Source organism: Paenibacillus lentus, assembly GCF_042714055.1.
GTDB lineage: Bacteria > Bacillota > Bacilli > Paenibacillales > Paenibacillaceae > Fontibacillus > Fontibacillus lentus_A.
This window is the reverse complement of record NZ_JBHGVC010000004.1, coordinates 403,700-519,042: the sequence shown is the minus strand read 5'-3', so window position 1 is coordinate 519,042 and position 115,343 is coordinate 403,700. Positions and strand designations below refer to the sequence as shown.

Annotated in this window: 98 protein-coding genes and 1 riboswitch (2 of these 99 running past the window's edge); of the genes, 10 read left to right on the top strand and 88 right to left on the bottom strand. The window is 48.5% G+C overall.

Going from position 1 to position 115,343, the window contains the following annotated elements:
* From ACE3MQ_RS12210 to ACE3MQ_RS12120, 19 genes are all read right to left on the bottom strand, one after another.
* Positions 1 to 376, bottom strand: partial view of a flagellin N-terminal helical domain-containing protein gene (locus tag ACE3MQ_RS12210; RefSeq protein WP_379392885.1) — the 5' end (the start) only. Its footprint begins 446 nt before the window's first position; only the first 376 of its 822 coding nucleotides appear in the window; the start codon lies at positions 374 to 376; its stop codon lies off the left edge, out of view.
* Positions 377 to 478: 102 nt separating this feature from the next.
* On the bottom strand, positions 479 to 895 hold the full coding sequence (locus ACE3MQ_RS12205; RefSeq protein WP_379392884.1) for a hypothetical protein: 417 nt from the start codon (positions 893 to 895) through the stop codon (positions 479 to 481).
* Entirely contained in the window at positions 882 to 1,277 is a 396-nt protein-coding gene (gene fliS / locus ACE3MQ_RS12200; RefSeq protein WP_379392883.1) for a flagellar export chaperone FliS, read from the bottom strand. Before fliS ends, ACE3MQ_RS12205 begins: the two co-directional genes overlap by 14 nt.
* Positions 1,278 to 1,299: 22 nt before the next feature.
* Positions 1,300 to 2,703 carry a flagellar filament capping protein FliD gene (fliD, locus tag ACE3MQ_RS12195; protein WP_379392882.1) on the bottom strand — a complete coding sequence of 468 codons (1,404 nt, stop codon included), beginning with the start codon at positions 2,701 to 2,703 and terminating at the stop codon, positions 1,300 to 1,302.
* A gap of 18 nt (positions 2,704 to 2,721) precedes the next feature.
* Positions 2,722 to 3,084 (bottom strand): flagellar protein FlaG, encoded by a 363-nt coding sequence (locus ACE3MQ_RS12190; RefSeq protein WP_379392881.1) that lies wholly within the window; start codon positions 3,082 to 3,084, stop codon positions 2,722 to 2,724.
* 29 nt (positions 3,085 to 3,113) lie between these two features.
* A complete protein-coding gene (csrA, locus tag ACE3MQ_RS12185; RefSeq protein WP_379392880.1) occupies positions 3,114 to 3,353 on the bottom strand; it encodes a carbon storage regulator CsrA in 240 nt (79 codons plus the stop codon).
* Positions 3,354 to 3,356: 3 nt separating this feature from the next.
* Entirely contained in the window at positions 3,357 to 3,806 is a 450-nt protein-coding gene (fliW, locus tag ACE3MQ_RS12180) for a flagellar assembly protein FliW (RefSeq protein WP_379392879.1), read from the bottom strand.
* Positions 3,803 to 4,201, bottom strand: a complete 399-nt coding sequence (locus ACE3MQ_RS12175) for a DUF6470 family protein (RefSeq protein ID WP_379392878.1) — start codon at positions 4,199 to 4,201, stop codon at positions 3,803 to 3,805. The genes fliW and ACE3MQ_RS12175 overlap by 4 nt, the downstream gene beginning before the upstream one ends.
* A 33-nt stretch (positions 4,202 to 4,234) precedes the next feature.
* A complete protein-coding gene (flgL, locus tag ACE3MQ_RS12170; protein WP_379392877.1) occupies positions 4,235 to 5,125 on the bottom strand; it encodes a flagellar hook-associated protein FlgL in 891 nt (296 codons plus the stop codon).
* A gap of 22 nt (positions 5,126 to 5,147) precedes the next feature.
* Positions 5,148 to 6,719: a flagellar hook-associated protein FlgK gene (flgK, locus tag ACE3MQ_RS12165; RefSeq protein ID WP_379392876.1), complete on the bottom strand. Its 1,572-nt coding sequence runs from the start codon at positions 6,717 to 6,719 to the stop codon at positions 5,148 to 5,150.
* 28 nt (positions 6,720 to 6,747) lie between these two features.
* Positions 6,748 to 7,248, bottom strand: coding sequence for a flagellar protein FlgN (locus ACE3MQ_RS12160; RefSeq protein WP_379392875.1), 501 nt, complete (start codon positions 7,246 to 7,248; stop codon positions 6,748 to 6,750).
* Positions 7,249 to 7,257: 9 nt separating this feature from the next.
* Positions 7,258 to 7,542, bottom strand: coding sequence for a flagellar biosynthesis anti-sigma factor FlgM (gene flgM / locus ACE3MQ_RS12155; protein WP_379392874.1), 285 nt, complete (start codon positions 7,540 to 7,542; stop codon positions 7,258 to 7,260).
* 133 nt (positions 7,543 to 7,675) lie between these two features.
* Positions 7,676 to 8,095 carry a TIGR03826 family flagellar region protein gene (locus ACE3MQ_RS12150; protein WP_379392873.1) on the bottom strand — a complete coding sequence of 140 codons (420 nt, stop codon included), beginning with the start codon at positions 8,093 to 8,095 and terminating at the stop codon, positions 7,676 to 7,678.
* A gap of 108 nt (positions 8,096 to 8,203) precedes the next feature.
* On the bottom strand, positions 8,204 to 9,109 hold the full coding sequence (locus ACE3MQ_RS12145; RefSeq protein ID WP_379392872.1) for a ComF family protein: 906 nt from the start codon (positions 9,107 to 9,109) through the stop codon (positions 8,204 to 8,206).
* A 367-nt stretch (positions 9,110 to 9,476) separates the two neighbouring features.
* Positions 9,477 to 11,855 carry an ATP-dependent helicase ComFA gene (locus ACE3MQ_RS12140; protein WP_379392871.1) on the bottom strand — a complete coding sequence of 793 codons (2,379 nt, stop codon included), beginning with the start codon at positions 11,853 to 11,855 and terminating at the stop codon, positions 9,477 to 9,479.
* A gap of 1,158 nt (positions 11,856 to 13,013) precedes the next feature.
* Positions 13,014 to 13,439 (bottom strand): hypothetical protein, encoded by a 426-nt coding sequence (locus ACE3MQ_RS12135; protein ID WP_379392870.1) that lies wholly within the window; start codon positions 13,437 to 13,439, stop codon positions 13,014 to 13,016.
* 274 nt (positions 13,440 to 13,713) lie between these two features.
* Positions 13,714 to 14,442, bottom strand: coding sequence for a response regulator (locus ACE3MQ_RS12130; protein WP_379392869.1), 729 nt, complete (start codon positions 14,440 to 14,442; stop codon positions 13,714 to 13,716).
* Positions 14,435 to 15,607, bottom strand: a complete 1,173-nt coding sequence (locus ACE3MQ_RS12125; RefSeq protein WP_379392868.1) for a sensor histidine kinase — start codon at positions 15,605 to 15,607, stop codon at positions 14,435 to 14,437. The genes ACE3MQ_RS12130 and ACE3MQ_RS12125 overlap by 8 nt, the downstream gene beginning before the upstream one ends.
* Before the next feature lie 49 nt (positions 15,608 to 15,656).
* Complete coding sequence (locus ACE3MQ_RS12120; protein WP_379392867.1) at positions 15,657 to 18,374, bottom strand: stalk domain-containing protein; 2,718 nt, start codon at positions 18,372 to 18,374, stop codon at positions 15,657 to 15,659.
* Between the two features lie 756 nt (positions 18,375 to 19,130).
* On the opposite strand from ACE3MQ_RS12120, the gene ACE3MQ_RS12115 reads away from it, so the two are divergent.
* Entirely contained in the window at positions 19,131 to 19,802 is a 672-nt protein-coding gene (locus ACE3MQ_RS12115) for a hypothetical protein (protein ID WP_379392866.1), read from the top strand.
* Between the two features lie 324 nt (positions 19,803 to 20,126).
* Here the strand turns inward: ACE3MQ_RS12115 and ACE3MQ_RS12110 are convergent, their stop codons facing one another.
* A complete protein-coding gene (locus tag ACE3MQ_RS12110) occupies positions 20,127 to 21,473 on the bottom strand; it encodes a TolC family protein (RefSeq protein WP_379392865.1) in 1,347 nt (448 codons plus the stop codon).
* Positions 21,474 to 21,642: 169 nt separating this feature from the next.
* On the opposite strand from ACE3MQ_RS12110, the gene ACE3MQ_RS12105 reads away from it, so the two are divergent.
* The 3 genes from ACE3MQ_RS12105 to ACE3MQ_RS12095 all read left to right on the top strand — a co-directional run bounded on the left by ACE3MQ_RS12105 (position 21,643) and on the right by ACE3MQ_RS12095 (position 27,184).
* Entirely contained in the window at positions 21,643 to 23,049 is a 1,407-nt protein-coding gene (locus tag ACE3MQ_RS12105; RefSeq protein WP_379392864.1) for an efflux RND transporter periplasmic adaptor subunit, read from the top strand.
* Positions 23,046 to 26,219, top strand: a complete 3,174-nt coding sequence (locus ACE3MQ_RS12100; protein WP_379392863.1) for an efflux RND transporter permease subunit — start codon at positions 23,046 to 23,048, stop codon at positions 26,217 to 26,219. The genes ACE3MQ_RS12105 and ACE3MQ_RS12100 overlap by 4 nt, the downstream gene beginning before the upstream one ends.
* A 68-nt stretch (positions 26,220 to 26,287) precedes the next feature.
* Complete coding sequence (locus tag ACE3MQ_RS12095; protein ID WP_379392862.1) at positions 26,288 to 27,184, top strand: TetR/AcrR family transcriptional regulator; 897 nt, start codon at positions 26,288 to 26,290, stop codon at positions 27,182 to 27,184.
* Between the two features lie 109 nt (positions 27,185 to 27,293).
* Here ACE3MQ_RS12095 and ACE3MQ_RS12090 read toward each other — a convergent pair whose 3' ends face one another.
* Entirely contained in the window at positions 27,294 to 30,686 is a 3,393-nt protein-coding gene (locus ACE3MQ_RS12090; RefSeq protein ID WP_379392861.1) for a SwmB domain-containing protein, read from the bottom strand.
* A 235-nt stretch (positions 30,687 to 30,921) separates the two neighbouring features.
* Complete coding sequence (locus ACE3MQ_RS12085; RefSeq protein ID WP_379392860.1) at positions 30,922 to 31,236, bottom strand: hypothetical protein; 315 nt, start codon at positions 31,234 to 31,236, stop codon at positions 30,922 to 30,924.
* 315 nt (positions 31,237 to 31,551) lie between these two features.
* Here ACE3MQ_RS12085 and ACE3MQ_RS12080 point away from each other — a divergent pair, with 315 nt between their 5' ends.
* The gene (locus tag ACE3MQ_RS12080; RefSeq protein ID WP_379392859.1) at positions 31,552 to 31,692 is read left to right on the top strand and encodes a hypothetical protein; all 141 of its coding nucleotides are present in this window, start codon (positions 31,552 to 31,554) and stop codon (positions 31,690 to 31,692) included.
* 73 nt (positions 31,693 to 31,765) lie between these two features.
* Here ACE3MQ_RS12080 and metK read toward each other — a convergent pair whose 3' ends face one another.
* The 23 genes from metK to ACE3MQ_RS11965 all read right to left on the bottom strand — a co-directional run bounded on the left by metK (position 31,766) and on the right by ACE3MQ_RS11965 (position 64,091).
* A complete protein-coding gene (gene metK / locus ACE3MQ_RS12075) occupies positions 31,766 to 32,968 on the bottom strand; it encodes a methionine adenosyltransferase (RefSeq protein ID WP_379392858.1) in 1,203 nt (400 codons plus the stop codon).
* A 245-nt stretch (positions 32,969 to 33,213) separates the two neighbouring features.
* Positions 33,214 to 33,489, bottom strand: a complete 276-nt coding sequence (locus tag ACE3MQ_RS12070; RefSeq protein WP_379392857.1) for a small, acid-soluble spore protein, alpha/beta type — start codon at positions 33,487 to 33,489, stop codon at positions 33,214 to 33,216.
* Between the two features lie 130 nt (positions 33,490 to 33,619).
* Positions 33,620 to 34,159 carry a hypothetical protein gene (locus ACE3MQ_RS12065; RefSeq protein ID WP_379392856.1) on the bottom strand — a complete coding sequence of 180 codons (540 nt, stop codon included), beginning with the start codon at positions 34,157 to 34,159 and terminating at the stop codon, positions 33,620 to 33,622.
* A gap of 139 nt (positions 34,160 to 34,298) precedes the next feature.
* A complete protein-coding gene (locus ACE3MQ_RS12060; RefSeq protein ID WP_379392855.1) occupies positions 34,299 to 36,824 on the bottom strand; it encodes a hypothetical protein in 2,526 nt (841 codons plus the stop codon).
* A 328-nt stretch (positions 36,825 to 37,152) separates the two neighbouring features.
* The gene (locus ACE3MQ_RS12055; RefSeq protein ID WP_379392854.1) at positions 37,153 to 40,242 is read right to left on the bottom strand and encodes an S-layer homology domain-containing protein; all 3,090 of its coding nucleotides are present in this window, start codon (positions 40,240 to 40,242) and stop codon (positions 37,153 to 37,155) included.
* 525 nt (positions 40,243 to 40,767) lie between these two features.
* Entirely contained in the window at positions 40,768 to 41,109 is a 342-nt protein-coding gene (locus ACE3MQ_RS12050; protein WP_379392853.1) for a hypothetical protein, read from the bottom strand.
* Positions 41,110 to 41,251: 142 nt separating this feature from the next.
* The gene (locus tag ACE3MQ_RS12045) at positions 41,252 to 45,223 is read right to left on the bottom strand and encodes an S-layer homology domain-containing protein (protein WP_379392852.1); all 3,972 of its coding nucleotides are present in this window, start codon (positions 45,221 to 45,223) and stop codon (positions 41,252 to 41,254) included.
* Positions 45,224 to 45,550: 327 nt separating this feature from the next.
* Positions 45,551 to 45,970 (bottom strand): hypothetical protein, encoded by a 420-nt coding sequence (locus ACE3MQ_RS12040; protein WP_379392851.1) that lies wholly within the window; start codon positions 45,968 to 45,970, stop codon positions 45,551 to 45,553.
* Between the two features lie 525 nt (positions 45,971 to 46,495).
* Positions 46,496 to 47,617 carry a glycosyltransferase family 4 protein gene (locus tag ACE3MQ_RS12035; protein ID WP_379392850.1) on the bottom strand — a complete coding sequence of 374 codons (1,122 nt, stop codon included), beginning with the start codon at positions 47,615 to 47,617 and terminating at the stop codon, positions 46,496 to 46,498.
* Between the two features lie 114 nt (positions 47,618 to 47,731).
* The gene (locus tag ACE3MQ_RS12030) at positions 47,732 to 48,574 is read right to left on the bottom strand and encodes a WecB/TagA/CpsF family glycosyltransferase (RefSeq protein WP_379392849.1); all 843 of its coding nucleotides are present in this window, start codon (positions 48,572 to 48,574) and stop codon (positions 47,732 to 47,734) included.
* Positions 48,498 to 49,703 (bottom strand): polysaccharide pyruvyl transferase CsaB, encoded by a 1,206-nt coding sequence (gene csaB / locus ACE3MQ_RS12025; RefSeq protein WP_379392848.1) that lies wholly within the window; start codon positions 49,701 to 49,703, stop codon positions 48,498 to 48,500. The genes ACE3MQ_RS12030 and csaB overlap by 77 nt, the downstream gene beginning before the upstream one ends.
* A complete protein-coding gene (locus ACE3MQ_RS12020; RefSeq protein ID WP_379392847.1) occupies positions 49,676 to 51,697 on the bottom strand; it encodes a DUF5693 family protein in 2,022 nt (673 codons plus the stop codon). The genes csaB and ACE3MQ_RS12020 overlap by 28 nt, the downstream gene beginning before the upstream one ends.
* A 251-nt stretch (positions 51,698 to 51,948) precedes the next feature.
* Positions 51,949 to 53,667, bottom strand: coding sequence for a phospho-sugar mutase (locus ACE3MQ_RS12015; RefSeq protein ID WP_379392846.1), 1,719 nt, complete (start codon positions 53,665 to 53,667; stop codon positions 51,949 to 51,951).
* A 74-nt stretch (positions 53,668 to 53,741) separates the two neighbouring features.
* Positions 53,742 to 54,164 (bottom strand): 3-hydroxyacyl-ACP dehydratase FabZ, encoded by a 423-nt coding sequence (gene fabZ / locus ACE3MQ_RS12010; RefSeq protein ID WP_155612498.1) that lies wholly within the window; start codon positions 54,162 to 54,164, stop codon positions 53,742 to 53,744.
* A 283-nt stretch (positions 54,165 to 54,447) separates the two neighbouring features.
* Positions 54,448 to 54,648, bottom strand: a complete 201-nt coding sequence (locus ACE3MQ_RS12005) for a DNA-directed RNA polymerase subunit beta (protein WP_379392845.1) — start codon at positions 54,646 to 54,648, stop codon at positions 54,448 to 54,450.
* 12 nt (positions 54,649 to 54,660) lie between these two features.
* Positions 54,661 to 55,479 (bottom strand): flagellar hook-basal body protein, encoded by an 819-nt coding sequence (locus ACE3MQ_RS12000; protein WP_379392844.1) that lies wholly within the window; start codon positions 55,477 to 55,479, stop codon positions 54,661 to 54,663.
* Positions 55,480 to 55,491: 12 nt separating this feature from the next.
* Positions 55,492 to 56,373 (bottom strand): flagellar hook-basal body protein, encoded by an 882-nt coding sequence (locus tag ACE3MQ_RS11995; protein ID WP_379392843.1) that lies wholly within the window; start codon positions 56,371 to 56,373, stop codon positions 55,492 to 55,494.
* Positions 56,374 to 56,454: 81 nt separating this feature from the next.
* Entirely contained in the window at positions 56,455 to 57,453 is a 999-nt protein-coding gene (mreB, locus tag ACE3MQ_RS11990) for a rod shape-determining protein (RefSeq protein ID WP_379392842.1), read from the bottom strand.
* A 241-nt stretch (positions 57,454 to 57,694) separates the two neighbouring features.
* Entirely contained in the window at positions 57,695 to 57,979 is a 285-nt protein-coding gene (gene spoIIID, locus ACE3MQ_RS11985; protein WP_379392841.1) for a sporulation transcriptional regulator SpoIIID, read from the bottom strand.
* Positions 57,980 to 58,159: 180 nt separating this feature from the next.
* Positions 58,160 to 58,903 carry a peptidoglycan DD-metalloendopeptidase family protein gene (locus tag ACE3MQ_RS11980; RefSeq protein ID WP_379392840.1) on the bottom strand — a complete coding sequence of 248 codons (744 nt, stop codon included), beginning with the start codon at positions 58,901 to 58,903 and terminating at the stop codon, positions 58,160 to 58,162.
* A gap of 74 nt (positions 58,904 to 58,977) precedes the next feature.
* Positions 58,978 to 60,609 carry a stage II sporulation protein D gene (gene spoIID / locus ACE3MQ_RS11975; protein WP_379392839.1) on the bottom strand — a complete coding sequence of 544 codons (1,632 nt, stop codon included), beginning with the start codon at positions 60,607 to 60,609 and terminating at the stop codon, positions 58,978 to 58,980.
* Between the two features lie 1,538 nt (positions 60,610 to 62,147).
* Positions 62,148 to 63,497 (bottom strand): UDP-N-acetylglucosamine 1-carboxyvinyltransferase, encoded by a 1,350-nt coding sequence (murA, locus tag ACE3MQ_RS11970; RefSeq protein ID WP_379392838.1) that lies wholly within the window; start codon positions 63,495 to 63,497, stop codon positions 62,148 to 62,150.
* 342 nt (positions 63,498 to 63,839) lie between these two features.
* Entirely contained in the window at positions 63,840 to 64,091 is a 252-nt protein-coding gene (locus ACE3MQ_RS11965; RefSeq protein ID WP_379392837.1) for a DUF1146 family protein, read from the bottom strand.
* A gap of 258 nt (positions 64,092 to 64,349) precedes the next feature.
* Between ACE3MQ_RS11965 and ACE3MQ_RS11960 the strand changes: the two genes are divergently transcribed.
* The gene (locus ACE3MQ_RS11960; RefSeq protein WP_379392836.1) at positions 64,350 to 65,045 is read left to right on the top strand and encodes a copper homeostasis protein CutC; all 696 of its coding nucleotides are present in this window, start codon (positions 64,350 to 64,352) and stop codon (positions 65,043 to 65,045) included.
* Between the two features lie 317 nt (positions 65,046 to 65,362).
* On the opposite strand, the gene ACE3MQ_RS11955 is transcribed toward ACE3MQ_RS11960, so the two are convergent.
* The 33 genes from ACE3MQ_RS11955 to ACE3MQ_RS11795 all read right to left on the bottom strand — a co-directional run bounded on the left by ACE3MQ_RS11955 (position 65,363) and on the right by ACE3MQ_RS11795 (position 98,929).
* A complete protein-coding gene (locus tag ACE3MQ_RS11955; protein ID WP_379392835.1) occupies positions 65,363 to 65,788 on the bottom strand; it encodes a F0F1 ATP synthase subunit epsilon in 426 nt (141 codons plus the stop codon).
* A 61-nt stretch (positions 65,789 to 65,849) separates the two neighbouring features.
* Positions 65,850 to 67,250: a F0F1 ATP synthase subunit beta gene (atpD, locus tag ACE3MQ_RS11950; protein WP_379392834.1), complete on the bottom strand. Its 1,401-nt coding sequence runs from the start codon at positions 67,248 to 67,250 to the stop codon at positions 65,850 to 65,852.
* A 372-nt stretch (positions 67,251 to 67,622) separates the two neighbouring features.
* Entirely contained in the window at positions 67,623 to 68,483 is an 861-nt protein-coding gene (atpG, locus tag ACE3MQ_RS11945) for an ATP synthase F1 subunit gamma (RefSeq protein ID WP_379392833.1), read from the bottom strand.
* 344 nt (positions 68,484 to 68,827) lie between these two features.
* On the bottom strand, positions 68,828 to 70,342 hold the full coding sequence (gene atpA / locus ACE3MQ_RS11940) for a F0F1 ATP synthase subunit alpha (protein WP_379392832.1): 1,515 nt from the start codon (positions 70,340 to 70,342) through the stop codon (positions 68,828 to 68,830).
* A gap of 15 nt (positions 70,343 to 70,357) precedes the next feature.
* The gene (locus ACE3MQ_RS11935) at positions 70,358 to 70,906 is read right to left on the bottom strand and encodes a F0F1 ATP synthase subunit delta (protein WP_379392831.1); all 549 of its coding nucleotides are present in this window, start codon (positions 70,904 to 70,906) and stop codon (positions 70,358 to 70,360) included.
* Positions 70,903 to 71,394: a F0F1 ATP synthase subunit B gene (gene atpF / locus ACE3MQ_RS11930; protein WP_379392830.1), complete on the bottom strand. Its 492-nt coding sequence runs from the start codon at positions 71,392 to 71,394 to the stop codon at positions 70,903 to 70,905. The genes ACE3MQ_RS11935 and atpF overlap by 4 nt, the downstream gene beginning before the upstream one ends.
* Before the next feature lie 103 nt (positions 71,395 to 71,497).
* The gene (gene atpE, locus ACE3MQ_RS11925) at positions 71,498 to 71,710 is read right to left on the bottom strand and encodes a F0F1 ATP synthase subunit C (protein WP_379393095.1); all 213 of its coding nucleotides are present in this window, start codon (positions 71,708 to 71,710) and stop codon (positions 71,498 to 71,500) included.
* 98 nt (positions 71,711 to 71,808) lie between these two features.
* Positions 71,809 to 72,573, bottom strand: a complete 765-nt coding sequence (gene atpB, locus ACE3MQ_RS11920) for a F0F1 ATP synthase subunit A (protein ID WP_379392829.1) — start codon at positions 72,571 to 72,573, stop codon at positions 71,809 to 71,811.
* Positions 72,574 to 72,608: 35 nt separating this feature from the next.
* Entirely contained in the window at positions 72,609 to 72,986 is a 378-nt protein-coding gene (locus ACE3MQ_RS11915) for an ATP synthase subunit I (RefSeq protein WP_379392828.1), read from the bottom strand.
* Complete coding sequence (locus tag ACE3MQ_RS11910; RefSeq protein ID WP_379392827.1) at positions 72,979 to 73,212, bottom strand: AtpZ/AtpI family protein; 234 nt, start codon at positions 73,210 to 73,212, stop codon at positions 72,979 to 72,981. The genes ACE3MQ_RS11915 and ACE3MQ_RS11910 overlap by 8 nt, the downstream gene beginning before the upstream one ends.
* 103 nt (positions 73,213 to 73,315) lie before the next feature.
* Entirely contained in the window at positions 73,316 to 74,482 is a 1,167-nt protein-coding gene (gene wecB, locus ACE3MQ_RS11905; RefSeq protein ID WP_379392826.1) for a non-hydrolyzing UDP-N-acetylglucosamine 2-epimerase, read from the bottom strand.
* Positions 74,483 to 74,523: 41 nt separating this feature from the next.
* Positions 74,524 to 75,153, bottom strand: a complete 630-nt coding sequence (gene upp / locus ACE3MQ_RS11900) for a uracil phosphoribosyltransferase (protein WP_110930996.1) — start codon at positions 75,151 to 75,153, stop codon at positions 74,524 to 74,526.
* Between the two features lie 268 nt (positions 75,154 to 75,421).
* On the bottom strand, positions 75,422 to 76,672 hold the full coding sequence (gene glyA, locus ACE3MQ_RS11895; protein ID WP_379392825.1) for a serine hydroxymethyltransferase: 1,251 nt from the start codon (positions 76,670 to 76,672) through the stop codon (positions 75,422 to 75,424).
* A gap of 52 nt (positions 76,673 to 76,724) precedes the next feature.
* A complete protein-coding gene (locus ACE3MQ_RS11890) occupies positions 76,725 to 77,312 on the bottom strand; it encodes a TIGR01440 family protein (protein ID WP_379392824.1) in 588 nt (195 codons plus the stop codon).
* A 181-nt stretch (positions 77,313 to 77,493) separates the two neighbouring features.
* Positions 77,494 to 77,576, bottom strand: a riboswitch (ZMP/ZTP riboswitch).
* Positions 77,577 to 77,639: 63 nt separating this feature from the next.
* Positions 77,640 to 78,224: a low molecular weight protein arginine phosphatase gene (locus ACE3MQ_RS11885; RefSeq protein WP_379392823.1), complete on the bottom strand. Its 585-nt coding sequence runs from the start codon at positions 78,222 to 78,224 to the stop codon at positions 77,640 to 77,642.
* Between the two features lie 58 nt (positions 78,225 to 78,282).
* Positions 78,283 to 78,843 (bottom strand): manganese efflux pump MntP, encoded by a 561-nt coding sequence (locus ACE3MQ_RS11880; protein WP_379392822.1) that lies wholly within the window; start codon positions 78,841 to 78,843, stop codon positions 78,283 to 78,285.
* A 94-nt stretch (positions 78,844 to 78,937) separates the two neighbouring features.
* Positions 78,938 to 79,804, bottom strand: a complete 867-nt coding sequence (locus tag ACE3MQ_RS11875) for a DUF72 domain-containing protein (protein WP_379392821.1) — start codon at positions 79,802 to 79,804, stop codon at positions 78,938 to 78,940.
* Between the two features lie 52 nt (positions 79,805 to 79,856).
* Positions 79,857 to 81,095 carry an L-threonylcarbamoyladenylate synthase gene (locus ACE3MQ_RS11870; protein WP_379392820.1) on the bottom strand — a complete coding sequence of 413 codons (1,239 nt, stop codon included), beginning with the start codon at positions 81,093 to 81,095 and terminating at the stop codon, positions 79,857 to 79,859.
* Positions 81,096 to 81,239: 144 nt separating this feature from the next.
* Positions 81,240 to 81,959: a stage II sporulation protein R gene (gene spoIIR, locus ACE3MQ_RS11865; protein WP_379392819.1), complete on the bottom strand. Its 720-nt coding sequence runs from the start codon at positions 81,957 to 81,959 to the stop codon at positions 81,240 to 81,242.
* A gap of 97 nt (positions 81,960 to 82,056) precedes the next feature.
* Complete coding sequence (locus tag ACE3MQ_RS11860; protein WP_379392818.1) at positions 82,057 to 83,241, bottom strand: FtsW/RodA/SpoVE family cell cycle protein; 1,185 nt, start codon at positions 83,239 to 83,241, stop codon at positions 82,057 to 82,059.
* 147 nt (positions 83,242 to 83,388) lie between these two features.
* A complete protein-coding gene (locus ACE3MQ_RS11855; RefSeq protein ID WP_379392817.1) occupies positions 83,389 to 84,249 on the bottom strand; it encodes a MurR/RpiR family transcriptional regulator in 861 nt (286 codons plus the stop codon).
* Between the two features lie 103 nt (positions 84,250 to 84,352).
* Positions 84,353 to 85,006 carry a hypothetical protein gene (locus ACE3MQ_RS11850; RefSeq protein WP_379392816.1) on the bottom strand — a complete coding sequence of 218 codons (654 nt, stop codon included), beginning with the start codon at positions 85,004 to 85,006 and terminating at the stop codon, positions 84,353 to 84,355.
* An 88-nt stretch (positions 85,007 to 85,094) separates the two neighbouring features.
* A complete protein-coding gene (locus ACE3MQ_RS11845; RefSeq protein WP_379392815.1) occupies positions 85,095 to 87,242 on the bottom strand; it encodes a hydantoinase/oxoprolinase family protein in 2,148 nt (715 codons plus the stop codon).
* Between the two features lie 63 nt (positions 87,243 to 87,305).
* Positions 87,306 to 88,598, bottom strand: coding sequence for a transporter permease (locus ACE3MQ_RS11840; RefSeq protein WP_379392814.1), 1,293 nt, complete (start codon positions 88,596 to 88,598; stop codon positions 87,306 to 87,308).
* A gap of 50 nt (positions 88,599 to 88,648) precedes the next feature.
* Positions 88,649 to 90,007 carry an FAD-dependent oxidoreductase gene (locus tag ACE3MQ_RS11835; RefSeq protein WP_379392813.1) on the bottom strand — a complete coding sequence of 453 codons (1,359 nt, stop codon included), beginning with the start codon at positions 90,005 to 90,007 and terminating at the stop codon, positions 88,649 to 88,651.
* A 212-nt stretch (positions 90,008 to 90,219) separates the two neighbouring features.
* A complete protein-coding gene (gene prmC / locus ACE3MQ_RS11830; protein ID WP_379392812.1) occupies positions 90,220 to 91,116 on the bottom strand; it encodes a peptide chain release factor N(5)-glutamine methyltransferase in 897 nt (298 codons plus the stop codon).
* A 4-nt stretch (positions 91,117 to 91,120) separates the two neighbouring features.
* Positions 91,121 to 92,188 (bottom strand): peptide chain release factor 1, encoded by a 1,068-nt coding sequence (prfA, locus tag ACE3MQ_RS11825; protein WP_379392811.1) that lies wholly within the window; start codon positions 92,186 to 92,188, stop codon positions 91,121 to 91,123.
* A 185-nt stretch (positions 92,189 to 92,373) separates the two neighbouring features.
* Positions 92,374 to 93,189 carry a Cof-type HAD-IIB family hydrolase gene (locus ACE3MQ_RS11820; RefSeq protein WP_379392810.1) on the bottom strand — a complete coding sequence of 272 codons (816 nt, stop codon included), beginning with the start codon at positions 93,187 to 93,189 and terminating at the stop codon, positions 92,374 to 92,376.
* A 9-nt stretch (positions 93,190 to 93,198) separates the two neighbouring features.
* Positions 93,199 to 94,287, bottom strand: coding sequence for an ABC transporter ATP-binding protein (locus tag ACE3MQ_RS11815; protein WP_379392809.1), 1,089 nt, complete (start codon positions 94,285 to 94,287; stop codon positions 93,199 to 93,201).
* Positions 94,284 to 96,038 carry an ABC transporter permease gene (locus tag ACE3MQ_RS11810; RefSeq protein WP_379392808.1) on the bottom strand — a complete coding sequence of 585 codons (1,755 nt, stop codon included), beginning with the start codon at positions 96,036 to 96,038 and terminating at the stop codon, positions 94,284 to 94,286. Before ACE3MQ_RS11810 ends, ACE3MQ_RS11815 begins: the two co-directional genes overlap by 4 nt.
* 18 nt (positions 96,039 to 96,056) lie before the next feature.
* Entirely contained in the window at positions 96,057 to 97,157 is a 1,101-nt protein-coding gene (locus tag ACE3MQ_RS11805) for an extracellular solute-binding protein (protein WP_379392807.1), read from the bottom strand.
* 20 nt (positions 97,158 to 97,177) lie between these two features.
* The gene (locus ACE3MQ_RS11800; RefSeq protein WP_379393093.1) at positions 97,178 to 98,137 is read right to left on the bottom strand and encodes a Cof-type HAD-IIB family hydrolase; all 960 of its coding nucleotides are present in this window, start codon (positions 98,135 to 98,137) and stop codon (positions 97,178 to 97,180) included.
* 57 nt (positions 98,138 to 98,194) lie between these two features.
* Positions 98,195 to 98,929, bottom strand: coding sequence for an MBL fold metallo-hydrolase (locus ACE3MQ_RS11795; RefSeq protein ID WP_379392806.1), 735 nt, complete (start codon positions 98,927 to 98,929; stop codon positions 98,195 to 98,197).
* Positions 98,930 to 99,185: 256 nt separating this feature from the next.
* On the opposite strand from ACE3MQ_RS11795, the gene ACE3MQ_RS11790 reads away from it, so the two are divergent.
* Positions 99,186 to 100,127, top strand: coding sequence for a sugar-binding transcriptional regulator (locus tag ACE3MQ_RS11790; protein ID WP_379392805.1), 942 nt, complete (start codon positions 99,186 to 99,188; stop codon positions 100,125 to 100,127).
* A 1,105-nt stretch (positions 100,128 to 101,232) separates the two neighbouring features.
* Here the strand turns inward: ACE3MQ_RS11790 and ychF are convergent.
* From ychF to ACE3MQ_RS11755, 7 genes are all read right to left on the bottom strand, one after another.
* A complete protein-coding gene (ychF, locus tag ACE3MQ_RS11785) occupies positions 101,233 to 102,333 on the bottom strand; it encodes a redox-regulated ATPase YchF (protein WP_379392804.1) in 1,101 nt (366 codons plus the stop codon).
* A 124-nt stretch (positions 102,334 to 102,457) separates the two neighbouring features.
* Positions 102,458 to 103,285 (bottom strand): energy-coupling factor transporter transmembrane component T family protein, encoded by an 828-nt coding sequence (locus ACE3MQ_RS11780; RefSeq protein WP_379392803.1) that lies wholly within the window; start codon positions 103,283 to 103,285, stop codon positions 102,458 to 102,460.
* Positions 103,278 to 104,975, bottom strand: a complete 1,698-nt coding sequence (locus ACE3MQ_RS11775) for an ABC transporter ATP-binding protein (RefSeq protein ID WP_379392802.1) — start codon at positions 104,973 to 104,975, stop codon at positions 103,278 to 103,280. The genes ACE3MQ_RS11780 and ACE3MQ_RS11775 overlap by 8 nt, the downstream gene beginning before the upstream one ends.
* A gap of 14 nt (positions 104,976 to 104,989) precedes the next feature.
* A complete protein-coding gene (locus ACE3MQ_RS11770) occupies positions 104,990 to 105,550 on the bottom strand; it encodes an ECF-type riboflavin transporter substrate-binding protein (protein ID WP_379392801.1) in 561 nt (186 codons plus the stop codon).
* Positions 105,551 to 105,712: 162 nt separating this feature from the next.
* Positions 105,713 to 106,741: a type 2 isopentenyl-diphosphate Delta-isomerase gene (gene fni / locus ACE3MQ_RS11765; RefSeq protein WP_379392800.1), complete on the bottom strand. Its 1,029-nt coding sequence runs from the start codon at positions 106,739 to 106,741 to the stop codon at positions 105,713 to 105,715.
* 54 nt (positions 106,742 to 106,795) lie between these two features.
* Positions 106,796 to 108,304, bottom strand: a complete 1,509-nt coding sequence (gene cls / locus ACE3MQ_RS11760) for a cardiolipin synthase (protein WP_379392799.1) — start codon at positions 108,302 to 108,304, stop codon at positions 106,796 to 106,798.
* A gap of 247 nt (positions 108,305 to 108,551) precedes the next feature.
* Positions 108,552 to 109,247 carry a TorD/DmsD family molecular chaperone gene (locus ACE3MQ_RS11755; RefSeq protein ID WP_379392798.1) on the bottom strand — a complete coding sequence of 232 codons (696 nt, stop codon included), beginning with the start codon at positions 109,245 to 109,247 and terminating at the stop codon, positions 108,552 to 108,554.
* 306 nt (positions 109,248 to 109,553) lie between these two features.
* On the opposite strand from ACE3MQ_RS11755, the gene moaA reads away from it, so the two are divergent.
* Positions 109,554 to 110,561: a GTP 3',8-cyclase MoaA gene (gene moaA / locus ACE3MQ_RS11750; protein ID WP_379392797.1), complete on the top strand. Its 1,008-nt coding sequence runs from the start codon at positions 109,554 to 109,556 to the stop codon at positions 110,559 to 110,561.
* A 41-nt stretch (positions 110,562 to 110,602) separates the two neighbouring features.
* Here moaA and mobA read toward each other — a convergent pair whose 3' ends face one another.
* A complete protein-coding gene (gene mobA, locus ACE3MQ_RS11745) occupies positions 110,603 to 111,241 on the bottom strand; it encodes a molybdenum cofactor guanylyltransferase (RefSeq protein ID WP_379392796.1) in 639 nt (212 codons plus the stop codon).
* 174 nt (positions 111,242 to 111,415) lie between these two features.
* Here mobA and ACE3MQ_RS11740 point away from each other — a divergent pair, with 174 nt between their 5' ends.
* Together ACE3MQ_RS11740 and ACE3MQ_RS11735 are read left to right on the top strand one after the other, a co-directional pair.
* On the top strand, positions 111,416 to 112,633 hold the full coding sequence (locus ACE3MQ_RS11740) for an MFS transporter (RefSeq protein WP_379392795.1): 1,218 nt from the start codon (positions 111,416 to 111,418) through the stop codon (positions 112,631 to 112,633).
* Positions 112,634 to 112,895: 262 nt separating this feature from the next.
* Positions 112,896 to 113,873, top strand: a complete 978-nt coding sequence (locus ACE3MQ_RS11735; RefSeq protein WP_379392794.1) for a LacI family DNA-binding transcriptional regulator — start codon at positions 112,896 to 112,898, stop codon at positions 113,871 to 113,873.
* Positions 113,874 to 114,060: 187 nt separating this feature from the next.
* Here the strand turns inward: ACE3MQ_RS11735 and ACE3MQ_RS11730 are convergent, their stop codons facing one another.
* Positions 114,061 to 114,279 (bottom strand): DUF378 domain-containing protein, encoded by a 219-nt coding sequence (locus ACE3MQ_RS11730; RefSeq protein ID WP_379392793.1) that lies wholly within the window; start codon positions 114,277 to 114,279, stop codon positions 114,061 to 114,063.
* 269 nt (positions 114,280 to 114,548) lie between these two features.
* On the bottom strand, positions 114,549 to 115,343 hold the 3' portion of the coding sequence (locus ACE3MQ_RS11725) for a glutamine--tRNA ligase/YqeY domain fusion protein (RefSeq protein ID WP_379392792.1). Its footprint extends 912 nt past the window's final position; the window shows 795 of its 1,707 coding nt (coding positions 913–1,707); its start codon lies off the right edge, out of view; it ends in the stop codon at positions 114,549 to 114,551.

Sequence of the window (115,343 nt, the reverse complement as noted above, 5' to 3'; positions counted from 1 at the left end):
TGTTACTAATTTCACCAAGCAACTCTGTAACTTCTAATTGAATCTTAGCACGGTCAGTATTATCATAAGTACCGTTAGCTGCTTGGTTAGCCAACGTATTGATACGTTGCAGCATAGAGTGAACTTCAGTCAAAGCACCCTCAGCTGTTTGAATCAAGGAGATACCGTCTTGAGCATTGCGTTGTGCTTGGGACAAGCCGTTGATTTGGAAACGCATTTTCTCGGAGATTGCCAGACCTGCTGCATCGTCAGCCGCACGGTTGATCCGGTAACCGGAAGACAATTTCTCCATTGTCTTACCCATTTGAGTATTGTTGAAGTTCAAGTTACGGTTAGCGTTCAGCGCGCCAACGTTCGTGTTAATAAACATTCCCATCGTAATCATCCTCCGTGATTTGGTTTATATTGGCTACATCCTTGTGGCCTAAATAATATATCGGTAGAACTTTCATATAACTTTATACCTAAAACATAAAAATTATTTTTTTTCATCAAAGTAAAAAGAGCTCTGGCTTTTTTGGTTCATACCATAGTAAGCATTCATGACTAATCTCTGATTATTCACGGCCTTTAACTCGCTTCCAGCTTCATTCACGGAGGCATGCAGCCGCTGATCAATCTGCTGCAGCGTCTCGGCAATTTGCTCCATAAGTGCCACAAGAGAAGGCGACGGCGGTAATCGTGTCTCTGCCTTCTTGTCCAGATCCTCAATTTCAGCACAAATCTGCTCCCATTGCTGCGACAACTGCAGAAAATCCTCCACAAAAGCCCCTAGCTCTGTAGCTTCATCCACAGGCACCTCCGTGAATAAGCGAAGCTGTGCATTGGCGCACTGAAGGAGCTGATCATACAGTGTCTGACGGCGATCGGCCATGATTAGATCAAGCTTGTCCAAGACTAACTTCCTTCCCAATCTGCTCCCAGGCAGATTGAAGTTCTTTGAGCAGGACGATGACCTCAGCGACATAGCCTTGCTCTTTTTTAACATTGGCCTGAACCAGTTGCTCCACGATATACAAATAAATATTTTTAAGATTGCGAGCCAATTCGCCGCCTTCACGTTCATTTAGGGAAGACAACAATTCATAGACAATGTCCTGCGTCTTCTGAATAAATGTATTCGTATCCTTTACATTGCCCTCCTGAATAGCTTGTTCAGCACGGGTAGCGAATTGTACGGCACCATTATACAGCATCAACGTAAGACGATGAGGAGAGGCCGTCTCATACTTGTTTCGCTGGTAGCTTTGATAGGCAGACCTATTTTGCAGGGCCATTACTTTCATCTCCTATAAGTATCTATGATTTATTTGAAGCTGTGAGCGCATTAAGCTGTCCGGCCATCCAGTTTTGCTGGGACTGCAATTTGGATAGAGCCACTTCCATTTGTACATACTTCTTCTTCATGGCCTCTTCCTTCAGAATCAATCGCTGCTCCATGCTATCCATCTGTTCAGTGATATAATTAATTTCGCTATCATACCCCTCCATTCGAGAGGCAAGCAATCCATTTGTTCTTGTCCAGTCATGCAGACGATCTTTAGCGATCGTCCCCAGCCCGTTATCCCCTTTAATCAGTTCCTCGACTATACCGGGATCGGCAATCAACTTCTCCTTAAATAATTCCTTATCGAAATCAAGCTCTCCCGTCATCATCGCAGCAGTAGTAGCCCCTTTATCAATTTCTAGGCCAATCAAGAATAGCTTATCATTCCCAGTGGCTCCCTCCACGGCATTGATGATGTTATACAATTCGCTTTGGAGGCTCTTTAACATAGAATCACCCTGAAGGTTTGTTTTGAAATTTTTATAAGATCCATCAGGGTTCTTCTCGTTCGTAATCTTCTTTGTATTCTCACGAATCAATTTAACAACATCATTGAAGGCATTAACGAACTTCTCGACCTTCTCCGCTATTTTATCAACATCCTGCTTGACTTCAATATTAACCGTGGACTCTTCAGCCAATAAATTCAGCGTGACCCCAGGAATAGCATCGGATACCGTATTGCTAGAGCTCTCTACATCAATGCCATTGACCTTGATTTTGGCCACCTGCGCAGTCACTTTGGATTGAAGCTCAAAAATCCCCGTACCTTCCAGATCAACGGTCTTGCCGGTTTCCTTAGCGGTCACAACCAAGCTCTTCTGGCCTTCAGCCGTTTGAACGAGCGAAGCCTGAACCTCTTCCCCAAACTGCTTGTTAATTTGATTTGAAATTTCTACAAGCGCATTCTCGAAGCTTTTCCCTTCCAGCTCCAAGTCATCCAGATTAAGGCTCACGCCGTTCACCTTAATGCTCTTAGCCGCCAGCAAATCTGAATTGCTGAACAATTTATCTTCCCCGTCAGCTTGTTTCATTTGGATTGCTGCCGTAGCGTTCACCTGGCGCTTTGCCAATTGTACAACTTCTACAGAATAGCTCCCATTCAGTGCATTGCTCCCGGCAACAGCAGAGAGCTTGGTTGAATCGGAGCTGACCGCGCTATTGGATCGGAATGCGTCCACATCGGATAAATTGGTCGCCGCATCACGTAGCGCTTTCAGCTTCAAATTAATATTATTGAAAGTATTCTTGTTATCTGTCATCTTCGTCTTCTTCGTTTCCAAATTGTCATATGGAATACGTTCCAACTTCATTAAATTACTAATAATTTCAGCAGTGTTCAAACCGGAAGCCAAGCCCGTTAAACTTACTCCCATATAAACTCACACCCTTCTCTATATTTTTTCATCGAAAAACATCCCGACAAGTTCCTTCATCTTGATGGATAGATCCACCAGGAACTCTGGCGGCAAGCTAGACAATACTTCCTTCGTTTCCAAATCGATAACTTCAACATACAGTTGAGCAGCGTCTTCGTTGTACTTGAACTGCAAATGCTTACCGGAAGAAGCTATTGAATGATTGAGCTTCTTTATCTCTTCTTCAAGACTTAATTTTTCTTCTTCGGTTAAGGACTGGTAATCAAACTTCTGCGTAATCAAATTCGCCTGAGCTGCTTCGCCGCCTTTATCCCTCAATAAGGCCCCTCTTAAATGATGAATGGGTAATTCTTTTCCTTGTACTTGATTAATATTCATTCTAACCCCACCTAAATTGTAATATGGTATTACATTTTAAAGTTCTTAAGCAGGTTCAAGATTTGCTCCGGTTGAATGACATTAGGTTGTTCTCTTGCTGCATTATTCTCGGAAGCAATTCCGATATAGAGCTCTTGGCGTAGTATTTGAACTTCTTTAGGGGCCACAAATCCAAGTTTAATTTGGTCACCCTCAATGCCTAGAATTTGAACCTGAATCTGATCCCCAATCATTACAGATTCCCCCAGCTTACGCTTCAGAACGAGCATAACTCACTCCTCCTTCCGTTGAAGGAGATGCCGTATCGGTAATTCCTGATCATGAATAATATATTGACATCCTTGCTGGGAATTCGGAGCTAGAAGGATCGGAGCCTTCAAATTTAAATAAAACTGCTCCTGTTGAATATTCACGATCAACATAACAGCAATATCGTCTGCTTGTTCTACCGCAAGAAAATCTACCACTTCGTCGGATATTGCAAAGTTATAGTCATCTACCGCCTGATGGGCCTCAATTACAATGAAGCTGATCTGCTCATCTAGTGCATGAAGAATATAAAAAGGAGAATCTTCAATCGGTATCAAAGCATATTCATGAATTGACGGAACGCCAATTATACCTGACCCAAAGCGGTAAATGTGATTGGTTCCTATAACGATGCGGCCATATACCTCGCTTTCAATAATGACGGTATCTGCTTGATCCGCGTGTTGGTTCATTTCGGAAGAGCTCCTCTCGCTTCAACGTTAATCTCTGGCGGATAAATTCGGAAATCTATATAAACCCCTTGCCTGGGGAGTGCTTCTACTGTAATCTCCTTCTGCCCGTTACGCATATACCTTTGGTGAGCAATATTTCCGAAAACATTTTTCTCTCCCGAAGATATATTAGCTACCCTGTCGCCTTCTTGGACTTTGGCTGCAATATCCTGCAAAACTCCACCTTGAATTCTGCCTTCTATTTCTCTCATCAAAGAGTGCGGCCGCTTAAGCCCCAAATCATCGAATACACTTGACCAATCCGTGATCATTTCTGGAGGGGTTAAACGAACGGTAAGCTCCGCTGGTCTATATTGTCCCCAATCATTAGAAATCATCGGCTGAATACCTGGCAATACCGTCCCCTCCTAATATAAGCTTGATAAAAACTATCTTAGAAAATCCAGAAGAGAGGTCTGCATCACTCTGGCCCCTGTCGAGAGGGCTGCCTGCAGTACATTCTCTTTCATTTTTAAATTCATGATAGCTTCGGAAAAATCGACGTCTGCCACATTGGAGCGCTGTTCCTTCAAACTTACATGCTCGCCTTGAATTCGGTTCTCCATCAACTCAAACCGGTTCATACGCGCCCCGATTTCAGCCCAGCTAATGGCCATATGGTCGGAAGCGGCGTCAATCTTATCAACACTTGCTGATATTGTAGTAATATTATTAGAATCCAGCGCAGTTATAAGCTCATCCAGCACACCAAATACATTATTTGCAGAATTAGCTTGTCCAAAAACAACCTCGCCGGTAATACTTACCGGAACCTTAACAGCCGGACTTACATTCAGATAAAACAATCCTGGATCGGTTTCTTCTCCCGCAGCCCCATTCACCGTATAAGGTGCCTGATCTGTTTTTTGGCCGTTAAAAAGGTATCGACCATTATAGGTGCTATTTCCGATGGTCACCATCTGTTCTTTTAATTGCCGAACCTCAGCCGCAATCGTTTCTCTCTGCTGGGCATCCAAAGTACCGTTAGCAGCCTGCAAGGCAAGCGTCCTTACACGCTTTAGCACATCCGAACCTTGCTGCATTAAGGAATCCATCGTCTTCAAAATCTCGGTTCCTGTCTGCGCATTCATCATGAATTCCTCACTTCTAGCGAGGTCTGTGTCGTATCTCATTTGGTAACCGACGCCTACCGGGTCGTCACTCGGTTTGCTGATACGCTGGCCTGTTGCCAGCTCTTGCTGTCCTTGCGTCATAGCAAAGTTAATGTTGCGCAAGTTACGAAGGAGTTGAATATTTTGCATTGATCCTGTTACACGCATACTGAACTAACCCTCCTCATAATTACCGTCCTACGATGCCCATCGAATTAATCACACGGTCGAGCATTTCGTCCACCGTCGTCATATTACGCGCTGCTGCATTATATGCTTGCTGAAAGCGGATCATATCCGCAAATTCTTCGTCCAAGGAAACGCCGCTCACCGATTGGCGCTGCATTTGCAGATTGTCTGTCATGCTGTACTGGTTCTCGTAATTCCGCAGCGTATTGCTTGCCCGGATTCCCAAATCGCCGACAAGAGCCCGGAAGTAATCGTCCGTCGATCCTGTAGAAAGAGAAGTCAGATTCGCCGGGAAGGTAAACAGTGCGTCACGCATCGAAGCCAGAGCGTTGGCAATATCGCTATTTCCCCGAATCACCTTGTTGACTCCGTTCACATTCTCGAATTTTGAGGATGCTGCGATTTTATTCGTATCGCTTATAATGTCCGGGTTAACCCGAATGTCGTCGATCGTAAAGGCTCCGCCCGTCGATAGGAAGAACGGAATTCCCGTAGTCGGCGGATCCGTCAGGGTGTAACCCAACTGGTGCAGGCCATTGAATCCTTTGACCATCACATCCATGGAAGAGGTAATCGTAGAGCCTGCGGGAATATTTTGCCCGGCTGGAATAATGGCGCCGCCTTGCAAAGTAACATCGTTCAAAGCCGTCATGTCCTGGGAAGTGACGTATCCATTGCTAAGAGTAACCTTTACATCTCCTGTAACGAGCGTGCTTACCAATGCGTTCAGTTGGTTACGAATCGTGCTCGTCTCTTCGAGCGATCTGGTGTAGCCGTTCAATTGTCCCGCAGTAGCTGTAGCAGCACTGGCTGCTGTTAAATACGTTATGTTCTCTCCTTCAAGCACGTTCGCTCCTGCGGATGTCAGACTGACCATGCCGGCTTCGTCCTCGACGAACTGAACGTCTACGATCGTAGACAATTGGTCGATCAGTAAATCTCTTTGGTCGCGATAGTCGTTAGCGTTATCACCAAAGCTCTCATTATCGCGAATAAGAACATTCAGTCTGGCGATATTATCGAGAATGTTGTTTGCTTCCATAACCTTCTTGTCGATATTTGCCGTGATATCACTCGTCAAGTTATTCAAAGCTGAGCTTATATGCTGAAGTGTATCCGTTAGGTTGCTGGCTGCTCCAGCGACGGCTACACGGGCACTTAACAGAGAAGGGTCGCGGTTAAGAGTTTCCCAAGCGTTCCAAAAATCATCCATGACCTTACTAAGGCCGCTGCCAGAAGGTTCGTTCATGATGCTTTGAATCGAAACCATCGTTGAGTTCAGTACTTCCCAGGAGCCCAGAAACTGATTCTCACGCCGAAATTGCGTATCCAGGAAGCTGTCTCTAATTCGCGTAATGCTGCCATACTCGACACCCGTGCCAAGCATTCCTGGCTGTTGGCTCCTCGTCATCCCCATGGCCCAGATCGGCCGTGCTTCCGTTGTATTGACGCGCTGCCGAGTGTAGCCCTCCGTGCTCGCATTAGCGATGTTATGTCCTAAAGTCTGCATTGAAGTTGTATTTACAAATAAGGCTCGCTTACTCGTCTCTAATCCATGAAATGTGGAGGTCATCATCATTCTCCTTTATATCATCAAAAGTTTAAGCTCTCGTATCAAAGTTGCTTCTTGCCGAGGTTCTTTTCTCCTGCTGCTGCGGAGGGGCATAAGTCGCCTCTTCATCCATGCCGCCCACCATCAGGTTCAGAGAGAAGTCGATAAAAGAAAGCGACTGATCGATCAGGCTTTGATTTAATGTATTTACTTGCTTGAGCTTGTCCAAGCGCTCGCTTAGCTTGTTTTGAATCTCGGAAAGAGCCCGTTTCTCCTCAGGATCAAACACTAGCCGAAGCAATTCCGTTATGGTTAATTCCAACCGGGATTTAATTCCCTTAGACTGCAAAAAGGCTTGCGCTGACGCCAGAATCTGCTTCTCCTGTTCTTCAATGCCTTTGAGCATCTTTGATTCCTTGGACATCGTACGAACTAAACCGTCGTACTCGTTGCTAATGATAGCTTGCTTCTTCTCCAGCATCACTTCAAGCAATGCTTCATAGCGCTGATCCATTTGCTCCAATGCATCAATCAATCCTTGAACTGACATGGCTGCCCCCTACTTCTCAGTCATAGACTTAAAATACGGAGCGAGCTTCTCCGCCAGTTTGCCGGCATCGACATGATACGTGCCCGAGGATACCTGGGCTTTGAGCTCCTCAATCCGTTCTAAGCGCCGAGGATCTTGTGCGTTCTCCTGTGCCTGCAACAGCTCCATCGCCTCCGTTGAGATGGACACCTCATCCTTGCGGCGTGCTTTGCGGTCTGATTCCTGACGCTGGGATTCAATGTGGCGTTGATAATTATTTATGGCTCCGACCCGTCCTGTTTCGTTGATCTTCATGGGCTCCACCTTTCTTTCCAAATTAAAAAAGCCGATAATCTTTACTAAGTTTATCGGCGTCGGTTGAAACATTGTTAATAGCGAACTATAGGTTTATTTATATAATTATAGCATTATTTAAGTTCTTTTAGCCTTACTGATTACGGAATTTGTCGACAGCACCGTAAGCTCCGCTGCCTTTTCGATCGGCAGAGCCTAATTGTCCGGCCCCGGAATCCTCCCTCGCCGCAGCGGTTAAATCCCGCGTAAGACGAGATCGGCACGAATCGCACATGTTATTGTCGCGAATAAGAACCCCGCATACTTCGCAAGGATACATCATATTCGGGTTATCAGCCACAGTAATGCGGCCCTCTTTGATAAACTTCGTGATCTGTTTAATCGAGACGCCTGTTGCTTCCGAAACCTCTTGAATGGTAGCCGTCTTCTCTTCGCGCAAATATTTCAGACATTTTTCATACTCTTTCTCAATATCTTTAATACAGGAAGGACAGATGTCCCTAAAATTATTGGCGAACAGTTTGCCGCAGCGCGGACAATTCCCTAAATTCATAACCATTCCCCCTACTACTCCATTCGTAAAGCTGTTTATGATAGATTACCTTATTTTAGGGGTGTACGTCCATAATTTCGCGCACAAAAATACTGAGATTTGTTAATTTTATGATCTCGCCCAGGTCAAACTGTAAATTTCTCCGGTAAATCCAAGCTCTTCGCACATGTTTTGTAACACAGCAGCGCAGGCATTCATCGTGCTTCCCGTCGTATACACATCATCCACGAGCAGAAGACGAATCGTCTTGTCATGAAAACGTTTGGAAGGACTAGATTGCAATACGACCCTTCCGAGTCGTTCAGTTGCATCCGGGAGAGCTTGAAATACCCCCTGCATATTTCTGAGTCTTTCGTTTCTGCTTTTAAAGCTTTGCTTGTCAGTGTGACGAGATCGTTTTAGTAAATTTAATAAGGAAAAGCTTCCTCCAAATTGCCCTCCAGCCAGAGCCACTCCCCTAGCCAGTTCTTCCGCCTGATTGAATCCCCGTTCGCTCCATCTCGCTTCGCTCAGCGGCACAAATGTAACCGCATCGAAAGCAAACTGCGGAGTTTTAAGTTCACTCTTCATTTGCGCCATGGCTTTTCCCATCATTCGCCCGAGTACAGCACCGTACGCTTCATGCCCTCGGTATTTATATTGAGCCAGCCATTGACGCATAGAGGGGCTATATGCCACACTGCTTCGGTTCATCACAAAACTGCGTTTCACTCCCCCATTTCGGCTGCAGTCCGGACAACCGACATGACGGCCGCAAATGCGGCAGCGAGGATGCCCGATCCAAGGGATACTTGAATAACACGGCAGACATAGTTCGGGATAGCCAGGTACGCGCACAGAAACCGTTTTACCACAAGCTAAACAAAATTCTCCGGCCGGAGCCAGTAATTGATGGATCGGTTTTAGCATCCCAGACCATAGCTGACTAAAACGCCCTGATAAGTAAATAGCATCATTCGGATGGTTATAAAAGCCATGTTCCAGTACGCCTATTCTCCCTACAGCAAGTGTCATGCTATTCCCCTTTCTTTTGAGCTTCATAGTCCTAGCTCTGCCTCACCGAGCGAGTCATCTATTATGAATGAAAAGTGAATCAGTGTTGCTCTCATCAGAAATACGTCTTTCAGTTCGATCTGAAAGTTTACTATTTCACCCTGATTATAAAAATGTGCGAATACTACCTCGGATATGTAGGTAAATTTCTTCATTTGTTAGAATGCAAAGTATTGGACACTTGTATTTTCTGATCACAAGAAATACGTCTATCGACGTGCTTTCTATGTAGACAGATCGCATTTAACGGTAGCTTTTCTTGTGATTACAGAATGGTTCAGCTCTACTGAAAACTTATTAATTCTATAATCTTAAAATAGTCGATTCTCTAATTTCGGTTTTCATTCCGCAGGAATCCCTTTTTGAGAGCGATCTTGTTCATCGACTTGATTTGTTTCACGGCAGCGCGTTGGGATGCTGTCCACTCGGGCGAAGCGAAAATGACAACGCCTGCAGGATCGTCTTTGGAACGCCCAGCTCTGCCTGACATCTGCACAAGAGACGCCTCATCAAAAAGAGCGCTATCCGCATCTAAAATATATACGTCACTCTTCGGCACGGTGACGCCTCGCTCCAGAATGGTCGTCGTGACGAGGATACGAATTTCACCCGCGCGAAAGGCAAGCACTTTATTGGAACGCTCCTCATCTTGTGAAGAAGTGCCAGCGATCGGGAGAGTAGAAAATTTACGCCGAAGAAGGGCAACAAAGGGATCAATATGCCTGATGCGAGATACAAACATAAAAATTTGCGCTCCTCGTTGAATGGACTCGTTTAAGGGTTGGAGTAATGAGCCAGGCAGCCGCTGATGCCCCAGCGCCTCTGCTACGGAGCTCATGGCAACCCGCCGTGGTACAGGCAGTGGATAACCATGGAATCGCGCCGGAACTTTAGCATGCGGTAATTTCCCTTGTCGGATTTCGCGCTGTAAAGCCAGCGGCGGCGTAGCTGATAAATATATGAAGCACCCTTCTGGCTTGCACGACGCTTCTGCTGCGAAGGCCAGCATAGGGTCGTTGTGATAGGGAAAGGCATCAAGCTCGTCGATAATGACGAGGTCAAAAGCCTGATGGAACCTCAAAAGCTGATGTGTCGTTGCCAAATAAAGTCGAGCCCTTTCCCAGCGTTGGGTACTCCCTCCGTAGAGGACTGCCGCAGGTTCATCAGGGAATGCTGCAGCAATCCGAGGTGCCAGCTCCAGGACAACGTCTCGTCTTGGCGTAGCTACCAGCACTGTACCTCCCTGATCAAGCACATATTGAATCAAGGGGAAAATCATCTCTGTTTTTCCCGCACCGGTCACGGCCCAGAGAAGGAAGCGAGGGATTGCCATCTGTGCGGCGGCTCTTGTAGTCGTGCGGCAGCCGTCATGCAGCCTAGCAGCGCTCCCAGAAGGCTTCGCGCGCCTGCCGCCGCCGCGGGCCCCCGCTTCCTGCGGCTGCGCCAGGAAGCGCAGCGCCTCCCCCGCAGCTGCGCGCTGCGCGGGGCTAAGCCCCCACCGGTCCAGCAAGGACTCGGTGGGGGCTGCTCTTGCCGTGCCGCCTCCAGGCTGCGGCACGACGCCCGCGCTGCCGCGAAGCAGCAGCGCACAAGAGCGGCTGCGCCCCAACGCGAGGCAGGCCTCGCAGTAGGCGCAGCTGCTCAGGCCGCACGACCCGCAGGGCGTGCGGCGAGGGGCTTCGCTGCCGCAACGCAGGCAGCGGGGAGGCCGTGCCCTGCTGCGCAGCAGGGCACGGTTGTGGCGGGCGGTGGCCGAGGCCACGCCCGCGGTGAGCTGTACGCGCCCCTGCAGGTGCGCGTACTGGGCGGCGGAGCGCCAAGCCGGCGCCAGCTCCGGCAGGCGTTCCGCCAGCAGCTGCTGCAGCTCTGCAGCCAGCAGCGAGCGGCCCATCAGCGCGTCCCCAAGCCGTGACGCGCCATGCGCGATTGCCTTCGTGCCCAGTATCTGCTGATTCAGTACTTCCGCGTCCAGCACTTGCTTATCAAGTATCTGCTTATTCATTTCCTCCATGTTCAGTAACTGCTTATTTATTACATCACTGTCCACTAACTGCATATTCATCGCCCCTGTGTTCAGTGTCGAGCTACTCATAGCCTCAATCCCCTTTACTTGCGTATTCATCTCCTCCCTATCCGCTAGCTCTACATTCAATACCTGCATATCCAATGTCCCCATACTCGCAACCTGCTCAGTCACCAGCTCTCCCGCCCGAGCCTGCTTTGCTCTCAGTTCCTTCTCCACGGCTCGACCCTCCGGTGTCATTCCACTTAACCTTGTCCATATTAGTTGCATGGGATTAAGCTCTTGTAGAAAGAATTGATCACCGTTCCCATTTTTCTTAAGCTGCCCGGCACACTCTGCTTGCACGTACTTCTTCCACTCCTTAGGGCCCCAATCATCCATTACATCTTCATGTACAAATTCATCACGCAGGCCGATCGCCAAACCAAGAGGCAGCTCATCAGCTAATAGCAGTAGGATCTCTGCCTTTCGCTCATCTGTTTCATGCTCAACCGGCACCCTGCTACGTTCGTATACCTCTGCCTTCTTCATAACTCGACCATATAAACTATTCCGCCCCGTGCTACTCCAATCGCCAGCCCTCTGCCCCTCCTGCGTCCACCATTCCAGATCAACGGCAAAATCAAGACTAACTCTAACCTCCCATCCTTTTTTGCATCTGACCGCATATAAACAGATTTTCAACCTTATCCCCCCATTAACTTTTAAAGTATCAATTCTGTATCTCAGCCCCCAGACAGCCCACTAAAATAAACAACGCCGATTGAAGAACTTGGAAAACAGAGCCCGTTACGCGAAGCAGTATTGCCCTGCGATATTAGGGAAGCAATAGGAAATTGATGCTGATAAATCCATCTCCCTACCCGAGCTGCGGACTCACCCTTTCATACCTTTTGATATTTTAAGAGGTTAAAAATCGCATACGATGCTTTAAGGATCGATTAATCTCACCCAACTTACTTCTACAACTGCAATGCCATACAAGTTGAACTATAGATTTTCGCGGTAAAGGCATCCATGTGAATTGTTCTTTTCGAAATTGTACGACTTTTCGTACAAAGTTCTTGTTGCGGATGCTTTCCGGAGCAACTTTTACGATTTTTTATACAAAGCTCTTTATGCAGACGCTTCCGGGAACAACCTTGTACGATTTTCCATACAAAGCTCTTGCTGCAGACGCTTCAGGGAGCACCTTTGTACGATTTTTCATACAAAGCTCTGATGCAGACGCCTCCGGGAACAACTTTGTACGGTTCTTCATACAAAGCTCTTGATGCAGACGCTTCCGAGAACACCTTTATACGATTCTTCATACAAAGCTCTTGCTGCGGATGCTTCCACGAACAACTTTGTACGATTTTTCATACAAAGTTCTTCCTGCGGATGCTTTCCGGAGCACCTTTGTACGATTTTTCATACAAAGCTCTTGATGCAGATGCTTCCGAGAACACCTTTATACGATTTTTCGTACAAAGCTCTTGATGCAGACGCTTCAGGGAACAACTTTGTACGAATCTTCGTTCAAAACTGCCGTGACTGACCGTCTCCTGGGCTTTTTTTACGAGTTATCGTTCATTGCTCTTGCTGCAGCCGATAAGGTCGGAGATCCGATTCCGCTTGTTTTTGCCTCCGTATAACCATACGTCCCCCTTCAGCAACGTTCCCCCTCATACACATTCCTTTGCTACCAACCACACCTGCCAATTCCCATGCTTTAAGCATTACTTCACCCACATTCCGAATCGCATCCGTTCTAATAAATGCAAAAAGCACACCCCTCGGCCATGGCCCAAGAGTGTGCTTCACATCTTACGATTCACCTGCATATTCAATTGAGTCAAGCTATACGTGAACATACGGTATTTTAGCCGCTTCTTGCGGTATCCGGAGATCGATGAACTTCGATTGCTCTCCGTCGTCAGGGTTACTGTGCCGGATGAATTCATGCTCATCCTGAATTTCGGCCGTGCCAATTACGGTCAGGTTCATTCCGTTTGCATACTTCATCCGCTCAATAATGGCCAGCGTGTCATCCTGCGAGCCCTCGTCTAGTATAGTTACCCTTAACGATTGCGCCCTTAAGCAGCTGTACCACATTAAAGCCCGCAAATACCATTCCATCTGATTTTCATGGTTATGGGCCACCAAAATATAGTGAACCCGCTTGCGGGAAATCGGTTTATACTTTAAATTCCTGCTGTGAAAAAAGTGCACCAATACTCCGGCAACGCCATAACTAAACAGGATCCAAGCCATGTAAGGAACCATGCGACTCAACCTCCTTATGCGACAATATATGCCGCTGAAAGGAGGTCGGTTACTGGGCTTTCATTTCGTATCCCCTGATAGGACTTAAACTATAATTTGTCGCCTTAGAATTATGCTGTCTAGCTGTATTACAGGCCAAGCCGCTTATTCTTCTCCTTGTTCAAAAACAATGGATTACGACCTCACATTTCAATATTAAGAAAATATTGGAAATAAAAAGCGCTAAAACTCCCTGCTTGTGCCTGTATCGGCGAATTGCAAGTTTTTCTCATCTTTATAAGGTTACCCAACCGAACTTAATGGCGTTGATTACAGCCTGCGTCCGATCGTCTACGTCCATTTTTTGCAAAATGCTGCTGACATGGTTCTTGACCGTCTTTTCACTGATAAACAAGTGTTCGCCGATCATTTTATTGCTGCGGCCTTCCGCCATCAGACGAAGCACCTCCGCCTCACGCCTTGTCAGTGGATTGTCGTCTCCAGCTACGAATTTAACCCCGGCCTCGCGAATAGCGCTATCTTCAGCAATAGCTCCAGTCTCGCTTAAATACTCCATCCGGCGGAGCTGTTGAATCAATTTCCCCGTCACCTTCGGATGAATAAAAGCATTACCCTCGGCCACAGTACGAATCGCATTTACAAGTGATTCCGCCTCCATGTCCTTAAGCAAATAACCGGTAGCCCCTTTACGAAGCGTTTCAAAAACATAACTCTCATCATCATGGATCGACAGAATAATAACCTTTATCTCTGGGAGAGCATCGCGCAGCTCCGCCGTAGCGTCTACCCCGTTCAATTGCGGCATATTAATATCCATCAAGACGATTTCAGGGAAAAATTGCTGACAGCATTCCAGCACCTGGGAGCCATCGCCGCATTCGCCGACGACCTCGATGTCTTCCTCCATGTTTAAAATTCGTTTAAGACCTTCACGAAAAAGTTGATGATCATCAGCCAAGAGAACTTTGATTGTTTGTCTAGTGTTAGAATTGAGATTATCCATCCTGTAACTCCTTCCTCTTCTCTGCGTTTGTCGGGATATGGATGACGATTTTGGTACCCAAATTCGCCGTTGATTCTATTTCCATTCTTCCTTCCAGCAATTCTACTCTTTCCCGCATGCCGATTAATCCAAAATGGGTATGCTCTTTGTTTTTTAGCTCCAGTTGATCCACCTTGAACCCCAGCCCGTTATCTTGAACCATAATTTTAACCATTTGGGCTTGATACGTAATTTCTACGACGACATACGTAGGAAAGGCGTGCTTTGCCGCATTAGTGAGCGCTTCCTGGACCAATCTGAATACCGCCGCCTCCATGGCAGAGGTCAAACGGAATTCCTTGCCTCTCGTTTCAAAGGTCGTCCGAATTTTGGTCTTTTCTTCATAGTCATGCACATATTTGCGCAATGTCGGAATGAGCCCCAGATCATCAAGAGCCATCGGCCTAAGATTAAAGATGACTTTTCGCATTTCCTCTAAGCTGGAGCGCACTTGTCCTTTCAAATCTATTATTTCGTCCTGAACCATCTTAAATTCCTGCCTAGCTAGCATTCTTTCTACAATTTCCGTCCTAAGTACTAGATTTGCGAGTAATTGGGCGGGTCCGTCATGAATCTCCCGGGAGATTCTTTTACGCTCCTCTTCCTGCGCGAGAATTATTTTCAAGCCGATGATTTGGCGGTTTTTAGCGGACTCCAGTATTCGTGTAACTTGTCCCAGTTCCCCTGACAAGTATTCTAACACAACTCCCATTTGCGTGCCGATCGTCTCCGCCCGTTCCACGGATTTATCCACATTGCGAGCCCTCTTCTGTAATTCGTCACGTCTGGCCTTCAGATACATTTCTTTTTCACGGTAAATAAGCAGGTCGAGCTGCAGCTGTGTCGCTCTCTCGTAGGCCTGCTTGATATCCTCTTCCTTATATCGCACAAAATCCCGGCTGACTTCTGTCAGCCGGATGCGGGAACGCCTGTAATTCACTTCAAGCTGGTCGACCTTCTCCACGGTCTCTGCCGTTTCCTTCATGACCTGCTGAAGCTCGTTATTCAGCGTTTTCAGCTCATTTCGTGCCGAATCTAATATTTCCAACATTTGCAGTTTACTGTTTTCCATAACGCCTATGGCGTTCTTTATAACGCGATCTATTGCATCGGCTTGAAAATCCAATTACACCTTCTCCATTTCCTTGTATCCATATATGCCATATTTAATCATATCATGATTCAAGGGTGATGGATTTGGTTTTCTTTTCCCATTTTACATCGATACCAAGTGCTTCCGACACTAATCTTAACGGGACTAAAGTCCTATCATCGACAATGATCGGCGATACCTCCGATTGTTTCCGCGCTCCGTTCAGCGTAAATTCCTTTTTGCCTACCGTTAATTCCAGGAGCGTACTGCCTGACATGACAGTAATTTTCTTCGCCGTACTGTTCCATTCCGACTGTCCGCCGAAGGAATCAAGCACATATTTAATCGGTACGTACGTCGTATCATTTTTTAGCAAGGGGGCTACGTCGATACCCTGCTTCTTGCCATTAACGGTCAATGATTTCTGACCTACCGTCATCACTACTTTTGCGCTTGGCAGCCCAGTATCTCCATCTATCACAGGCGATGTAAATTTAATATTATCAAAAGATACGCTACCGGTTAATGCCCGCTCGTCCTGACCTTCTTCCAGGTTGACAAGGTATAAGCGTTTCAGCTTCGCGGAAGGCTTCAAGCCTGCTGAGGTCAGATCGACCGTCAGCGTCTTCCAGCCCGAGAAATTAAGCGGCTTGGCCAAATCCACGTACACCGCATTGCCATCCGGGTTGGCAAATTCAGCACGCAGCCAATTCAAGCTGGAATCTCCCAGAACATCTACCGACATAGCTGTTGAACCGTCAGGAATGCTCTTGCCCGTCGTTCCGTTGAGTTCCGCATATGCAAACTTGTTGCCTGTGCCGTTCGTCAAATCATAATCGAGCTTAAGCACTTTGGAGTTTTGACGATCCTCTGTTCCTTGCACGATGGAGGCCGTCCCTGTCGCTTCCGCAGGCAGCCCTTTGAAGGATACGGGATAAGACGTGCTCTCAAAATTCTCCCATATTTGCTCCGCCGAGGTCGACAGAACGATTGGAGTCGCGCTGAATCCATCATATTTTGCTGTAGCATATCCTACTTTAGCTCCGTCATTAACAGATTGCACCGTCAAAACGCCACCGGATACCGAGGCCTTCATTCCTTTGAATTCCCAGGTCAGGGACTCTGCCGGCACCTCTACTGTGCGCCCATCCTTCAGCTTGGCCGTCATTGGCACGGATACGCTCGTACCAGCCTCAAGAGGAGCATAGGTTGTCGTTGAAGAGAGACTGGCCAGATCTTTACCGCCTAATACGGTTACCGCCATGCTCGCCTTTGCATCGCCGCTAATCGCCGTTACCTGGGACGTGCCGGCCTTCACACCCTTAAAGCCTTCCCCCGTCCAGTTCACATTGCCGTTATCTGCCTTCCAGTTAGCCTGGATGCCGGAGGTGTCTACCGGGTTATAGTAATTATCATACCCTTTGAGAGTATAGGCAGCCGTCTGTCCGATCAGAATCGACGATGCGCCGCTAACCTTGAGCCCCTTAAGCGTTCCTTGAGGAGCGGTTGTGTACACGCCGAGCCCGTTGGCAACGGCCCGCTGCGAGCCGTCCCCATTCGACGTCGTAAAGGTAAGGGTAGCTTCATTCTCTGCCAATGGGCGATCGACCATCGTCGTGGAGCCGCCGCCATCCAGGTTCAGCCCCTTCCACACGCCGATCGCTGCCATGAACTTCTGCAATTCAGCCAATGTCATGCCCGAGCTGTTGCCGTTCTTCTCCGCAGCAATCAGGTAGGCATATTTTCCATCCTGGGAATAGCCTACCGCTGTACGGGCTACGGCACTACTGCCGCTTATGCTCGTAATAGAGCGGGTAAACGCGGATGGCTTTCCTTGATCGACAAGCAGCGTATGTCCGCCGATCATCATTTTCAAATCAGTCGGATTCAGTTCTTGTCCGCTGGCCACCGAGCGCAGCCGATAGCTTGTATCCAGTCTTTGTCCTACGTACAGGTTAGCCGCGACAAAATCAGCCGCCGCACCATGGGCTCGCAATATGTAACCATCTGAAGGCACTTGACCTGGTATCGCCGCTTTGATCGATATTTGCTGTACGATATCGCCTTGGACGAGCACCTCCGTAGGCGTCGTAGAGCTGTCCTTAGGCCGGTCTTCGGACTTCCAGGCACTTGTATATATATACATCTTGTTAGCGTGGCTGTAGGTCTTATCCGGCTCTATCATGTACGCTTCCTGATTAATGCCGGACAGGGGGAAGGTTAGTCCGTTGTCGGTCAAAACACTTCCTTGGAACTCGAATCGATCAATGAGCGGAGTTCCGTCACTTCGTACAGCGAAAGCATACATCCCCGTCAGCTGCGACGGACTCGTGACGAGCGTTCCTTGAGATACCGCACCGCCGAGTGCTACGCCTTGACCCGAAGTAGAGAAGAAGTCGCCGTTAACGCCTGCAACCGCCCCCGTCTCCCTAGCCATTCCTTGGACGGATTGTCTGGTGGTCACTTGTCCTTCTTTTCCCGTCATGACATCAAGATGGACGTAAGGGTTGGTTAAATCTACTTGAATGACATCCGCGAGAACTTTCACCGATTTGCCTGATCTCGTTGTAGTATATTGATATTTTAATAGCTTAGCTCCAGACGTAATCATTTCCCCGTCACCGTTTAATTTCACCACTTGCTCCGACGCCGCATGAACCGATGAGGTAGATCCAAACCATCCGGTTCCGATATCCCAAACAGGCTGAATCCATATCAAACCGGCCAGCGTAACAAGAAATAGCTTCTTCCCGCTTCTTGCCGCAACCCGTACCAATTTTGTGTCTTTGCGAACTACCATTGTAATTTATAACTCTCCCATCTGTACGCTTTATGCAGAAATTGATCCCTATTCTTCCATATCGGGAATCTAGTACATAAATAATAGACTACTTTTAGACGGAAAAGTTACGCAAAATCACAAGATTGATAAAACTGAAAGCAATTTTGGACGATTTGGAGAGAGGGAGTGTGTCGTAATGAACGGTGCCGCATGTGGTCGACCGACCGCCGTCATGTAACCAAAGCACCGCACGCTGGGAGCTGCGTGCGGTGCGGTGAATTGAGGTTGTGTTGATTAATGGTGGAGTGAAGGTTGCATGGATTGGAATAGCATCATAGTGATTGGGCGGGTGGAGTTAGCTGGAATTTATAGATTGATGATAAGTGGATTTACTGTATCTATTTTAAAGAAGAGACGCTCAGAAAAGATTTAAGTGGATTCATAGTGTTTAAATTAGTCGCGACAGCAATCTTTACATTTTTAAGCCATTTTAAGTACTCTAAATCCAATTAGATTTACTCTAGCTAGAAATTTAATTAAGTTAATAGCACGAAATCCATTTACATTACCGTTATACGGCTCTCCCCTCCTAACTAAGCCCCTTCTCCTGCAAAAGATAATCTAATCAATACTACTTATGCCGCTAGCTAAATCTAAAACATGTTCGTATAATAGTGATATACATGACGAAGAACGTCCTGTCCATCTTTTAATGGGTAGGACGTTTTTGTGTGCTTTAGTTTGCCATCATTCATTTTCAGGAGGTAGGCTAGAATGGAATTTGAAAAAGCTCACAGGCAATTTATTAACAGCCATATTCTGCGTCGTAAGGGAGAGCGTAAAGCACGTCTTGAGAGGGGTCACGGTCACGGAGAGACACTCTTCCTGAAAAATGTCTGGTGGCCTCTGTACAGAAACCTCGATCATCTTCATCCCGAGTACGAAGTCCCTGACTGGCGCGGACGCTCCTATTTCGGGGATTTCGCCTTCTTACCAGGGCATTTAAGATTCATACTTGAAATTAAAGGCTATGGCTCGCATGTCACCGAGATGGATCGGACAAAATACAGCAATGAATTGAATCGCGAGCTTTACTTGCAGACACTTGGCTACCGAGTAATATCACTAGCATACGATGACGTTGCCAATAGGCCCGAAATATGCCGCAATTTACTGCAGTTGTTTTTCAATCGTTACTTGACACAACAACATCCTCTTAAGCCAGGCGCTCTAGAAGAAGCAGCGGTTATTCGCCTATGCCTAAATTCTATGCTGCCCATCCGCCCCAAACAAGTAGCAACTCATCTTTGTATTGATCATCGCACGGCTATTCGGATTTTACATTCACTTACTCAAAAAGGCTGGCTTCGGCCCATTCACTCCGGCGCAGGATTGCGCGTACATCAGTATGAACTTATTAGAAACGCTTGGGACTTAATAAACTAACCCGTTATGATTCCGTAACCCTTACGACCTCCTAACCCTTATGAAAAACGTTGATTGAATCCAGTTAACTACAAGAAATCCAGCTAATCGTACACTCAGCAATAAAGCACAACTTTTACATACAGCAAATCCAGTTATGCGTGAATCATCCTCTTACATTCGACGGCGTACCATAGTTTGTATACCAAGATTTGTATGGTAGACCAGACTGAAAAACAAGAAAAAACGTCCTGCCATCGCTTAAATGGAAGGACGTTTTGTATGCCCGACTAATTCACCGTAATCATAAAGCAAGTAGGTTAATATACATTCATAAGTTACTGGTTACATAATGAAGCCTTCTTCAAGCGCATCTACGGAACGCTCTACTACGTAAAGCTGAATTCGAGCCAGTTCCTTCGCCGTCTCCTGCTGCGTCAAAATGAATGCTGACTTGTCATAATCATGGCGAGATATTAATCCGTTGTCGTATCGTTTCATCATGTGTATATTATCTTGCTTAGCGTTATTATAATCGTTCACTGCATTTTCGTAAGCCTTATAAGCCATTTCCGCATTACTGTACAGTTCGTCGACTTTTTTGTTAAGTTCAATTCTCGTTTTTTCAGCCTGCTGCTCTGCAATACGCACATTCAACTCCAACAAATCTTTCTGATCGTCACTGGAAGTATTGGTGTAATGCACTTGCTGCTGCGCCAAAATAATTGAATTCCACTGCCGTTTCATTTCAAATGATTTTTCCAATATACGCTCTCGCTTCATGCGGCTGATTGGCTGCGGGGTGAAATCCGGCATGTCTGCCAGTTCGATATTTGGGTCATAGGCGATGCCAAGATCAAAGCAAAACTGGACTAATGCCAATTCATACTTACTATTTAGCCCCTCCATCTGCTGCTCCTGCTTTTGAACCTCCCTTTGCGCTTCGGTAACCTTGGCCGCTGAAGTCATGCCCATCTCCTGCATCAGTTCGGCTCTCCTCAAGTCGGCCTTCAGGATCTCCAAGTACTTTTCGGCGACAGTCCGTTGTTTGTTTAATGAAAGCAATTCCGCATACTGCGAAGTTACCTGCAGTTTAATTCCTATGCGAGCTTCCTCTAACTCAAGGACAGTGTTGGACTGCTCCATTTCAATTTGTTTTAAAGCAAGAATCAACTGGTCGCGCTGTCCTTGCAACTGCTTATTCATGGCATCGGCGATATTTCCAACACCATTCAGCAACTGATTAACAACCATATTAGTTTCTAGCGTCGGGTACAAGGATGGCAGCATCTCTTCTGGAATTTCGCCATATTTCTCCTGAATCTCTTCAATGGATTCCGGTAATGTATATGAGCTGCCCGCCCCTCCGCTGGCATGATCAAGCTCTTTTTTCTGTTCTTTAAGACTTCCTTCATTTAATTTTACAGCCGTCAGTTTAAAAGTTAACAGTCTATAATTCAGTGAATGATCCAACGATAACTTCAGTACCGTATCAAGGTCTAGTCGCTTTAAGGGTACCAGGGTGCCCGAATCAATAAAGGAATCCTTTAATACCTCTTTGACAGTCGCTTCCTTCCCGGTACGAATCGTGTTGTCTTCGTCCGCCTTTGCGGCATGAACTGCTACCGGCCCTGCTGATAAAAGACTCAAACATAGCAGTGACGATATCATTGCCGATAGACATCTTTTCATAGAATTTTTACCTCTCTCTCCCAAATCAGACTAGTCATATCGCTCCCATAATATCATCAGAAAATTTAGAAATCAACTTTTTAGGCTTCGCTTGACAAGCGCGCCACGACTGGGTTACTTTAAGGTTAAAAATTTTACTATGTGATAAATTTCAGGAGGAGAGAAACGGATGAAAGGACGATGGTCGGCTATTCTTTTAGCCATTTCAATGATTATGATAACAGCAGCATGCGGCTCAGCTGATAACCAAACGGCATCCGAGGAAGAAGCGATTGCCGTACAGGTCATTACAATTAAAAAAGAACCTTTAAATGCGGAGTACCATTTCTCGGGAACGCTGAAGCCGGAACAGGAAGCAAGCATCTCCTTTCAAGTCGCGGGACAGATTAAACAAACGCTAGTGGAAGCCGGCGATCAGATCAAAGCAGGGGATGTATTGGCTGTCATTGATGATGAGAATGCACAATTGCAACTGAAGCAAGCGCAGAACGGCGTAGCTCAAGCAGCTGGCCAGCTCAGCGCCGCTAAGGCGGGTGTAGAAGCAGCACAAGCACAGGCCCAGGCGGCCAAAGCACAACTGGATACAGCCGAGGCAAACTTTACTGCCGTAGAGAAAGGAGCTTCCGCCCAGAAGCTTGCCCAGACGGAGAATGCAGTTGCTATGGCGCAGAGTGCCTATGACAAAATCCTGGCAGATCAAGAGCGTTATTCGAATCTTTATTCTGCCGGCCTCATATCGCTGGATGATTACGAAAAATTTCAACTGCAATTTAAAGATGCGGAAACTTCACTGGAGAACGCTAAGCAATCGCTTTCTGAGTTGACCGAAGGTGCTACTGCAGAGCAGCGTAAGTCGGCACAAGCTGGAGTTGAACAGGCCAAAGCCGGCAAAAGCGCGGCCGAGGCAGCCGTGACCCAAGCTAAAGGTGCGCAAATGCAAGCGCAAGCGGCATACGATCAGGCGACGGTCCAGTTGGAGCAAGTCCAATTGTCATTAAGCAAAACAAAACTGACCGCGCCGCAAGACGGCGTTATTTTGAGTAAAAGGGCCGTCGTCGGCCAAATGGCACCTGCTGGAGCAGAAGCCTTTGTCATCGGCACGATCGACACACTGATGGTACCAATCGCCGTTCCAAGTGAGCAAGCCGCCCAGTGGAAGCCAGGACAAGTGATAGCATTGGAACAGAACGGAAGCAAACGTCAAGGTACTGTCGTAAGAGTCTCTCCTTCAACTAATCAAGGGACAGGAACATTAACCGTGGAAGTGAGCGTCCCCAATCCTAAGCAGGACTGGATTCCAGGTCAAGTGGTTCGTGTAGGCCTATCCTCCATCGGGCAGGAAGGAATCTTTGTTCCAGCAGGAGCGGTAATTAGTAATGGTCAGGAACCCTATGTCTTCAAACATGTTAACGGCAAAGCCGTTAAAGCGGTGGTTGAATTAGGCGCTCGTATCAGTGAGGACAACCACTTGAGCATCGCCTCGGGGCTTCATGAAGGCGATGTCGTTGTCAGCATCGGGGCCGACAGCTTGTTTGACGGAGACACGATCACGATCGTGGAGGATAATGCAGAATGATCGAATATTCCATAAAAAAAAGAAAAATCACGATATTATTATTTGTAATCTTTATTTTATTCGGCATCTTTAGCGCGACTACTCTCCCCCGTCAGGATATGCCTGACGTCGTATTGAAGCAAGCGATAGTCACCACTATTTTCCCGGGAGCCACGCCAGAGCGGGTGGAACAATCCGTCACGAAGATACTGGAACAGACCATCAAGCAGGTTGAAACGATTGAAAAGATTGAATCGACCAGCTCAAGTGGCGTTTCCTCCATCATGGTATATGCTTATCCAGAGGCGGATGCTGCTGCAACATGGGATCAATTGCGTAAAAAGGTGGAGGACGCCACCGCCGATTTGCCGAATGGGGCTCTAAAGCCTATAGTTAACGACGACCTATTCTCCTCCTTCATAGGCTCCTATGTCATCTATGCCGATAACCCAGACACATTGCATGCTCTCAGCGATCTCATGATCGAATGGCGGGATAAGATTCGTCAGGTGAGCGGTGTTGCGGATGTAAAGATCGATGGTATTCCTGACAAAGAAGTGAGCATTAAGGTCGACCTGCAAAAACTAGAGCAGTACGGAATCGTTTGGGAACAGGTTGTGCAGGCTGTAACTAATATGAACAACCGTACACCACTTGGCTCGTTGGAGTATGATGCTCGCAGCTATGAATTAGTCGTCTCCGAAATTAAAAAGGCCGAAGAGCTTAATGAGGTGCTCATTAGCAAGACTCAGAGCGGATTTCCGGTGTACTTAAAAGATGTCGGCCAGGTTCAGCTGGCGGATAAGAAGCCAACCTATCTTGCCTATTACAACGGGAAGCCTGCCATCTCAATCAATGTGTCCGCACAGACCGGCTCGGATGTTCCGAAGATGGATAAACTGATTTCTGACAAGCTAAACGAGCTTAAGGGAAGCTTACCCAACGGAACGCATTTTGCTTCTGCCTTCGGTCAGAAGGAAGTCGTCAGCAAAATGTTCAGCGAGCTGCTTCAGGAGATGCTGGTCGCTATCGCTGCCGTAATTTTGGTCTGTACATTAGGGCTTAATCTAATGACCTCGTTGGTCGTGGCGGCTGCCATACCGATTTCCATTGCCATGGGAATGATTATGATGCCCTTCACGGGAATTACCATCAATGAAATTTCTATCGTAGGTTTGATTATTGTACTAGGGATTCTGGTCGACGATGCCGTCGTTGTGAACGATAACATCGAACGTAGACTAAGCGTGCTTGGAGAAAGTCCCGAAGTCGCCTCAATTAAAGGGGCGAAGGAAGTAGCCGTATCCATCCTGACTGCAACCTTATCGACAATTTTTGCTTTTGCGCCATTGCTATTTTTAACTGGAGATATCGGTTCCTTTATTAAGCCGCTTCCCATTGTTATTTCCTGCTCCATGCTTGCTTCCATGATTATGTCGTTAACCATCATTCCGATCTTCCGTCAGTGGCATGAGAGACGGCGCAGGCAACAAGCAGCAGCCAAGAGCAGTTCTGTTGGCGAAGAAGTCAACGACGATCAGAATACTCCTTCTTCCGAGGAGCCAAGGCCAGCCGGCCTGCTCGGTAAACAAATCCAGATGGTTACTAAATGGTATTCTGGTACTCTGATTCCGAAAGTGCTTAAAAAACCTAAATTGTATGCAAGCATAGGCCTCCTGATCGGAACAGCCTCGTTCAGTTTAGCATTGATTACGCCGGTTGATTTGTTCCCTGAGTCTGAGGATCCTTATGTTAGCATCAATGTAGAAATGCCTGTAGGTACGTCCTTCCAAGAGACCCACCGCATGGTGAATAATATAACCAAGTGGGTAGAAAAGCAGCCCGAGACCGAGTTTGTAAGCGTAGGAGTTGGCGGCAGGGCTCCACAATTATACTCTGACATTACAAATGCTCTTGCCCCTTCAACTTCTGTCGGACAGATTTCTGTTATTGGCAAGTCGGATTTATTTAAATTAGATAAAACTGTCTCCGCCTGGGAAGCAGAGCTGAAGCAGCATTTCCCTGGTGCAACGATATCGACCCACGTCCCCCGGCTCGGAATCCCAGTGGGTTCTGCCGTATCCGTCCGGATTGCCGGTGAAGAACTGGATACGCTGCAAAGGCTGTCGCAGCAGCTAAAGGAGAAAATCTCCAAATTAGAAGGCGCGACCGGGATCAAGGACAATTTCGGAAATCAGAGCTATACGCTAGAGTTTGAAGTTAACAACCAGGCCATGGACGAATACATGATCGATTACAGTACGCTGACGCAAACGCTCCGGCTAATGGGCGATGGACTCGACATCGGCGACTTTGATACGGGCAAGCAAATCGTCGATGTCAATTTTCAAGCTTCGAGTCAAGGAGCAAGTCCTAATGAATTGTTCCAGAAAATTTTTATTACCAATAAACAAGGGGCCCAAGTTCCTCTAGCACAACTGGCTGAAATGAAGGCGTCATTTACAACGCAAAAAATTCAGCATTACAACCTTGAACGTATGATCACGGTGGAAGCTAACGCGACTGGAAAGACGGCATCTGAGCTAAACGCCGAGGTGCGCGCTATTCTGAATGACATGGTCATTCCAGAAGGATATTCGATTGAATTTGGCGGCGAAACATCAGACCAAGCGGATATATTCGGGGATTTGGCTATGCTTTTCGTAGTCGTCATTTTCCTAATCTTTATTATGATCACGATTCAGTTTTACTCTCTATCAGCACCGATTATTATTATGACCACGGTATATCTGGCCGCCGCTGGCGGAATCATTGGTATCTTTGTCTCTGGATCTTCCATTGGTTTCATGAGTATAATGGGTATTATTTCACTAGCAGGTATTGTTGTACGTAACGGGATTGTCTTCCTTGAATTTATCGAGGATGCACGACGGGAAGGAATCGGCTTGTACGAAGCGGTCATATCAGCAGCAAGCGCTCGTTTCCGTCCAATCGTTCTCACTTCATTCACGGCAATGATCGGAATGCTGCCATTGGCTGTTGCAGGTAGCATACTGTTCAGGCCTATGGCTTACACCATTATTTTCGGATTAATGTTCTCGACAGTTCTAACGCTGGTCGTGGTGCCTTCCATATACACGGTGGTTGCTAATTGGAAAGAAAATAGGCATAGACGCAAGCGTACGCCAGATCCATCTATCTCTACAGCTTCAGATAACGTCTCCATGTAATCGGTGACCTCGCTTGCAGATTTGCGAGTGAGGTCTTCGCTACTTACTATAACGAAAGGAACTCTTAAATGAATAAGGATAAAAGGGAAATTATTATACAGAATGCTCTCCGGCTTTTTGGCGAGAAAGGAGTTACGCTGACTACGGTCGATGAAATCGCCAAAGAAAGCGGGATGACCAAGCCTTCTTTATATAAGTATTTTGACAGTAAGGAGACTTTGCTGTTAGAAAGCCTTTCAAATTTGAGCAAAGCTTTGGATAGAGAGGTTAATAAACTGTATCGCAACTTAGAGCTTTCCCCTGGCGAACGCATCGTTGAACTTATTGCCACCTATTTAAGGGTTGTTCTGAATCATAACTTTCATACGCTAATGTTCAACATGCTGCCTACGCTAAAAAACTCCGGTGACGAGAAAATTAGAAAGGCATGGACGGAATTAGAGGAGAAGTTCTATCTTTGGTTAGAGGATTGCATAGCCGATAAGTATGGAGAAGATATTGGGAAGCATGCTATGGACATCATCTTTATCGCCGGCAGCATTTTGTTGGAATATTTCCGTCTTATAGGTTCCGATATTCCCGACCAACAATGCCGCAACCTTGCCATGTATGTCGGGCGGATTATCCACGTTTTAGTAGAAGGGTTTAATACTCCTGAAATGCAACATGTTTCTTTGTTCGACCCTTCTTCCTTAGAAAGTAAGGGAAGCTGCCAAGTCAAGAATGCCATTTGGGAAGCACGCCGGTTACATGAAGTGTTCGAAGAATTAGAGTTCAATATCAGAAAGAATGAATTGCTAACAGACACAGAGAAGGCGAACTATGGTGAGGCCTTGAAAAAAATAAGGGAAGAGTCGTTTGAATCGTCCCAGAATAATGTTGTGTTAGAAGCTTTGGTGCTGTACTTGGAAAAGGTGGAATCACTGAGGGGACCATGTGCGGAGCTGCGCTCATTATTTAAGTAATCTACCCAGAGCTTTCGGATCATGAGTTATTGTTTCATCCATAATCAGCTTTTACTAAAAGAAAGACCTTCTACGTTAAATGTAGAAGGTCTTTCCCACTCTATATGAACTAAATGTAATTCAACTTTTCCAATACCCGCTTCAGCATTGCAGCTGCTTGAGCACGAGTAGCGTTGCCTTGAGGCTGGAATGTATCGAGGCTAATCCCTTGGATAATCCCTTCCTTCACTGCTTTGGCCACATTTTCCTTGGATTGAATTTTGGCGCTGTCCTTGAATCGGTTCAGCGTCTGCGCGGCAGAGCCGTTCAAGGATATGTCGTGTCCCGCATATGCCATCGCACGCACCATCATCAGAGACATTTGCTCACGCGTAATGTAGCTGTTCGGTTTAAACGTACCGTCCATATTGCCGGCGATGATGCCTGCTTTGGCAGCTGCTCCGATATAAGCTCCCGTCGTTCCTGATGGAACATCCGGGAAGCGGCGGGCACTTGCCTCATCTCCTGCCAGACCTAACCCCTTAGCAATGAATACGGCAAATTCGGCCCGAGTAATGTTGCTGTTTGGATCAAACTTGGCCCCTTGTCGCCCATCTACAATCAGCTTGCTTGCCAAGCTGTTAATCGATGCATTCGCCCAATGATCTTTGGTATCCGTAAAATAGCTATATCCCGCTGCTGGGCCAATGACGAGATCGCCACTAACTTTTCCACTAAGAATAACGATACTGCCGCTGTTCGTCACCTTTCCAGGAACAAAGGAAGATGTACGTGCTGTCAGGTCATATTTTATCAAGGATACCTGGCTCGCAGTTCCTTGATTAGCAGCTCTGAAATACGCCTGGCCCGAATGATTTACACTTACTGCATTTTGAGCTGCAGTCCCATTATAGACAGATACAAATAGTTGAACGGGGTCGGCGGTCGGAGTAATCGTTACTCCGTTGCTGTAATTCTGCGTCGGCAGTTGAACTCTAGCTACTGGTTCAATTTCCACCTTAAGATATGCTGTATTTAAATTGTTGACGTAAAGAGATCTGGAGATCTCGGCGAACGGAATTTTTTCGATCGGAAGCTCGTACATCATTTCCTGATAACGTACCACTAATGAGCCCGTCTTACCTCGACTGTACATATCTACAAGCGCACTCATCGGAATAACAACCTCTGCTGCTTTTTCCGTCCGTGGAACTTCGAATATTAATTTGCGCTGCGCTGAATTGTTGCTGATGAGAAACTGATAAGCTTCTTGCAGCTTAGCTGCATCGAGTACATATTTTTTAATATTTTGCTTGCTGCGAGTTAAGCTCTCTTGAGCTTGCGCGGTATTCAGGCTCATTAAGTATCCGCCCAGTCCAAACTCAGAAGGAGAGAAGACCGAAATATACGATGGCTGTCCGCTGCTTAAGTTGCTCCCCGCTTCTCCTTGAGTAAGATTTTGCACCGGAATTTTACTATACGCCTTAATCGTATTACCAAGGCTGTCGTAGAGCGGAGTTGAGCCCAGCATATAGGATAAATCCACAACCTGTCCCGGAAGTACTGCCGTGCTCAGCTTTATGGTAATCGTGTCTCCATTAATGCTCACAGATTGTATGGCTCGATTTATTTGATCCACATTGACATTAAACTGATTGGCAGGCACGAAGCTCGCCGCTCTTAATGCCGTATTATAGGTAACTGTTATCGTATCTCCGCGAACAACCGCTGAACGGATCCCCTCAGCCACCATATTGTAATTTACAGGTTCTAGATTAATATAGCCTGCAAGGTTGCCGTTCAAATCGGCAATCCCTCCAGCGCCGGATACATAGGATAAGGTTACATTCTGCTCCTTTGAGAATGAGGATGCCAACGTCAGAATAACCTGGTTGGTCAAAACTTCAATCCCCGTGACATATACAGGCGAATTATTAACTAATACAGAATACTGGCTTTTCATCGGAATGCTTGTACTTCTTAGTGCTTCGTTATAGGTAATTACGATTTTAGTGCCGGAACCCTCGATTTTAGTGAATTCCGGTGCCTTCGTATCATTATAATTGCGAACAAAATAGTCGCTAAACGGCGCAATATTTTGACCGCGATAGTCCTGCAGTGGATAAGATCCCGGTGTATAAGAAACCTTAACAACATCTCCATTGGATACAGAACTGTTTAAATAAAGATAAATATATGAACCACTTCTGCTAATTCTATTGATTCCTTTGATTTGTCCGTCTGCCGTTACAGTAAACTGTTCATAAGCATAGCTGGAAACATCCTTTAGGCTCTCGCTAAAACGCAGCGTCAATGTACTGCCTGAAATATAGCCCTCCTGCGGCTTTGGCATGACAGAGTCTATTCCATTCGTTACTTCCCTGCTGGCGAAGGACGCAGCCACATTGCCGTACAAATCCTGAATTGGGCGGATACCGCCGGCTGTGTAACTAATGCGGACGTTTTGCCCCACAGCTACGCCAGTCTCCAAGTAAACATAGACGCTCTCACCTGATGCAGATACACTGCTTATACGACGATCCTCTCCATTCACACTAACCTTGAAGCTAGAGGTGGACAAACTATAATAGGATTCCAACGCCTCGTTATAAAGAAGGCGGATAGCCGTATTCGAGTGCATCGTTGCGCTTTGAAGAACCGGAGCCGTCTTGTCTACGGTTCCCGTCTGGAACGTCCATCTATTCGTGCCCGAAAGGCCAGCGAAATAAATAGAAGAGTTCTGGGCATCATAGATGCTGTTGTTCGGAATTTCAATGTAATAGCTAACTCCCGATTCCAATGAACTATTCGGAGAGATCGTCACTTGATTCCCGCTAGAAGTCACTGTAATTGGAACAGTTACATGATTGGACGATTTCTTAAGCGTAATTCCCGCATTAGAAGTATTACGATTTAAATTCACGTTGCGGTTAAACGTAATAACCGGCTTCGTATTAACATTTACATAACTACTCCCATTAGTCGGGCTATATGCAGTTGCGCTCAATGCCGTTGTTGATGCATTTGCAGTTGTAAAAGACCAGCTGATTGTCGAAGACTTCGTACCATTTCTTTCCCCAACAATAAAAGTATCTGCGGGGATCATAATGGTGTAATTACTCCCATATTGCAAATTTGTGGGTGGAGTTAATATGATAGAATTCGTGTATGTTGACTGGGTTACTGTTACATCCATTTTTTCAATGTAGCCAGAAACATTTCTGGAAATCGTATAAGTTTTCTGTCCATTCGTTCGTACCTTATTACTCCCGAACTTTACTTCCAGTTTCGTGTTTATAGGCACGCCCGTACCTGTTGGGCTGTAGGTTGAGGGAGTACTGCTTATCGCCGCCAGCAATCCTTTGCTCAGCAGCATTTTTCCTGTATTCAGTGAATTTGTTGAAGCCGTAGTTATGGGTTCACCTGTGCTTTGACGATAATCACTGGCTGCACCAGCAATCCCCCCTAGCAGCATGTTCAACATTAAAACTGCAACAATCAGAAATGAAACCTTCCTTTGCATTTCACGTTCCCCTTTCCGTCCATTCCATAATTCTGTATATAACACCGTGTACGGTAGCCAAATACACACCTATGTATAATAACGGCAAATCAGCTCCTCAAGTTTAGAACAGGGGGCAAATTCGTCGACTGTATTCAATATTTCATGATACACAAATAACTCCTGGTCACATATTACTCGTTGTCCAGGAGTTTACCGAATCCTATTATTTTTCATGGTTTACTCATCCTGCTCATTATTTTATGCGCTTCAGTTCCCGAATGATCGTTTCCTGCTCTAGCGAATGCAAAGCTAAAGATTCCAATATCCGATCCTGCCTGCTTTGACCCTCTTTTAACTCTAAAAGCTCCTCTTGCATGACCGTTACTTTCTCATTCGTAGACTTTACCACACCAATCAGTTGTGTTATCAATCCTTCATGACTGTCCAATCGTTGGTCTATACCATCTAATCGATGATCTATGCCATCTAATCGTTGGTCTATCCCGTCCAATCTCCCATTAATATTTCCAAGCTCTTTTAATATCAAATCAAGCTTTTGCTCACTCACTTTTATCCCTCCTTTTTTCACGAATTACAGTATTTATCCTGCTCTCATATGTTAACCTGCTGGATTCAGTATATCACATATTTTGCAGCTCCTCTTCCCATTTATGCGGTTCCTTAATAGTAAATTTTAATTGTTCCCCATCCTGTTGGCTTACAATTATACTTCCTTTCTCAACTTGTTCTCTCGACTTATTCAATGGAATATAAACAAGCCGTTGATTCGTTAGTATTAGCTTGCCGTTGTAATTTGACAATTGACACCCTTCATAAAATGACTAAAGGGTTTGAAATGACGCTTGAGGAGTTCTTTCGACATTTGGAACCTGTTGATCATTATACTGACAGCCTAAGTGAACTGATTCAATTACTATCGAACCGTTCCAAGGAAAATCATACATTAGCGTTAAACTTGCTTCAAACCGTTCTGAACTGGGAAAAGGATAAGAAAGACAGCTAGAATTCAAAAAACGGATACCCGTTGCTGATTGCAATGGATATCCGTTTTCTATTTATAAGTAAGAAATTTGGGCTTAAATACCCGCTTGTGCTTTTAGAGCCTCTACCTTGTCTAGACGCTCCCATGGCAGATCCAGATCCGTACGGCCAAAATGTCCGTAAGCCGCTGTCTGACGGTAAATAGGACGTCGCAAATCCAGCATCTGAATGATACCTGCAGGACGAAGGTCGAAATTCTCACGAATAAGCTCAACGAGCTTCTCCTCCGGTACTTTACCTGTTCCGTACGTATCTACGTTAATGGAGACAGGAGTCGCTACGCCAATTGCATAAGCCAACTGAATTTCGAGTTTGTCTGCCAATCCAGCAGCTACGAGGTTTTTAGCTACATAACGCGCTGCATAAGCCGCGGAGCGATCCACTTTTGTAGGATCCTTACCCGAGAATGCACCGCCGCCATGGCGAGCATAACCGCCATACGTATCCACGATGATTTTGCGGCCGGTAAGACCCGCATCCCCTTGCGGCCCCCCGATAACAAAACGGCCCGTAGGGTTTATGAAATATTTTGTCTGCTCGTCCAGCAACTCAGCAGGAACGACAGGAAGAATGACATGTTCCTTGATATCCTTCTGGATTTGCTCCAGTGTAATTTCTTCAGCATGCTGTGTCGATACTACAATGGTATCAATACGAACCACTTTACCATCTTCGTATTCAACAGTCACTTGTGTTTTACCGTCAGGGCGAAGGTAGTTCAACGTTCCATCCTTACGCACTTCAGCCAAACGACGGGCAATGCGATGGGAGAGAGCAATCGGCAGCGGCATGAACTCAGGAGTTTCATTCGTTGCGAAACCGAACATCAACCCTTGATCGCCCGCTCCGATATTTTCGGTTTCCTTGTCCATCTGAGCCGGATCGCGATGCTCGAGAGCAGCGTTTACGCCTTGGGCGATATCAGCTGATTGCTCGTTCAACGATGTCAATACAGCGCACGTATTGGAATCGAAGCCGTATTTTGCACGGGTATAACCAATTTCTCTAATCGTCTTGCGAACAAGTGCAGGAATATCCACATACTCCGATTTCGTGCTAATTTCACCTATAACGAGTACAAGACCAGTAGCTACAGATACTTCACACGCAACGCGAGCATAAGGATCCTCCTTAAGAAAAGCGTCAAGCACCGCATCCGAGATCTGATCGCAAATCTTGTCCGGGTGACCCTCGGTGACGGATTCAGAAGTAAATAAATGGCGTCCTTTGATGGACATTTCAATCAACCTCCCCATGTGAATAGTATGGCATTTGCCTAAGTATCCGATACTAAAAATATTATACAATGCGCTTCATAGTTTGAATGGGCTACCCTGCCACATTGTGAGGATTCCCAAAAATTAGCCTCAGCAAAAAATGAACCTTTTCCGCAGCGGAAAAGGTTGATTTGACAATCCTTAAAAGTCATATTAACGCATTTGCCAGGTCATGTCAAAATAAAAAAGGCCATCCATGAAAAAAATTAGTTCAATAAATTACGCTGAGCATGTGCGATTAATCTTTTGGTGATTTCACCGCCAACAGAGCCGTTCTCTCGGGATGTCAGATGCCCCCAATAGCTTGAATACCCTGATGAAGCTCCTGATGTACCAAGTTCACCTGCAAACTCTGTATCAGCAGAGCCAGACGCTCCTACATTGCTTCCTACGGGGAGGCCAAACTCGGCAGCAATCTCATATTTCCACTGGTGCAGTACTTGATGGCTTTCCGGAATGATTTTGCGGTTGCTTCTAGCCATGTTCTTGACACCTCCTATAAAATTAATCCTTCAAGGAGTAGTATGCGTCAATGACAATTGGCTAGCCGTCTCAATGTTTGTAACTGCTGGTATTATTCTGCCATGGGGACAACATCCATTGCTCCCGGAATTATTTGATAGAATAACCGCCACGCACCATGACAGTCAATGGATGTGTCTGTCCCTCTTGGTGCTGAATACCCCGGCCTGCCCTTGGGAAAGATAACAGATGATTGTTTGTGACAATTCCACCGTTTGTGATGTCCTTTCCATCCGTTAAATCAGCTACGCCATTTTGATCCTCACTGTAGATGGCTGCTTTCCCTGCTCGTACGACAAATTCCGCGCCCGCTGCTGCGATCAGTTTCTTGCCAGGCTTCACTTCAACAATTTTAACTTCATCTGAAGCTGTGGCAGTATTCCCTCCAGTTGCTACTCCAGAGTTTGAGTCCGTGGATACTGGGGGAGATGGCGTTGAACTGCTGCCTCCGCCTTTTAAAGCCTGTTGAATTTGCTGATCTACGTAACTCTTCGTCACCACAGGATCATCAGCGGTTCCCGGTTGATTCGTCACGCCTGCTCCTTCAACTTTTTCATTTAACAATGAGCCAGCCCATACTCCTCCACCAATCAATACAATCGCTGCCGCTATTTTCCATGTTGTCTTCATTATGTACCTCCTATTATGAATACATTTCAATGCTTACTTCTATTTCACTCTATCAATCTCTATTCATCCATGATAGTAGGTTCAAGAGATGGAAACAAGCAAAAATCCCTGCTGGAGGGATTTTTGCTTGATATAAATATTAGTTATACAAATCATTATTAATAAAGTGTGCAGCTTGAGTAGCGATCTTCGTTTTCTCCCCTTGGTATGAATCATAGATGGAGAATTGGAAACCTCCAGATCTAGAAGTTGCAAAGATCGGATCATTTATAACATAAGAGAAGCTTTGGTTACCACCAACAATAAAGTCTTTTTCCAGTTCAATTTCTTTCTCGAATCTTGCTCCACTGGAATCTGTTACCTCAAGAATAAATTTATGCTGGAATTCACCCATATCAAACGTCAAATCACGTTTCAAGTCGTACTTCATCTTCACTTCTAAGCCCGATGAGTTCGTACGCCCTTCGATTTCTCTTACGGTTAACGTATAAGGGAACAATTGAACATCCTTCAACGTACTTTGAATACTTCTGCTATCCAAATTCAGCTCCATTGCCGAAGCATTTACAAAGCCTGTCGGTTTTCCTTCCGAATCGGCAAATTTATCTTCCGTAATGCTCTCACCAACAACCAGATTCCAGTTGGAAACCGTTGTTCCCTTAGGCACTTTTGCCGAGAAGGAGACCAAGCTAGCAGAATCAGGACCCACTGCGTGCTTCACTTGATTAACATCGGCTTTATAGTACTGTCCATCATCTGTTTGGAAATAGCCCGTCAACTGAGACAAGTTCGTTTGTTTATTCTCAAGATTTCTCATAATAAGTTCCGTATAAATGATATCGCTTGTGCTGCCTTTGTACAAATAAGTTTTACGAGTCTTAAGATCCGATTTCTTACCTGCTGTATCCAGGTTAAAGTATGTTCCCTCTGCAACCTGTTTTAGATCACTCGTTTTTCCATAGTTCGAGAACATGATCCAGTTACTCGTTTTATCTGCACCAGTTTTCTGCAGCAATTGTACTTGTAGTTGAGAGAATTTCAAACTTGTTGGAACATTTGCCACTACATATACGCTTGTCTTCTCTCCTGGGCCGAGAATTTGCGTTGTATTCGTATTTACCAGCTGTACAGTGCCGTTAAGCGTGGTTAAGTCCATTTTATAGGCTCCAGCAAATTCAGGCAGCTTGGCCGCTTTGGTGCCTTTATTAACTATCGTAATTTTTGTAGCTAATAAGTTCCCATCATTCCAAGGAAGTTTTTGTACCGCATCTAGCGTAACGCCAAATACACCGTCATTATTTTTGATTGTACGCTCTTGACCTTGAACATGCTGCATTTCCGTATAGTCTGGCAAGCTATATATGGCCACTGGATAGTTATTAGTTGTAGTTGGCGCTGATGGTTCTTCAGATGATCCCTGTGAAGCACCTGTTGGCGTCTTCAATACCAGATCCATCTCATTGGCATTAACAACGATCGGCAGGGTACCATCCACCGAAATGATCTGTTCATCATTCGGCTCTAAAGTTATTCCTTGCAAACCACTAGCAACAAGCGGATATGACTTTGAACCAGACTGGATTTCAAAGGAATAATTCGGAATTGTGATGGCCTTATCACCTTTATTTGTGATTGCAAATTGAATCGATATATCACTCTTGCCAAAGCTCTGGTTTCTAGCAATACTCTCGATTCTAGTTGTTATATTGGTGCTATCAATCTTTAACAGTTTTTCTTTACTAGCAGCAGTCTTAGAGCTTTGTCCCTGCTTGGTGCCAAGTCCCATGGATGCTACCGGAAGTTCACTTTTTGACGCCTCATCATTTTGTACAAGCAAGAGCTGTAGGTTGTTCAAGTTGACGTTTTTAGGAATCTTAGCAATCAAGTTCAGCGTCTTATTCTCTTGAGGTAATATTTTAATATTAGAGCTCGCAGAATCTGGTGTTACGGCAAATGCCGTACCACTTGCTGTCTGAACGACGTACTTTAGGTTCGGATTCTCTATAGAGCTAGAACCCGTATTTTGCAAGTACAAAGCTATGTTTACATAATTAGAATCGCCTAATCCCAGAACATTCACAGTCATGACCTTTGCATTTGCCGAAAACTCATTTAGTGCTAATTTCCGAGTAGTATTCACCGGGGTAGCTACAGCATATGTAGATGGAATGTTAATACTCCCTAACACTTGCTCATAGCCTGCCACACTAAAATCCCACTTGACGATTTGGAAGTTTAGATCACTATACTTCAAATGCTTAGCTATTTTGGTCGTATAGGTTACGTTAACTGAAGAACCTGGTACAACCTTCTTCTTCTCCTTATCTGCCCCTACCACGCTTACGCTATATACCGTACCGGATTTCGTTTTAACTTTCGTCCAATAATCAATTAAAGACAAGCTCTTACTATCATTGTTGTGATACGTTAAAGTATACGTCAGTATGTTCCCATCGTCTTGAGATAAAATATTCACATTGCTTAACTTCACAGTACTCTTGCCTGAAATTTTAACCCCACTTAAGTTACCTAGCGTTTTAAGCGCTTGCGCGGCTGCTGTATTCGTTTCCGATTTCGCTGCTGCTGCGCCTATAACCCCAGTAGCACTCTGTGCCATTAAAGCAGCAACAGCTAATGAAGCTACAACCATCTTCGTCCTATTCAAGATTAAACCTCCTAATTTAAAAAAGTCGTATATAGTATATACGCATTAAATTAAAAAAAGTTCAATAATATCTCATTTATAAAAAGAATATATAACAATTACTTGGGTTAAATCGGTAGACTAACCAAAAGGTTACTGTATCCTTCATCAATGAACCTCTTTGGCTTCACAATTCAAACACAATTTTTTATTGACATCAGGCTACTATCCCTGGAATTATAAATGTTTAGCCTACTTACATTCAGAATCTTTTACTCTGAGGAAAGCCAAATTTTATCCAGTCAAACTAAACAAAAAAACGGGCACTAAGGCCCGTTTTTTTAAAAACTTAGTTTCTGTAGTTCAGAGAACCCTCGAATTGTTTCAATGCATTACCTTTAGCATCAACGATGTTTTTACCGCCTTCGTTGTTAGAGCTAAATTTAACATTGATGTAAGCATTGTTGCCTAGGGTATTAACAACATTACCGTTTGCATCCTTAAACTGTACAGTAAGAATGATACGGTTTGGATAGCTATTCGAGTAAGTAGTGTCATTAAATTCGACATCTATAACTTCGCCTGTGTAAGTTACTCTACCTACTTCAGCTTTAACCTCAAACAGTTTATACGCTGTTTGCAGAGCTTCAGTACTATTTCCATATCTTGCAGTATTGTGATCTACAGCTTCAGTCAATCCTACCGAAAGCTCATAAGTAGCACCAGTTGCACTTACAACACTCACTTGATCATCCTTGAATTCAGGTTTGATTTCATCTTTGATAGTTTGAGTGAATGTAGCAATTTTAGTTCCATACTCATTTTGAGTATTTGGAGTAGCTACTCTTGTAGAGATAGTCAGGCTTTCTCCTGACAGATCAGCAGGCAATTTCTCATCGCTATCAAGGATAAACGTGATTGTCTTTTGATCTGCACTTGAAGTGGAGTTGATTGGAGTACGTCCAGCGATACTAAAGTCGCTTAGAGTTACATTTGTAACTTTGGATTCGAATTCAACCTTCACTTCTGTTGTGCTAACTGCTTTAGCAGAGTTAGCTACCACATCAATTTTGTCAGAGCCAACCTTCTTAGTCAAGTTAAAGCTACCAGCTTGTTTCAGGAATTTACCCTCAGAATTCGCAATGTAACTAGCTTGAACATAGTAGCTAGTGATGTTGGGGCTTGAAAGCTGGCTAAGATTAGATTTGATACGAACTGTTTTCGAAGCAATCAAATCAACATCGCTCTCATCATCCGTCAATTGGCCAATAACAGTTCTACCATCTGTGTCGATAAGCGAATATTTCTCTACAGCATAAGCGTTGCCGTCACCGGATGTAGCAAGTTCTTTGTTGAACTCGAAGAATACATAATACTCATTACCGCTGATATGCTCTACCCAAACGCGGTCAATTTCACCATTTTGAGCTTCGCCCGCTTTAAGATCCACAGTTACTGGAAGAATTACATTACCCACGACAGCCGTGTCTTTGACACCCGAAATTGTCAATGTGTAATCTTCATTTTTCAATCCAGTTCCAAGATCAACGGAAACAACTTTTTTGTTAGTGCTCAGGGTCGGTTTTGCAAGTGGATGTCCTTTGGAGTTTACGCCACTAACGTCTGCAATCTTACCGTCAGAGTTTTTAAGAACGTAGTTCTCTTTATCCTCAGCAGTTGCTTTATCCAACTCTTCGCTAAATCTCAATTCAGCAATGAAACGGCCATCAGCATTTTGCGTAAGTTTTACTTCCGACACAGTTGGACGAGTAGTGTCCAAAGTTGGAGTCACTTTTACTTCTCTGTCCGCTTTATTACCACTATAGTCAGTAACGCCTTTCAGGGTAATAGTATTTTCGCTGTAGTTCAAAGGATCATTGAAGGACAATTTAATTTTTGTATCTTCGTAGGTAATTTTTGCCTTGTGACTAGTTGTGTTGGCATATGCCTCAGAGATATTTTTGATAGTTTCATTAAACTCAATTGTAACTTCTTTAAGATCCTTTGTCTTAGCAGATACTACCTCTGGAGCAGCCGTATCTTCAGCAACAGTAAACTCATTGTCAACTGGAGCTACTTTCAATCCTGAGAAGTCAGCTACATTGCTAACTGTTACTTTGTGTTCCCCAACTGGCAAGGATGTTTCAACAATTACAGTATCAGGGAAAGCAAATTTAACAGACGCTCCAATAGCTTTACCATCTACTTTATAATAGCTGGAAGCCAATGCAGTAGCAGGATTGATCGGCTCGCTAAATTTGATTTTGAATGCCTTTGTACCTAGACCAGTGACTTCTTGAACAGTCGGAGCAGTAACATCAGAAGGAGTGAACTTCACTTTTTGATTGAAAGTTTTAGTTCCGTCTTCATTTTTGATGTTTTTAACTTCCAACTCGATTTCTTTTTGATTTGTCAAGAAGTTGCTAGCATTTTCGTTATCCAACAACAACGTTACAGAAGTTTTGTCATCAGATACGGTAGCACTATGGAAAGATCTGTCTTTGATAACATAGTTATCTTCATTTCCTGCGCTTTCTTCATCCACTGTTCCGTCAAAAGTAATAACCACTTGTTTCAGGTTTTCAGCTTTTACGGATTGCAGGTTTTGAGCCACAGTAGTAACGTAAGTTACTTTGTGAGTGTACTCGTTACCGTTGTGAGTGAATTTCACTTCAGTTTCTTTGTTAGGCGCAAGAGCTTCTTCCAAAGTTACTTTCACAACTTCGTCGTTGGAGAGTTTGAACTCAACAACTTTACCAGCTTCAGATACTTCGTAGGAAGCAACTGTAGGAACTTGGTTAGCTTCGTAGATTGCGTAAGCTGCTACGATTGCTTGAGCGCGAGTAGCGTTAGCTTGGTAGTTGATACCAGCTTCGATCAAGCCTTCGTTGATTGCAGCTTGAACGTAACCTTTAGCCCACTCAGTAGCTGTGTTGTTAGTGTCAGCTGGAACTTCAAGTTTCAACGCTTTAACCAGAACTGTTGCCAATTCTTGAACTGTCAGGTTGTCATTTGGTCCGAACAGTTGTTTAACAGCGTCTTTACCTGTCAGGATGCCAGCTTGAGTAGCTGCTTCGATGTACTTAGCTGCCCAGTGGTTAACATCATAGTTTTTGTCTTTGTAAGTAGCTACGCCAAGAACAGGCTCAAGATCGATTGCTTTAACAATGATTGTTGCCAACTCAGCGCGAGTGATTGTTTTTTCAAGACCAGCTGTTTGGTCTGGGTATCCAGTAACGATACCAGCTGCTTTCAAAGCATCAAATTGTTGCTGTGGAGTAAGTTTTGCATCGGCACCGAATGCTACGGAAGCAAACATGGAGAATGCCATTGCTGTAGACAAAGCTACGGATAAAATTTTCTTCATAACCTTTTTTTCTCCTCCTTGAATATCCTTCATATGAGAGTTTTCTTTAAATGAATAGCTCGTGTTACTCATTAGCCATTGCACCTCCTTTCCAGAGTCTTGAGCGAGTTCCTATAAATTAGGTCTGCGGTTGGCCGCAGAAACTTGTAAACGAAGCAAGCAAATAGAACGTAGAAATAGACTAGTTACCTAATCCTACCTAGACATTATACAATGTATACCAACAACCGTAAAGCTAATTTTTCTAATAGATAGACAAGTTTCCCCATAAGGTACATCTTGGATGTCTAATTTAGTCACATTAATTGGTCATCATTGTAAATGCTCTACATCTTAAACGCGCCAGGATTCAAAAAGTTGCGGACTTTTTAAAAAAATTTGCAACTTTGTTACTTTTCTAAGCTTATCCTCATTTACAACTTATTTCTTCCCTTACCGCCTGACGGAAATTAGTATAACATACCTGTTTATCCCAGTCATTAAGCAACATTTGCCAATCCTCAATATCATTAGCTTATGCCCGTTCAGCACAAATAAGACGTCCAATTGGACGTCTCATTCATTTAAAAATAAAAAGATTATTCCATTATAATGCAATTATCTGACTTTCATCGCCAGCTGAATAATCCGGGCGCGCATTTGAGGATCTGTATCTAGCTTAGCGTACATATCTTCAATCGGCTTCTTGTTGTCTTTATAGGTTTTCTCATGTTTCATCGTCATATGCGACCAATCGATGAGCTCATTCTCAGCTTTGCGCAATGCGTTGAATGCTTCATGGAATCCAGTTTCCACTACTAGGGCTTCCATCACTTCCTGAGTAACCTCTTGGACTTTAGCCGTTTCTTCGATCTTTTTCTCCAAAACTTTCGATTTATCCTCGAATTTTGTCTTTGCTTTCATATAGCCTAGCTGAGCCTTCGATAGGATCGGTTTCATCTGTCCATATTCACCCTTTTGCTAAAATGTCTACTACTTCTTTTGCTATTGTAACGTAATCTCCAACAAATTACAAAATGATGTAATTGGAAAAAAGGAGAGCCCCTCCCGCTTATCATTACGGGCAAGGGCTCTTTCATGATTAACTTAAGTTTTTAGGGAAAATGTTCGTGCTCTTTTTAAGCAGCTCTACCGCAATCTTACCGGCTTCAGCCCGAGTCATGCTGCTCTCAGGATTAAAGTTATAAGATGCCTTCTTCTGCCCTGGAAGCATGGTTTGTTGGGCCTCCATGATTTTCGCTTTGTACACAGCCTGAACAGCAGGACGGGCATACGGGTCTATTCTACCCGAATCAAGGAACTGCTTGGCAAGAGCGTCTTTCAGCTTGTTATCATTCGCAGGCAGCTTCAGTTTAAGCGCACGGGCAACCATCATGGCCGCCTGCTGTCTTGTCACTGGCTCCTCTACGCCAAAATACCCTTCGCCAAGGCCAGAGATAATACCAGCTCTTGAGGCAGTCTCGATGTATTTGAAATCCCAAGTATCCGTTCTGGCACCAGGCACAACGTCAAAGTAAGTTTGAACATTCATATCATAATTCAATGGAAGGTTTAACCCTTTTACGAGGAGAGTAGCAAACTCACCGCGCGTAGTCAGGTCATCAGCACCGAACGCACTTGCTTGTACGTTAGTCATAATGCCTTTTGCATACAACGCATTTAAAATATTTCGCGCCCATGGATGGTTAGTAATATCGCTGTAGCCACGGCTTTGTTTCATAACCATGTAATAGCCGAACTCATCAAACGGAACAGTGATTGTGTTATCCTTCGTATTGACCGCACCGCCAATATTCTCCCATTCCGCCTTATCGTTAAACCGGAATACCGTAATCGTTGTACCCGCTGCATCAACTACATTCTTATCGAATGCCAGCTTCAAAGTACCTCTTTGCGATGGAACAAGCTTTCTTTCCGGCTCGAAAATCGCTACATCCTTAAAGTTACCATAGTCTGAATACTGCGGCAGGACGGAATAAGGCGGCAAACCATTCGTAGCCGGTTTATAACCAGGGTCGGTCTTACTGCCCTTCTCGCCGATCCCTCCGCTAATCCAATATACGTTGGAGACTCTAGTAAAGTTATAGGTTTTCGTCGGAAGATTAAACAGCTCAACGAGATCCGCTGGAAGACGGATACTGCTTTCGCCGTTTGGTGTACGATCATCCTTGTTCACATTAATAATATTTCCATAGTCGTTTCGAATTTCTACAATCCCATTTTTGGGATCAGCAATCCCGAACAAGTATTTATTGTCCGGATAGAACTTTGTGACTTCATTGGTTCCAACATTTGCTGTTTGCAGCACAGTTCCCTTTGGAAAGCTGAGCTCTAACGCTTTGTTGAAGGCGGAATATTTATTCGCTGGTTTTTCAGTCATGTACTGAGAATCTATCGCTATCGCACTTGCATAGTAAACCTCAACCGTGTGATTTAGCGTCTCAGTTCCGCGAATAATTTGAATCTTGATCTTCGTCGTTTTATCCGGCTTCAATCCCACAAAATCGTAGAAGAAGCGGTTGTTCATGTCTGTACGCTTCGTAGCATCCTCTTTGTCAACAATAACTCTTGTAGCACCTTCAGCTTCAATATCGAAGCGGACAAAGTTTTTATTCACAATAATTTGATCGCCAACCGTTGGCTTCGGAGACAAAATACGGAACGCAGCCAATACCCTAGTTATTTCAAGTCGTTGGCTAGTTCGAGATCCCGTTGCATTAATCAGCTCTACATTATAAACATGACTGCCTGGAGTATCAAATGGAACATCCTCAATACGCAGCACGAATTTGTCTTTGAATACAGCTAGATTATATTTGTACTCCACATTATTTCGGTCTTTGAAAGTGCCAGAAACAATTTGTGTATCGCCTTGCCCATTATTTGACAAGTCCCCGCTATCCCAACCGACTGCTTTAATATCCTGAGAGGAGAAGAATTTAGCCGAACCTAAATTCAGATTAATAATTTTGGCTCCGCCACCTTGCAGAACAAGGTCATATTTCAATTGGCTAGTCTCATAACTGCCTTCTTTCAGTTCAAATTCCGGAGACAACTCCAAAATTCGATCCAGCTTCGGATTGACCGTCATATCATTCAATTCCAATCCAAGGAAGGACTCCCGCTTGTCAGAGTCTGCCAAGGCAGGACGGAATATTGTAATATTGGATAAATTCTTATCTAAGATGTAAATCCGCAGCTCTTTGCGAACTGTACGGGAGTTCCCTTGCCCATCGACAGATGTACCTGTAAAGACAATCCGGTTCTCTCCATAGAACAGTGGACCGTTTATATTTACTGCAAGATCGAAATCAAAATCCTTATACTTTTCACCAGCCATCAGATCGACAGGATCGGTTAATTCCTTGCCAGGCTTTCCGTTTACAAAAAACTCAGCGTTTTCCACATTCTCGAAATCTTTATATTGACCCTTAATTCTGATTGTTTGGGTCGTTGTGATGGATGAATCTACCTCAAAGGTCTGTCCATCATACATATTTTCGATGTAAATAAAGTTTTTCGTTGCATATGAAATCGTCGCAACATAATAGGCATTCGAACCATTAAAGGAGAACCTTACCTGCTGCTTTCCGCTGGAAAAGCCCTCAACCTTATATATTCTTTGCTCTGCGGTCATGCCAGGGATAGAAGACTGCGGCGTTAATGTCACTGCACCGCCGATTGGCAAATATTGTCCCCCCAAGGTTGCACCACTAATATCCTGATCGCCAGTGACTAGAATGTAGAACTCTTCCTTGTCGACTTCAGCCCCGTTTAGGGCTATTTGGCTTTGATCAGACAATTGTTTCCCTGGATCGAAGTTCTTCAAATATTTCATATCGGTGATACCGATTCTACCCGGCAAATACTTAAAGCTCATGGAATATGATGCATTCAAAGCATTGTCATAAGCTACCGTTAAAGAAGCCACTTGATTCTCCAGCAATACCGATGCATTATTTGGATCTTCCTTGAAAGCAAAAGAATTGATCTTGAACGTCACCAAGCGATAGGCTGCGCTCACTCCATCTGGAGCAGGAATCGCAACATCAGAGACGATGGAAATATCAGATGCCGAAACAGGCGTGCTATCAATATGCACAACGCCAGCTTCTGTAAATGACTTCCCGGTATCCGGCAGCAAAACTTCTACCTCAAGCACACCGGTAGGACTTGTCGTCACTGCTCCTGTTACAGTAGGTGTTTTTTGGAACAAGTCATAGTCCTTGCCGTCATGAGTCATCATAATTTTTATAAAAGGACTGCTTTTATCAAAGTAATATACTTCGCGCTTGAGCGTCACGGAGTCAGCGCCAGTCTTAACAACAATGGTCAGCGTATTAAGACCAGTCTTCAGCTTGAGCGAAGGGGAGAAAAACTTACCGGTCTGAGTCAATGTAGACATGAGCGGGTTCTCATTGTTAATAGCAACTGTTACATCTGTTGCATTTTTAACTTCGCCCTGGATCGAAATATTTTCCCGGTCGGAAACCACCTTGATTCCCTCGTTCAAATAAATTTCGCCGCTGCTGGATCCCAGCATTTTCAGTTCCTGTACGTAAGGAACCTGGTCATAAAGAACGTAAAACACATCGGAACGGGTTATCCCGTTTTGCGAGCCTGACAACGTAATTTTATTGAAGCCAGGAAATAACGATAAGTTGGTTGCCTTAAATCTTTGAACTGTAGATGAAGTATCTTTAGTGATCGAACCGTCTTTAAAGTGCGTACTATCAGTAACCCATTCTATTTGGCCACTAGCATTCTTAGTAGAGGTCAACTGTTCTACCCTGGCTCTCAGGGATTCTTCATTAACTGTCGTATAAGTCCCTGTAATGGTTAGCGTGGAGTTGGTTGTCACCAAGACGTTCTCCCGCTTGATTTGATTATCCCCAAATTCTGTCGTTAGCGAGGAGGTCGCTTGAAGCTCCCTGTCATCAAGCATAAAAATGTTTGTTGCCGCATGCACAGGCTTAGCTAAGCCGACCGGGACTAACGTAATAACCAATGCGATTAGCATAAGCCATACGAAAGGTTTCTTAATGCGCTGCATGAGTATAATCTCTCCTTTTTTACTAGTAATTTTGAGTGATTCCCGCAACACGTGTCGGAAACCGTCCAAGAGTCATATAAATTAGTTATCGGCCAGTAACATCCAACTTTTTAGGAATTATGTAAAAAAGATTAGCATTAGCTTCTCATAATATAAGTCGCTTTAGCAGCCTAATCCGTAAATTTCTCGTGCATCCTTGATATGTCGGTGTTTCTAGTCCAACAGCATGGCATCTTGAAAAAACAAAATAACCCCTGATGGGCATAAGATGCTCACAGGGGTTGTCCAAACTATATTATTGGCGTAGCCAAGGAATAATACATGCCATTATTTTGCACGGCGTAACGCCGATATGTCCGTCTCCTGCTCAATGGATCGCAGGGAAAGCTTCTCCAATACCTTTTCATGGCGTTCTTGCCCTTCTTGAAGCCGTACAAAATCACCCCGAAGCTTATGAACGTCCATGCTAAGCGCATCTAGTTTCGCATCCGTCTCGTCCTGACGATCACGAATCGCTCTGACGATAGCATTCGTCTCATTGAGCTGAGTTTGCATCAGCTCCTGAGTCCCTTTGACAGACTGAACATCCGCCTTCATAGTCTGCATCTCAGATTTTATGGTCTTCATGTCTGACTGCATGATCTTCATCTCAGACTTCATGGTCTGCATGTCTGACTTCATCGATCCCTGTTCAATCTCAATATTGCTTACCTTTTGTAGTATCTCTCGAAGCAGTTGTTCACTCATCGGAATAACTCCCTCTCATACAAATTGATAAAAATAAATTCGACAGTTTCTTACCTAACTTTATTATACTTACATCATACGGATTAATAAAGGCAGTGGAGTAAGAACAAGAAAGACGTCTGTCGAGCCCCTTTCACAAGTTGTTTACATTTCTTTACTTTGATCGCACGGCCTATCGTTGATTTAGATGGATTTCATGCAACTACTTTTGTCTTTTCTCAGCAATTTCGAGAATTAGCTGTATTTCGTGTATTTAAAGGCACTGCTTTTGGCCCTCCTCGTCCCTTGGCCTCAATTTAAATACAAGAATTCCAACTAGTTATACACATTTAGCGATACACCGCCCTTTAACTACCATAAATACAGCTAGTGTGTGCAGCAACCACATCCACCCGCATTGAGCAGTCCACTCAAGACAAGACAACCCCTACTGCGTTTAGGACGCAGCAAGGGTTGTCCGATAGAAAGTCAAAATTATAATTGCGATTGCTTCATATTGTCCTAATCATTACTACTCTAAACACATCACTTCGAACCGCGCTCCGCATTCGCCTTCATGCGCAGCCGGGCAAAGAAATCAAGCAGCGGACGCTTAGTCTTACCGATCAGGCCGATGACTTCGGCGCCGATTTGCAGGAAGAAGACCATGATGCAAATGACGACAAACGTTACCCAGTTCGCATTGTACATCGCAGCCGATGATTGAATGACGGCCAGCACGCCGAAAAACGCAGCAATTCCGTAAATAATGAGCACCGTCTGACGGTGGGAAAAACCAAGCTCACGCAGGCAATGATGCAAATGGCCTTTGTCCGGCGAAAATATCGGTTTCTTCTGTACCCAGCGGCGAACGATGGCAAACAGCGTATCCGACAAAGGTACACCGATCAAAATGAGCGGCGTCAAGAAGGACACGATCGCGATCTGCTTGAAGCCGAGGAGCGAGAGCAGCGCCAAGCTAAATCCCAAAAAGAGCGCTCCCGAATCCCCCATAAATATTTTGGCCGGATGAAAGTTGAAGTATAAAAATCCGATAATGCTGCCAAGCAGCAGAAGGCATAGCAAAGCCACAACGACATTCCCCATAAGGAAGGCCATGACCGCAATAGTACCAATGGCAATCGCGGAAACTCCTGCGGCGAGCCCATCCAAACCATCGATCAAATTAATGGCGTTCGTGACGCCTACGATCCATAGAATGGTGAATGGAATGGCAATCCAGCTCTCCAGGGAGGAGTACGTATGAAAAGGAATATTGGCGAATTCCAATTTAATATCAAAGCCGAATACGACGACACACGCCGTAGCAATCTGTACAAGAAACTTCAATTTGGCCGACAGATCGAAACGATCGTCTAATGCGCCAAGCAGCAGAATCATCGTTCCACCGACAAGAAAAGCTTTAACGAAGTTTACTTCGCGTACGGAGAACGATTCCGGAATAAACGGGAGTACGATGAAAAAAGCAACGATAAATGCTAAATATATTCCCAATCCGCCCAATCTTGGCATTAACTTCGTATGCACTTTTCTGGCATTAGGTACGTCTACCGCGCCGACTTTAAAAGCAAACTTCTTTACGAGCGGCGTCAAACCCAGCGCAAGGCCGAGCGAAACAATAAATCCGATGACATATATAAGCCACATGTAAAATTCAACCCCCAATTGTTCTGCCCGGAATGAATTATACTCTGTTTAAAAGTAAATCACCAAGTCCGTAATTTAGCAGTTTTGCGCCGTATTCCTCCAAAAGCATCTTATTTAACGCGATTTTGTAAGGTTTCCTCTCTCACGTAGCACACGAGCTACGAATTTCGGCAGCGCAAGCATTCTACGGAACCGGGTTGGTTCCCTCAATAAGCGGTATAACCATTCCAGCCGAAGCTTCTGGAACACTTTTGGAGCCCGTTTGGTTCGGCCAGATATGACATCAAAGCTGCCGCCCACACCCATCATGACGGGAACGGCAAGCCTTTGCTTGTATTTGGCGATCCACGGCTCCTGAGTATCAGCACCACGGGCAACAAACAGCAGATCCGGGCTTGTTCTACGAATTTCCTCCACGACCTCTTCATCCTGCTCCGAGCTAAAATAACCGTCCCGGCAGCCAACAATTTCCGTTCCCGGATATTGAATTTTCAGCCGTTTCGCCGTCTCTTGCACGACCTCAGGACTGGCTCCGAGCAAATACACCTTCCAGCAGTGACGCTCTCCCTGCTTCATTAATTCATGCAGGAGCTCATAGCCGGCCACGCGTTCAGAGACCGGGTCGCCGCCCACCCGGGAAGCCCAGACGACGCCCGTTCCGTCAGGCACGATCAGTTCTGCTTGCTGCATCATCTTCTTATATGAAGGATCCTCTAGAGCGGCCATGACCATAATCGGATTTGCGGTAATGACTTGATGCGGTTTACGGGAAGAAATCACATCGGTTAAATATTGAACCGTCTCCTGCATTCCCCACTTGGAAAAAGGAATCCCAAAAATCGTTACGATATTGTTGTCGCCATCCACGCCAAGCTCTCCCTTACTTTCGTAAATATTCCACGATTCGTTTTGCAGGAAGCTGCGCCTCCCGCCGCAATTTCTCCAGCTGCGCTGCATGCGATGCGCGCCACCCTTCCTGGTCGAGTAAAAGGCGTTCGCTCTCGGAAGCCACAATGCGATGATCCAGGTCATAGCTCGTTCCTGCAGGCACGCTGCCGAGACGACCGAGGAAGTGATCGATTTTAGGATCATACGAGATACCGAGCATCGGCACATTTTGGGAGGCTGCATAGATCAGACTATGGAGCCTCATGCCAATCAGTAAATCGCACCGGCTTACTTCTTCCAGCATCTCCAGCGGGGTCTCGCTCTGAGGCGCGATGCTGACCTTGCTGCCCTGATCCTCCACATGACTTAACATGTTCATCACGAAGCGGGAAGCCTCGTCATCACCCGGATAATGGAACGGCAAAAATCGAATATTCAACGGCATTCTACTCATCATCGCATCCAGGCCCTCGGCCAGCTGCATCAACTCCGTCCGCTGCGGATTCCAGAAACGGACGGAGACGCCGACAACAGGAAGCTCAGGCTTTGCGGAAGGATCGACTGCTTCTGAACTGGCTGACTCATTTTTAACGTTCGAAGCTCCAGGGCCTGTAGATGTTACAGAATCATCAGTCATCCTCGTCAACGGATTCCCATCAGGCAAGGACAACCCCATCACCGGGTCGGGAACGACTTCAATCATATTTTGGGGAATCCCGATGTCTCGCAGCAAAGCTGCCGATTCCACATCGCGAACGGAAACATACTGGCAGCGACGAAACACAGAAGCAATTAAAGGCCGGAACATCCCTCGATTCACTGGCCCGATCCCTTGAGCATAAATGAAGGTGGGCTTACGCATCCATTGCGCCAGCTTAATGACCCCTAAATAATAAGGTATGGATTTTATACCGGTCGCATCCTGCAGCAGGCTGCCCCCGCCACTAATGAGACCGCTGCTATTCTTGATAGCGTTCCTTACTTCACTGAATTTCATCCGGTGTACAGCCTTGACTCCATAAGTCCGCGCCGTCCATTCCGGATCGATCGATAAGACGACGGGCTCGATCGCTACCCCGGCTGCCTCGCTCTCTTCCCGCAAAGCAGCCAAAATCGATTGCAGCACCGCTTCGTCCCCAATATTGCGAAATCCGTAGTAACCCGAAATAACTATGGTTTGAGAAGACGTGGCGACCATTTCTCCCAGCACCTTTCAAGGATATACCATACTAGAGCGGCCAATAATCCAAAGATCAAACCGAGGCCTAGACCAAGTATGCCGCGAATGAGCGAAAGCACGGCCGGTGTATGAATATGGGCAAAGGTATCTACCATTGACAGCTGACCAATTACCGCCACAACCATAACATACAGCGCCCACCGATAACGGAAAGCAGCAAAAATACCAACAATGAATAATGGATGAGCCAATAAAAATTCCTTATTACGCGGCCTTACGCCAAATGTATTCTCCAGCATCGACCGAAATGCCGCTTCTCCCGGAAGCGGGGTTCCCGCATTCCCGGTACGGGACAAGTAATAGAATGCAGCAGCGCCAAGCACAACCGCTCCTACAACCATCACGAGAGTAATCGGCATACGCATCCAGGCCCGTAATTCCTGCACCAAGTTAGTACCCTTATACAACATAATATAAACAGCAACCAAGAATATCGGAGCCAGGTGCAGCAGACTAACCCCACGGAACTGGTTAAGAACCAAGCTATACGTAATATTGTTAAGCAAGGCAATTATAAACGGCACAGCCAGCAAAGACAGTACGGCTGTTTTGAAATACAGTACAAGCGTGTGAGTCAGCCTGCGGCCGGCGGACATGTCCGGTATCGCCTTATTGAGCTCCCTCACCTTGCGTATAGCCAAAATCATTGCAATCGTCGGCGCACTGATCGCCACGAACAAAGCCAGAGCCTGCTCCAGTAAAGTAGGCTTCAATACATATAAACCTGCTGAGCCTACAAGTCCGATAAGAAATGAGCCCAGCGTCAGCGATGGAGCAAAAATGGACACTAGAAGCGCCACAAATGCTACGCCGCCTACAACGACGACGGCTTTCAAATATTTTTGCCAAGAGGCATCCACAACCTGAAAAGCCTCCGCCTGTCCCAATTCAAAGCCATTATTCTTCACGCGCTCTACGGCATTTCCCGGCTCCAGAAGCGTATGCACGATATTGTCGAGCGGATTCGTTACCGCACCCTTTTGCAAATCCTTGCTTGGAGCGGCATTAATATAAATCATGCGAATATTCCGATCCTTAGTCGCTAGTGCGATCTTATCGGCAACGACCATTTTATCTAAATTAACGTCGGTATCCGACAACGAGAACAGACGAACCGCGTTATAGTCGGTCAAATAGGCGATCTTATGGAAGCCTTTAGGCTGAATCTTCATATTTTCAATAGCAACGATCCCAAGCTCATGCTTGTTCAATAATTCTGCCATCGTCTCGACGCTGTTCTTCTCCTCATCCTCGCGGAAGCCTTTTACACCTTCCCCGTCGAGCATGATCCGCGTTACTCCATTTTCTTTATAAAAAGACAGCAGCTTGTCCACATCTTCTTCATTAAACGGTACATTATCACTAAGGCGAGGCACGATGCTAAACCCCTTATCCCGCAGCATCGCAAATGCGATCGGATCCGTCTCCAGAAGCGGCTTCAACACCGCATCCTCCGGCCCCGCTGCAATCATAAGACCGCCGTGCTCCCCATACTGCCAAGAAGAAACAGCAATATCCAAATTTCGCAGCCCCTGCTCGATGAGCGGTCGAAGCTGCCGTTCATTCTCTTCATTCGTAAAAGCGACGTAAGTATAGTTTCCATTCTCTTCAATGACGGCATTATTCTGCTTGGCTACATCCGCAGCCGTAAACAGCATAATCCGACGCGCCTTGGACAGCTCGTCTAAAGTCGTTTCAAACATGGCCATCGAGCCGACGCCAGCCTTCTTCAAACGATCTAGCTGTTCGTTCATATAGGCCGTAGGATCAGCCTGGTAGGATGCAACCTCCAGCAATCCGCGATAATTAAAAACAAACTCTACTTTCTTAGCCGATGCCTCCGTCTGAACACGCTGATAAATGACAGGCAAAGAAGCAACGATGCCGACTACAACCAATATCCACAACCATTTGCGGGAAGCGTTATTCCACCGCGGCCAACCTTGGATCACAAAGGTACCTCCTCAATATGAATCCCGCCCTCTCCCGGTTTGATTCCGCTTTTGGCCGAATTATCCCGGGAAAGGACAAAATGAAATCCATCTCGCCAACATTTGCGAGTTTTCATGCAAACTACTCAATCGAACTCAATTCCGCTGTATAAATCTAACTCAATATCTTAATTCAATAACCAATTATAATTTAATAAGCAGTCAAGCTTCTAATAAGCAATCACAATACAGTAACCAATTGCGCTTTAAGCTTATGCGTCAACGCGTTTCAGCACTTCTTCCTGCAAATGCTTCAGCCGAGCTGCCGCATCCACACCCGAAGTTCCTCTCACCGCGAAGTAAAACTTAATTTTTGGCTCCGTGCCGGAAGGACGAAGGCAGAACCATGAGCCGTCTTCAAGCGCGAATTTCAATACATTCTCCTTCGGCAGTCCATAGAGGCCTAAGGAAAAGTCCTCTACCTTGGTTACCGGTATAGCTCCAATGCTCTTCGGCGGCTCGTTCCGGAATTGATCCATTAATGCAACGATTTGCGCCAGCCCGTCTTTGCCTTTTAGCGTCCGCGACACTAACGATTCGCGATAATAGCCGAACTTGGCATACAACTCCTCAAGAACATCGACCAGCGACTTGCCTTGCTGCTTATAGTAAGCGGCCGCTTCGCAAATGAGCGTGGAAGCGACGACAGCATCTTTATCCCTGGCATAATTTCCGGCTAAATAACCGTAGCTTTCCTCATAACCAAACAAATATGTGTAGTCTCCGGACTGCTCGAACTGATCCATTTTTTCGCCGATATATTTAAACCCGGTCAGCGTATTGAATACTTCCGCCCCGTAATAGCGGGCAATTTCAGCACCGAACTCGCTAGTGACGACCGTCTTGACAACGGCCCCATTGCTCGGCAGCTTGCCGGCTTCCTTCATCTGGCTCAAAATATAGTGAACGAGAATAGCGCCGGACTGATTGCCTGTTAGAATCTCGTACTCGCCTGCCGCGTTCTTGACCACAGCGCCCATCCGATCCGCATCCGGGTCGGTACCGATCAGGATGTCCGCCCCCACTTTCTCCCCCAGCTCAATGGCCAGCTTAAAGGCATCGCGTTCTTCCGGATTTGGCGATTTTACGGTAGAGAATTCAGCGTCAGGCTGCTCCTGCTCCTTCACTACATGAACCTGCGTAAAGCCAAGCTTATCCAGTACGCGACGCACAGGTATATTGCCCGTACCGTGAAGAGGCGTAAATACCACAACAACCTCTTTACCAGCACCAGAGGATAGCAGCTCAGGATTCAAACTGACGCTAGCCACCGTATCAAAAAATGCCTCATCCTCGGCTTCACCTAGCCAGACAAGCAGGCCCTGGGCTTCAGCCTCCTCCTTGGTGAGACGCTGCACCTGTTCAAAAGAAGTAAGCTCCTTAATGTTCGCAATAACCTGCTCCGCCTCATGCGGGACAAGCTGCCCCCCGTTAGCGTTGTACACTTTATAACCATTATACTCCGGCGGGTTGTGGCTGGCCGTAATGACAATCCCTCCGGTTGCTCCGAGATGACGAACCGCGAAGGATAGATGCGGCGTAGGACGAAGAGACGGAAACAGCTTGGCTTCAATCCCGTTCCCAGCCAGCACCAAAGCGGCTTCAAGCGCGAATTCCGGGGAAAAGTGTCTACTGTCATGCGCGATGACGACCGATGGCCGTCCTGCTTGATTGCCATGAGCCTTAATCAGATATTGGGCCAACCCTTGCGTTGCGCGTCCAACCGTATAACGGTTCATCCGGTTGCTCCCCGCTCCGATAACGCCCCGTAGTCCACCCGTACCGAATTCCAAGTCCCGGTAAAAACGATCCTCCAGCTCCGTAGGATCACCTGCTAATGCTCTCAGTTCCTCTTTCGTTGCTTCGTCAATCGATGGATCTTGAAGCCAACTATTCACTTTCTCCTCAACGGTATGACTCAATTCAGCCATGGTTACACGCTCCTCCTTAAACTTATCTCTATAGGTGTACAAACCACTTGTTGGTGGGAATCAAACCAAGTCCATTAGGACAGCGCAAACATGATCTCGCCTTCCGCCACGACTTTGCCTTCTACCGAAGCTACAGCCCGGCCCTTTCCGATGGAGCCTTTAAGCCGGATAATCTCTACCTCAAGCCGCAAAGTATCGCCAGGGACAACCTGTCCGCGAAAACGGAAACCATCCAGACCGGCGAGAAAACCGATTTTACCCCGGTTGCTCTCCACATTGAGAATCGCTGCTGCCCCAACCTGGGCAAGCGCTTCCGTGATGAGCACTCCCGGCATTACCGGATACTCCGGAAAATGCCCGGCGAAAAACGGCTCATTGACCGTGACGTTCTTAATTCCGACAGCCCGTTTGCCATCCTCCATTTCAATAATGCGATCCACCAATAAAAATGGAGGACGATGTGGAATGATTTCTTGAATTTGCTTTGAGTCTAACATATGTAATACTCCCTTCACTATTCTATTTTTCACTCGCCCTACCGTATAAAAATGACGGGAGACGGCCAAACTGTAATTATCCTTCGCCTCTGCAGAAGCGAGGGTTAAGATAAGGGGCTGATCCATAATGAGGCATTATGCCGATTATGGATCAAGCCCTTTTGAATTTCTCCTGGCATATAGCACCCCCATCATTATACATTTTCCGCTTTAAAAAAGAAAACTCCCGATTTCCGGGAGTCCTTCGTCATTTTTTTGCAATTGTCTCATGATTTAGCACCTGTTACGGAGCAAATACTAAGTCAAACACATGTCTCCATGTACTCCATTCCAGGACACCGCTGATATCCTGCTTGCCGAGTACGACATACCCTACAACTGCTCCACCAAACAGTGCTAGGCCAAGGAACAGCAGGATGAGAAAGATCCGCAGGAGTATGATCCAGCCGGAACGTTTCTTAACCGGTTTGTTATCTTGCCTCATGAAATTCTCCACCTATCCGCGCAAGTTATTGGCTAAATTCATCATTGTATCACTGGAAGTTAGCGCGCGTGCAGCAAGCTGATAAGCCCGCTGCACTTTCATCATTTCAGCCATTTCATTTGCCAAGTCGACATTGGAGTTCTCAAGGACACCCTGCCGAATCGTAGCCTGTTCTTCCTGAGCCAGATCTGAGGTAGCCATGATGACGCCTTCTCTCTCGCCCGGAGGCAGTACAAATAAATTGCTATCCTTCTGAATCAGCGAGTCGGGACGCAGCGGAGTAACCAGCCCAATCCGCCCGACCTCTGTTTCCGTCGTTCCATCTATAGCTATAATATTTCCTGCTCCATCAATATGCAATGTTGAACCAGAGGGAACTTCAATTAATTCACCATCGGAATCCAGCACAGGATTTCCCAAAGCCGTCATGAGATACCCTACTCCTGGATCCTCCGGGTTAGGTTGAATATTGAAGTTTCCTGCCCGGGTGTATCCGATCTCCCCATTCTGAGTCAGAACCTGAAACATCGCATTGCCTTGAATCGCAAGATCCGTCATATTGCCGGTCTCTTTCATGGTTCCCTGCGTATAGTTCACCGAAAGCTCCGACATCCGGGAACCGAAGCCCATATTAACACCAAGCGGAGTAGCGCGGCCGGCCAATTGAAAATCGGAGGACTGCTGCATGACGCTGTTCAGCGTATCTTGAAAGGCTGCTTCCTTCCGCTTATATCCAACCGTATTCACGTTAGCCATATTATCGGCAATCAAATCCAGGCGCTGCTGGATTCCATTCATGGATACCATAGCACTGATCATAGAGTTATTCATGTGGCCCTCCTATTATACACGGCCGATTTCATTAACCGCTTTTTCCAAGCTTTTATCATAATATTGGATCATTTTCTGATTGGATTCATAAGCCCGCTGCGCAGCCATCAAATCAACCATCGATTGGGCGATGCTTACGTTAGAGCCTTCGACGTAACCTTGCTGTACCTGTACCTGCTCGTCCTCTTCAAGAGCCCGAACTTCCGCAGCCTCTTCATCTTGAACGAGATACACGCCGTTTCCTTCGCGAAAGAGCGCCTGTGGCCGGGTAACAACCGAGATGCCCAATTGAATCTCAATCGGCTCTCCATTGCTTTGCAGATTTCCCTGAGCATCAATCTTCAGCGAATCGATCGGCTGATCCGGCCCGAGAATAATCGCATTCCCTTCCGAGTCAAGCACTTGGTAGCCTTGCATGGTTCGCAGTTCGCCCTCGGGATTCACATAAAAACTGCCGTCACGAGTATAGCGGACATTCCCGCTGCTGTCCATGACGGAAAAAAATGCCGCCGGACGGTAAATGATTTCTCCATCCTCCGTCACGTATTTCCCGGAAGCATCAAATGGAATAGGCTCTCCCGTAGCAGGATCCTCCAGCTCGATATTGGAAATGAGAGCGAAATCCGAGTTCTTTCCCGTTTCCATCAAGTCGCCCTGCATATAAGACGGCAAACTCTCCTCCACAAAAACTCCGGTGTTCAGCTTCCCAATCCGCCTTGTACCGGTTGTGCTGTCACCCACGAGCGATACAAGCATTTCGGGAAAGGCACGCGATACGCTGTTCATTTGCTTGTAGCCCGGTGTATTAATGTTTGCTATATTCTGCGTCACCGTATCATGGCGTCTTTGCTCCGTGATCATGCCGGATGCTGCGGTGTAGAGACCTCTTAACATGGGACAACCTCCAAACTGATTAACTTATCTATATTACTGTTTAATGAAGATTAAATTGTTCTTCAATTATATATCGGTTTGTTAGAACTTTTTCTTAATGACCCTGTCCAAATTATCCAGCATCATTCCTGTACCCTTAACGACGCAGTGCATCGGATCCTCCGCGATCAGCACCGGAACCCGCAGCTCCTCCGATAACAGCTCGTCCAATCCATTCAGGAGAGCGCCTCCCCCGGTCAAAATAACGCCCCGATCAATAATGTCCGCTGACAGCTCTGGCGGTGTACGCTCCAGTACAGATTTCGCTGCAGTGACGATCGAGGAGACAGGATCAGACAAAGCCTCCTGGACTTCTTTTGAAGTAATCGTGATCGTCAATGGCAAGCCGGATACCATATCTCTTCCGCGAATGTCCAGCTCGGCCACCACCCCTGCCGGATGTACCGTACCGATGGCAATCTTGATATCCTCGGCTGTCCGCTCTCCGATCAGAAGCTTGTACTTTGTTTTAATATATTTAATAATGGCGGTATCAAAGGTGTCCCCGGCAATTTTGATCGACGAAGCCGTGACGATGTCCCCCATGGAGAGCACCGCCACATCCGTCGTTCCGCCGCCGATATCGACCACCATGTTACCGCTCGGCTCGTATATGTCCATGCCTGCGCCGATAGCTGCCGCCTTCGGCTCTTCTTCCAGAAATACATCTTTTGCCCCGCTATGCTCTGCGGCTTCGCGGATCGATTTCTGTTCTACAGACGTAATATTCGTGGGCGCACAAATCAGAACACGGGGATGACTGTACCAGCTTTTCGCTCCAACCCGATTGATAAAATATTTCAGCATCGTTTCCGTAATTTCAAAATCAGCAATGACTCCGTCTCTAAGCGGACGGATGGCAACGATATTTCCAGGCGTACGCCCGACCATGCGCCGCGCATCCTCACCGACGGCAAGCACGCGCTTCGTGTCGCTTTCTATCGCTACAACAGAGGGTTCATCGAGAACAACCCCTCTTCCTTTTACATGAATCAATACATTTGCCGTACCTAAATCAATACCAATATCCTTGCTCATCATCCCGATGCTCCCCCAAAGCGTATTTTGTAAATCGTGGAAAACGCTGCCTTTAGTATATGGTAAAAGTTTCCCTTCATTACTTTCGTTATTATTCGACAAAAAGTACGATTAATCCTTTATATTTCGGGATTTATAGATAAAAATCCGCTTTTCCATGCCATATTTAAAAATACCATACTTTGGGGGATGTGTTCAATGACAATCCTGTTGCCCTTGTGGATATTCCTTGCCTGAATGAAAGTTATTTTGCCGAGCCGATCGCCTCGCGTTTATTCTGCCCTTTCTTTTTATACTTGATTTTGGTCGCCTCTCCTCCCCGGAGATGCCGAATCGACTTATGGTATTCGAGAATGTGCTTCACCTGATCTGCCAAATCCGGATTAATTTCCGGAAGACGCTCGGTCAAATCTTTATGCACCGTGCTCTTGGATACGCCAAACTCCTTGGCAATCGTGCGAACCGTGTGCCGAGTTTCCACGATGCAGCGTCCTATTTTAATCGTCCGTTCTTTGATGTAATCGTGCACGCTCCCGCCTCCCTACTCGAGATAGTTTGGTACATTATATGAGGGGCGTGCCCATATATTCACGGTTTCTGAGGCCTGACAAGCACGGACAAGATCATTTATTTGCAAAAGCGGGCCAAACAGCAAGAAAAGGCGGAGAGCTATGAAGCTCTTCGCCTTTTCAGACCGAGAAACCGATTTTTAATTTTTAGGAAGCACAGTAACCGGATTGACTAACTCTCCATTCTCATATACCGCAAAGTGGACATGGTTGCCTAGATCCTTCTCCATCTCATTCCGCCCAGCATTGGCAATGGAATCGCCCTGCTTCACTTCGGCGCCTTGCTTCACTTTAACATCGGCCAAGCTCTCGTATACGGTCTTCAGATTGTCCGCATGAGTAATCTCCACCACATAACCGAGCAGCGGATGCTCTTCAACCCGAGTCACTTTTCCGGCGAGCGCGGCTTTTACTTCAAAAGGCTTGTCATCCTCGCGGGCCAAATCGATGCCCGTATTCGGTGTAAAGGTATCCTTGTACTCGACCATCGCCGCCTGGTGATCCTCTGCCGAGCCTTCTTTTTCATAGAACGGCTTAACGATCGACACCTCGGACACATTGGCCACCGGCCAGATCAAGTCTTCCGTGTTAGCTGTCTTTTGTACATCTGCTTTTTCCGGGGTGTTGTCCCGAACAATTTCGTCATCTGGAAGCTGAACGGTATCCGTTACGCTGGCGGGGGTCGATTCCATCGGCTTGCGGCCTGCATCCTGGTAGACCCACACTAAGGTTAGTATAATTGCCGCTGCCGCCACATACGCTGCTGGATATACCCATCTCTTGGACAATACTTTTTTCCATGTGGATACCGGAGCTTCCGGCTCACCCATTATATTTTTGGGAGCTTCCTCATGGGGTTGATTTTTTGGTTTTTGTTCATTCATTGGTATCACCTCAATAACCAGTGTTACCGAGGGCGACTCTTTTATACTTCGATTATAGTAATATTTTTAAAAATTCAGCTCTTTAACAAGGCGGATGCCTGTTCAAATGATATACCCGTGTAATAGTGTTTGAGAATTTGCGTAGTCGTATATCCCTGCTTGGCCATCCCATGGGCTCCCCATTGGCTCATCCCTACGCCGTGCCCGTTCCCGTACGTTGTTATCTGTACATTGTCCCCGTCCAACCTCATTGTAAACTGAGCCGAACGCAGCCCAAGCTTCTCCCGCAGCTCTCGCCCGGTAAAGGAATGATCGTTAATGAGCATACTTTTTACGCTGCGGCCTGCCGTATAAGCTTTGATTTGAAAAGACGCCGCCGAGGACAAGGATGGCTCTTTATCTTTTACGGAGGCGGTTACGGGAAGGGCTGGCGTCTTGAGCCCCAGCTTGGCGAACAGCTCGTTCATCGAAATTGTCACCGTCTGCTTGAAGGAAGGATTCACCGTTTTTTCCCAAGGACTGGGCACGCTGCGCAGGTAAGGCAGCTTCAGCGACCAATATTCCTCCGAGTTCTCGGTATAGCCGCCGCTCGCGGAGAAAAAGGTCGCGGTGATCGGCTTGCCATGGTAAGTCATAATGATGCCTTTCGTTTCTTCAACCGCGCGGCGAAGCTTGGCCAGCTGCTCACTCTTCCCAAGCTCCGGCCATTTATCCAGCTCTTTGCTGGATAGGTAGGCTTGATGATCCACCGAATCGACGACGTCCGCGCCTTTGACCGGCACGCCGCTGCGATCGCCGTCTGCCAGCCGGCGAACGATGAACGTCCGGGCGGCGATGGCCTGCGCTTTGAGCGCCTCGAGCTCGAAGTCGGCCGGCATTTCTGCCGCCAGGACGCCGGTTACGTACTGCTCGAGCGGCAGCGTCTCTATGCCCCCGGTCTTCGTCAAATAGACGCTGACCGAGGGCAGCTCGCTGGCGGCCGGCGCTGCCGGGAGCTGGGCTGCGGGCGGCACCGCCACCGGGCCGAGCCCGGCGCTCCCAGCCCCGGGCGCAGCAGGCTGCTCGGCCGCGCCCGGCAGCGGCGCAGTCGCTGGCCCGGGGCTGCTCCGGCTGCCAACGAGGGCAGCCAGCAGCACGGCCGCCGCGGCCAGCGAGGCGAGCGCAGCGCCGAGCTTGGCACTGTTCCTTCCGCGATGGCGGAAGGAACGGTGCGCGCGCGTGCCCGCAGGGACGCGTACGCGGACAGCGCGCAGCGAGCGCGGCGCGGGCAGCTCGCTGCTGCGTGGCGGGCGCGGCAGAGCTGCATTCCCGTTGGGCTTCATAGCATCCTTCCTTCTATTTAACTGGAACGGATCACTCTCAACTGCTGCCCTTTCTGCAGCTTCTAACGCTCCCGACCGCAACGCCGCCCCAAACTCGGACTCCGATGGCGGCAGCGGCCGCTTTAACGACTTCCTATCCTGAACCCCCGGTCTCTTTCCTTCCACTCGGGTATAAAGCGATTCGGAAGCTCGCTGTCCTTGCCCTGCCGTTCTCTTTAGCCTCATACTGTCCAAGCTGCTTCCAATCGAAGCGCAGCTCTGCTCTATTTTATTGTTGCGAGCCGCTAGATTAATGATTAAGGAGCTTTTTTTCGTTTCCATACCCAAAGCAAGCAACCTCCATCCCGATTCATGCTGCAATCGCACGCCTTCTTTTGCTGCCACAAGACCATGCGATCCTAGCGTTTGAATTCGTTATACTTTTTGTTCGCTATACTTATAGATATGACTCTGAAACGTCTGCTAGAACCTGGATGGAAAGTTGGAGCCCTCAGAGTATATTAGATCGGAGAATTTTAATATGAAGACTAAAATGAAGTGAAGCACAGTCAAAATACAAGTTATAAAAACAACTGTAAAGAACAATTACACACTACACCAGAATAGCCAAAACAAACAAAATAAAGTGCAATTCAAGGACTGAGCTTGGTTAGATATGACGTGCCGAGTCGGCCTACTGTAGATTTAACTGGATTTTATGCAGCTACTTTAAGTCCAAATCGGAGTTTTCTATAAATTAACTGCATTCATGTATCTAAAAACATCCTTTTCCGCGTCTCTGCCCCTTTTACTCCATTTTAACTACAGTAAATACAGGTCATTTCACATTTAAGATAGGATCGCTTAATATAATTGCAACAAATACAGTTAGCTTTTTAATAAATCCCCTCATCCTCTGCATTTTCTGCATCCCATGTAACCTCTGCAACCTCTAAACCACTTTAGCTAACTTAACTAATTTAACTAATTTAACTAATTTAACTACTTCAACCAATGTATTCACTGTATTCGTTGTACTTTGTATCCGACCATAGCCCAACCATAACTATATAAACACGAGATCGAAGTCCAGAAGCTTACATATGAAAGCTTGCTCTTAATATTTTATCCATCCGGCGGATCGTACCGCTAATCAAACTTTTATACCTTAATGAATCAAACAATCAGACGCTCATACCTTCCTATCTCATAAAAAAAACGTCTATCGACGTACATTCACAGAAGACAGACCGCGTTTAGCAGTAGTTTTTCTTGCGATTATAGAATTGCTCAGCTCCGCTGAAAACTTATAAATTCTATAATCTTCAAAAAAACGCCTTACGGCGTTTCGAAAACCAATATATAGTGGCCGATCAGTAAGCCTGATCAACCAGTGCCACTTGTTCATATCGTCATATCCATTACCCACATCAATAGCTCCGCGTGCCGCCCTCGAATTTGTAGGGAAGCTCCTTCCAAGTCGATTCGTACAAACCTACATCATCGATCATTTCTCGTTAGTAGCTCAATCATGACTCCTATCAGTAACTCATACCAATAACAAACCCCATAATACTTACCAAATAACTCATATCAGCAACTCATATCCGTAACTCATATCGGTAACCCATACCTATAACCTATAACTTATATCAATAATCATTCAACCTAATCATATCAATCACTCAGCCATTAGCCCAAGCCCAATACACTTCAATCCAAGGGCTGCCAGACAGCCATCCAAGCATGCCCCGAACCCGCACCCTGCCCCCCTCACCAAACAGCCGAAAAGATCAGTCGGTTCACAAGGGGTCAATCCACCCGTTCCCCATGTTGGTTAACCAGCCGCCTCCACCAATCGTCAGTCAATGCCGCATATTAAAAAAAGACCATGCTCTACACACGGTCTCCGAATTGCATTTAGATTATAAAATTATTCGCAATTATGCCCAAGTCGGCTGCACTTTAAGTACCGGGAGCTCATCCTGCATATTTACAGAAATCCGTTCAGTTTGGGCAGCGGATTCTTTCTCGTCCACAGTTACCCGCCAAATATCAGCTCCAAGCCCAGAAAGCTTCTCAGCCAAATTAACATAACCGCGGTCGATGTGATGCGTTCCGCTCACTTCAGTCGTACCATCGGCCACGAGTCCGGCAATAATCAATGCGGCCCCGGCACGCAAGTCCGTTGCACACACTTTTGCACCGCTAAGCTTAGCTCCACCCGTAATGATAGAGCTGCGCCCCTCTACCTTGATTTCCGCATTCATCAAAGCGAACTGCTCCACATGCATGAAACGATTCTCAAACACGGTCTCTGTTACAACGCTGGTACCTTCGGACACGAGCAGCAGAGCCATCATTTGGGATTGCATATCCGTCGGGAACCCGGGATACGGCAGCGTTTTGACGTCTACGGCTTTAAGCGGCCTATCGGCAATAACCCGTACGCCATTCTCCTGTACTTCCACCTGTACGCCCATTTCCTCAAGCTTAGCAATGACGGGGCCAAGATGATCGGCAATTGCCCCTTCTACAAACACATTTCCGCCTGTCGTTGCAGCAGCAATCATAAACGTGCCTGCTTCAATACGATCAGGAATCACGGTATGATCAACACCGCGCAGCTTCTCAACACCCTCAATACGGATGACGCCTGTACCGGCACCGCGGACAACAGCTCCCATCCCGTTCAAATAGTTAGCGAGATCAACAATTTCAGGCTCCTTGGCCGCATTCTCAATGACCGTCGTGCCTTCCGCTAGAGTAGCCGCCATCATAATATTCTCCGTTGCGCCAACGCTGGCTACGTCCAAATATATTTTCGCTCCACGAAGGCGGCCATTGGACTTAGCTTCAATGAAGCCCTGTCCCAAGTTAATCTCGGCGCCCATCGCTTCGAAGCCTTTCAAATGCTGATCAATCGGTCTCGTGCCAATCGCGCAGCCTCCTGGAAGAGAAATTCGCGTGTATCCCGTGCGGGTCAATAAAGGACCCATGACAAGAAAAGATGCCCGCATTTTCCGTACCCATTCGTACGGGGCCTCACAATTGGCGATCTTCTGGGCATTGACCGTAATTACCTCACGATCATATGTAACGGTCGCTCCTAGCGATTCCAATACTTTATTAATGGTCATCACATCATCTAGCGGCGGGGCATCACGAATTACGCTTACGCCTTCCTCCCCTAATAACGATGCTGCGATGATCGGCAGCACTGAATTTTTAGCTCCGCTAACTTTAACGTTCCCGGACAAAATATTGCCACCGCGGACGATAAATTTGCTCATCTTGTTTCCCTCCGCGCGTTCATTTTCACCCTTATTTTCGATGCAAAATAAAGGCATCCCCGCTCATTCCCTAAATTTCATCATATCATCGGTAGCTTGAGGCGCACAAGGCTCTAAACGTGTTGAAATAGCGCGAATCATGAAGAATTTCGTCTTATTTGCAAGCAATCATTAGATCCCCTTGGCTTATTCCTTATTCACCATTGTTGACACAATGTTTTGATGTTATTCGACAAACTTCACTCTGCGTAATCACACGCAATTAAAATCATTTTTCGGCCGAGGTCAAGTCCCTTAATAACCTCTAATAGTCTAACACACTTATAACCAAAGGCTTAGGAATTAAAACATATAGCGAAGCATCTGCGTATATCCCAAGTACTCCAATATGAAGGCAGCGACAAATCGTCCCAGCACTACGGCCAGAAGCAATTGAAGCAGTTTGCCTTGCGGCCCCTTCGGATGCCGGATGATTAAATCCAGCTTGAGATTTTGCAGCGCCCACCAGGACAGGACAATACAAGCCAGCGATACTAAAATGGCCGTCAAGCCATTCATGCCAACCGTAGCCGGCACTGAATCCATGGGATTCATATCCGCTCCCCCCGCCTCGTTCTATACTTATGCAACCGTCCCTAAAAGGGTTAATACACTATAAAAATATATCGGCAAGCATAATGTAAAAAATTTATAGACCTTATATATCATACTTGCCCGAGTGACAATAATCCAGCATTTCTTTCTATTGTGAGGGCTTCCAATTGAATAAATTTAAAAATCATGGTTTAGCCAAGCCACTTTCTGCAAATACGCTATAATGTAGTTAACGAAAATGCAGGAAGGAGCGTTTAAATGAAAGTCGAAATTATAGCCTATACCCTGGGTGACGCGATATTGGCTGCCCGTTCCGGGGCGGATCGCTTGGAGGTCATTACTGCCCCCCAAGAAGGTGGATTAACACCCAGCTTCGGTCTCGTGCAGCAAATCCAGGAACGAACTCAGATCGATATCAGGGTAATGATTCGTCCCCATAGTCGTCATTTTTACTACGATGAAGAGGACATAGCTACTATGTTACAAGATATTGCCGCCTTTCGCCACCTAGGTATCTCGGGTTTTGTTTTGGGAGCCTTAACCCGGAACAACAAAGTAGATGAGAATTCCCTGGTGCGTTTGCTTGATGCAGCGGATGGCCTTCCCGTAACGTTTCATAAGGCATTTGATGAAGTGGCCCACTTTGCGGAGGCACTGGATACTTTAAGCCGCCATCCCCAAATCACGCATATTCTGACCTCAGGCGGTCGTCCATCAGCACTGGAAAACTCAGCCGTGGATACTATATCCGAATTGGTGCGACTAAGTCAACCATATGGTATTTCCATCATGCCCGGAGGAGGTCTTCATCATGATGGCTTGGAAGAGTTCCTGGGCAGAACCTTGGTAAAAGAGCTTCATATGGGCTCAGGAGCAAGGCTGGATAACAATCTGCTTCAGCCGATCGATTCAGAGCTGCTGCTTAAAGTTCGTCATATCGCAGACCGCTTTTGATTAAAATCATTCACGAATAGGCAAATGTCCCAAAACAGTTTGAAACTTTAGTCGGTTATAAAAGGGGCTTAGGAAATAGCTTATTTCCCCTATTAATTAGTACATTTTACAAGTGCTGCTTAATTTATACCTGTTTTTAATGAAAACATAGCAGCCAGTTACTACGTTTTGGAAGTCATTTTCACGGGATTTTTTTACCTAAAAAATCCATCTACGCTGATGAAGCTCATCCTGATGAGACACAAGCAATATGTTTCCGTGCTCCACAAAAACAAAAACCGAACACCTCCGTGTTCGGTTTTGCTTTATCCGTACTATTAATGATGCTTCTTGATCTTCGTATTCCCGGAAACATTAATCCGCGTAATTGCCCTTTGCAGGGCCAATTCGGCACGACGATGATCAACTCGATCCTGATTTTTACCTACAGACAATCTACGCTCCGCCCGCTCGCGTGCAGCTACCGCACGATCAACATCGATTTCCTCCGGAAGCTCGGCACTCTCTGCAAGAACGATAACTTTGTCCTTCTGAACTTCAACAAAGCCGCCATGCACCGCAATTGTGGTCGAATTTCCACCGGATCTGGCCACAATTGGAGCAACCTGAAGCGGTGTTACAAGCGGAATATGATGCGGTAAAATACCAAGCTCGCCCTCGACTCCGCGGACGGTCAGGCTATCCACCTGTTCGGAGAACACCACATGTTCCGGCGTAACAATTTCCAATAAAAAGGTGCTCACTAGTCATCCCTCCTGTTCGTGGGACAGTTCATTTCTGAAGCATCCGAATTAACGGTGCATATTACAACGTTTTTGCTTTTTCTACAGCTTCTTCAATCGTACCAACGAAGAGGAAGGCTGCTTCTGGAAGCGAATCGTGCTTACCTTCCAGGATCTCCTTGAAGCTGCGAACAGTTTCTGCAATGGGTACGTATTTACCCGTAAGGCCGGTAAACTGCTCGGCAACGTGAAATGGCTGCGACAGGAAGCGTTCGATCTTCCGGGCACGGGATACGATCAGCTTGTCATCTTCAGACAACTCATCCATACCGAGGATTGCGATAATATCCTGCAATTCTTTATAACGAGCCAAGAGTTGTTTAACGCCTTGCGCTACGTTATAGTGCTCCTCGCCAACGATTTCAGGTGTCAAAATCCGGGAGCTGGAGGCAAGCGGGTCAACCGCAGGGAAAATCCCCTTCTCGGAAATTTTACGCTCCAGGTTTGTCGTTGCATCCAAGTGAGCAAATGTCGTCGCTGGTGCCGGATCCGTATAGTCATCCGCAGGGACATAAATGGCCTGAATGGAAGTAACGGAACCCTTTTTCGTGGATGTGATCCGTTCTTGAAGCTGCCCCATCTCCGTTGCCAACGTCGGTTGGTAACCCACCGCGGAAGGCATGCGTCCAAGAAGGGCCGATACTTCGGAACCTGCTTGAGTAAAGCGGAAAATGTTGTCGATAAAGAGAAGAACGTCGCGTCCCTCTTGGTCACGGAAATACTCCGCCATCGTCAAACCCGTTAAGGCTACGCGAAGACGTGCGCCTGGCGGTTCGTTCATTTGACCGAATACCATGGCTGTTTTATTGATAACGCCGGAATCCGTCATTTCATGATACAGGTCATTACCTTCACGAGTCCGCTCACCTACACCAGCAAATACGGAAATACCGCCATGCTCTTGAGCGATGTTATTGATAAGCTCCTGAATCGTTACCGTCTTACCTACGCCAGCGCCGCCGAACAGGCCGATCTTACCGCCCTTGGCATAAGGAGCAAGCAAGTCGATAACTTTAATGCCTGTCTCGAGAATCTCGGATTGCGTCGACAGTTCTTCAAATGAAGGAGGATCACGGTGGATCGGATTTCTTTCGGCCGTAGTAACCGGGCCTTTATTATCGATTGTTTCTCCAAGCACGTTAAATACGCGGCTCAGAGTCGCTTCACCTACTGGAACAGAGATTGGAGCGCCCAAATCTACCGCTTCCAGACCGCGTACAAGACCATCTGTCGAGGACATGGCGATACAGCGGACAAGGTTGTCGCCTAAGTGATTGGATGCTTCCAGGATCAGGTCGTTTCCTTCTTCCTGCGCGTCCTGTTTCACAATTTTAATAGCGTTGAAGATTTCCGGGAGTTGGCCGCGTCCAAATTCAACGTCAACAACCGGACCCATTACGCTAACAACGCGTCCTTTGTTCATTATTGTTGTTTCCCTCCTTAAAGTTTTGCGGAGCTATGCTTCTTCCGATTGACCACATAGCAAAACTACTTCGAAAGCACAAGCTAAGTTTTGCGGAGCTACGCTTCTTCGATTAACTACGCAGCAAAACCACTTCGAAAGCACAAGCTAGGTTTTGCAGGGCTATGCTTCATTGGTTGAACTACTTTGAAGCATAAGCATCGTTCAGCCAGCTATGCTTCCTAGTTTCGGCTAACGGAACAAGAGTCCTAAGCATATAGTACGTTTGGTGAAAATTACCTTCCAAGATAGATCCCCTCACGCTCACGCACTAATAGCTACACAGCACTTGTCGTTCCTGCATATCCGCAAACTATCATCAAAACGAAAATGCTAGCTTTGGGCGTTTGCACCTGCCACAATTTCCGTAATTTCCTGGGTAATTGCCGCTTGACGAGCGCGGTTATACGTCAGGGTCAGTTCACCGATCATTTTCGATGCATTTTTCGTAGCGCTGCCCATTGCTGTCATCTTAGCGCCAAGCTCACTCGCCTTCCCTTCAAGAAGGGCTCCAAAAATGAGGGTTTCAGCATATTTGGGAAGCAGGACTTCGAGCACGGCTTCAGGAGAAGGTTCATACTCGTATTCCGCTGCTGGACCGCTCGTTTCGACACTGTCGAATGGAAGCAGACGATCTACTGTCGGCAGCTGGGTCATCGCATTAATAAATTTATTGTAGCAAATATAAACCTCATCAAATTGCTCTTCTTCAAAGCTTTGTACAGCCGCATAAGCCAAAGATTTAATATCGGCGAACTTTGGAGAATCAGATAATTCGACGACATCCTTCACCACGGGAAGCTCCCGGCGATTGAAATAATCCCGGCCTTTACGTCCAACGACGAACAAGCCATATTCCGATTTAGATGCATGCTTCTCGTTAATGACATCCATCACCTTACGGAGGATGTTCGTGTTGTATCCGCCAACGAGCCCGCCATCGGCCGTGATAACAATATAGGCCGTCCGCTTCACGGGACGAGTAACGAGCATCGGATGGGTAATTCCATCAGAGCCGGCAGCGATGCTAGTCACGACTTCTTTCAGCTTCTCAACATATGGGCGAGAAGATTGTGCTTTCTCCTGCGCTCTTCTAAGCTTGGCTGAAGCGACCATTTCCATCGCCTTCGTGATCTGACGGGTGTTCTGAATACTCTTGATCTGGCGTTTTATTTCGCGAATCCCTTTTGCCATGATTTCACCACCTTAAAGTTTTGGCTAGGCCAAAACTCGCATCGTAAGCATTACCTTGCTTTGGCTGAAGGCCAAAGTTACTTCGAAACATGCACTTCGTTTTGGCAAAGCCAAAACCGGCATCGTAAGCATTAGTTCAGGCTACGCCCGAACTCCACCGTATACATATTCTCAAGGTCTGGCTCGAAGCCAAAGCTGCATTAAAAGCATTCTCTGGTTCTGGCACAACACACCAAAACCGTAGCCTTCATGCATTCAAGCCTTGGCAGAGCCAAAACGAGTTTTCTTATGCATCATCATGACCGGCATAGAGCCTTAGGGCCTAAACCGATTCATGAACCTTATTAATGCGAAGCAGCAAAACCTCTTTTGAATTTCTCGATAACTTCCTTCAGTTTTGCCTCGTTGTCAGCTGTCAAATCTTTCGTATCGCGGATCGATTGCAGCACTTCTTCATGCTGGCTGTCCACGAAGGAGAGCAATTCAGCCTCAAAACGGCGCACATCGCCAAGTGGAATATCGTCGAGATATCCTTTAACTGCTGTATACAAGCTGATAACCTGCTTCTCAACAGAAAGCGGTTGGTTTACACCCTGTTTCAGGATTTCCATCATACGGGAACCGCGAGTCAGACGAGCTTGCGTCGACTTATCGAGGTCGGAACCGAATTGAGAGAACGCCTGCAGCTCACGGTATTGAGCCAAATCAAGACGAAGCGTACCGGCTACCTTCTTCATCGCTTTGATTTGCGCGGATCCCCCTACACGGGATACCGAGATACCGACGTTAATCGCCGGACGCTGACCCGAGTAGAACAAATCGGACTCCAGGAAAATCTGTCCATCTGTAATCGAAATGACGTTCGTCGGAATATATGCCGATACGTCAGAAGCTTGCGTCTCAATGAATGGCAGTGCGGTAATTGACCCGCCGCCCATCTCATCGCTCAGCTTCGCTGCACGCTCCAATAGACGGGAATGCAGATAGAAGACGTCACCCGGGAATGCCTCACGGCCCGGCGGACGGCGAAGCAAGAGAGACAGCTCACGATAAGCAGCTGCTTGCTTGGACAAGTCATCATAAATAATAAGCACGTGTTCGCCTTTATACATAAAGTACTCGGCCATCGCTACACCCGCATATGGTGCGATATACAGAAGCGGTGATGGCTCTGAAGCGGATGCCGTAACTACGATTGTATAATCAAGAGCTCCATGGCGGCGAAGCGTCTCAACTACGTTAACTACCGTAGATTGCTTCTGGCCAATAGCGACGTATACGCATTTCACGCCGTTGCCCTTTTGGTTGATAATGGTGTCAATGGCAATAGCGGTTTTACCAGTTTGGCGGTCACCGATGATCAGCTCGCGCTGACCACGACCGATTGGAACCATGGAGTCGATCGCTTTAATCCCGGTTTGCATCGGCTCATGAACCGATTTCCGTTCGATAACGCCTGGTGCGTTATTCTCTACAGGACGGAACTCTGTAGTTTCGATAGGACCCTTGCCGTCAACCGGCTGTCCAAGCGGATTTACGACACGGCCAAGCAAGGCATCCCCAACGGGAACCTGCATAATTTGCCCGGTGCGTTTAACTTGGTTACCTTCGCGAATATCGCTGTATGGCCCCAGAATAACAACCCCAACGTTGCTTTCCTCCAGGTTCAGCGCAAGACCAAAAACGCCGTTCTCAAACTCGAGTAGTTCGTTTGCCATGGCGTTCTCAAGCCCGTGGACGCGTGCGATACCGTCACCAACTTGAATAACGGTGCCGACTTCGGCCACTTCAATTTCCGATTTATATTGTTCGATCTGACTTTTAATCAGCGTACTGATTTCTTCAGGTCTGATACTCAAGTTTTTCACCCCTATCTACAGTGCTTGTCTTCGAAAAGACTTTTCAAGCCGTTCAAGCTTCCCGGCCAAACTTCCATCATACAGCGTATCGCCGATTCTGACTTTCATTCCGCCGAGCAGATCCTTATCAATCTCGTTCAGAACACGAATCTTCTTGTTCACCATCGCGCCAAATTCGTCCGCGATTGCCGACTTTTCCTCTTCATTCAAAGGATAAGTCGTATAGACGATGGCTGTAGCAAGTCCAAATGCGTCGCCTGTAATTTTGATATAGCGGTTCAGCAATTCCGGTAAAATTCCTGTTCTTCCCCGCTCCACAAGCAGTTTCACCAATGAGACAACAGGCTTGGAGAGCTTGCCTTCAAGCGCAGCCTCGAGCGCCTCCCATTTAGCCGCTTCTGAAATATTCGGAGTAGAAATGAATTTCTGTATATCCTTATCTTCATAAAAAGCATGTACGAGAGCTCTGATTTCCTGTTCAACTTCCAGTGTACGCCCTTCCTGCGCAGCAATTTCATACAGGGCTTTGGCGTATCTGCCCGCTACAACAGCTTCACGGCTCATGATTTGCTACCTACCTCTTTAAGATATTGGTTCACAAGCTTTTCTTGTTCTTCCGGATTGTTCTCGACCTCACGCTCGATCAGCTTGGAGGCAATGTTGACGGAGAAAGCACCAATCTCGCCGCGCAGAGATTCGACAGCTTTGTTTCTCTCGTTCTCGATATCGCGGACAGCTTCGTTCTTCAGGCGCGTAGCGTCCTGCTTCGCTTGCTCCAGCAAATCCCGAGCTTGCTTGCTGCTGCTTTGCTTCGATTGCTCAATAATTTCGTAAGCTTCCTGACGTGCCTGGCTAAGAGCCTCTTTCTGCTCTTCGACATACGCGCTCGCTTGCTCTCTAGTTTGCTTAGCTTCTTCTAATTGCCCCAGTACCAGCTCGCGACGTTTCTCCATTACTTCAAACAGCTTGCCAAATGCAAACTTGTTGAGCAGCCAATAAAGAATCCCAAACGCCACCATGGTAATGACAATGTTCTCCCAAAGGACCTCCACGGATGTCACTCCTTTCCGTTAATAATAGTTTCTTGTGCTATTTCTTGTTCTTAAAACGAAGGCGTGGATGGCATAGGCCCTCCCCGCCAAACCGAAACTATTATTAAGAGAACATGATCAAGAAAGCGATAACTGTTGCTGCCAACGGAACAACCTCAACGATACCAACACCGATGAACATGGTTGTTTGAAGCTTATTCGCCGCTTCCGGCTGACGAGCGATAGATTCAACCGTACTTTTTACGATCATCCCGTTACCGATACCTGCACCAAGTGCACCCATACCTACTGCAATAGCTGCTGCCAAATACGTCAATCCCATCTTAAATTTCCTCCTTTAATATGTTCCTATTATTATTGGTTATAATAGATCTCTGACAGGTTGAAGCCAACCGGCTTCTTCCCTAGAGTTTACTAATGTTCTTCATCGTGGATCGTATACTGCGAAATATACACCATCGTCAAAATGGTGAAGATGTAAGCCTGCAGTGCCCCAACGAATATACTAAAGCCCTGCCAAATGCCCATAAACGGAATACCGAGGTAACCCATCTTGATGATTACAGCGATCAGAACTTCACCCGCGAAGATGTTCGCAAATAGACGGATAGCCAATGCGATCGGCTTGGACAAGTTCTCGATGATGTTCAACGGCAAGAAAATTGGAAACGGCTCAAGGTAATGCTTGAAATAATGCTTCCTATTATTCTTGATTCCCAGGAAGTTCATTAGAATAAATACGACCAGCGCAAGTCCAGCCGTCACGGCAATATCAGCGGTCGGAGATTTCCACCATAGAATGTGGGCATGTTCCCCGGCTTGCAAAGTAGCCGTAGCTTCAATGACTTTCCCAAAAACCTTCTCCGGGCCATGCGCCTCAGTGATCACTCCCAGAGGCAACCCTAATAGATTGGATACGAAGATGAATAATAACAAGGTCAATCCCAAAGATATATAAGGCTTGCCCTTCTTCAAACTCATGGTGCTTCCAACAATCCCTTGAACGAACTCAACGACCCATTCCATGAAGTTCTGCATCTTGGATGGATTCTCGACCGACAAATTCGCTACAGCTAGTCGACATATGACGAATACGATGAGCATGCTTACCATAAGCATCATAACGGCGGATATATCCAGGTGAAATCCTCCAAGCATAATAATCGGTGCGTCATGCATTTATATGTATTCACCCCTTTCCCCGTATAAGATGTTTAAGCTTTGTTGCGTATTCCGATGAATATGCTCACCGGGATCGTCAGCAGCTGCGGAATGAATAATCCAAGAAGGACGGTCATCAATGACACTTGTTCAAACTTGACCGCAACCATGACTGCAAGAAAAACTAGACAAATTCTAGTAACAAAACCAAAATTAAATCTGCGTTGCTCCTGACTGACGACGAGTTGAACCAACTGCCGTACTTTAAGGGATAAGTAACGGACGTAGATTAATCCAACTGCCAGTCCCAAAATAAATCCGGCGAGAACCGGCCTGTACTCCGGGAGAACAGCCCATCCGAACAACAATGCGGACAGGAGCAGAAACGTAATCCGAAATACGGCTGTGACAATGGAACCTAAATCATCCATTCTGCGCCCCCAAAAACTTTTTGATTAGTACAAATATGTTGACGATTCCCAGCACAAGGCCGGTAATAGCCCCAATAGCAATCCAGTAATTCGGGCCGTCAAAACGCTCCGTCAGCCATCTTGCACTCAAAAAGCCGACAACAATATACATAGCCAGCAAAAAACCCGCCCCGCTAATGTAAGCGGCAGCAATCCAGAGATTGCCATTATTATCAGGAATTCTCATACCGAACAATCCCAACTTATTTTACTGAATGTGTCTACTTTTTGTCAACGAAAGCGTTCAAACCGTACAGTATAACTGTATGCTATCTTGTTCAGAAACACAATTATTGATCAATCGAATTTGTGAACTTTCTGTGAAAATTCTCCGGCCGATCATCGTTTACACCAAAATGGTGATATATCGCATTGACAATTCTTTCAGATGCCTTTCCGTCCCCGTAAGGATTTGCCGCGCGACTCATAGACTCATACAGTGAACTTTCCGTCAACAGCGCCTTGATCCGTCCATAAACCATCTCCTCTTCCGTGCCGACCAGCTCAAGCGTTCCTGCTTCAATCCCCTCGGGACGCTCCGTCGTATCCCGCAGAACGAGAACCGGCACGCCAAATGATGGAGCCTCCTCCTGCATACCGCCTGAATCCGTTACGATCAGATGGGTATGCGGATAAATGTTATGGAAATCCACCACATCAAGGGGGTCAATAAGTTTAATACGAGGATGCCCTCCTAACGTTTCATACGCCGGCTCTCTAACCGGAGGACTCGGGTGAACCGGATATACGATGGCCACATCCTCGAACTCGTCAGCAATACGCTTCACTGCACGGAAAATATTCATGTGCGGCTCCCCTTGCGATTCCCTGCGGTGAGCCGTCATAAGAATAAGCCGCTTTCCAGCGGCAAAGTCCAGCACCGAATTACAATAATTAGGCTGTACTGTATATTGAAACACATCAGTAATCGTGTTGCCTGTGATATATATACTTGACTCCGGCTTATTCTCCTTGCGCAAATTGTTCGCCGACCACTCGGTCGGGGCAAAGTGCAAGTCGGCCAAAACGCCGGTTAATTGCCGGTTCATCTCCTCCGGATATGGAGACCATTTATTCCAGGTACGCAAGCCCGCCTCGACATGTCCGATTTTAATCCCTTGCAGAAATGCCGCGTAGCTGGCCAGAAACGTCGTAAGTGTATCGCCATGGACAAGCACGATATCGGGCTTTGCTTCACGCAGGACGCTCTCCAGTCCGCCCAGCACCCGAATCGTAATCTCATTCAGGGTCTGATTCGGCTTCATGACATCCAGATCATAGTCCGGAACGATCTTGAACACCTCAAGCACCTGATCCAGCATCTGGCGATGCTGGGCCGTGACGCAGACTACCGACTCAATATGCTCCTTATGCTTCTGCAGCTCAAGAATAAGCGGAGCCATCTTAATCGCTTCAGGCCTGACACCAAAAATCGTCATCACTTTAATTTTTGACATGATAATTCCTTTCCTTAATTAATATCGTCTTTTACGATATATTATTTCGTTCCGTACAATCGGTCACCGGCATCTCCCAGGCCAGGAACGATATAGCCATGCTCGTCCAGGCGTTCATCCAGAGCGGCAACATAAATGTCTACATCTGGATGGGCCTCCTGTACAGCTTGTACCCCTTCAGGCGCCGCAATCAAGTTCATCATTTTAATTTGCGTACAGCCGCGCTTCTTAAGCACATCGATCGCCGCGATGGCCGAACCGCCCGTAGCCAGCATCGGATCGATCACGATAAGCTCGCGCTCCTGAACGTCCGTAGGCAGCTTGACATAATATTCTACAGGCTGGAGTGTCTGCGGATCGCGAAACAGCCCTACATGGCCTACCTTAGCCGCAGGAAGCAATTTCAGCACGCCGTCCAGCATACCTAGACCTGCGCGCAAAATCGGAATCAACCCCAGCATCCGGCCCGAAATGACCTTCGCCTCAGCCTCGCAGACCGGAGTCTGCACTTTGATCGATTCTAACGGAACTTCCCTTGTGATCTCATAGGCCATCAGCGTAGCTACTTCATCCACCAATTCGCGGAAGTCCTTCGTGTTCGTTTGCATGTCTCGAATAAAAGTCAGTTTGTGTTGAATCAAAGGGTGATCGCATACCACCAGTTTTCCCATTATTTGTCCCTCCGGTTTATAGCTGAGTCTTCTCTTTAGGTGATGATCCTTTACATCAAATGATGCACAAATCCTGTTTATTATATCACTGTCTTTTTCCGATTGCTACGAACTCTATCAACCTGACTTCCTTTAGCCCCATGCAAACATTAATTAAAACACCAGACTTTGCATTAGGATGAATTGTATAGAAAAAAGGAGCGTCCCTCAACCATACGGCCTCGGAGAGCTCCTTCATTAAAGCCTCAATTCAAATGCTTCGTTTATATTACTCGTAGCTTAATTCCGGGTAAAGCGGGAATTGATCTGTCAAGGCTCTAACCTGTTTACGGGCTTGCTCAAGGACAGAGTCGTCCTTGGCATTTTTAAGAACCAAGGCAATAATTTGTCCGATTGATTTCATCGCCGCTTCATCCATGCCGCGGGAAGTAGCCGCAGGAGTACCGATCCGAATGCCGCTTGTGACGAACGGGCTAGTTGGATCGAACGGAATCGCGTTTTTGTTTACGGTGATGCCAATGGAATCAAGCACATGCTCAGCATCTTTACCAGTGATGCTCAGGTTGCGCGTATCGATCAGCATCAGATGGTTGTCCGTACCGCCGGATACGAGGTTGAGTCCCTCAGCAACAAGCGCTTCAGCCAAGGCCTTGGCATTCTTTACAACATTCTCCGCATAGGTTTTGAAAGAAGGCTGCAATGCTTCACCCAAAGCAACCGCTTTTGAAGCGATGACATGCATGAGCGGCCCGCCTTGCGTACCCGGGAATACCGCCTTATCAATCGCGGCAGCCCAAGGCTTGCGGCACAAGATCATACCGCCGCGAGGACCGCGAAGCGTCTTATGCGTCGTTGTCGTGACGAAATGCGCATGAGGAACAGGATTCGGATGCAGGCCAGCAGCAACCAGACCCGCGATATGAGCCATATCTACCATAAAGAGCGCGCCAACATCATTGGCGATGGAAGCCAATTTTTCAAAATCGATAATCCGCGGATAGGCACTGGCTCCCGCTACAATAAGGCGAGGGCGATGCTTGAAGGCCGCTTTGCGGACTTCATCATAATCGATGAGGAATGTGTCTTCTTGCACGCCGTAAGCGACAAAGTTATAGAGCAGACCGGAAGCATTTACCGGGCTTCCGTGCGTTAAGTGTCCGCCATGCGCAAGATTCATGCCCAGCACGGTGTCGCCGGGATTTAGCGCAGCCAAATATACCGCCATGTTGGCTTGAGCTCCGGAATGCGGCTGAACGTTGGCATACTCTGCTCCGAACAATTCCTTAGCACGGTCGCGAGCGATATCCTCTACGATATCCACGTGCTCACAGCCGCCGTAATAGCGTTTGCCCGGGTATCCTTCCGCATATTTGTTCGTTAGTACGGAACCCATAGCTTCGATAACCGCTTCACTTACAATATTCTCGGAAGCAATCAGCTCGATGTTGTTCTGTTGACGCTTAAGCTCCAGATTCATAGCTTCCAATACTGCAGGGTCTTGTTTTTTCAAATGATCCATTGTCCAAAATCCTCCCTATATCTTAAATTATAAAATGTGAAGACATTCCCAATTAATCGCAAAGATGCGAGTCTTGCACCTCCGGCAGCTTATAGACTGCCCGCTCTCCGCCAATCAGCTTCGGACGCGTCCAAGCCGCGGTCACCCTCGCCTGCCCCACAGTTCTGCGTGCTGGACGATAGGGTACAGCTACCTGTCGCAAATGCATACCGATCAACGTTTCGCCGATATCGATACCGGCATGCGCCTGAACGCTTTCCGCCAGACACGGCTGCTTCATTTGACGATATGCCCCTGCAGCCATTGAGCCTCCCGCCTTGGGTACAGGCACCGCTGCAACCTCGGTTAAGCCCAGCCGTTCAAGCACGGAACCCTCCATAACGAGCGCCCGATTCAGATGCTCGCAGCACTGAAACGCCAAATCAAAGCCAAACCTGCTCTGCACGTCGGCCAATCCGGCATACAGCTCTGCCGCAATATTCTCTGCGCCAGCCGTACCGATTCGCTGACCCGCTACCTCGCTCGTGCTCGCGCCAATCACGACCAGATGCCCCGAGCCCAGGGAAGCTGCAGATGCCAGCTCTTCCAAGACCTCGGCCGCCTCCGCACGAAGCGATTGAGCCTGTTGTCCTCTATCCATTATCGTAACCACCCTTCAAAGACAAGCCTGCCTTTATTATACCTAATATAACCGAGCGACAGTGGTGACAAACTGGTTTAGTCCAGGCGAAAAGGATGAACCGAATAAAGCCGAGATCAGGGCTGCGCAGCAATGAATTCTCTGAAATGACGAAAAGAGCATGACGCAGCATACGCGTCGTGCTCTTTGCCCAGGCGACCGGCCGTATATTCCGATGCTCCATTGTGGTTTGATCCACTATCGTCGCCAGTTACATCGGATTCATTTCCATTCCACTTAAGAATAAAACATGCGCGTTACAATTGCAACCCGCATTTTTCTAAGATTTTAGCGAAAACGCTCTCTCTCCAGCTTCACGATGAGCTTCTCCAATGCCGCGCGAATTTCCCGGGCAGCAGCCTCATAATCCTCGCGGCTGCCTCCAAACGGATCGGAAATATCGTATTGAGGCATCCGCCGCAGCAGTTCGCGAATCCGCAGCTCCTTGGACTCGTCCAATTTTTGGCCCAGCGCCCGGCTCAGCTCCAGCTCCGCGATCAAATGACTGAGCTCAGCCTGCTCCGCCAGGATAGCCTCATCTTCCTCTACATATTCCTTAAGAGTGAAAATTTTATCCGCCTTTTCGGGAAATGCTGCGATCGCCTGGCGTTTATGTCCTTGAGTCAACGTAAGGATGAGATCGGCCCATTCAATCAGCTCCGCATGAAGCGGGGTAGAAGTGATCGGATCATAGATCCCCAAATCCTTGAGCACGCCCTCGGCATGGCGAGAAATCGGCACTCCTTCCATAGCCGCGACACCCGCCGAAGAAACCTCTATATTAATCTCCCGCTCCCGAGCCAGCTTGCGGAATATCCCTTCCGCCATCGGGCTGCGGCAGGTATTTCCGGTGCAGACAAACAATATACGCAAGCCTATTCACCTCCAGCCTTAAAACCAAATATACGATCATAGTATGTGTGTCATTGTATCAGAAGATGAAAATTAGTCCAAACGCAAGCAATATGGCGCCGCCTGCCGCTTCCCCGTACTCGCCAAGGCGTTCGCCTACGCCCCGGCCAAGCTGCAATCCGAGAATGGACATGATCCCGCCGAACAAACCAAAGGCGATGACCGTTAGCAGCAGGTCGCTATGAAACATACCCAAGGATACGCCTACAGAAAACGAATCTACACTTACACTCAAAGAGAACAACAGTATCCCAAGAAAAGAACGATAATTCACTGCCTGTTCATCGCTGCCGAGTAGAGAACTCCATATCATATGCCCTCCAAGAAGCACGAGCAGGCCGCCGGATACGTACTTGGCCAAGCTTCCAAGCAATTCTCCTGCGTATTGTCCGGCTACGATGCCAAGCAGCGGCATTAAAAGGTGAAAGAACGCAACCAAAACGCCGATGCGGAGCATCTCCACGCGCCTTACACCTCTCATGCCTATACCGATGCCAAGGGAAAAGGCGTCCATTCCTAAAGCGACGGCCATCAAAAGAATCGTTACCAATTCACCCAGTCGCTCGTATATTGTCGCCATAACGCCACACTCCCATGTCCGAGGTTGTTTTGTACAACCATATGCAGACAAGGGGGAGTTCATGACTAGCGGCTGGAATCGCTTTTTACAGTCTCTATCCTTCCAATTCCTCGCCGAATAAATCAAGCTGGGAAGGCGGCAGCTCCGCAGGCTCCATGCCTAAGATCGCCATCATTTCCCGGGCGTTTGCAGCAGCATCCCCGCCGGAGTTGTTGTTAAAAATCATGCAGATCTCGCGCGCGCCCTTCGATTCCAGCTCGCGCAGCTTATCCCGCCACTCCGTCAACTCCTCCCGATTATAGCGGTATAAATAGCGGATTTCCCGCCAATTCGGCGCCCCGCTTTGAGTCCAGCCCGCTGCATTCCTCCCGTGCAGCCGTACGATAGTCAGACGCTCATCCGTCGGCTCCAGCACCGTTGGAACCGAGCCCTGTCCTACCTGAGGCTCATCGCAAACGATATGAATCCAGCCTTCCTCCCGCATAAATTCGAGCGTCCGCTCCCGCATACCTTGGGCAAACCAGCTCTGATGGCGAAATTCCAACGCAAGCGGAAGCCGTCCCATCCATTTTCTTACGGCCCGGAGCTGGCGCACATGGTCGGGATTGCAATCGAACCAAGGCGGGAACTGGAACATAATCGCTCGCAATCTCCCGGATTCCACGACCGGAGCGATTGAATCCAAGTAAGCCTGGAACATGAATCCCGGCCCTTCGAAGGGGATTTTGCCCCGGGCGTGCCCGGTCATGCCTTGATAAGCTTTGAGAATAAAAGTAAATGAAGGCGGCGTCATGTCCAGCCAGCGCGAATACGTATCCCTGCCCAGTACCGCATAAAACGAGCTGTCCACTTCCACGACAGGAAAATGCCGCGCATATATCCCGAGCTTCTGCTTGGAGGACGTTCCAGGCGGATATAAATCGTCATGATCCCCCCACCCGGTAAGTCCGATGGATATCATACTGCCTCACCGCCTTTTTTTGAATGTTCGCTTACTGAGTTTGAATGACCTCTTATACATCTATTACGTCATGCCCCGCCGCTTTAAGCAGGCGGTTCATGACGGCGGCCCCGAGTCCGTCCTCGGGACAGGACTCGGCCAGCATGTAAGTGACGCCGCGCTCATCGAAGCGGCGGAGCGCCCCATAGAGACGATGCGCCGCCGTCTCCAGCGCGTTGACGCTGCCGAGCGAGAGCACGCAGTCGGCGCGGTAGTGCGGGAGGTGCTCGTCAAAGGCGAGCACCCCCGTCACTTCCCCGCGCTGCGAGGCCGCCTCGAGCTCGGCGGCGATGCGGGCCGCCACAGCCTCGGCGGCGGCCCCGCGCACGATGCGCAGCGTACCGCGCGGCGCATAGTGCGTGTACTTCATTCCCGGCGACTTCGGTGCCGGGATGTCCTGGGCCCCGCCTGCCCCTTGCAGGGCGGGATCCAGGTTCACGCCGCGCGGCGCGATGCGGGCGAGCTGCTCGGCCGTGATCCCGCCGGGGCGGAGCACGATGACCGTGCCGTCAGGGCCGGCTTCCACCACCGTCGACTCCAAGCCCACCCCCGTGGGCCCGCCGTCGACGATGCCGTCGATCGCGCCGGCCAAATCCTCGCCCACGTGCTGTGCCAGCGTGGGGCTCGGCCGCCCCGACCGGTTGGCGCTGGGCGCCGCCACCGGGCACCCCGCTGCGGCAATCAGCCGCAGCGCCACGTCATGGGCCGGCATCCGCACGGCCACGGTGGATAGCCCCGCCGTCACGCGAGGCGAGACGGCACCGGGTGCCGCCGGCAGCACAAGCGTCAGCGGCCCCGGCCAATAGGCCTCCATGAGCGCCCGGGCCGTCTCGTTCACCTCCGTGACGAGACCGTCCAGCTGCTTCATGTCGGCAATATGCACGATCAGCGGATTGTCGGAGGGCCGCCCTTTGGCGGCAAAGATCGACTCCACCGCTGCCGTGCTCCGGGCGTCTGCACCGAGTCCATATACCGTCTCGGTCGGAAAAGCGACCGTTCCTCCGGACGCCAGCACCGCCGCCGCTTCCGCGATGGCCTCTTCTCCGCCCGAGCCATTAATGTCCCACCAGCGAGTCCTATGCTCCCCGCCGTTATTCCAAACCTTGGAAGAGACTGTATTGCGGGAGCCTTCATCCGAACTATTATCTCGCCGATCCTGTTCTGCCTGTCTATCCCGCTTGGCTCCTTCGCCGAGCGTCCCATCCGTTTCGTTTTCTTTTATCGCTTTTTTAGCCTCATCATAATCGTTCATTAGTCACTCACTCAAACTTTCATCTATAGTCGTAAATTCTATTATAACCCAACCTGGATAACGCAAAAAGCTTGCCCCGCCACCATAACCCAACCTAACCGGTTACAAAACTGGCATGACAAGCCCGACGAGTCTCCTATTGATTTAGAACAAGCTTACAATCCAATCCCACAAACCCGACAGCAGATCCCACAGAAAGAAGCGAACCTTGGTTTCCTCCTGCTGGGCTTGCACTTGCAGCTGAACCGTCCCATCATTCGCGCCCGCCCCGGCAGCGTCGATATTATCTGCGGCATTTTCAGCCCCAGCCGCCTTACCGGCTGCATTCTGAACATCAGTCCTGCTCTTTGCCAGCGCTTCCCCGCTTCCGGCATCCACGAAGCATAGCGGAGGAAAGAGCACGCACCACCAATTTTTGCCCTCGCCTTTTCCCAAGGTTACGCGCAGCGCTTCATAATCACCCGCCGGATAAACGGCCCCGCCATACATTTTCGTCGGAAAGGGCACGACCCCCAGCTCTACTTTGTACGTGTAGCTTTTGCCGCTTTTTTCAAGCGTACGTTCTACCGTATCTTCCACCAGTGCAAGATTGCTCTCTATGATCTCCCGAGCTTCCGCCAGGCTCACCGGGTTCTCCAAATGTTGAACCCATCCGTTCATCTGCTCGACGATCGCATCGCGAACCTGCCGCTTGATCACCTGATCGCCCGGCCGATCCGAGTTGGCTAAAATCCGCAGCCGGATCGATTCCTCCGGGATAGAGCCGCCTAGAGCGGCCGCATCGCTTTTCTGCCCTTCCCATGACATCAATAAGATCATTAAACTGCAAATAATAAGTGTAATATTGCGGAGCTGCTGCCTCATTTTTCGTTCCCCCTCTACAAAACTACTGATGTCTATCAGTATGTCCGTTTAAGAGAAACGTAAACCTAGACTAGCAATTCCGGTGACCCCTCACCATCTATTGCGATCTAATAGAAGCATACCGCGTGGCGGTTAAAGGCTGATCCTCCTCCGCCTCCTTGCCGTGAATAAGAATGCTCATCGCCACCCCGATGCTCGCCATATTGATAATCAGGGACGTTCCTCCATAACTGATAAACGGCAGGGTAATCCCCGTTAGCGGCATGAGGCCAATGAACATCCCGATATTTTCAAAAATCTGATACAGCAGCATCGCTACAATACCCACGATCAAGAGCGGCCCGGATCGATCGCGGCAATCCAGTGAAATCAGGATCAGCCTGTGAATAAGCACAAAATACAGCAATAACAAAACCGAGCATCCAATAAAGCCGAATTCCTCGGCAATGACGACGAAGATCGAATCCGAATACGTCAAAGGCACCAGTTCAGCCTGGACGTTGCCGCCTTTCATGAACCCTTCTCCGGTCATCCCGCCCGTAGCGATAGCCAGCTTGGCGTTTCTCGTATGATAGATCGCCTTATCCGTGGCCATTTCAGGCATGAGCCAAGGGTCGATCCGTTCGATCCAGTGCTCCCGCCCGATATTCTCGAAAAAGGCATATACCTGCTCATAATATATTTTGTAAGCACTAATTCCACCAATCAGCGAGCCTGCAAAAATAGCCAATGCGATCAGGGCATGCGTATATTTGATATTCCCGATCCAGAGCATCCCCGCTAAAATCACTAAATAACTAAGCGCATTTCCCAAGTCGTTCTGAGCCATCACGGCCATAAACGGGATCAAGGTCAGCAAGCAAATCGGCACGACGTCCCGCCAGAACAGCAGCCCTGTTTTTCGCTTCCGCACAAGCATGAATCCGAGAAAGATGACGAGGATCAATTTAAAAAACTCCGCGGGCTGAAAGCTGACTCCCCCCGGCAGCGTCATCCAGCCCGTCGCATTATGATACGTGTTGCCGATAAACATGACCACGACGAGCAGACTTAATCCGAATAAATAAATATATATCGCATTTTTGATCAAAAGGCGGAAATCAAGCAGAGATACGAGGAAAAATACGATAAAACCCAAAATGTAATACTTCAGCATTTGAAGGTGATACCCGCTATATTTCGTACCAGAGGTGGCGCTGTACAACACCGCAATACTGATACCCATGAGGATTAGCAAAATAAAAACGATCGTGAAGTCAATTTTTTTAAACTTGTTAAGCATTTGCTGTCCTCCTGCCCCAAATGATGAATTTAATAAAAATCACTCCTTCATCATTGTAAGTAAAAGTCAGGTCAAAGTCTATCTGGGAACGCCAAGAAAGGACCCTTTGCAGACCTCGCTTGCGTCTACAAAGCGCCCTTTTTTGGACTAGAGAAAATAATTGGTAATGAATTGGCCTTGAGCCAATACCGCTTCACTATCCAGCTTCTTCTTCAAGTAGGACTTGTCGGAGGAAATGAAGACACTCATAATCAAATCCACGACGAACAAGAACGTGATATGGTTTGACATTAAAGCACTGTTATTCACGGATATTTTATCCGGGACAATAATATCGACATCTGCATTTTCCGTAATCGGTGAAGAATCATAGCAGGTTATTGCGATCGTCTTCACCTGATTCACCTGAGCCATCGAAACCGCGTCAACGATCTCATTTGTCGACCCCGAGCGCGAGAAAGCAATGACCACATCTTCGGAAGTGCACTGGGAGGCTGCTATCCGCATCGCTCTGCTATCACTGATCGCCTCGGACATGATGCCGATAATAGACAAGCGATTCTTTAGCGCAATAGCCGCCAAATAAGAGTCGAACAGCCCGAACATAAAGATCCTGCGTGCGTTCTTCAGAATATCCACCACGCGATTGAGCTGCTCCTCCGTAATAAGCGCCGAAGTATTTACGATCAGCTCATTATAATCAAGCGCGAGCGCGTCAATCGGATTGATCTCACGCCGCTCTTTCTTCTTCGCCTGCATTTCCCGGTAAAAAGAATCCTGGGCAAAGGCTATTTTGAAATCATTGAAGCCTTTAAAGCCCACCTTTTTACAGAAACGGTTAATACTCGTCTCCGACACGCCGATCTCATTGGCAATAGCCGTGATCGTATTGCGAGTAATGAACTCCGGATTATGAATGACAAAATTGGCAATCTGATTCTCTCCAAATGTCAGCTTTTGCGTTTGCGATACGATCTTTGCAATGACTGCCGGAACTTGTGAAGACATGCTACCTCCTCCTGATCTAACGATGGATAATGCTATCCGGTATCCCCGCTAGCATCCTTCATTATATCATACCGAGTAAGGTATTAAGAGTACCGAAAGTAAATTATAACCAACCCTGCCATTCTTCCATACTTCGCTGAAATTGTTCCAGCGGCATCGCCTGGGTCTTAATCAGGTATGCATAGTCCAGCAAATTCGGCAGGTAGGGAAGCCCGATCAATTCCTTGCAGAAAGCATGCGCCGCAATTTCGCTGCATTTTACGACACTGGATCGTTTCGTATAGAAGCCCAGCTTCAGAACCTCAATCGGCTCCAGCAATTCGTTGGTGAAACGCCCCGCCTTGTATTCGAGGTAATGATAAAATTCATGCGCCAAATGGATATCGATGAGCCGATCCATATCCGGGCTCTCCTCATACCCCAGGATGGTCTCCAGAGCCTGCTGCATTTCTGATAAGGAAGAGGAATATACGATGATTTCCGGGGGATTCTTTGCAAAGTCTATCTGGGCCCGAAAGGATACATGATGGAATTTGCCGGACTTGCCCGAAATTTCATACCTCAGCCCTTCACGCTGACACAACGTTCTTATTGAAGCGCCAGCGTAGTTCCCGGCCATTTGCTTTCCCCTGTCCAGTGAAGCCCTGACATAGTACGGAATTCTATCCTTAGGGATTTTATGAAACAAAGGATCCTGCGCAAGCTCCGCGCAAGCCAGCACCTCATCAGAAAGAGCGTCTATCGCTTCCTGCAGCATGGCTCCATCTCCTTCCTACTTGATACGCGATTCTACGATAAGCTTCCTATTGGACGCGGCAGGTTAGTACACGGCGGGCATAAGCCTCCTATTGGTACGCAACGACGATGAGTTCATCTCCCGCTGCCAGCATCTCGGTCTCGATCTCCAAGATGGACATCAGTTGCTCCTTCGTCTGCATCCCCGTTAAATCCAGCATCTTCTCTTTATAGAAAACAAATACCTTAGGCAGTGTCGCATTGGCATCGGAATAGATCGTATTATCGTCTAGGAAATGACTGAGTTCCCCTCCAAACTGGGATTTTGCGATTTTCGTAAAATGGACATTCCCTTTTTTGAAGCGTACGACACCCTCACGATCCAGCACGCTCGCATAGGTCGATCTCTTCTTCAGCAAGCCGAAAAATGATTTCTTCACGCTCTCGCTGCTGAAAAGGCTCCATCTTCCGGTTTGGGCGGCCAGCTTCGTGGATTCCAGCGGCTGGTCTACCGATTTGGCCGCAATGACGCGCATGTCCGCTTCAGCCATGGCATCCTGCCCTAAATCCTTGGAGCGGAGCTCCGTCGAGCCCGTTGCTACTGCACGCAGGATATTTTTCTGGCTATCAATTTCAATCGTAACCTCAACGGTATCTTCATTAGCTCCAGACTTGACGATCCGCTCTACAATATCGGCACGAATCCGTTTAATATCATCCTCCGTCGGATTGACGATGGTTCTCTCAAGCTGCTCCTTCACCATGGCCAAAGCTACACCGATTGTCGATATATACGGAGCATTGCTTGCGATTTTACATTTCATGTTCTCCCGCTCCGCCATGGCCGGAATGAGAACCGTCCCGCTCCCGCCCCCGCCGACCAGGGTTGTAAAGGAACGATCCAATTCATAATCCTCGATCATTTCATTGACCGTCTTCATCGTCTTGTCGATCGCGATATTCATCACCTGTCTTGCCGCTTCCTCGACCGTTAAGCCGACATGAGAGGCGAGCGCTTCCCAAGCCTTGATAGCCGCTTCCGTATTTCCCCGGGCATAGTCCCCCTCGGGAATGTATCCGAGAATATTTGCCGCTCCTGCCAGGGTATAAGAATATTCCTTCCCATTTTCGCATTCACAAATGATATATTCCTGCGGATCTCCCTCCCTGGGACTAAGGAATTTTACTTTAGGATTCACGATCTGATCACTAGGCGCAAACGACTCATATTCTTTGCCGGCAATATGGGCGCTTCGCGGCCCAACATCGGTAATCTTGCCGTCTACCACTTTGATCATGCTGCCCCCGGCGATTCCCAGGGTACGCACATCCAGCGATTGCAAATACGTGCGATGTCCGCCAACCTGGGCATTCTTGATCATGACCTTCCCGTTTTTGATCACGGAAATATCCACGCTTGTCCCGCCGACCTCAAAGAAAATCCCGTCCGAGATCTTCTCATACATCAAGGCTCCGGCAACGCCTGCCGCAAGGCCGGAAAGCATCGTAAGAATCGGCCGTTTCCGCACCTCATCAATACTCATCACACCACCATCGCAGCGCATAATCATCAGCTGGGATTGGATGCTCGCATTCTTGACGGATTTCTCGGTCATGTTGGCGGTTTCCATCATTTTCGGAATGAGGGAGGCGTTAACGACAGCGGTTCTGGTACGAGTCTTTAGTCCGTACAGCTGGGATATTTCATGGCCTCCGGTAGCATAAATCCCTTTCCTGTTCGCGATTTCGACGACGCGAAGCTCATTCGTCGGGTCATCCACGCTATATGCCTCGGAAGCGACAATAACCTCTGCCCCTTGCTTGGAGAGCTCATCGATCGCCGCAGCAATCTGCTCCTCCTTCAAGTCCTTGGAATCTAGATACGTATGATAAGTCTTTAAAAATTTTCCTGGGGCGAGCTCAATATCACCCGGGTTGGACTCCGAGCGAGCGCTGATCCCGTCCAGTCCCGAGCCCATGCCGATAATGCCTACCCTGGCTACATCACCCTCCAGCAGCGCATTCGTCGCCTGGGTCGTTCCATGGGCGATGAAGGCCACATCCTCCGGCAAAATGCCCCGGCTTTCCAAAATCTGATTCAAAATTTGAACGATCCCCTTCGCCACGCCGTCCTCGTCGTGGTGAGTGGTCGGAATTTTCATTTTCTCGATAACTTCAAACGTCTCATTGTCTATAACAGCAGCATCGGTAAACGTACCCCCGACATCGATCCCAACTCTAACCTTTCTTCTCTCCATATTCTCCTCCTGGAATGACGGGCGGAGCGCTGTAAGGCTCCCCGCCCGGGCTAATCTCTACAATTAGAAGACCATGAATGACCCGAAAATCATGGAAATGAGTACAGCAACCATCATCCAAGGCAGCGTCTTTTTCAATATTTCGTTAATATCACTCTTCGTAAAATCAGCAACCCAAACGTTGTGCGAGTTCGTCGGATCCGATACCGCCTGAACGTTACTTACGACACGCAGAGCCAGCATAGCCGCTACCGGGGTCATTCCCGCAGTGACGAACAGGGCGGCAATCCCGCTGCCGAGTCCCCATACATTCAGAGGCCCGCGATAAATCGCTAGAGGCGATAACAGGGTGAAGAAAATAATATACATCAACGGACTGCTTGGAAGCACGCTCTCAATCAGCGGCGAAATGAGCGATGCCACCTGAGGAGCCATAACCGAATTCAGCAAAATACCGATACCGATCATCAGGGCCATAGCTCCCGCCACATCTTGAATACCTTCTACAAGGGCACTGGAAAGCACATGAATAGGCCGTTTCGGCAAGGTCAACAGAATCGTTACAAGCGCTCCGATAATAACAGCCGGTACGATATCAATCTTGAACGCAAAGACGAGGATAACCGGAACGAGCGGGCTAATCAGGGCAAAGGCGGGAACCTTCTTGCCCTCCCCTCCGCCAGCGGTCGGCATCGCCCATGCTTTGCGGCCCTTGCCGTCTTTTTTGATATAGAAAACAATCATGGCCAAGGAGACGATAATTAATGGCAGTGCGGCAACGAGCGTGTAATCCGCAATCGTCTGAACAGAAAGACCAAGCACGTCTACATATACGGCCCAGTTCGATACGTTGAACAAGGCGCCTACTCCAACGGCTGAAATAACGACGATGGAGGCGACGAACTGGGATATTCCGGCGGTCAGCATAATTGGAATAACAATGGTACCAACCAGGATAACCATGCCCAGGCCACCCGCCGCCGAGAAAATAATAGAAGCAGTAACAAAGAACAGAATGGCAATCATGACTGGCTTATCCCCGGCAAGCTCTGCGGCTTTCCGGATAATCGATTTCGTAATGCCCACCTTATTGAGAATTTGCCCGAACCAGGCACCAAACACCAGACCCGCGATTGCCCCTGACAGTCGCATCGAGCCAGCGGATAAAATGGTCTTAGCGATTGAGGTTGCTTCCGGATCATTCGATATCCATGGAACCCCGGCAATCACCGCGAACAGAATCGCCATGGCCGGCAAAGCTAGAATCGTCGGAAGCTTCCTTGTCATCATTAGCCCTACGAATACTAGGAAGACGACTAGAATTCCAATAGCTTGAAACCACATCAAAGATGTCACTGTAATTTCCCCTCTCGAATTAGATGCATCTCACTAAAATTTCCACTTTTTTAAATCTCCAGATAGGCTCCTTGCTCTTTCAGCACGGTCTGTACTTTCTTGATGTCTACATCCTGAACCGGTATCCCCTGCTTAGCCGCCATCGCTGCAGCTACGCCTCCAGCATGGCCAATCGCTCCCGTGGTAGGTGTTGTTCTCATCGCGGCTTGAGCTTCAAATGTTGCCGAAATACACCGACCAATGACAATGAGGTTCTTGACCGACTCCGTAATCATGCAGGAATACGGTATGCTGTACATGCCGCCCCATTCCAGCTTCTGATGCTTCGTTCCTTCTCCGTCCGGACTATGGATATCGATCGGGTATCCCGAATGGGCGATCGTGTCCTCAAATTTCCGCTGCTCCAGAAGATCCTCCGCTGTCAGTGTATATACTCCTTTAATCTGTCTCGATCCCCTTACGCCGATAGACGGCCCCGTCGATTCTACGACAGCATTTTCGAAGCCAGGAACATATTTATGTAAAAATAACTCCAGTTCCCGACACTGCTTGCGGCCTTCCATCTCCGCCTTGCTTAAGCTGTATGCATCCGTCGCGTCATGGCCTAGAATCCGGGTCGTATTCATAATCACCTCGCCTGGATTGTTCGTCTCAAAGAATAAAATATTCTCACGCGGAATCGAGATTTCTCCCTTCGCCTTCGCCTCTTTGAACAGACTGTCGAAGCCGCCTACCGACAAACGCGGTGATTTCTCAATGATCGAGGTATCGCCGTTATATAGCGGGAAATCCTCGGGATGCTCATGGATATATTGCTTCACTCGCGGAATATCCACGTTGTACATCTTCATCTTTAGCGTCATCGGCTGTGTAGCCCCATCAGACTCCCGGCCGATTGTATACTGGGCTCCTGCTCCGGCGGATAAATCACCGTCTCCCGTAGCATCGATAAATACACTGGCGCGAATTTCGCTAAGTCCTGATTTATTGCATACCGTAATGCCAGTAATTTGTCCGTCTTCCGTTTTCACTCCGGCTAGCATTGTATGATATAGAATTTCCCCGCCGTTTTCGACCACCATCAATTCCAGCTCATGCTTCATAGCCTCTGCATCAAATGGCGTAACGGAATACGTAAAGCCTACTGTATCAAAAATATGGCCTGGCGATTTACCCAGCTTCTGAAGGCGCTCAATGAGCTGATTCGTAAACCCTTGAATCGCCAGCTTCTCGCCCGCATGAAACGTCATCATCGGCCCTACCCCGTTTGCGGTAAGCGTTCCGCCCAAGAAGCCATGCGATTCAATGATCAATGTCCTCGCACCTGTACTGGAAGCAGCTATCGCCGCCATGGCGCCTGAAATGCCGCCGCCCATGACAACCACATCAAATTGTTGTGTATTTTCCATTCCCAAACTCCTCTCCCCTGATAAGAATTATTCACTTCCTAATCCTAGGCTAACAAAAAAAACGATGCCTGTAAATGCTTTCAGGAAAATAATTTTCTAAATTTCCGGATTTATAGTAAATCATTTTCAAACAAAAAAATCCTCGTCCGGTTTCAACAGGCTTCACACCCGTTATTCCGTCCGAGGAACTTACTCTCTCCACGTTACCCTATTTATCTTAAAAGAGCCGCGATACCTAACACATGCCGATCAATCCCCGCCAAATCCGGGATCGTGACAATTTCCTGCCAATGTCCCGCTGCGCGCAGCAGGTCGGCGACTTCGGCGGCCTGGCCCATGCCGAGCTCAAAGCCGATCAAGCGGGGCGGCTGCGGGAGCAGCGATAGCTGCGCCATCATTTCGCGGTATGGCGCCAGCCCGTCCGGGCCTCCGTCGAGCGCGGTGCGCGGCTCATAGTCGCGCACCTCCGGCTGGAGGCCCGCGATGACATCCGCCGGAATGTACGGCGGATTGGACACCACGATGTCCAGCGGCTCGCCCGCAAACGGCTCAAGCAGGTTCCCCTGCTTGAACGCCACGTCCAGGCCGAGCCGCCGGACATTGCCCTGCGCCACCGCCAGCGCGTCCGGCGAGATGTCGCTCGCCGCCACGCGCCAGCCCGGGCGCAGGTGCTTCAGGGCAGCGGCAATCGCGCCGCTGCCGGTGCCGATGTCGGCGGCGTACAGCGCGCCGACCGAGAGGCGATCGGCGTGCTGCACGATCGCCTCCACGAGCAGCTCCGTCTCCGGGCGGGGAATCAGTACAGCTGGCGTGACCTGCAAGGTCAAGCCGTAGAACTCCTGCTCCCCGATGATGTACTGCGCCGGCTCGCCCGCCGCTTTGCGGCGGATCACTTCCTCCCACGCCTCCTTCTTCTCGCGCGGGAACGGATCGCGCAGCGCCGCCAAATAAGCGGCGCCCTCCAGGCCGAGCACATGCCTCATCAGCAACTCGGCATTGGAATCCGGCTCCTGCACGCCCGCCGCCGCTAAAAAAGAAGAAGCCTCTCTGCGGGCTTCCGAAATATTGTGCTTATCAGATAGGGTATAGCTTACGCCGTCTCTGTTCAAAGCGTTATTCTCCTTTATCCATCAATTCGGCCTGCTCCGCCAAGGTCAGCGCGGACACAAACTCTTCGATGTCCCCGTTCATGACTTGATCCAGCTTGTGAATCGTCAAGCCAATCCGGTGATCTGTCACCCGGCTCTGCGGAAAATTGTACGTCCGAATCCGCTCACTGCGGTCGCCCGTACCTACCTTGCTCTTCCGTTCACCGGCGTACTTCGCCTCTTCCTCTTGACGCATCATATCGGAAATCCGGGCGCGGAGCACCTGCAATGCCTTCTCCTTATTGGAGTTCTGCGACTTGCCGTCCTGGCACGTAGCCACGATCCCCGTTGGGATATGCGTTACCCGTACCGCGGATTTCGTCGTGTTGACGGACTGCCCGCCAGCGCCGCTGGAGCAGAACGTATCGACGCGAATGTCTTTGTCGAGAATCTCGACATCGACCTCCTCAGCCTCCGGCATCACCGCAACCGTTGAGGTGGAGGTATGAATCCGTCCGCCCGACTCTGTCGCAGGAATACGCTGTACGCGGTGCGCGCCGCTCTCGTACTTCATCTTGCTGTATGCGCCGCGGCCGTTGATCATGAAGATAACCTCTTTGAAGCCGCCGAGGTCGCTCTCGTTGACATCCATGATCTCTACCTTCCAGCCGTGGTTATCGGCAAAGCGCGTATACATGCGGTACAAGTCGGCCGCAAACAAAGCCGCCTCGTCCCCGCCCGCTGCACCGCGGATTTCCACAATGACGTTCTTGTCATCGTTCGGATCTTTAGGCAGCAGCAAGATGCGGATCGTCTCCTCCAGCTCCTGCTGGCGAGCAGACAGCTCCTCGATTTCCATCTTGACCATTTCGCGCATTTCATCGTCCAGCTTCTCGGCCTGCATCGCTTTAGCCGCCTCTAGCTCTTCGATGACTTTCTTATATTCGGTATAAGCCTCATAAGCAGGCTGCAAGTCCGATTGTTCCTTGGAATAATCCCTTAGTTTCTTCGTGTCATTCGCCACATCCGGATCGCAAAGCAATTCGCTTAATTTCTCATAGCGATCAGCCAGGGATTGAAGTCGATCTAACAAGGGAAGCCACCTCTCTTTACATGGAAGTTTCCTGAAAATAGCCGTCCCTCAACGTTCAGCACATTAAGAGCAAACGACTGTTTATTATACCATAACTTCCGACTTCTGAACAGCCCTCCAGATCGCCCCATGCTCTGCCCTTTTATTCTCTTGCTCTTTGTTCCCAATCCGAATTGAATTTCTGCTTACGGCAGCAGCCCGACCATGCGAAGCCCGGAAGCAATCCCGTGCCGGTCTACATCGGCGGTCACATACCTGGCAATTTGCTTCACGCAGTCCGGCGCATTTCCCATCGCAATGCCGTGGCCCACATATTGCAGCATTTCCATATCGTTCAGATTATCGCCAAAGGCATAGGCCTCCTCCGGCTCAAAGCCCATTCTGCGGATCAGTTGAGCGATCCCGCCCGCTTTCGAGCCTCCGCCCGGCAGCACATCCAGCGAGAAGGGATGCCAGCGGACGAAGTCCAATCCCGTAAACCGCTCACGGTATTGCAGCTCCTCCGGCTCCTCGCAAAACAGCATCGTCTGATAAATCGGACGTCCCCGGTAATATTCGGGATCGCATTCGGGATGCTCATATTCCAAAGATGCAATGCACTGCTCTACATAGGAGTGATGCATCATGCTGCTCCGCATCGAATCTTCATCCAAATAGACCAGCGGGTGGCCGCTGGACGCTGCGAACAGGGAGAGCTCGCCCAGTTCCTCTTCTTGAAACGGGTTCGTGTAAATTCGCTCTCCTCTCATTACAACATACTGGCCGTTAAAGCCGACGTAGGAGTCAATCCGCAGCTCCTCGGCTACCCGTTGCAGCATAAAGGGCGAACGGCCCGTCGCCAGCGCCACTTCATGCCCAAGCTCCTGCAATCTGTGCACAGCCTCCTTGGCCGAAACAGGCAGCCGCTTGCGATAATCCAACAGTGTCCCGTCAATATCGAAAAATATAATCTTTTTGCTATGAGTCTTAAATGTACGACTCTCCGCCACATGCAATGTCATCCGTATCTCTCACCACCCAGATATGGCCTGAGACACGGCATCCAAAGAAGCTGTATTCGTGGCCACGGCGGGAATATGAAGGGATACCTGGTCATGGAGCTTAAAGGCCGCTGGTGAGACCACTTCCCACTGCTGTCCGGCGGCACGAACATCATAATTGAATTCTTTCCCCTGAAACTGCACGTTTACGATCTCGCCGTACAGTCCGCCGGCTTGCACCGGCTCAAGCTGAAATTGGTCGGGCCGTACGGGATAGAGGCCCTGCGATTTAAAGCACTCCGCCACATTCTCCCCCGGCCAGTACGTAGAAGCATCCGCGCCGAGCGGCGTAAAGCGGTTATGGCTCCAGCTCCCCTGGATTAAATTCGCCTTGGATACGAACCGGGCGACGAATTCGGTTTCCGGGCGCAAATAAATTTCCTGCGGCGTGCCGACCTGCTCGATCTGGCCGTCCTTCATGACGACGATCCGGTCAGCCATGGACAGGGCCTCTCCCTGATCATGCGTTACGTATACGATGGCGGAGCCGGTCTCGCGGTGCACGGACTGAATTTCCCGCCGCATGTCCATTCGCAGCATCGCATCCAGACTGCTCAGCGGTTCGTCCATGAGCAGCAGCGTCGGCTCGGGAGCAATCGCCCGGGCAATAGCTACGCGCTGTTTTTGGCCGCCAGACAGCTCATGAGGCATCCGCTTCGCCAGCTTATCCAAGCCGACCAGCCGAAGCACCTCGTTAATCCGCTCGTCCTCCCGTTCGCGAATCGCTCTCGGCGTCTCTTTATGCGTGCGAATTGGAAACCGGACATGCTCATAAATATTCATATGCGGCCATAAGGCAAAGTTCTGGAACACCATGCCGATCCGTCTTTTTTCCGGAGGGACACTCGATTTGGAGGTGGCTACAACGGTACCATTGATGGCAATTCCTCCCGAGCTTGGCTGCTCAAAGCCCGCCAGCATGCGCAGCAGGGTCGTTTTGCCGCAGCCGGAGGGACCCAGGATGGCTACAAACTCGCCGTCGGCAATGTTTAAATCGATGGATTTTAAAGCCTGAAAGCTTCCGAACGTCTTGCTCACCTGTTTCAGTTGGATGGTCATGACTGCACCCCTTTTCGTAAAGTAAATTTCTGAAGAAGCCCCAGCAATCCGGCGCCCGCAAAAATCAGGAATACGATCAGGCTGGATAGAGCCGTGGAATACAGCGTATTTCCGGCTTGTTCAAATCCGAAAATGGTCACCCCGATCGTTTGTGAACCGGAGGAATAGAGCAGAGCGGATACCGTTAACTCGGTCAGCGCAGTCAAAAAGACGAGCAGCGCTCCGCTAAGCAGTCCCGGCAGCAGCATAGGCAGCAGGATTTTCCGCCAGCGCCGCCAGACTCCCGCTCCCGAGATGCGGGCCGCTTCTTCCATGGAGGCATCGACCTGTGTAAAGGCAGTCACTCCCGCCCGGATCTGCAGGACGAGAAAACGGCAAACATAGGCGATAAATAAAATCGTCGTCGTTCCATAGATGCCCGGATTCCAACCGGGAATCGGCTCCATCCACACCAGAATCATGGATAAGGCGAAAACGATGCCCGGCAGCGTATAAGGCACAGAGATGGCCAGCTCGGCCAGCCGATTTATTTTCGAAGGTCTGCGCACCCGGAAATAGGCAAACAAGGTACCGATGACCAGACAGACGATCAGCGTCGTGAAGGAGAGCATGAGGCTGTTTTGGATCGACTTCCAGGTGGACGGATTATCCAGCAGAATATATCGATAGTTGTCTAGCGTCAGATTGCCAAATCCCTTGCCTCCATAAGATTTTTTGAGCGAAAGAGAGACCATCGCCACTAGCGGAATGATCGTTATAAAGATCAGACTGCCCCACAGCAGCGGACTGACCCAATAACGATGCTTGCCGAGCGCATAACGCGGTTCTTCATCGGCCCGCAGGGCTTCCGCCTGCTTGCTCCTCCGGACGGAGAACCACTGCAGAATTGTCCCTACGACGGCAATCAAGCCTAAAATTACGGACAAAGAGGCGCCCCGCCCAAAGGCGGAAGGGCCAAAACCAATAATTTCCTCGTAGATAAGCGTGCTGAGTACGCTGATGTTGACCGGCGTCCCAAGAAAAGCAGGAATACCGAAATTATCAAGGGAGGCGAGGAAGACAAGCAGTCCCCCCGCCGTTACGCCCGGCAATGCCAGAGGCAATGTGATTCGGACGAAGATCTTCCATCTTCCCGCTCCCCCCGTGCTCGCCGCCCATTCTAGATCGCGCGGTATTTTTTTAAGCACGTTGACCGTAAACAAATACACGAGCGGAAAATGATGAATGCCCATGACAAAAATAATGCCGCCCACGCTGTACATGCTCCAGGGCTTAGCCCCTGGGTGAAACCACTGCAGCAGGCTCGCCATCCACCCCTGGGGGCTCATAAAGGATGACCAGGATAAGGTGAGCACATAGGAGGGCAGCACGAAGCAGAGAAGCATCAGCAGATGCAGCAGTCTTTTATGGGACAGGTCGGTGTAAGCCATCAGCCAAGCCGCTGTCACGCCTAGAACGACGGACAATAACGTTGAACCGATGACGATCACAAACGTATGCTTCATCGTTCGCCAGAAGCGCTCCTGCTGCAGCAGCTCGGAATAATAATTTAGGGACAAGCCCTGCTCCCCTTGCACACTAAGCAAAATAAGCTTGATGATCGGCAGTACAAAGAAGAAGAAGGTTGCGACGATCCCCAGGGCAATACCTATTTTATGACTTGCCGAGGAAGCACTAGGAAGGGAAAAGGGAAAGCCCCTGTTCCCCTTCTTGGCCCTCAGCTCCACGCCGGGAGTATTGATGTCCGTCATAAGCTGTCAGCCACCTTTTTAGTTACCGAATAGTTCCGTAAATTTCTTTTTGTCGGCTTCGCGTTCCTGGGTCAGCGTGTTCAGGTCACCGGATAAAATCTTAATATCGGCAATCCCCTTCAGTCCTTCCGGCGGAGCAACGCCTTCGCGAATCGGCGTGTATCCGATCTCCACGGACAGCTTCTGACCTTCTTCGGACAGAACGAAATCTACAAAGGCTTGCGCTGCTTCTTGATTATCCGTACCCTTCATGATGGCAATCGGTTCCGTGATGATCGGCACCCCTTCGGACGGATAGCTTAAATCGATGGGGGAACCCTTCGCTTTTTCACGCACGACCATATAATCCACGACCATACCGTAGGATTTCTCCCCGCTGGCAACCGCTTTTAATACGGCGCCGTTCCCTTTGATGACCGACATGTTGTTGTCTTTAAGCACCTGGAGGTAATCCCAGCCAAACCCTTTCGTCCGCGAGAATACACCAATGTTATAGGCAGCGGCACCGGAATAGAGCGGACTCGGCATGATCGCGGCATCTTTGCTGTCCGCCGAAGCAAGAGCCTGCCAGGATGTCGGCAGATTAGGCACCTTGTCGGTATTGGCAGCCAGAATCGTAGCGATCACTTTCGTGCCGGTGTACATGCCGTCCGGATCTACGAGCTCATCAGCGATATGCTCCGCCTCCGGGGATTTGTAAGGCAGCAGCAAATCCTGCTGCTTCAAGCCCTCAAAGGTGACGGCATCAGCCAGCAGCAAGACGTCAGCCTGTACGCTGCCCGCCTGCTTCTCCGCTTGAATTTTGGCGGTGACCTCCTCCGTTCCCGAGCGGAAGGTCTCTACTTTGACGTCCGGGTATTTCTTGTTGAACGCTTGGACTAGCTGCGCGGCATCCTCTTCCGGCTGGGACGTATAGAACGTGAGCTGCCCGGATAGTCCGGCAGGAGCTGCTTCGGCAGACTGAGGCTGCTCCGCTCCTGCCGCCGGGCTGCCTGTATTGCCGTTAGCGGCCGGATTGGCCGGTGAACCGCAAGCACTGAATATCATCATGGCTGCCGCCATGACGGCGACGAATGAAGTTTTTTTGAGCGTGAACAGTCTCTCTTGGTTTATAAGCATCGTAGGTTTCTCCCCTTATCCTAAAGTAGATAATCTTGTATAGCTTTCGCTACTCCGTCTTCCTCATTGCTGCTGGTCACGGCCTTGGCTAGCCGCTTGATATGCGGCTCCGCATTGCCCATGGCTACGCCGAGTCCGGCCCAGGACAGCATGTCGATATCATTGTCATAATCGCCAACCGCCGCCACCGCGGAGCCCGGGATGCGGAGATCGCCGCAAAGCACCTCCATTGCCGAGCGCTTGCTTACCCCATAAGCGTTCACATCGAAGCGATGTCTGCCCGTCCGGGTCAGTGTGAATGCCTTTCCGCTATGCGGTTGTGGTGACGGGGGCGTTACTTGCAGTTTGGGGCTAAGACCACCCTCCAGCTGCCTCATCCATTCCGAGATGAGCTCGGGAGATGGGCCAATGACCGTTGCTTTGTAGATCGGCGGCGCTGGCAATAAAGGATCAGATACGAACTGCTGCAAATCGCCAACCGCCACGACTTCAATCATTCCGAGCTGCTGCGCATAATTTTCCTCGTTCAGCTCCTTATCCGGAGAGACAACGACATTCGCAAGAGGCCAGCGGGCATTCATGGCGTTGAGCTCGCGAACATAGAGCTTGTTATAACCGTACAGCTGGACATAGGCGCCGCGCTCTTCTGTGAAGCGAATCATCTCCTGGACATGCTCCGTCGGCAGCGGAGTTCCTTGTTTAAGCTCGCCTGTCGTCTCATCCAAAATCACTGCGCCATTGAGGGCGATTAAAGGCGCGTTCATCTCCGCGGCCTTGGCATGCAGCCAGACCGAAGCCGGGAATCGGCCGGAGGCGATAGTGACCCTCCCCCCTCTACGCATGTAAGCTCTGATCGCCTCGTGAACGGCTGGCGTTATTATTTTTTGAGGATTAAGCAGCGTCCCATCCATATCCAATGCCAGCAGCCGATATGTTCCCTGTGCCGGGGCTGTTCCCCGCTCTTGCATGTTCGATGTCATCTGCAATTCTCTATCTCCTGCTCTCTTTCGTTATTTTGCGGGTATCCCGGTGCCGCTTCATACGGAGTACATGACCGAGGTATCCGGCAGTTCGACGGGGCCGCTGAACGTTTCACTGGCCGATTGACGCATGAACTCCAAATTGCCATCCCCGGGCAAGTGGACGAGCACCAGTCTCTTGACCTTCGCCTGATCCGCGATCATCCCCGCCTGGCTTGCACTCATATGGCCTGCCCCGGTCGTATGGACGCTCCCTTCGCAAATCGTAGCTTCGCAGAGGAAGATGTCCGCGTCTCTCGCCAGCTCGACAAGAGCATCGCAATAAGAGGTATCCCCGGAGTAAACCAGCACCTTGCCTTGATAGGTCACCTTGACCGCATAGCACGGAACCGTATGAGACACGGATACGAACTCGATTTCCGCTCCGGCGAGATGGATTTTGCGGTTCGAATCAATGCGATGAATATCGGAATGATCTCCGTACAGCGTATTTAAAATGTTAGCCGGCTCATCGGGAGCGAACAGCTTCAGCTTCTTCTTCATCCTCCCATTGCGTATGGCGCTTACCGCCGCATACTGCAGAATGCCGATATCCGCCATATGATCATAATGAAGATGCGACAGAATAACCCCGTTCAGCTTGTCCACACTCGTGTATTGAACGAGACGGCTCATCACCCCGCTGCCGCAGTCCAGCAAAATCTGCCCTTCACCTGTATGGATCAAATAACCCGCCGTCGCTCCGCCAGCCGAAGGATAACCTCCCCAATAACCTAAAATTTTGATGTCCATTGCATTCACTCACCTCAAGCTCCTCTTATGCAGAAATAACCGTTATTCACTTTTTCGTTTTTTATCCTTTACATTTGTTCCGACACAATACAATTGTAAAACGGCATTGTTTTTGGTACGTTAAAGCTGCGTCATCCGATTGTAAAATCTGGCGCGGTAAAACGGATCTCGCTTTTTTGCACAACATAATCGTGTATACTATTTTTTGTAATCTACGTTCTCATTTGATTTTTCAAAGATAAAGGTGGCTTTGCATGTGAATGACGACAACATCAAATTGATGAGTAAAATCTGCAAGCTCTACTACTACGAGGCCTGGACGCAGGAGAAAATCGCCGAGAAATTCGGGATGTCGCGCCCGATCATTTCTAAAATGATTCAGAAGGCACGGGAGATTGGAGTCGTGGAAATCATTGTCCATGATGATCCGCAGCAAACCACCGAGCTGGAAAAAGAGCTGGAAAAGACCTACCGGCTGCAGCAGGTGCTCGTTGTGCCCACGCGGGATTTAAATAAAGAGCTTGTCACCAGCGCTGTTGGCAAGGCTGCTGCTCAATTTGTACAGAGGCTGATAAAGAACGGTGATCGGATTGGCGTGTCGTGGGGAAACTCGCTGTATCATATGGTCAGAGAATTTCCGCTTGATAAGAAGGATGACGTCAAAATCATCCCGCTGATCGGGGGAACAGGCAATGAACGAACCGAGGTACACTCGAATCAAATTGCCTATGAGCTGTCCAAAAGGCTTGGCGGAAAATGTGAATCTCTATATGCCCCGTCGATGGTCGAGACGGAAGAACTGCACGAGCAAATCATCCAGCTTCCCAACATTGCATCCGTTCTGCAGGAGGGCGAGCAGATCGACCTGGCGCTTGTAGGGATCGGGAATCCCTATTCCATGTCCACGATGGAGCGATACGGCTATTTAAATGAAACGGTACTGCGAGAGCTGAAGGAGCTGGATACCGTGGCCGACATCAACTCGAGATTCATTAACCGGGCGGGGGAAATCGTCCATCACCCGATCAACAATAAGATCATCGGAATTGGACTAGAGCAATTGAGGCAAGTCAATATCGTGGTTGGTCTGGCTTTCGGGCTGCACAAGATCGAAAGCATTAAGGCGGCCTTGAAGGGTGGATACATCCAGATGCTTGTCACGGATGAAGCAACGGCCTACAAGATCATGGAAGAATAAATGACTATAATGACGGTCGGGATGCCGAGCAGCCGTGTACGGCCTTCGGGTTTTGGGATTCACACCCGTTTGACAGGCACCGGTTTGTAGCTTCCCGTTTGGAGTTCCGTTTTCACTCTTTCCCGGTGTGTTTTCAGGAAAACCTGTAGCTCCCTACCGTTACTCCGCCCACACCGGGAGCTTCTCTGTTTTATACCAGTCGCTTGTAAGCAGGTCGAAGGTTTTCTCCTTCGAGCATTTGTTTCAACAAGTCGTCATTCGCTTCGCGAGAGGAACGGCGACTTGTGCCGACGAAGAACTCGACACTTCAGCATACCTGGCGGCTTCGGATTTCGTTGTGTGGGCAACTCATTCGGCTAATTCACGACGGACACCCTTGCCCTTGGCGAGTGCGAGGACAATCCGGCTCCTACACGTAAACACTCCGCGATATTTCAATCCACGCACTCACATAGAGTGCGACTCTCGGCGTTGAAATTCATCTGCAATAATTCGGATTTCAATCCACGCACTCACATAGAGTGCGACGGTGTATGGGGGAGACACCCTGGCTCACTAGATAATTTCAATCCACGCACTCACATAGAGTGCGACTGCGGCACCTGTAGGCCCAGTTGTATCAAGGGCTCACAGGCCAAAAAATGCGAATCGATTTTTTTAGGGCATTTTTTCACTTGTATTTTATCCCATAATGGCGCTGCGCCCTGTTGCAATGCGTGGTGCGAATCCCCTAGGGATTATCATGTGAGCTTGGGGTTCGCACCAGTTGCTTTTGGATATTGCTTATCCTAAGTATATATACTACGGTATATAAAATGAATCTAATCTCCAAAACTATTGTAGCCTTTCTTTAATTCTTTAGTCCAGGTTACATGTTCTTCCCATATGAATTAAATATTGTTCCTGACCCATCTCCTAAATAAAAGCACCTATATTACGTACAGATTTCTCCATACGCAAGTATCCAAGCTACGGGGGCCTTGGTTCCTCCCGCGGCCGGACTCTCACCAGCTAGAAGATGCGCGCTTGTCCGGGCACGCAACAACACAAAAAAAGCTTGCCGACTCGGCAAGCCTTTCTATTACATTTATTTGTGATCCAAGACTTACACATTAAAACGGAAATGCATAATGTCTCCGTCCTGAACGACGTATTCCTTACCCTCCAGGCGCAATTGACCGCGTTCCTTAACCACGTTCATGGAACCCGCCGCTAGCAGATCGTCATAGGATACGACCTCGGCCCGAATAAATCCGCGCTCGAAGTCCGTGTGGATAACTCCGGCCGCCCCCGGCGCCTTCGTTCCTTTACGGATCGTCCAGGCACGCACTTCCTGTACCCCAGCCGTAAAGTACGTATACAGACCAAGCAGGCGGTATGCCGCATTAATCAGCCGATCCAGACCAGACGCCTCAAGACCCAGCTCCTCCAGGAACATCGCCTTGTCCTCGCCCTCCAGCTCAGCGATTTCTGCTTCGACCTTGGCGCTGATCGGCACGACCTCGGCATTTTCCGCCGCGGCGAATTCCTTCACCTGCTGCACGAACGGGTTGCTGTCCGCATCGGCTACGCCATCCTCGCTCACGTTTGCCGCATACAGAACCGGCTTCATCGTCAGTAGATGCAAGTCGCGAATGATCAGCTTCTCGTCATCGGACAGCTCTATACTGCGGGCAGGCATGTCGTTGTAAAGCGCTTCTTTCACGCGCTCCAGCACCTCGACTTCCTGTGCGTATTGCTTGTTGCCGCCCTTCATATTTTTACGGGAGCGCTCGATCCGTTTCTCCACACTGTCCAAATCAGCGAGAATCAGCTCCAGATTAATCGTCTGAATATCGCTGATTGGATTGATTTTTCCATCGACGTGGGTAATGTTCTCATCCTCGAAGCAGCGCACGACATGCACGATGGCATCCACTTCACGAATGTGAGCCAGGAACTTGTTGCCGAGCCCCTCGCCCTTGCTCGCACCGCGCACCAGACCTGCGATATCCACGAATTCAAAAGCAGTCGGCACCGTGCGATTCGGCACGACCAGCTCCGTTAATTTATCAAGACGCTCGTCCGGAACCTCAACCACCCCGACGTTAGGATCAATCGTACAGAACGGATAGTTCGCGGATTCCGCACCCGCTTGCGTTATTGCATTAAACAGCGTAGATTTTCCGACGTTCGGCAAACCCACGATCCCTGCTTTTAAAGCCATATGAATGACAACTCCTCATTATAGTAATTGCTCAGCTTCTTATCTTCTTCAATCATAGTACATATACCCCGTCCATATTTCAAGGACAACCCTGTGGAATATCCTGCTTTACTCTCATTGTTTCTCAGAACGGATACCAAAATCCGCGAAATACCTGAAGCTTCAAAAATATCGCCAGGAAGAGCAGCAGCACGCACAGCACAATAGCCAGTTTATCCATGATCGACATGATCGTTCCCATATACCAGGTGCGTGTGCGGCCCGTGCCGAACCCTCTCAAATCCATCGCATCTGATACCGATTCAATATGCTGGAGGGAGGATTGCAGCAGCGGGACGACGATCAAAGACAGGTTTTTCAGCCGTCTCCGCAAATTTCCGTCTCCCCGCGAAATCCCCAGCCCGCGCATTTGCATCGCGTTCAGTATTGTCCGAAACTCCTGCGTTAAATCAGGAATGTAACGAAAGGCGATGCTCACGGCATAAGCCATTTTGTACGGTACGCCCAGCTTATTGAGACTCGCGGCAAACTTGCTTGGATGCGTCGTGAATATAAATAACAGCGTGATCGGCAGCAAGGTCAAATATTTAAGCGATAACGTCAGCACATAGAATAACGTCTCCTGGTTGATCGTATTGTAGCCGAGAGGGATAAGCGGTGTATGACTGCCCGTCAGAGTCGTCCCGAAACGCGGGGTAAGCAGCAAAATAAAAACACTGTTCAGCACCGTAAACACCGTCAATATCCAGAACAGAAACGACATCCGCTTTAGGGGAATCCCCGTCGTCAGCAGCATGGCGATCCCTGCGGTCAGCATAACGGCAAATATTCGCAAATCCAGGAACAGAAAAGTAATGATCGTCCAGCTCAGCAGCATGATCAGCTTGACTGCCCCGTCCATCCGGTGAAAAAACGACTTTCCCTCCACATACAAGCTTCCCGTTCTACTCATTAGGGCGCTGCACCCCCTTTTTTACAGTAAGAAAGGCCTGTACCAAACGAGCAGGCGAAGATAGGCCGCAGACTTTGGCAAACCGGGACAGGCTGTCCTCCCGAAGCCGGGCTCTGCCCGTCACCCCATCGTTCGACAGCACAGCGGCGACCTCATCTGCAGCAATGACCTCGCCGTCAGCCAAAACAACCGCACGATCAGCGTACTCCAATGCCAAATGCATGTCATGCGTGATGAATAAAAAAGCCGTTCCCCGGGCCGCCAGCTGCTCGATAAAGCCCATAAACTCAGTGTAATGGCGGTAATCCTGTCCCGCCGTCGGCTCATCCAGAATAATGAGGGCGGGATCCGATACGAGGACAGAGGCGATGCACAGTCGTTTCTTCTGCCCGAAGCTTAGCGCCGAGACGGGCCAATTCCGATACGGATACAGCCCGCATACGCGCAGCGCCTCGTTGATCCGCTCCTCTCGCTCCTCTGCGGCCACGCCGCGGGCGACGAGGCCAAGACCCGCCTCATCCCGGATCATATGCTGCGTAATCATCTGATGCGGATTTTGCAATACATAGCCGATCTGCTCGCCCCGGCGGCGAATCGACCAGCCGTTAATGACCTCGCCCCGCAAGGCTATTTCGCCGGAACGGGGCTTCATCAGTCCGGTGATCAAGCCGGACAACGTGGATTTTCCCGCCCCATTGTTGCCTAGCAAAGCAACCGTTTCCCCTGCGTGTATTTGAAAAGAAATGTCTCGAACGACATCCCGTCCTCCGGGATAGGCATACGTTACATTTTGCACCTCAAGCAGAGGCTCGGACTGGGCGCTGTCCCGCAGGGAGCTTGGCGGGATGGAGCTTATCCACTGCTCCAGATTTCCTCCAAGCTGCTTTGGCTCGGCTGTAAAGGCAGCTTCCGCAGACACGCCGGCATAGGCCAACGCTTCCAGATACAGCGGCTGGCGCAGACCATGGCGAGGCAGCACACCGCCAGCCAAAATCTGCCCTGGCGCGCCGACGGCAACAATCTCCCCCTGATCCATGACGACGATCCGATCCACCGGCTGCTCCAGCACATCTTCTACCCGATGCTCAATAATAATCACCGTCTTGCCGCTGCCGCGATGGATCTCATCAATCAGCGCCATAGCCCGCACTCCGCTAACCGGGTCTAAGTTCGCCAGCGGTTCATCGAATAGCAGAATTTCCGCCTGGGTCGTCAGCACTCCGGCAAGCGATACGCTTTGCTTCTGGCCGCCAGACAAATCATGCGGCCCCTGCTCCTCATAAGCGAGCATGCCGACCATATCCAGCGAGGATATCACCTTGGCCCGCATTTCAGACTGCGCAATGGCTTCATTCTCCATTTGGAAAGCAACGTCTTCTCCTACCGTCTGGCCTACGAACTGGGCATCCGGATTTTGCAGGATCGTCCCGACCGAGCGGCTCCGTTCAAAAATCCCCTGCCCAGCCGCAGGCTGCCCGTTCAAGCATAGCTCACCCGAAATCTCTCCCCTGTAGGAAAAGGGAATTAGCCCATTAATACAATGGGCTAATGTCGACTTGCCGGAGCCGCTTGGCCCGGCAATCCATATTTTCTCGCCATGAAGGATGTCGAGATTGATGTTAATTAAAGTCGGCTTGGACTGCTTCTTGTAACGAAAACTAAAATTCCGAAATGAAATCACAGGCTGCATAAGGACATAAGCTCCTAACTATCTACACTCAAGTTCGTATCATTCCGATTGCGCTTGGCATAAGCCCAAACGGCCGGAATGCCCAGAATAAAAAAGACGGCTGTATTTGCAAGCCCTGCGGCTACCGCTTGAACGACAACCTTTCCGCCAGGCTCGCCCATGACATAAATATCAAACAAATACGAGAAGGCCAGGGACACAAATATTCCGATAATGCCATATACGATGAATTTCAAAATATGAACCTTCCTGATCTCTCCGTCCTGTGGATTAAAGCCTTTGGCCAAATAGATCAGCCCCATGAAGGCAGCGGAAATACCCGAGCCGAGAGCCCAGCCCCACCAGACCGTGCCGCTCGTAATAAAATCATTGATGACATGGCCGATGAAGCCGGCAATAAAGCCTACAACCGGGCCGAACAGCGCTCCGAAGATCGCCAGCAGCGCGATCGAAGGCCGCAGCTGCGTGTCCGTCCCGATCGGAATCCCGATCCAGCTCGTTGCCCCGTACAGCGCAGCGCCGATGCCGATCGTTACGACCGTGCGTGTACTCCATTTCCAGATGGATGGTTTCATCCAACATTCCCCCTTATTTTAACTTGCCAGGCTCTTTACCGTTCAAGCGCCTACTCCTCGTGTCGTACCGGTAAAATTGCTTCTGATTCCAATATAAGGGGGAATATCCAGAAAGGCAATGGAAATCTGTGTAAATACATCGGATTTATATGAAAAAGGCGTCTATTCCCGGCGCACCAAGCGCGCCGTGCCCCTCAGCGCCGCAATATTGCCGGCGCCAATCCCGAACATGGCGGTGCGCAGCTCCAGCTCGACACGCTCCAGCTGAGCGTCGAGCGCCTCCAGCGAATGCACCGCCGGTTCCAGCAGCGCCCGGCCGAACCCGGCCAGATCCGCGCCAAGCGCCAGCGCTTTGGCTGCGTCTACGCCGGTGTTCAGGCCCCCGCTGCCGATCAGGGCGGCGTCCGGCACCGCCGCCCGCACTTCGCGGATGCATTCGGCGGTGGGGATGCCCCAATCCGCGAATGCCTCCGCCGCGACGCGCCGCACCGGGTCGGCGCTGCGGAACTTCTCGACTTGGCTCCAGGACGTGCCGCCCGCCCCAGCCACATCGATAAAAGCGACGCCCGCTTCATGCAGGCGCTTCGCCGTCGCACCATCGATTCCCCAGCCGACTTCCTTCACTCCGACCGGAACCTGCAGCTTCCTGCACAGCTCCTCGATGCGAGCCAGCACGCCGCGAAACGCGGTATTGCCTTCAGGCTGGAAAACCTCCTGCAATCCATTGAGATGCAGCACCAGCATATCCGCCCCCGCGATGTCTACCGCCCGCATGCTTTCCTCTGCTCCGAAGCCGTAGTTCAGTTGAACGGCACCTAAATTGGCGATAATCGGAATCGTCGGCGCTTTGCTGCGTACTGCAAACGTAGCCGCCAGCTCCTCCCGCTCGACCGCCGCGCGGACAGAGCCTACGCCTAAAGCCCAGCCGCGATGCTCCGCGATCTCGGCCAACCGCTCATTAATTACTCCGGCGAGCTCGCTCCCGCCAGTCATCGAGCTGATCAGCAGCGGTGTCCGGACAGAAGCGCCCAGAAAAGATGTTTTCAAGCTGATTTCATCAAAATTCAGCTCAGGAAGCGCATTATGGCGGAAGTTATACTTCTGAAACCCGGTCAGCACACCCTCTGCGCCTACCTGTTCCTCCAGACATATGCGGATGTGTTCAGTTTTACGTCCGGATGTATTTCCCATACTGCCCCTCCTTTTTATCGTGGATCTCTATACTCCCAAAAAAACAAACTCAAGCTACAGCAATGGCGAGAAAAGCCGGGCCGCAGACTCCATGAACCGAACGAACAGCTTCTTCTCCATAAACGCCTTATGCTCAATTTGCTTCGTAAACAGTAAATCGCGCTCGAAATCTTTAACCATCTGCGCAATACTGTCGCTCCGCACGAGCAGAGCATTCACCTCAAAATTCAAATGGAAGCTGCGCATATCCATATTGGCCGTTCCGACGGTAGCGATTTCCCCATCGACAATGAGCAGTTTGGAATGGAGAAAGCCTTTCTCATATTCAAAGATTTTCACCCCCGCCTCCAGCAGCTCCGGAAAATAAGAGTGCGAGGCCAGGAAAGGCAGCCATTTATCCGGCTTGGCCGGAAATAGAATCCGTACGTCCAGCCCGGATAAGCCGGCGATCTTCAGCGCCGTAAAAATATCATCATCGGGAATAAAATACGGCGTAGCCAGCCAGATTGACTTTTTGGCCGAGGACATCATCGAAAAGAAGATGTTCTTCAGCGTGCGGCTCTCATTGTCGGGGCCGCTAGGTATAATTTGAACAGCCCCGCCGCTGCCGCTCTCCAATTCCGGAGACAGGTATTGCAGAGCCATGATCTTCTCTCCGGTGACGTATTTCCAATCCTGCAGAAAAATGATTTGCAGCGAACGAACCGCTTCCCCTTTGACGAGCATATGCGTGTCCCGCCAGAAGCCATACGTTTTGCTGCGGCTTAAATATTCGTCCCCGACGTTCAGACCGCCGATGAAGCCCGTTCTCCCGTCGATCACAACGATTTTTCGGTGGTTGCGGTAGTTCACCCGGCTCGACAGGGCCAGAAAACGGACTTGTCCATAGATACCGACCTTAACCCCGGCCTCCTCCAGCTCGCGGATAAAGGACTTCGGCAGACCGATGCTGCCGACCGCATCGAACATAAACCGAACCTCGACCCCGGCCTTGGCCTTCTCGATCAGCGTCTTCTGGATTTCCCGTCCGATGTCGTCTGCCCGGTAAATATAGTATTCCATATGTATGTGATGCTCGGCCTTCTTCAGCTCTTTCAAAATGGAAGAGAAGGTCTCCTCGCCATTGGTCAGCACCTTCGTCTGGGTAGCCATGGAAAAAGGCGTACGCGCCAAGCGCTGGGACAGCTGAAGCAGACGCTGCTCTTCGGGGGTAAACTGCGATAAATCACGAGGCAGCATATAAGCATTATTATCAATGCGCTCGTAGTTCTTGCGATCCTCCTCCGCCTTCTTATCGAAATTACGGCGTTTGAAATAATTTTGGCCAAACAGAAAATAAAAAACAAGACCGACCACCGGAAGCAGGCCAAGCACTAAAATCCAGGCGACGGTACTCGAAGGGTTCCGATTCTCCATAAATATCGCAAAACCAATCGTAATCACGGTCAAGGTTTGAAAAATACTGACCAGGGTACCGCCGAACTTGCCGAAGACGCCGAATCCAAAATAATAAAATGCAATAAGTATGGCGGCGATAATCAAGATTTGCAATCCACGTCTCATGGTTGTACTCCCTTTCACAGTATGCTGCGGTGATTCTATTTTACATGATCCGCATCTTTCTTCCTAATATAATTGTAAAGACATGCTCCTATTATAACTTATACGCAAATATCAAACTCGACGTTTTAAATATATTTGTAACGGGCAGCAACTCTTTGCCGCATGAAAAAAGACAGGCTGCGGTTCAGGGTTTCCTAATCACGCAGTCTGTCTCTCTTTTGTTATAGTCATTATTTATTATATAGAACTAACTTGCATCCGCTCTCCATTGGCGAAGCCGCTTCAGGTCGTAGGCCAAGAACTCTCTCAGCAGCTCGGCCAGTCCGCTGTACAGCGGACTATTCGTTGCTCTGATCAGCTCTTCCGCAAACCGCGGTGCCCATTTCAGCAAGTGAATTTCCAGGAAGCGAATCTGGGTGTCAGCCAGTTCCAGGCAGCTGTGCCGCATATGGCTTGAATCTGCTCTGCTGCGCATCCCCTCCGCCATCACCGCCATAAACTCCAACTCCATGGCGATATGATCGTCGCTTTCACCATACAATTTATTAAACACTACGCCGCTATCCGCATACATAGCCCGGATATGAGAGAGACAAGCGAATTCATCCGCCCCGTCCCGTTTAGCCCGGAACGCCCCCTCACAGGGTACTAGCGTGGCCTGATTTCCCATGAAGAGACGTCGATATTCCTCCGCCTCCTGATAGCATGCACTACGAAAATGCTGTTCGGGTATGCTCTCCAAATAACTTCTTAGTCTTTGGCCGCCTCTGCTGTTAGGAATTCTCTGGGTTTGTTCGGCCCGCTGCCGCCATTGGGCAATTAAAGACATGCGCGGCGGACGGCTCAGAAAATCCATCAGCAGCTCATATACCCAGCCTCGACGCTCCAGCCAGAGAATTTGATCCGGCGAAGCTTGAACAGGTTCTTTGAACAACATCGTCATATTGGTCATCTCCCTGCGAAGAAATATAAGACAAGTATAGGCCCGTATGTTAAGGTTTATGCCTTACCCTGCTTTAAAAAAAGATGATTTCCTTAAGTTGGCTCGGAAATCATCCAAGTGAACATATACCGACACATGATTAAGGGGTTCATGTATCGTTCAGCCTCATTATACCTCATAAATGAAAGCGCTTTATATGATATATTTTACATTTCGGTTAACTCTTCTGGTGTGAGCCACGACATTGACGCCCCTTTCGAAACTATATAAAATTTGAAGCATTAACAAGGAAGGAGTGAATCTGAAATGGGACAATTGCTGGATTCTTTTGGCCGGATTCACGACTACCTCCGTATTTCCGTGACGGATCGCTGCAATCTGCGCTGCGTATACTGCATGCCTGCCGAGGGAATGGAGTTCCAGCCCCATGAGGACATCATGACGTACGAGGAAATTGCGGAGACCGTTGCCGCCCTGGCTCCCATGGGGCTTCGTAAAATAAGATTAACGGGCGGCGAGCCGCTCGTGCGCAAAGATATACACAAACTGATTTCGATGCTCTCGCAAATCCCCGGCATTGAAGATATCGCGATGACAACGAACGGCATATTTCTCACCAGCAAAGCCTGGCTTCTAAAGGAGGCGGGGCTGACCCGAGTGAATATAAGCCTGGACTCCATGCGGCAGGATCGTTTCTCCGCCATAACCCGTGGCGGAGACGTGCGAAAAGTGCTGGAGGGCATTCAGGCGGCGGATGAAGCTGGACTCCACCCGATTAAGCTTAATGTCGTGCTGATGAAGGGGGCGAATGAGGATGAAATCAAGGATTTCATCTCTCTGACGCTGGAGCGGCCGATCCATGTACGCTTTATCGAGTATATGCCGATCGGCAGCGCAAGCGATACGTGGCGCAGCACCTACCTGCCTCTAACGGCGGTTACTGATCTGTGCCGGGAGGCAGGCTGGGACATCGAGTCCGCCGATTTGCCAAAAGGCAACGGCCCTTCGGAGAATAAGCGAATTGTTGGCGCTAAAGGCACCTTCGGCTTGATTCATCCAGTCAGCGAGCATTTCTGCGATAATTGCAACCGACTGCGGCTGACGGCGGATGGATATATCAAAGCCTGTCTATATTGGTCTGACGAGCTGCATGTGCGCCCCGCTGCCGCTGCGGGTGATCGTGAGGCGATCCGCAGCAAGTTCATGAAGGCGCTCGGCGGCAAGCCGAAAAATCACGAAATGGCACTGGCGCTGGAACGCAAGGAGCAGAGCCGGACGCCGACCTCCCGCCGAATGTCGCAGATCGGCGGCTAAAATAGGAAAGAGGCGAACCTTTGAGCCAAGAGGTTCGCCTCTTATTTTTTATTCTTATCCAGATATAACTGTGCAGCTTGATAATCCTCCGGCCGGTTCATATTGAAGGCAGCCAGCTCCGCAGGCAGTCCAGAGGCTCGGCTCAGTTCCTCGCCGGTGATGTATTGGGCGGCGAGTCCCGAAGACCAGTGATTCACCTTCAAGCCGCCTTTATTCAACGTCCTCTCTAAGCCAGGCAATACACTTCGATGGTACATCGCCAGCAGCGGGTGTACTCGGCCATTCACATTAGGAATAACCGCCTCGATCCGCTTGCCGCATATCTCACCGCCCTGTTCCTCCAGCTTTAGAACCTGTTCCGCCAAATATCGAAATAAGGAGGCGTTCACGAAGGGCATGTCACAGCTCACCACAAGATTCCATGGATGAGGCGATGCCGCAAGGCCGGCATGCAGCCCTGCCAACGGCCCGCACCCAGGATAGATATCTTGCAGCAGCGGGAGGCCGAGATAGGCATAGACGCTGGAATGGCCGCAGGAGATGAAGATATCCCCGGTAACCTTTTGCAATTGACCAACTATGCGCTCAATGACCGGCTGCCCTCCCAATGGCAGAACCGCCTTATTGGTTCCCATTCGGCTCGACTTTCCTCCTGCCAAAATAATTGCATTCCAATTCATCTTATTGTCTCCTTATGTTATAGAAAGGTTATAATTAGTAATATTTCAGTTAATACGGAAAAAGATGGTTTGTAACCTTTTTCGTCCCTGTGTTACATTGAGAACGTAACCATTAACGATGATGAACTGACTTTTTGAACCTGCATTATAAGCTATCGATTTGGACAGAAGGGAATGGCGCGTTTGCGGAATTATACGGAGAATCCGTCAAATTCTTTACTGCCCTTAGGGCTGCTTAATTTTTTCATCTATGGAACTATGGTTATCTTCGCAGCCTTCTTCCAATTATATTTGTTGGACGTGGGCATGGACAAGCTGGAGATTGGCAGCCTAATGGCGATCGCCCCTTTAGTTTCTCTCTTTGCTCATCCGTTTTGGAGATATTTAAGTGACCGCTCTCAGAATATTCGTATTATTCTGCTTATTATGCTTACGGGCTTGCTTATAGCCGGACAAATGGTCTTCAGAGTCAGTACCTACAATATGCTCTATTTTACGATGATTTTGCTGTACTTCTTCCAAAGCCCCCTGTTATCGCAGAGTAATAGTCTGATACTAGGGTACATTGAAGGGACGGATTTAAAATTCAGCACTTATCGGATATGGGGCTCATTAGGCTGGACTATGCTGGCTCTCGCTGCAGGCGTAATTATCGATCAGGTGGGGCATAACGGCATTTCCCTGCTATTCAGCATGACCTTAATGCTGGCGATTGGAACAGCCCTGATGCTTCCGTCCATTCGCAAGACCACGAACACGCCTTGGCTGAAATCATATGAAATTGCCCGGGTCGTGCAAAACAAGTACTTTATCGCGTTCATTGTGTTTGGGGTCATGGTCTCGATCCCCAATGCCGTTAATACGATATTTATGCCGCTGTTCATGAATGATTTGGGCAGTTCCCGATTGGAGGTCGGTGGAGCGGTGTTCCTATCCACCCTATTTGAGGCGGGTGCCTTTACGCTGCTGCACCGATTCCTGAAGCGCAGAATGACCTATCTCATGGCCTGCATCACGATTGTCAGCCTCCTGTTCGCCCTGCGGTGGCAGTTGATGTCCATGGCTTCAACGCCGCTGCAAATCATTTTCATTCAAGTGCTCCATTCTGTGACATTCGGCGGCTTCTTCTATGTAGGCACCCGGCTGACTGCCCTGCTGCTGCCTCGTCCTTTGCGTTCCTCCGGACAAGCCGTCTATGCCTTCGCGTTAAGCGGCCTCGCTTTCATGCTCGCCGGATTCCTTGGCGGGTGGCTGTTCCAGAGCTTCGGGGCGGTCATTATGTACCGGATCGGCGTTGCTTTCACACTATTTGGAGCAGCAGGCTTCGCGGCAATGTGGTACCGCATTTACAAGGCCGGATACTCGCCAATCCCCTTATCCGAAGAACCTTAGGTGCTGCTACAAGGTCCGATGCTCAAGAGAGCATCGGGCTTTTCTAAAGCGTGGGCCATAAAAAATATGGATCAAGATACTCTGTGTTTATCTTAAAAAAAGGAAAACAACTCCCTGCCTCGTCACGCCCAGCTAACGCCGGTCACGCCAACAGCAAAAGTGTTGTTTTCCCTGGTACTTCTCTATTCTAAACTATGAAATGCATTTCAGATCAAATATTTAATTTCATAAAAATTATGGAGGGAAGGAGAGTTCTCCTACTGTGCCAAATATCAAGCAAATTGCCGAAGCCGCCGGCGTATCGGTCAGCACGGTTTCCCGGGTGCTGAATGGTCACCCTTATGTCCGAGAGGATAAACGAAAGGCCGTTGAAGATGCTATTGAGCGCCTGCAATATTCACGGAACATGAACGCCGTCCACCTGGTCAGAGGAACGACCCAAACGATCGGCGTCATTATCCCTCAGATTAACAATGCCTATTTCGGCAAGGTCGTGGAAGGGATCGGACAGCATGCACTGGAAGTCAACTACCAGCTGATGCTGTGCCAAACCGATTACCGCACCCAAGAGGAGCGAAAAGCGCTTCACATGCTGAGGGATAAAATCATCGATGGACTCATCATCATTTCGCGTTCATTGTCGTTGAACCAAATCGAGAAATATGCCAAATACGGGCCCATTACGCTGTGCGAAGAAGTGCGCGGCCGGGCTTTGTCCTGCGTCTATTTCGATCATTATGCCTCGTTTCAAAAGGCGATTACCTACCTTTGGGATAAAGGGCATCGCCGCATCGGTTATACGGTCAACCGCAGAAATAGCGCCAGCAGCGCCACTCGGCACAAGGCGTACCTGGATACTCTGGCTTCCCTCGGGGGCGAGAGCCGGGAAGCATGGATTTTCGACAACTGTCGCTATATCGAAGACGGCGCTAAACTGCTGACGCATATCATGACCATGAATGAACCGCCAAGCGCCCTGATCATTACCGGCGATCACGTTGCCGCTGGATTGATGATTACCGCGCAAAGTCACGGAGTACGAATTCCCGGCGACCTTGCCGTTATCGGTTGGGATAACCAGCCGATCTCCAAGCTGCTCGGCATCACAACGATCGATAATCGGCTGAATGAAATTGGAGCTGAGGCCTTTGGGATCGTCTACAGGCATATTACGGAACAAACCGATAACACGATCATTCAGGAGCTCGGCTTTAAACTCGTGGAGCGATCCACTGTCTAAAGCTTGAAGCGATCCCTCATTTAGATCATTTAGTTCATTTAGTTCATTTAGTTCATTTAGCACTAGCCCATTCAGCGCAAATACAGAAAAAACTGCCCCGTGGTTTCATCCATGTCAATGGATCGATCGGGGCAGCTTTCTTGTGCAGGCTTGGAATGATTCGTCAATACGGTCGGCTATCCACCGATTAACGTGTGGCTCTGTTGTCGTCGACGGCCGTTCCGCCAAAAAACTTAATGCAATACAAGGCACAAATTCCGACGATCGTATAAATAATCCGAGCGCCAGCGCTATCTTGCCCACCGAAGATTGAGGCAACCAGGTCATATTGGAACAATCCGACCAGCAGCCAGTTAATACCGCCGATAATAAGCAGTGTAAGGGCAATCGTATCTAATGTTTTCACGTTAACTCCTCCTATCGGGAATTCAAATATAAATTATGGGTTGTTATGTTTACTATTTCCTAAAAATACAGCTTTTAAAAATATTTTTTCAAAATATACCGCTATTTCCTCCGCCTCGCTGAATTTAACGGATTATCGGGGAGAGAAAGTATATCGCGTCTCAACAACCTGCCTCGGGCAGGCCAGCCCTTCCTTGGAAAATTCAAGCGCAAAAACCCCCGCACATACGCGGGGGTTGAACAGATGCTTATAAACTCTGCTGTTATCTCCTACTTTTTATTCGGCAGCTGGAAGGAGCTTTTCAACGAAACGACCAAGTTAAACACAGGATGGCCCGGCGTCGAATACTTGGAATCTACATTGAAATAGCCATGGCGGAAAAATTGGAATTTATCCTGTGGCTTCACATCCTTCATGCCCGGCTCTACAAAGCCTTGAACCACCTTCAGGGAGTCAGGATTGAGGTAATCCATAAAGGTCTTCTCCTCCGCACCTTCCTCGTCGTCAAGATTAACGCCGCCTTCCAGCTGTTCATCCAAAATCAGCGGCTCATACAATCTGAATTCGGCAGGCACTGCTTGAGACGCATCCACCCAATGGATCGTTCCCTTCACTTTACGCCCGGTAAAGCCGCTGCCGCTCTTCGTTTCTGGATCATAGGTGCAGTGGATTTCGATCACATTGCCTTCCTCATCCTTAATCACATCGTTGCATTTAATGAAATAAGCATGCTTTAGACGAACCTCATTGCCCGGGAACAACCGGAAATATTTGCTCGGCGGGTTCTCCATGAAGTCCTCGCGCTCAATATAAATTTCCCGGGAGAACGGGATTTGGCGATGGCCCATGTCCGGGTTCTCGCTGTTGTTCTCGGCCTCCAGCAGCTCACTTTGCCCTTCCGGATAGTTCGTAATCACGACCTTGAGCGGATCGAGTACAGCCATCGTTCGAGGCGCCTTCAGCTTTAAGTCCTCACGGATAAAATGGTCGAGCATTTTCAGATCGATCTCTCCATAAGCCTTGGATATCCCCGCCTCGAACACAAAAGCCTTAATCGCTTCCGG

Coding starts and splice junctions, on each gene's coding strand:
- fliS (WP_379392883.1), bottom strand. CDS start 1,277: ATGGCCCTGCAAAATAGGTCTGCCTATCAAAGCTACCAGCGAAACAAG.
- fliD (WP_379392882.1), bottom strand. CDS start 2,703: ATGGGAGTAAGTTTAACGGGCTTGGCTTCCGGTTTGAACACTGCTGAA.
- ACE3MQ_RS12190 (WP_379392881.1), bottom strand. CDS start 3,084: ATGAATATTAATCAAGTACAAGGAAAAGAATTACCCATTCATCATTTA.
- csrA (WP_379392880.1), bottom strand. CDS start 3,353: ATGCTCGTTCTGAAGCGTAAGCTGGGGGAATCTGTAATGATTGGGGAT.
- fliW (WP_379392879.1), bottom strand. CDS start 3,806: ATGAACCAACACGCGGATCAAGCAGATACCGTCATTATTGAAAGCGAG.
- flgL (WP_379392877.1), bottom strand. CDS start 5,125: ATGCGTGTAACAGGATCAATGCAAAATATTCAACTCCTTCGTAACTTG.
- flgK (WP_379392876.1), bottom strand. CDS start 6,719: ATGACCTCCACATTTCATGGATTAGAGACGAGTAAGCGAGCCTTATTT.
- ACE3MQ_RS12160 (WP_379392875.1), bottom strand. CDS start 7,248: ATGTCAGTTCAAGGATTGATTGATGCATTGGAGCAAATGGATCAGCGC.
- flgM (WP_379392874.1), bottom strand. CDS start 7,542: ATGAAGATCAACGAAACAGGACGGGTCGGAGCCATAAATAATTATCAA.
- ACE3MQ_RS12150 (WP_379392873.1), bottom strand. CDS start 8,095: ATGAATTTAGGGAATTGTCCGCGCTGCGGCAAACTGTTCGCCAATAAT.
- ACE3MQ_RS12145 (WP_379392872.1), bottom strand. CDS start 9,109: ATGACACTTGCTGTAGGGAGAATAGGCGTACTGGAACATGGCTTTTAT.
- ACE3MQ_RS12135 (WP_379392870.1), bottom strand. CDS start 13,439: ATGGTTCCTTACATGGCTTGGATCCTGTTTAGTTATGGCGTTGCCGGA.
- ACE3MQ_RS12130 (WP_379392869.1), bottom strand. CDS start 14,442: ATGGATAATCTCAATTCTAACACTAGACAAACAATCAAAGTTCTCTTG.
- ACE3MQ_RS12120 (WP_379392867.1), bottom strand. CDS start 18,374: ATGGTAGTTCGCAAAGACACAAAATTGGTACGGGTTGCGGCAAGAAGC.
- ACE3MQ_RS12115 (WP_379392866.1), top strand. CDS start 19,131: ATGGAATTTGAAAAAGCTCACAGGCAATTTATTAACAGCCATATTCTG.
- ACE3MQ_RS12110 (WP_379392865.1), bottom strand. CDS start 21,473: ATGAAAAGATGTCTATCGGCAATGATATCGTCACTGCTATGTTTGAGT.
- ACE3MQ_RS12105 (WP_379392864.1), top strand. CDS start 21,643: ATGAAAGGACGATGGTCGGCTATTCTTTTAGCCATTTCAATGATTATG.
- ACE3MQ_RS12100 (WP_379392863.1), top strand. CDS start 23,046: ATGATCGAATATTCCATAAAAAAAAGAAAAATCACGATATTATTATTT.
- ACE3MQ_RS12095 (WP_379392862.1), top strand. CDS start 26,288: ATGAATAAGGATAAAAGGGAAATTATTATACAGAATGCTCTCCGGCTT.
- ACE3MQ_RS12090 (WP_379392861.1), bottom strand. CDS start 30,686: ATGCAAAGGAAGGTTTCATTTCTGATTGTTGCAGTTTTAATGTTGAAC.
- metK (WP_379392858.1), bottom strand. CDS start 32,968: ATGTCCATCAAAGGACGCCATTTATTTACTTCTGAATCCGTCACCGAG.
- ACE3MQ_RS12070 (WP_379392857.1), bottom strand. CDS start 33,489: ATGGCTAGAAGCAACCGCAAAATCATTCCGGAAAGCCATCAAGTACTG.
- ACE3MQ_RS12065 (WP_379392856.1), bottom strand. CDS start 34,159: ATGAAGACAACATGGAAAATAGCGGCAGCGATTGTATTGATTGGTGGA.
- ACE3MQ_RS12055 (WP_379392854.1), bottom strand. CDS start 40,242: ATGAGTAACACGAGCTATTCATTTAAAGAAAACTCTCATATGAAGGAT.
- ACE3MQ_RS12050 (WP_379392853.1), bottom strand. CDS start 41,109: ATGAAACCGATCCTATCGAAGGCTCAGCTAGGCTATATGAAAGCAAAG.
- ACE3MQ_RS12045 (WP_379392852.1), bottom strand. CDS start 45,223: ATGCAGCGCATTAAGAAACCTTTCGTATGGCTTATGCTAATCGCATTG.
- ACE3MQ_RS12040 (WP_379392851.1), bottom strand. CDS start 45,970: ATGAGTGAACAACTGCTTCGAGAGATACTACAAAAGGTAAGCAATATT.
- ACE3MQ_RS12035 (WP_379392850.1), bottom strand. CDS start 47,617: ATGTGGCTTATATATGTCATCGGATTTATTGTTTCGCTCGGCCTTGCG.
- ACE3MQ_RS12030 (WP_379392849.1), bottom strand. CDS start 48,574: ATGCAGCGCAGCTGGAGAAATTGCGGCGGGAGGCGCAGCTTCCTGCAA.
- csaB (WP_379392848.1), bottom strand. CDS start 49,703: ATGGTCGCCACGTCTTCTCAAACCATAGTTATTTCGGGTTACTACGGA.
- ACE3MQ_RS12015 (WP_379392846.1), bottom strand. CDS start 53,667: ATGGCTGAATTGAGTCATACCGTTGAGGAGAAAGTGAATAGTTGGCTT.
- fabZ (WP_155612498.1), bottom strand. CDS start 54,164: ATGTTAGACTCAAAGCAAATTCAAGAAATCATTCCACATCGTCCTCCA.
- ACE3MQ_RS12005 (WP_379392845.1), bottom strand. CDS start 54,648: ATGAGGCAAGATAACAAACCGGTTAAGAAACGTTCCGGCTGGATCATA.
- ACE3MQ_RS12000 (WP_379392844.1), bottom strand. CDS start 55,479: ATGAATAACTCTATGATCAGTGCTATGGTATCCATGAATGGAATCCAG.
- ACE3MQ_RS11995 (WP_379392843.1), bottom strand. CDS start 56,373: ATGTTAAGAGGTCTCTACACCGCAGCATCCGGCATGATCACGGAGCAA.
- mreB (WP_379392842.1), bottom strand. CDS start 57,453: ATGATGAGCAAGGATATTGGTATTGATTTAGGTACGGCAAATGTATTG.
- ACE3MQ_RS11980 (WP_379392840.1), bottom strand. CDS start 58,903: ATGAATGAACAAAAACCAAAAAATCAACCCCATGAGGAAGCTCCCAAA.
- murA (WP_379392838.1), bottom strand. CDS start 63,497: ATGAGCAAATTTATCGTCCGCGGTGGCAATATTTTGTCCGGGAACGTT.
- ACE3MQ_RS11965 (WP_379392837.1), bottom strand. CDS start 64,091: ATGAATCCCATGGATTCAGTGCCGGCTACGGTTGGCATGAATGGCTTG.
- ACE3MQ_RS11960 (WP_379392836.1), top strand. CDS start 64,350: ATGAAAGTCGAAATTATAGCCTATACCCTGGGTGACGCGATATTGGCT.
- atpD (WP_379392834.1), bottom strand. CDS start 67,250: ATGAACAAAGGACGCGTTGTTAGCGTAATGGGTCCGGTTGTTGACGTT.
- atpG (WP_379392833.1), bottom strand. CDS start 68,483: ATGGCAAAAGGGATTCGCGAAATAAAACGCCAGATCAAGAGTATTCAG.
- ACE3MQ_RS11935 (WP_379392831.1), bottom strand. CDS start 70,906: ATGAGCCGTGAAGCTGTTGTAGCGGGCAGATACGCCAAAGCCCTGTAT.
- atpB (WP_379392829.1), bottom strand. CDS start 72,573: ATGCATGACGCACCGATTATTATGCTTGGAGGATTTCACCTGGATATA.
- ACE3MQ_RS11915 (WP_379392828.1), bottom strand. CDS start 72,986: ATGGATGATTTAGGTTCCATTGTCACAGCCGTATTTCGGATTACGTTT.
- ACE3MQ_RS11910 (WP_379392827.1), bottom strand. CDS start 73,212: ATGAGAATTCCTGATAATAATGGCAATCTCTGGATTGCTGCCGCTTAC.
- wecB (WP_379392826.1), bottom strand. CDS start 74,482: ATGTCAAAAATTAAAGTGATGACGATTTTTGGTGTCAGGCCTGAAGCG.
- upp (WP_110930996.1), bottom strand. CDS start 75,153: ATGGGAAAACTGGTGGTATGCGATCACCCTTTGATTCAACACAAACTG.
- glyA (WP_379392825.1), bottom strand. CDS start 76,672: ATGGATCATTTGAAAAAACAAGACCCTGCAGTATTGGAAGCTATGAAT.
- ACE3MQ_RS11890 (WP_379392824.1), bottom strand. CDS start 77,312: ATGGATAGAGGACAACAGGCTCAATCGCTTCGTGCGGAGGCGGCCGAG.
- ACE3MQ_RS11880 (WP_379392822.1), bottom strand. CDS start 78,843: ATGGCGACAATATACGAGCGACTGGGTGAATTGGTAACGATTCTTTTG.
- ACE3MQ_RS11875 (WP_379392821.1), bottom strand. CDS start 79,804: ATGATATCCATCGGACTTACCGGGTGGGGGGATCATGACGATTTATAT.
- ACE3MQ_RS11870 (WP_379392820.1), bottom strand. CDS start 81,095: ATGAACGATTATGATGAGGCTAAAAAAGCGATAAAAGAAAACGAAACG.
- spoIIR (WP_379392819.1), bottom strand. CDS start 81,959: ATGAGGCAGCAGCTCCGCAATATTACACTTATTATTTGCAGTTTAATG.
- ACE3MQ_RS11860 (WP_379392818.1), bottom strand. CDS start 83,241: ATGCTTAACAAGTTTAAAAAAATTGACTTCACGATCGTTTTTATTTTG.
- ACE3MQ_RS11855 (WP_379392817.1), bottom strand. CDS start 84,249: ATGTCTTCACAAGTTCCGGCAGTCATTGCAAAGATCGTATCGCAAACG.
- ACE3MQ_RS11850 (WP_379392816.1), bottom strand. CDS start 85,006: ATGCTGCAGGAAGCGATAGACGCTCTTTCTGATGAGGTGCTGGCTTGC.
- ACE3MQ_RS11845 (WP_379392815.1), bottom strand. CDS start 87,242: ATGGAGAGAAGAAAGGTTAGAGTTGGGATCGATGTCGGGGGTACGTTT.
- ACE3MQ_RS11835 (WP_379392813.1), bottom strand. CDS start 90,007: ATGGAAAATACACAACAATTTGATGTGGTTGTCATGGGCGGCGGCATT.
- ACE3MQ_RS11820 (WP_379392810.1), bottom strand. CDS start 93,189: ATGACATTGCATGTGGCGGAGAGTCGTACATTTAAGACTCATAGCAAA.
- ACE3MQ_RS11815 (WP_379392809.1), bottom strand. CDS start 94,287: ATGACCATCCAACTGAAACAGGTGAGCAAGACGTTCGGAAGCTTTCAG.
- ACE3MQ_RS11810 (WP_379392808.1), bottom strand. CDS start 96,038: ATGACGGACATCAATACTCCCGGCGTGGAGCTGAGGGCCAAGAAGGGG.
- ACE3MQ_RS11805 (WP_379392807.1), bottom strand. CDS start 97,157: ATGCTTATAAACCAAGAGAGACTGTTCACGCTCAAAAAAACTTCATTC.
- ACE3MQ_RS11800 (WP_379393093.1), bottom strand. CDS start 98,137: ATGACATCGAACATGCAAGAGCGGGGAACAGCCCCGGCACAGGGAACA.
- ACE3MQ_RS11795 (WP_379392806.1), bottom strand. CDS start 98,929: ATGGACATCAAAATTTTAGGTTATTGGGGAGGTTATCCTTCGGCTGGC.
- ychF (WP_379392804.1), bottom strand. CDS start 102,333: ATGGCTTTAAAAGCAGGGATCGTGGGTTTGCCGAACGTCGGAAAATCT.
- ACE3MQ_RS11780 (WP_379392803.1), bottom strand. CDS start 103,285: ATGAGTAGAACGGGAAGCTTGTATGTGGAGGGAAAGTCGTTTTTTCAC.
- ACE3MQ_RS11775 (WP_379392802.1), bottom strand. CDS start 104,975: ATGCAGCCTGTGATTTCATTTCGGAATTTTAGTTTTCGTTACAAGAAG.
- ACE3MQ_RS11770 (WP_379392801.1), bottom strand. CDS start 105,550: ATGAAACCATCCATCTGGAAATGGAGTACACGCACGGTCGTAACGATC.
- fni (WP_379392800.1), bottom strand. CDS start 106,741: ATGGGAAATACATCCGGACGTAAAACTGAACACATCCGCATATGTCTG.
- cls (WP_379392799.1), bottom strand. CDS start 108,304: ATGAGACGTGGATTGCAAATCTTGATTATCGCCGCCATACTTATTGCA.
- ACE3MQ_RS11755 (WP_379392798.1), bottom strand. CDS start 109,247: ATGACGATGTTGTTCAAAGAACCTGTTCAAGCTTCGCCGGATCAAATT.
- moaA (WP_379392797.1), top strand. CDS start 109,554: ATGGGACAATTGCTGGATTCTTTTGGCCGGATTCACGACTACCTCCGT.
- mobA (WP_379392796.1), bottom strand. CDS start 111,241: ATGAATTGGAATGCAATTATTTTGGCAGGAGGAAAGTCGAGCCGAATG.
- ACE3MQ_RS11740 (WP_379392795.1), top strand. CDS start 111,416: ATGGCGCGTTTGCGGAATTATACGGAGAATCCGTCAAATTCTTTACTG.